Annotated in this window: 80 protein-coding genes, 2 tRNA genes, 1 rRNA gene and 1 pseudogene (1 of these 84 running past the window's edge); 30 read left to right on the forward strand and 54 right to left on the reverse strand. The window is 45.2% G+C overall.

The genetic code is table 11. The annotated features are described in order from the left end of the window. Positions 1 to 597: ribosomal RNA gene (locus NNC77_RS05895) — 16S ribosomal RNA — on the reverse strand; the annotation flags it as partial. 1,257 nt (positions 598 to 1,854) lie between these two features. Here NNC77_RS05895 and NNC77_RS05900 point away from each other — a divergent pair. Next, positions 1,855 to 2,160, forward strand: a complete 306-nt coding sequence (locus NNC77_RS05900) for a hypothetical protein (RefSeq protein ID WP_203069445.1) — start codon at positions 1,855 to 1,857, stop codon at positions 2,158 to 2,160. Between the two features lie 134 nt (positions 2,161 to 2,294). Beyond that, a complete protein-coding gene (locus NNC77_RS05905; RefSeq protein WP_022121137.1) occupies positions 2,295 to 3,053 on the forward strand; it encodes a Bax inhibitor-1/YccA family protein in 759 nt (252 codons plus the stop codon). A gap of 284 nt (positions 3,054 to 3,337) precedes the next feature. Here the strand turns inward: NNC77_RS05905 and NNC77_RS05910 are convergent, their stop codons facing one another. Then, entirely contained in the window at positions 3,338 to 4,357 is a 1,020-nt protein-coding gene (locus NNC77_RS05910) for a helix-turn-helix domain-containing protein (RefSeq protein ID WP_203069446.1), read from the reverse strand. A 129-nt stretch (positions 4,358 to 4,486) separates the two neighbouring features. Next, positions 4,487 to 5,815, reverse strand: coding sequence for an inositol-3-phosphate synthase (locus tag NNC77_RS05915; RefSeq protein ID WP_119236858.1), 1,329 nt, complete (start codon positions 5,813 to 5,815; stop codon positions 4,487 to 4,489). A gap of 331 nt (positions 5,816 to 6,146) precedes the next feature. Between NNC77_RS05915 and argR the strand changes: the two genes are divergently transcribed. The 5 genes from argR to NNC77_RS05940 all read left to right on the forward strand — a co-directional run bounded on the left by argR (position 6,147) and on the right by NNC77_RS05940 (position 10,873). After that, positions 6,147 to 6,635, forward strand: coding sequence for an arginine repressor (gene argR / locus NNC77_RS05920; protein WP_117587358.1), 489 nt, complete (start codon positions 6,147 to 6,149; stop codon positions 6,633 to 6,635). Positions 6,636 to 6,727: 92 nt separating this feature from the next. Continuing rightward, positions 6,728 to 7,339, forward strand: coding sequence for a GNAT family N-acetyltransferase (locus NNC77_RS05925; RefSeq protein WP_022121132.1), 612 nt, complete (start codon positions 6,728 to 6,730; stop codon positions 7,337 to 7,339). Between the two features lie 76 nt (positions 7,340 to 7,415). After that, a complete protein-coding gene (locus NNC77_RS05930; RefSeq protein WP_254970262.1) occupies positions 7,416 to 8,618 on the forward strand; it encodes an argininosuccinate synthase in 1,203 nt (400 codons plus the stop codon). Between the two features lies 1 nt (position 8,619). Further along, positions 8,620 to 9,621 carry an N-acetyl-gamma-glutamyl-phosphate reductase gene (gene argC, locus NNC77_RS05935; protein ID WP_254970261.1) on the forward strand — a complete coding sequence of 334 codons (1,002 nt, stop codon included), beginning with the start codon at positions 8,620 to 8,622 and terminating at the stop codon, positions 9,619 to 9,621. Between the two features lie 109 nt (positions 9,622 to 9,730). Further along, the gene (locus tag NNC77_RS05940; protein ID WP_254970260.1) at positions 9,731 to 10,873 is read left to right on the forward strand and encodes an aspartate aminotransferase family protein; all 1,143 of its coding nucleotides are present in this window, start codon (positions 9,731 to 9,733) and stop codon (positions 10,871 to 10,873) included. Positions 10,874 to 11,251: 378 nt separating this feature from the next. Here the strand turns inward: NNC77_RS05940 and NNC77_RS05945 are convergent, their stop codons facing one another. Continuing rightward, the gene (locus tag NNC77_RS05945; protein ID WP_254970259.1) at positions 11,252 to 13,378 is read right to left on the reverse strand and encodes a TonB-dependent receptor domain-containing protein; all 2,127 of its coding nucleotides are present in this window, start codon (positions 13,376 to 13,378) and stop codon (positions 11,252 to 11,254) included. A gap of 671 nt (positions 13,379 to 14,049) precedes the next feature. Between NNC77_RS05945 and NNC77_RS05950 the strand changes: the two genes are divergently transcribed. The 4 genes and pseudogenes from NNC77_RS05950 to proB form a co-directional block, all read left to right on the forward strand. Continuing rightward, complete coding sequence (locus NNC77_RS05950) at positions 14,050 to 14,832, forward strand: pyrroline-5-carboxylate reductase family protein (RefSeq protein ID WP_006847541.1); 783 nt, start codon at positions 14,050 to 14,052, stop codon at positions 14,830 to 14,832. Positions 14,833 to 15,027: 195 nt separating this feature from the next. Further along, positions 15,028 to 15,582 (forward strand): helix-turn-helix domain-containing protein, encoded by a 555-nt coding sequence (locus NNC77_RS05955; protein ID WP_117587364.1) that lies wholly within the window; start codon positions 15,028 to 15,030, stop codon positions 15,580 to 15,582. 10 nt (positions 15,583 to 15,592) lie between these two features. Next, on the forward strand, positions 15,593 to 17,254 hold the full coding sequence (locus tag NNC77_RS05960; protein ID WP_254970258.1) for an AMP-binding protein: 1,662 nt from the start codon (positions 15,593 to 15,595) through the stop codon (positions 17,252 to 17,254). Positions 17,255 to 17,317: 63 nt separating this feature from the next. Further along, positions 17,318 to 18,088, forward strand: a pseudogene (proB, locus tag NNC77_RS05965) (glutamate 5-kinase); the annotation flags it as partial. 109 nt (positions 18,089 to 18,197) lie between these two features. On the opposite strand, the gene NNC77_RS05970 reads toward proB, so the two are convergent. Both NNC77_RS05970 and NNC77_RS05975 read right to left on the reverse strand, forming a co-directional pair. Continuing rightward, positions 18,198 to 20,378 (reverse strand): alpha-galactosidase, encoded by a 2,181-nt coding sequence (locus NNC77_RS05970; RefSeq protein ID WP_254970267.1) that lies wholly within the window; start codon positions 20,376 to 20,378, stop codon positions 18,198 to 18,200. Positions 20,379 to 20,442: 64 nt separating this feature from the next. Continuing rightward, positions 20,443 to 22,722 (reverse strand): TonB-dependent receptor, encoded by a 2,280-nt coding sequence (locus NNC77_RS05975; RefSeq protein ID WP_254970266.1) that lies wholly within the window; start codon positions 22,720 to 22,722, stop codon positions 20,443 to 20,445. Between the two features lie 326 nt (positions 22,723 to 23,048). On the opposite strand from NNC77_RS05975, the gene NNC77_RS05980 reads away from it, so the two are divergent. The 9 genes from NNC77_RS05980 (at position 23,049) to NNC77_RS06020 (ending at position 35,089) form a co-directional block, all read left to right on the forward strand. Further along, the gene (locus NNC77_RS05980) at positions 23,049 to 24,665 is read left to right on the forward strand and encodes a DUF6377 domain-containing protein (protein WP_254970257.1); all 1,617 of its coding nucleotides are present in this window, start codon (positions 23,049 to 23,051) and stop codon (positions 24,663 to 24,665) included. Positions 24,666 to 24,783: 118 nt separating this feature from the next. Then, complete coding sequence (locus tag NNC77_RS05985) at positions 24,784 to 25,920, forward strand: AAA family ATPase (RefSeq protein ID WP_254970256.1); 1,137 nt, start codon at positions 24,784 to 24,786, stop codon at positions 25,918 to 25,920. 213 nt (positions 25,921 to 26,133) lie between these two features. Next, on the forward strand, positions 26,134 to 26,262 hold the full coding sequence (locus tag NNC77_RS05990; RefSeq protein ID WP_254949479.1) for a hypothetical protein: 129 nt from the start codon (positions 26,134 to 26,136) through the stop codon (positions 26,260 to 26,262). Between the two features lie 496 nt (positions 26,263 to 26,758). Next, positions 26,759 to 27,916 (forward strand): PDDEXK nuclease domain-containing protein, encoded by a 1,158-nt coding sequence (locus tag NNC77_RS05995; RefSeq protein WP_254970255.1) that lies wholly within the window; start codon positions 26,759 to 26,761, stop codon positions 27,914 to 27,916. 234 nt (positions 27,917 to 28,150) lie between these two features. Further along, positions 28,151 to 29,437, forward strand: coding sequence for a glutamate-5-semialdehyde dehydrogenase (locus tag NNC77_RS06000; protein WP_254970254.1), 1,287 nt, complete (start codon positions 28,151 to 28,153; stop codon positions 29,435 to 29,437). Positions 29,438 to 29,598: 161 nt separating this feature from the next. Then, positions 29,599 to 30,561, forward strand: a complete 963-nt coding sequence (locus NNC77_RS06005; protein ID WP_089544463.1) for an acetylornithine carbamoyltransferase — start codon at positions 29,599 to 29,601, stop codon at positions 30,559 to 30,561. 176 nt (positions 30,562 to 30,737) lie between these two features. After that, the gene (locus NNC77_RS06010; RefSeq protein WP_254970253.1) at positions 30,738 to 31,760 is read left to right on the forward strand and encodes a Rid family hydrolase; all 1,023 of its coding nucleotides are present in this window, start codon (positions 30,738 to 30,740) and stop codon (positions 31,758 to 31,760) included. A 120-nt stretch (positions 31,761 to 31,880) separates the two neighbouring features. Further along, the gene (locus tag NNC77_RS06015; protein ID WP_254970252.1) at positions 31,881 to 33,575 is read left to right on the forward strand and encodes a DUF6057 family protein; all 1,695 of its coding nucleotides are present in this window, start codon (positions 31,881 to 31,883) and stop codon (positions 33,573 to 33,575) included. Between the two features lie 38 nt (positions 33,576 to 33,613). Further along, a complete protein-coding gene (locus NNC77_RS06020) occupies positions 33,614 to 35,089 on the forward strand; it encodes a TolB family protein (RefSeq protein WP_254970251.1) in 1,476 nt (491 codons plus the stop codon). Between the two features lie 95 nt (positions 35,090 to 35,184). On the opposite strand, the gene NNC77_RS06025 is transcribed toward NNC77_RS06020, so the two are convergent. The 11 genes from NNC77_RS06025 to rpmH all read right to left on the reverse strand — a co-directional run bounded on the left by NNC77_RS06025 (position 35,185) and on the right by rpmH (position 51,137). Next, positions 35,185 to 36,642: a TolB family protein gene (locus NNC77_RS06025; protein ID WP_437183277.1), complete on the reverse strand. Its 1,458-nt coding sequence runs from the start codon at positions 36,640 to 36,642 to the stop codon at positions 35,185 to 35,187. A gap of 118 nt (positions 36,643 to 36,760) precedes the next feature. Beyond that, positions 36,761 to 38,617, reverse strand: coding sequence for a DUF6057 family protein (locus tag NNC77_RS06030; protein ID WP_254970250.1), 1,857 nt, complete (start codon positions 38,615 to 38,617; stop codon positions 36,761 to 36,763). Between the two features lie 820 nt (positions 38,618 to 39,437). Then, positions 39,438 to 39,695 carry a hypothetical protein gene (locus tag NNC77_RS06035; RefSeq protein WP_254970249.1) on the reverse strand — a complete coding sequence of 86 codons (258 nt, stop codon included), beginning with the start codon at positions 39,693 to 39,695 and terminating at the stop codon, positions 39,438 to 39,440. A 163-nt stretch (positions 39,696 to 39,858) separates the two neighbouring features. Continuing rightward, on the reverse strand, positions 39,859 to 41,100 hold the full coding sequence (locus tag NNC77_RS06040) for a hypothetical protein (RefSeq protein ID WP_254970248.1): 1,242 nt from the start codon (positions 41,098 to 41,100) through the stop codon (positions 39,859 to 39,861). A gap of 33 nt (positions 41,101 to 41,133) precedes the next feature. Continuing rightward, complete coding sequence (locus NNC77_RS06045) at positions 41,134 to 42,909, reverse strand: RagB/SusD family nutrient uptake outer membrane protein (RefSeq protein ID WP_203068746.1); 1,776 nt, start codon at positions 42,907 to 42,909, stop codon at positions 41,134 to 41,136. Positions 42,910 to 42,927: 18 nt separating this feature from the next. After that, positions 42,928 to 46,179 (reverse strand): SusC/RagA family TonB-linked outer membrane protein, encoded by a 3,252-nt coding sequence (locus tag NNC77_RS06050; protein ID WP_254970247.1) that lies wholly within the window; start codon positions 46,177 to 46,179, stop codon positions 42,928 to 42,930. A 419-nt stretch (positions 46,180 to 46,598) separates the two neighbouring features. Beyond that, on the reverse strand, positions 46,599 to 47,747 hold the full coding sequence (locus tag NNC77_RS06055; RefSeq protein WP_254970246.1) for a 1-acyl-sn-glycerol-3-phosphate acyltransferase: 1,149 nt from the start codon (positions 47,745 to 47,747) through the stop codon (positions 46,599 to 46,601). 66 nt (positions 47,748 to 47,813) lie between these two features. Then, complete coding sequence (locus NNC77_RS06060) at positions 47,814 to 48,809, reverse strand: D-alanine--D-alanine ligase (RefSeq protein ID WP_006847565.1); 996 nt, start codon at positions 48,807 to 48,809, stop codon at positions 47,814 to 47,816. A gap of 5 nt (positions 48,810 to 48,814) precedes the next feature. Further along, positions 48,815 to 49,873 (reverse strand): RluA family pseudouridine synthase, encoded by a 1,059-nt coding sequence (locus NNC77_RS06065; protein ID WP_254970264.1) that lies wholly within the window; start codon positions 49,871 to 49,873, stop codon positions 48,815 to 48,817. A gap of 148 nt (positions 49,874 to 50,021) precedes the next feature. After that, on the reverse strand, positions 50,022 to 50,756 hold the full coding sequence (locus NNC77_RS06070; RefSeq protein WP_006847567.1) for a PASTA domain-containing protein: 735 nt from the start codon (positions 50,754 to 50,756) through the stop codon (positions 50,022 to 50,024). A gap of 225 nt (positions 50,757 to 50,981) precedes the next feature. Then, on the reverse strand, positions 50,982 to 51,137 hold the full coding sequence (gene rpmH / locus NNC77_RS06075) for a 50S ribosomal protein L34 (RefSeq protein ID WP_004351099.1): 156 nt from the start codon (positions 51,135 to 51,137) through the stop codon (positions 50,982 to 50,984). Positions 51,138 to 51,358: 221 nt separating this feature from the next. Here rpmH and efp point away from each other — a divergent pair, with 221 nt between their 5' ends. From efp to NNC77_RS06100, 5 genes are all read left to right on the forward strand, one after another. Next, complete coding sequence (gene efp, locus NNC77_RS06080) at positions 51,359 to 51,925, forward strand: elongation factor P (protein WP_022121096.1); 567 nt, start codon at positions 51,359 to 51,361, stop codon at positions 51,923 to 51,925. A gap of 63 nt (positions 51,926 to 51,988) precedes the next feature. Then, positions 51,989 to 53,047 carry a glycosyltransferase gene (locus NNC77_RS06085; RefSeq protein ID WP_254970245.1) on the forward strand — a complete coding sequence of 353 codons (1,059 nt, stop codon included), beginning with the start codon at positions 51,989 to 51,991 and terminating at the stop codon, positions 53,045 to 53,047. Between the two features lie 52 nt (positions 53,048 to 53,099). Next, positions 53,100 to 53,789: a RadC family protein gene (radC, locus tag NNC77_RS06090; protein WP_006847571.1), complete on the forward strand. Its 690-nt coding sequence runs from the start codon at positions 53,100 to 53,102 to the stop codon at positions 53,787 to 53,789. Positions 53,790 to 53,890: 101 nt separating this feature from the next. Further along, positions 53,891 to 54,211 carry a metal-sulfur cluster assembly factor gene (locus NNC77_RS06095; RefSeq protein WP_006847572.1) on the forward strand — a complete coding sequence of 107 codons (321 nt, stop codon included), beginning with the start codon at positions 53,891 to 53,893 and terminating at the stop codon, positions 54,209 to 54,211. Positions 54,212 to 54,272: 61 nt separating this feature from the next. Beyond that, on the forward strand, positions 54,273 to 55,037 hold the full coding sequence (locus NNC77_RS06100) for a UDP-2,3-diacylglucosamine diphosphatase (RefSeq protein ID WP_117587524.1): 765 nt from the start codon (positions 54,273 to 54,275) through the stop codon (positions 55,035 to 55,037). A 102-nt stretch (positions 55,038 to 55,139) separates the two neighbouring features. On the opposite strand, the gene NNC77_RS06105 is transcribed toward NNC77_RS06100, so the two are convergent. From NNC77_RS06105 to NNC77_RS06130, 6 genes are all read right to left on the reverse strand, one after another. Then, a complete protein-coding gene (locus tag NNC77_RS06105; RefSeq protein ID WP_200756859.1) occupies positions 55,140 to 56,186 on the reverse strand; it encodes a sugar kinase in 1,047 nt (348 codons plus the stop codon). Positions 56,187 to 56,261: 75 nt separating this feature from the next. Next, positions 56,262 to 57,464: an acetate kinase gene (locus NNC77_RS06110; protein WP_118079873.1), complete on the reverse strand. Its 1,203-nt coding sequence runs from the start codon at positions 57,462 to 57,464 to the stop codon at positions 56,262 to 56,264. A gap of 37 nt (positions 57,465 to 57,501) precedes the next feature. Continuing rightward, complete coding sequence (gene pta, locus NNC77_RS06115) at positions 57,502 to 58,548, reverse strand: phosphate acetyltransferase (protein ID WP_254970244.1); 1,047 nt, start codon at positions 58,546 to 58,548, stop codon at positions 57,502 to 57,504. A gap of 245 nt (positions 58,549 to 58,793) precedes the next feature. Then, the gene (cdaA, locus tag NNC77_RS06120; RefSeq protein WP_006847577.1) at positions 58,794 to 59,564 is read right to left on the reverse strand and encodes a diadenylate cyclase CdaA; all 771 of its coding nucleotides are present in this window, start codon (positions 59,562 to 59,564) and stop codon (positions 58,794 to 58,796) included. Beyond that, a complete protein-coding gene (gene folP / locus NNC77_RS06125) occupies positions 59,561 to 60,406 on the reverse strand; it encodes a dihydropteroate synthase (protein WP_117694669.1) in 846 nt (281 codons plus the stop codon). The genes cdaA and folP overlap by 4 nt, the downstream gene beginning before the upstream one ends. Positions 60,407 to 60,644: 238 nt before the next feature. After that, positions 60,645 to 60,938, reverse strand: a complete 294-nt coding sequence (locus tag NNC77_RS06130) for a hypothetical protein (protein WP_117694671.1) — start codon at positions 60,936 to 60,938, stop codon at positions 60,645 to 60,647. A gap of 70 nt (positions 60,939 to 61,008) precedes the next feature. Here NNC77_RS06130 and NNC77_RS06135 point away from each other — a divergent pair, with 70 nt between their 5' ends. Beyond that, a complete protein-coding gene (locus NNC77_RS06135) occupies positions 61,009 to 62,310 on the forward strand; it encodes a UDP-N-acetylmuramoyl-tripeptide--D-alanyl-D-alanine ligase (protein WP_254970243.1) in 1,302 nt (433 codons plus the stop codon). A gap of 104 nt (positions 62,311 to 62,414) precedes the next feature. On the opposite strand, the gene pdxT is transcribed toward NNC77_RS06135, so the two are convergent. Both pdxT and pdxS read right to left on the reverse strand, forming a co-directional pair. Next, a complete protein-coding gene (gene pdxT / locus NNC77_RS06140) occupies positions 62,415 to 62,984 on the reverse strand; it encodes a pyridoxal 5'-phosphate synthase glutaminase subunit PdxT (protein WP_254970242.1) in 570 nt (189 codons plus the stop codon). A 66-nt stretch (positions 62,985 to 63,050) separates the two neighbouring features. Further along, on the reverse strand, positions 63,051 to 63,926 hold the full coding sequence (gene pdxS, locus NNC77_RS06145; protein WP_006847583.1) for a pyridoxal 5'-phosphate synthase lyase subunit PdxS: 876 nt from the start codon (positions 63,924 to 63,926) through the stop codon (positions 63,051 to 63,053). A gap of 346 nt (positions 63,927 to 64,272) precedes the next feature. On the opposite strand from pdxS, the gene NNC77_RS06150 reads away from it, so the two are divergent. Then, positions 64,273 to 65,343 carry an AAA family ATPase gene (locus NNC77_RS06150; protein WP_254970241.1) on the forward strand — a complete coding sequence of 357 codons (1,071 nt, stop codon included), beginning with the start codon at positions 64,273 to 64,275 and terminating at the stop codon, positions 65,341 to 65,343. 210 nt (positions 65,344 to 65,553) lie between these two features. On the opposite strand, the gene NNC77_RS06155 is transcribed toward NNC77_RS06150, so the two are convergent. The 22 genes from NNC77_RS06155 to NNC77_RS06260 form a co-directional block, all read right to left on the reverse strand. After that, positions 65,554 to 67,755 (reverse strand): outer membrane beta-barrel protein, encoded by a 2,202-nt coding sequence (locus tag NNC77_RS06155; protein WP_254970240.1) that lies wholly within the window; start codon positions 67,753 to 67,755, stop codon positions 65,554 to 65,556. A 375-nt stretch (positions 67,756 to 68,130) separates the two neighbouring features. Further along, the gene (locus NNC77_RS06160; protein WP_254970239.1) at positions 68,131 to 68,847 is read right to left on the reverse strand and encodes a DUF5036 family protein; all 717 of its coding nucleotides are present in this window, start codon (positions 68,845 to 68,847) and stop codon (positions 68,131 to 68,133) included. 182 nt (positions 68,848 to 69,029) lie between these two features. Continuing rightward, positions 69,030 to 70,643, reverse strand: coding sequence for a hypothetical protein (locus tag NNC77_RS06165; protein WP_254970238.1), 1,614 nt, complete (start codon positions 70,641 to 70,643; stop codon positions 69,030 to 69,032). Between the two features lie 169 nt (positions 70,644 to 70,812). Then, positions 70,813 to 71,769, reverse strand: coding sequence for a bifunctional hydroxymethylpyrimidine kinase/phosphomethylpyrimidine kinase (locus NNC77_RS06170; RefSeq protein WP_254970237.1), 957 nt, complete (start codon positions 71,767 to 71,769; stop codon positions 70,813 to 70,815). A 96-nt stretch (positions 71,770 to 71,865) separates the two neighbouring features. After that, positions 71,866 to 72,348 carry a lipocalin family protein gene (locus NNC77_RS06175; RefSeq protein ID WP_182429215.1) on the reverse strand — a complete coding sequence of 161 codons (483 nt, stop codon included), beginning with the start codon at positions 72,346 to 72,348 and terminating at the stop codon, positions 71,866 to 71,868. A gap of 47 nt (positions 72,349 to 72,395) precedes the next feature. Then, positions 72,396 to 73,133 carry a DUF1573 domain-containing protein gene (locus NNC77_RS06180; RefSeq protein ID WP_118079895.1) on the reverse strand — a complete coding sequence of 246 codons (738 nt, stop codon included), beginning with the start codon at positions 73,131 to 73,133 and terminating at the stop codon, positions 72,396 to 72,398. A gap of 11 nt (positions 73,134 to 73,144) precedes the next feature. Continuing rightward, positions 73,145 to 75,238: a subtilase family N-terminal domain-containing protein gene (locus tag NNC77_RS06185; RefSeq protein WP_254970236.1), complete on the reverse strand. Its 2,094-nt coding sequence runs from the start codon at positions 75,236 to 75,238 to the stop codon at positions 73,145 to 73,147. Between the two features lie 31 nt (positions 75,239 to 75,269). Continuing rightward, entirely contained in the window at positions 75,270 to 77,321 is a 2,052-nt protein-coding gene (locus NNC77_RS06190) for a BACON domain-containing protein (RefSeq protein ID WP_254970235.1), read from the reverse strand. Between the two features lie 21 nt (positions 77,322 to 77,342). Continuing rightward, entirely contained in the window at positions 77,343 to 80,027 is a 2,685-nt protein-coding gene (locus tag NNC77_RS06195) for a DUF4458 domain-containing protein (protein ID WP_254970234.1), read from the reverse strand. Continuing rightward, entirely contained in the window at positions 80,027 to 81,610 is a 1,584-nt protein-coding gene (locus NNC77_RS06200; RefSeq protein WP_254970233.1) for a DUF5003 domain-containing protein, read from the reverse strand. The genes NNC77_RS06195 and NNC77_RS06200 overlap by 1 nt, the downstream gene beginning before the upstream one ends. 18 nt (positions 81,611 to 81,628) lie before the next feature. Then, positions 81,629 to 82,531, reverse strand: a complete 903-nt coding sequence (locus NNC77_RS06205; protein ID WP_254970232.1) for a DUF4984 domain-containing protein — start codon at positions 82,529 to 82,531, stop codon at positions 81,629 to 81,631. Positions 82,532 to 82,546: 15 nt separating this feature from the next. Continuing rightward, a complete protein-coding gene (locus tag NNC77_RS06210; protein ID WP_254970231.1) occupies positions 82,547 to 84,073 on the reverse strand; it encodes a RagB/SusD family nutrient uptake outer membrane protein in 1,527 nt (508 codons plus the stop codon). Between the two features lie 18 nt (positions 84,074 to 84,091). After that, entirely contained in the window at positions 84,092 to 87,028 is a 2,937-nt protein-coding gene (locus NNC77_RS06215) for a SusC/RagA family TonB-linked outer membrane protein (protein ID WP_254970230.1), read from the reverse strand. A 676-nt stretch (positions 87,029 to 87,704) separates the two neighbouring features. Continuing rightward, positions 87,705 to 90,584, reverse strand: coding sequence for a two-component regulator propeller domain-containing protein (locus tag NNC77_RS06220; protein ID WP_254970228.1), 2,880 nt, complete (start codon positions 90,582 to 90,584; stop codon positions 87,705 to 87,707). Positions 90,585 to 90,740: 156 nt separating this feature from the next. After that, entirely contained in the window at positions 90,741 to 93,197 is a 2,457-nt protein-coding gene (locus NNC77_RS06225) for a glycoside hydrolase family 2 TIM barrel-domain containing protein (protein WP_437183276.1), read from the reverse strand. Between the two features lie 14 nt (positions 93,198 to 93,211). After that, positions 93,212 to 94,288: a glycoside hydrolase family 53 protein gene (locus NNC77_RS06230; protein ID WP_118140573.1), complete on the reverse strand. Its 1,077-nt coding sequence runs from the start codon at positions 94,286 to 94,288 to the stop codon at positions 93,212 to 93,214. 101 nt (positions 94,289 to 94,389) lie between these two features. Then, positions 94,390 to 95,784 (reverse strand): DUF5114 domain-containing protein, encoded by a 1,395-nt coding sequence (locus NNC77_RS06235; RefSeq protein WP_118140575.1) that lies wholly within the window; start codon positions 95,782 to 95,784, stop codon positions 94,390 to 94,392. Between the two features lie 12 nt (positions 95,785 to 95,796). Further along, on the reverse strand, positions 95,797 to 97,473 hold the full coding sequence (locus NNC77_RS06240) for a RagB/SusD family nutrient uptake outer membrane protein (protein ID WP_233339068.1): 1,677 nt from the start codon (positions 97,471 to 97,473) through the stop codon (positions 95,797 to 95,799). Between the two features lie 18 nt (positions 97,474 to 97,491). Continuing rightward, positions 97,492 to 100,458 (reverse strand): SusC/RagA family TonB-linked outer membrane protein, encoded by a 2,967-nt coding sequence (locus NNC77_RS06245; RefSeq protein WP_254970227.1) that lies wholly within the window; start codon positions 100,456 to 100,458, stop codon positions 97,492 to 97,494. Between the two features lie 203 nt (positions 100,459 to 100,661). Then, a complete protein-coding gene (locus NNC77_RS06250) occupies positions 100,662 to 102,995 on the reverse strand; it encodes a pectate lyase (RefSeq protein WP_254970226.1) in 2,334 nt (777 codons plus the stop codon). Positions 102,996 to 103,013: 18 nt separating this feature from the next. Next, positions 103,014 to 103,370, reverse strand: a complete 357-nt coding sequence (locus tag NNC77_RS06255; RefSeq protein ID WP_254970225.1) for a subtilase — start codon at positions 103,368 to 103,370, stop codon at positions 103,014 to 103,016. Between the two features lie 200 nt (positions 103,371 to 103,570). Next, positions 103,571 to 103,643: transfer RNA gene (locus tag NNC77_RS06260), tRNA-Phe, on the reverse strand. A 155-nt stretch (positions 103,644 to 103,798) separates the two neighbouring features. Here NNC77_RS06260 and NNC77_RS06265 point away from each other — a divergent pair. Next, positions 103,799 to 103,874, forward strand: a tRNA-Pro gene (locus tag NNC77_RS06265). A 32-nt stretch (positions 103,875 to 103,906) separates the two neighbouring features. After that, a complete protein-coding gene (locus tag NNC77_RS06270) occupies positions 103,907 to 104,839 on the forward strand; it encodes a helix-hairpin-helix domain-containing protein (RefSeq protein WP_254970224.1) in 933 nt (310 codons plus the stop codon). Between the two features lie 58 nt (positions 104,840 to 104,897). Here NNC77_RS06270 and NNC77_RS06275 read toward each other — a convergent pair whose 3' ends face one another. The 6 genes from NNC77_RS06275 to NNC77_RS06300 form a co-directional block, all read right to left on the reverse strand. After that, the gene (locus NNC77_RS06275) at positions 104,898 to 106,253 is read right to left on the reverse strand and encodes a sodium-dependent transporter (protein WP_254970223.1); all 1,356 of its coding nucleotides are present in this window, start codon (positions 106,251 to 106,253) and stop codon (positions 104,898 to 104,900) included. Positions 106,254 to 106,719: 466 nt separating this feature from the next. Further along, positions 106,720 to 108,084 (reverse strand): sodium-dependent transporter, encoded by a 1,365-nt coding sequence (locus NNC77_RS06280; protein WP_117692993.1) that lies wholly within the window; start codon positions 108,082 to 108,084, stop codon positions 106,720 to 106,722. 166 nt (positions 108,085 to 108,250) lie between these two features. Beyond that, entirely contained in the window at positions 108,251 to 108,751 is a 501-nt protein-coding gene (locus NNC77_RS06285) for a CYTH domain-containing protein (RefSeq protein WP_006847608.1), read from the reverse strand. 4 nt (positions 108,752 to 108,755) lie between these two features. After that, on the reverse strand, positions 108,756 to 108,905 hold the full coding sequence (locus NNC77_RS06290; protein ID WP_181976430.1) for a hypothetical protein: 150 nt from the start codon (positions 108,903 to 108,905) through the stop codon (positions 108,756 to 108,758). Between the two features lie 21 nt (positions 108,906 to 108,926). Next, the gene (gene prfB, locus NNC77_RS06295) at positions 108,927 to 110,054 is read right to left on the reverse strand and encodes a peptide chain release factor 2 (protein ID WP_117586931.1); all 1,128 of its coding nucleotides are present in this window, start codon (positions 110,052 to 110,054) and stop codon (positions 108,927 to 108,929) included. A 39-nt stretch (positions 110,055 to 110,093) separates the two neighbouring features. Further along, positions 110,094 to 111,902, reverse strand: coding sequence for an AMP-dependent synthetase/ligase (locus tag NNC77_RS06300; protein WP_254970222.1), 1,809 nt, complete (start codon positions 111,900 to 111,902; stop codon positions 110,094 to 110,096). Positions 111,903 to 112,031: 129 nt separating this feature from the next. On the opposite strand from NNC77_RS06300, the gene NNC77_RS06305 reads away from it, so the two are divergent. Beyond that, the gene (locus NNC77_RS06305) at positions 112,032 to 113,096 is read left to right on the forward strand and encodes a M20 family metallo-hydrolase (RefSeq protein ID WP_254970221.1); all 1,065 of its coding nucleotides are present in this window, start codon (positions 112,032 to 112,034) and stop codon (positions 113,094 to 113,096) included. Between the two features lie 49 nt (positions 113,097 to 113,145). Here NNC77_RS06305 and NNC77_RS06310 read toward each other — a convergent pair whose 3' ends face one another. Beyond that, positions 113,146 to 115,343 carry the 3' portion of an alpha-amylase family glycosyl hydrolase gene (locus tag NNC77_RS06310; RefSeq protein ID WP_254970220.1) on the reverse strand. The gene runs 4 nt beyond the window's last position, so only the last 2,198 of its 2,202 coding nucleotides appear in the window; the start codon falls outside the window, past its right edge — the gene reads right to left on this strand; it ends in the stop codon at positions 113,146 to 113,148.

The following is a 115,343-nucleotide window of genomic DNA, read 5'->3' on the forward strand; positions in this document are numbered from 1 at the left end:
TAATCTCCGGCCTACGCTCCCTTTAAACCCAATAAATCCGGATAACGCCCGGACCTTCCGTATTACCGCGGCTGCTGGCACGGAATTAGCCGGTCCTTATTCATAAGGTACATGCAAAAAGTCTCACGAGACTCACTTTATTCCCTTATAAAAGCAGTTTACAACCCATAGGGCCGTCTTCCTGCACGCTACTTGGCTGGTTCAGACTCTCGTCCATTGACCAATATTCCTCACTGCTGCCTCCCGTAGGAGTTTGGACCGTGTCTCAGTTCCAATGTGGGGGACCTTCCTCTCAGAACCCCTACTGATCGTCGCCTTGGTGGGCCGTTACCCCGCCAACAAGCTAATCAGACGCATCCCCATCCATCACCGATAAATCTTTAATCTCTTTCAGATGTCTTCTAGAGACGTCATTGGGTATTAGTCTTACTTTCGCAAGGTTATCCCCAAGTGGTGGGCAGGTTGGATACGCGTTACTCACCCGTGCGCCGGTCGACGCCTATCGGAAGCAAGCTTCCAATATCGTTTCCCCTCGACTTGCATGTGTTAAGCCTGTAGCTAGCGTTCATCCTGAGCCAGGATCAAACTCTCCATTGTAAAATATCATTTTTACTTCATTTCTTCCGAAGAAGAAAGTCGGTGTTTGTTGTCTGTACTTAGGACGAATATCCTTTTTCGTTTATTGAAGCTTAGTAAACCTGACTTGTCAATTGCTTGACGGTTCGTTTCTTTTACCCAGTCAACTTTCTTATTTCTAAGAAGTTAACCGCTTCTTGTACTACTTGTCTGTTTATGTAAAATCTTTCAAAGAACTCTTTCTTTTGTTGCTAAGAGAAAGTGTATTTCTCAAAAGCGAGTGCAAAAGTACTAACTATTTTTCATTCCACCAAATCTTTTCGCAAAAAAGTTGCTTTTTCAGTTAGTTTTTAACATCTATAAAGACTTTATACAAGAGATTTTAGCTGCTTACATTATTGTATATATGCGCTTGCCTATGCACACACTTAGGCGTATACGCAAGCGTATACTATAATAATTGTTAATGATTGAACATTCGCAAGTTTGCACCACACGCTCTGAAAGGGCGTGTGGGACGAAACTTGAAGAAAAATTGCTAATGATTTCACATTAATTCACGTTTAGAAGTTTACGCTTACCCATAGCCATTAACTTTATTTCGCTGATAATATTTTAACGGATTATACATCAGGGATACCGATTAGGCTGGGATTTTAGGAGTTTCTGCAGAAAGAAATCATAAAAAAAAGAGGACTCTCTAAAAAAGATACCCATTTCGGAATCGAAAATAAACGCTTAAAATATGTAAAAACGGAGTGGATTCTTAAAATATGTTTATAAAAAAGCAAGAAACACCCTTCACCACCCTTCACCTATAACTATTTGACACATAAAACGTTAAATAAAAAGGTGAAGGGTGAAGGTTTGAAAACTCTTTTTTATATATACGCGCGGCAAGGGAAAATTAAAGGGGTACCCTAGGGTCAAAAATCGGAAAAACCCTAAAAAGAATATAATATAAGATTTAAAATATACCCTTCACCCTTCACCTCGTTGCCACAACCCAGTTTCAATATCTTCGTCATCGGAGTACCTACATTTGTCATCTTGGTTTATCCTTCGGAGATATTCTGCTATCTTTCGGAGATATTTTCTTATCCTTCGGAGATATTTTGCTATCTTTCGGAGTTATGTTCTTATCCTTCGGAGATATTCTGCCGAATGATTCCATGATTTTTTCGCACTTTATTTCCCGAATCCACGCAAATCGCACAAATCGCATAGGTAGAAAACGGAAAAGACGTATCTTTGCATTCGAAATAAAACGAATAGCGTATGAGACTGGTAGAAGAAAAAGAAGATAAGAGATTAAGATGGCAATGGCAGATCAGTTTCAACCGAAAGGAGACTGACATGAAGTCAGACATCACCATCATTCCTAGCGGCAACTATCATATCCTGATAAAGGGTTTGAAACAGAACGACATCATCAGAATATACGGAACCTCAGGTGTCCTGGCACTTCAGAAACAGGCAAAATCTGATACAGAACAGCTTCGCACACCAATAAATGGGACTGTAGCCGTAGAGGTAACACGAGGCGGAAAACAGATAGCCGTAAAGAAGATAGCCCTTAAATAAAGGAATGAATGACGTAAAATTACGGAATAAATGTTAATAAAGCGCAGAGATAATCGCTCGTTTCAATAATTGGCATTATCTTTGCGCTTATTATATTATTCAATAGACCATAAATAACAAAAGAAAATAGAATTATGACAGAAAAGGAAATGTACAATCTGATAAATAGTCAGAACAACCAGCAGAGCAATGGCTTTGCTGTTAATGAGAAAGAGCGAGGTATAAGCGGTGTTTTCTCTGCTTTGATGCGCAAAGTGTATACATGGATGACCTTAGCTCTCCTGATTACGGGCGTTACTGCCTATGGTGTGGCTAGCAGTCCTACCCTGCTGATGACCTTGATGACAAGCCGCGGCTTGCTCTTTGGCTTGATTATCGCAGAGCTCGCCCTGGTATTCATCATTACTGGTGCCCTACAGAGACTCTCCCTGACTACGGCCACCCTACTCTTCATCGTCTACTCGGTTTTGAATGGTGCCATGCTTTCATCCGTATTCGTAGTTTATACGATGACCAGTATTGCCAAGGTATTTTTTATTACAGCCGGCACATTCGGAGCGATGGCTTTCTATGGTTACACTACCAAGAAGGATTTGACCTCTTTAGGAAAAATACTCTTCATGGCGCTGATTGGTCTGATTATCGCTACCGTAGTAAACATGTTCTTGAAGAGTTCGGGATTTGATTACATTTTGAGTTACGCCGGCGTAGCCATCTTCGTTGGCTTGACCGCTTGGGACAGTCAGAAGATCAAGCAGATGCTCCAGACACAATACGACATGAGCGAGGGCGCACAGAAACTGGCACTCATCGGAGCCTTGACCCTGTATCTCGATTTTATCAATCTCTTCCTCTACTTGCTCCGCATCTTCGGAGGCAGCAACAAGGAATAATGAAAACGAGAACCGGGAATAAAGTAAAAAACAAAAAGAATAACATACATAATGAGAAAGGTTGGCTTGCCCTCAACGGGTTGGCCAACCTTTATTTTTTATTCCTAGAAAAAGTAAATGCTAGAGTTATATTCTCTTCAAAAAGTTCTATGGTGCAAAGATAGAAAAAAAAATGAAAACCATGGTTTCAAAATAGCAAAAATAAGTTTCAAACGGACAAAAAGTGTCTTTTGACATTTTTCAGTGTAGCACTGATTTTTCAGAACAGCCTACACATCAACAACTTACGCATTTGCCCTATATTTATTAGGAGAGCAACCAAAAGAGGCAAAAAATACTCTTCTGAACGTAGAAATAGAATTAAATCCCGATTTGATGGCGATTTCCGGCAAAGGATAATTCGTTGACTTCAACAAATTCTCAGCATACTGTATACGATAAGTATTCACATAATCATAAAACGTCTGCCCATTCTGCCGGTTAAAATAGCGACTCAGATAAGTACGGTTCGTACCTACAGCCAGCGCCACATCAGACAATTTCAGTTTCGGATTGAGATAGATTTTATCTTCCTCGAACAACCGCTGCACCTCAGCAGCCATCCCCGAGACATCTACTTCGTTCTGCTCTAACGGTACAATTTCAATATCGCTCAACTCTTCTATCACAGACTCATGCCTATAAACAAAATAATCTATCAGCATCCAGAGTATCAGAGAGCTTACCATATAGATATTGTCGTAATCCACATTAATAACGAAACAGCTCAACGTCCATAAAAACAGAATCAGGAAGAAGGTATTGAGAATGGCAAGAAGCCAATTCAGATTAATATTTTCCTGATAAGAAAAGCGCTCTTTCAGCTGGCGGTGATACCTCCGAATCATAAAGATAAGCAATATAAAGGTAGAGCATCCATAAATGGCTCCCCAGACAGAAAGCACATAAAACCAGATGATATTATGGGTAAAAATATAGAACACCGGCAACAAGAGGAAAGGCAATTCCAGCATCAAAGCTTTCACCCATCTGAACCAGCCCGGCTTCACCAGTTCCATCAACACAAAGCTGTAGAACGGAATAATCATCATATCCAACGAAGACGTAAGATACCACGCATGCTCGTTGTCAAAACCATAAATCAGAAAGAAAACCATGTCCTTTACCAACTGTAGGTCGACCACGATCATGAGCCACATAATCATCCGAAAGAGCATCTCCTTTCCTTTTCTCCAAAACAGGAAAGCCATCATGGAGAAGAACATCATGCTCATACCATAAATAAAACTCGTTACCGAATCCATGTCTACTTTCTATATAAATAAACAAAAAGGCACACCTATGGAGAGATGTTCTAACATTCCAAAGGTGTGCCATGATATAAATTAATGCCTTATATATAATAAGGTGTAATATTAAATGAAATAACCTAATTAGTCGATTTCCTCATCGGCCTCGTAACCTCCCATCTCACGGATAGCATTCTTCAGCATCGTATACTGCTGGTAGAGATGGTTTACAGGCTCTTCACCCTTAGTATAATCGTGCATAGGTGCCTTGAGGAAGAAACTCAAGAAACGCTGGATTCCGAAACGGCCTGCACGAGCTGCAAGATCGCTCAACAATGTAAGGTCGAGCAGCAATGGAGCAGCAAGGATAGAGTCGCGGCAGAGGAAGTTAATCTTAATCTGCATTGGGTAACCCATCCAGCCGAAGATATCGATATTATCCCAACCCTCCTTGTTATCGTTGCGAGGTGGATAATAGTTGATACGTACCTTGTGATAGTACTGAGTATCTTCGTCGTTACCATGACCATAGAGATCTGGCTGAGCTTCTGGTTTCAGGATTGTCTCAAGAGTAGAGAGTTTACTTACCTCCTTGGTATGGAAATTAGCCGGTTCATCGAGAACGAGACCATCACGGTTGCCGAGAATATTGGTAGAGAACCAGCCATTCAAGCCGAGACAACGGGTACCGATGATAGGAGCAAAACCACTCTTGACAAGAGTCTGACCTGTCTTGAAGTCCTTACCGGCGATAGGCATCTTGGTCTTCTCTGCGAGTTCCCACATAGCAGGAATATCAACAGTTGTATTAGGAGCACCCATGATGAAAGGAGCACCCTCTGTCAAAGCAGCATAAGCGTAGCACATGGATGGAGCTACATGCTGGCGGTCGTCAGCCTTCATTGCAGCCTCAAGTGCTGCCAATGTACCATGAATCTCCATATCTACAGGAACGTAGATTTCAGTAGATGCTGCCCAGATAACAACGATACGGGCACAACCGTTCTTCTCCTTGAAGTCGCGGATATCCTGACGAAGAGCCTCTACCATCTCCCAGCGGGTCTTGCAATCCTTCACATTGCCGCCATCAAGACGCTTTGCATAGTTCTTGTCGAATGCAGCCTTCATTGGTACTACCTTCTCCAACTCCTCGCGTACAGGGTTGATATCTTTTTCCTTCAATACCTCAGCATACATAGCTGCCTGATAAGCATTCTGCGGATAAACATCCCAAGTACCGAATACGATATCATTAAGGTCAGCAAGTGGAACGATGTCCTTATAGTGCAAATATTTCTTGTCTGCACCCTTGCCAACACGAATTTTGTCGTACTGAGTCATTGAACCTACTGGCTTCGCAAGTCCCTTACGAGTCATGAAAACACCGGTCATGAAGGTAGTAGCTACTGCGCCACAACCAACAACCAAGATTCCCAGCTTACCTTCTGCTGGTTTAACATTCATTTTTTCCATCTTCTAAAGGTTTTTTTATATCAAGTTGATTATAATCAAAGAATTGTGTCTGCAAAGATAACAAAAACTAATTGAACCGATGCGGTTTTCGTAGACTTTCTTTCAATAATTTACAATAATTAGCTTAAAATAGACAAAAAAGGCTTTTTTGCATCAAAAGCCTTGTGTAGAAAATCTGTATAAAATAACTGAATGTATGCATATTTATTCTATATTCATACATAACAAAAGACAAAATAATGTTATTTTATGCATTTTTCTTTCATTTTATTTGGCTATTTGCAAAATATATTGTAATTTTGCAGCCGTTAAACGAATAAAAATACAGCATATGAAGGCAAAGAATAGCAGATTGGAAACTTTGAAGATGCTTATATCAAGTCAAGAGTTGAGTTCGCAAGACCAACTTTTGGAGGCTCTTCACAAAGAAGGCTTTAAGATTACGCAAGCCACATTGAGCCGTGACTTAAAACTGCTCAAGGTGGCAAAGGCAGCATCTTCGAGTGGAAAATATGCGTATGTTCTGCCCAACGATACATTATATAAGAGAGTATCAAACCATATTCCAGTGAGCAAGATGATGGTGAATACCGGATTCCAGTCTATCAACTTCTCTGGAAACATGGTCGTGATCAAAACCCGTCCGGGATATGCAAGCAGCATTGCCTATAATATAGATAATAGTGATATTCCTCAAATTCTGGGAACCATCGCTGGCGATGACACGATCTTTCTGGTTAAGAAGAAAGGGACAACAGAAGAGGAAATCATCAATGCATTAGCAGAGGTAATTCCAGACGTTCACCATAAATATGTATAAGGTAGTTGCATCTTTATGCAAAACATACACCTTAATTATATATATAAAGAAAGAATATTAAAACAAAAACATTTTAAGATAGAAGAGAAAAAATGGAAGAAGCAGAAGTTAAAGTAATGGTGGCTGACGAAAGTCACATCAAGTACATCGACACCATTCTGACTACAATTGCAGAAGCTGCAAAAAAGCGTGGTTCTGGTATCGCCAAGCGTTCACCAGAGTATGTTGCCACCAAAATGCGCGAAGCCAAGGCGGTCATCGCTCTCCAGGGTGAAAAGTTCGCTGGTTTCAGCTACATCGAAACATGGGGCAACAAGCACTATGTCACCACATCAGGTTTGATCGTTCACCCAGACTTCCGTGGTATGGGATTGGCTAAGCGCATCAAGAACCTGACCTTTACGCTTGCCCGACAGCGATGGCCTCATGCCAAGATTTTCTCTTTGACATCCGGTTCGGCTGTCATGAAGATGAACACCCAGCTGGGTTATCTTCCTGTTACCTTCGCCGACCTGACCGATGATGAGTCATTCTGGCGTGGTTGCGAGGGTTGCATCAACGTGGATGTCCTCCATCGTACCAACCGCAAATACTGCATCTGCACCGCCATGCTCTTTGACCCAGAAGAACACCTGCCAATCAAGCTTCCTCAGGAAGTGATTGAGAGAATCCGCAAGATTGACGGTCCATCTGCAGAAATTTAAATCCTTACATATAATTTAAGGTGTTGGCAAAAATGCCATCTAAACATTATTCACCACATATTAAACATAAAATAAAATGGCAAATAAAAAAGTAGTAGTCGCATTCAGCGGCGGTCTCGATACATCATACACAGTAATGAAGTTGACCCAGGATGGCTGGGATGTTTATGCAGCATGCGCTAACACAGGTGGTTTCTCTGCCGAGCAGTTGAAGACCAACGAGGAAAACGCATATAAGTTGGGCGCCAAGGCATACGTCACTCTCGATGTTACCCACGAGTATTACGAGAAATCATTGAAATACATGATTTTCGGTAATGTGCTCCGCAACAACTGCTACCCTATCTCTGTATCTTCTGAGCGTATCTTCCAGGCTATCGCCATCGCTCGTTACGCCAAGGAGATTGGTGCTGACGCTATCGCGCACGGAAGTACAGGTGCCGGCAACGACCAGATTCGCTTCGACATGACCTTCCTGGTAATGGCTCCTGGTGTAGAGATCATCACATTGACTCGTGACAAGGCGCTTTCTCGCAAGGAGGAGGTTGACTACCTGAACGAGCACGGCTTCTATGCAGACTTCACCAAATTGAAGTATTCATATAACGTAGGTATCTGGGGAACCAGTATCTGCGGTGGTGAGATTCTCGACCCAACCCAGGGTCTTCCTGAGGAGGCTTATCTGAAGCACGTTACTGCCAAGGAAGAAGAGGCCGAACTGAAGATTACCTTTGAGAAGGGTGAGATCGTGGCGGTCAACGGCGAGAAGTTTGATGATAAGATTGCTGCCATCCAGAAGATTGAGGAGATTGGCGCTTCTTACGCCATCGGTCGCGACTGCAACGTGGGTGACACCATCATCGGTATCAAGGGTCGTGTAGCTTTCGAGGCTGCAGCTCCTAAGCTCATCATCGAGGCTCACCGCCTGTTGGAGAAGAGCACATTGAGCAAGTGGCAGCAGTATTGGAAGGATCAGGTAGGCAACTGGTACGGAATGTTCCTCCACGAGAGCCAGTACCTGGAGCCAGTAATGCCGGATATCGAGGCTATGCTGACTTCTTCTCAGCGCAACGTAAACGGTACAGCCATCTTGAAGCTCCGTCCATTTAGCTTCCAGACTGTTGGTGTCGATTCACCAGACGATTTGACCAAGTCTAAGCTCGGTGAGTATGGTGAGATGCAGCACGGTTGGACCGCAGAGGATGCGAAGGGCTTCATCAAGGTAAGCTCTACCCCACTCCGTGTTTATTATGGTATACACCCTAACGAGGAAAGATAATATGGTAAAAGTAGGTATTTTAGGAGCAGCTGGTTATACAGGAGGTGAGTTGATTCGCCTCCTTATCAACCATCCTGAGGCAGAGATTGTATTCGCCAACAGCGAGAGTAACGCCGGCAACCTGGTGGCAGAGGTTCACGAGGGATTGTATGGCGAGACTGATTTGAAGTTTACCGCCGAGATGCCTTTCGACCAGGTGGATGTCATCTTCTTCTGCTTCGGTCACGGCAAGAGCGAGGCGTTTTTGAAGGAGCACAATGTTCCAGAGAACGTGAAGATTATCGACCTGGCACAGGACTTCCGTCTTGCTCCAGAGACTGTGGTTGCTACCCAGCAGCCAACTCCAGCTGCTCACGACTTCATATATGGTCTTCCAGAAATAAATGAATCAAAAATAGCCGTAGCTCAGCACGTGGCAAACCCAGGTTGTTTTGCAACCTGCATTCAACTTGGTTTGTTGCCTGCTGCTAAGATGGGTCTCATCAACAGCGATGTATCTGTCAATGCCATTACCGGCAGCACCGGCGCAGGTCAGAAACCAGGTGCCACTACCCATTTCTCTTGGCGCAACAACAACATGAGCATCTACAAGGCATTCAACCATCAGCACGTGCCAGAGATTCGTGAGAGTCTGAAGCAGACACAGGGTTATCTCGATGCAGCCATCGACTTCATCCCTTACCGTGGCGACTTCGCCCGTGGCATCTTCGCTACAGAAGTGGTAAAGACCGACAAGCCAATCGAGGAAATCGTGGCTGGTTACAAGGAGTTCTACAAGAATGCCAAGTTCACCCACTATGTAGATAAGGCTATCGACCTGAAGCAGGTTGTGAATACCAACAAGTGCCTGGTTCATGTGGATAAGTATGGCGATAAACTTCTTATCACCTCTTGTATCGACAACCTTCTGAAGGGTGCCGTAGGTCAGGCTGTTCAGAACATGAACATCATGTTTGGTCTCGACCAGACAGCAGGTTTAAAACTCAAGCCATCAGCATTTTAGATAAAAGAATTCGGAAGAACGGATGAAAAATCATTCGTTCTTCTATCATAAAAAATAGTTTGTAATAAGATAACTCTATGAGTTGTCTTTCTTAAAACATAGATTTAACATGAAACTTTACGACGTATATCCTCTTTTCGATATTAATATTGTAAAAGGACAGGGCTGCAAGGTATGGGACGACAAGGGTCAGGAATACCTCGACCTCTATGGCGGTCATGCCGTTATCAGCATCGGTCATTGTCATCCTCACTATGTTGAGATGCTCACCAACCAGTTGAACAACCTGGGTTTCTATTCCAACTCTGTCATCAACAAGTTGCAGGTGAAACTCGCAGAGCGTCTGGGCAAGATAAGCGGTTATGAAGATTATCAGTTCTTCCTCATCAACTCGGGTGCCGAGGCAAACGAGAATGCCCTGAAGTTGGCTTCCTTCACCAACGGAAGAACCCGCGTGCTTTCTATAGAGAAGGCTTTCCACGGAAGAACTTCCCTTGCCGTAGAGGTAACAAATAATCCTAAGATCATCGCTCCTATCAATGACAATGGTCACGTAACCTATCTTTCTATCAATGATTTGGAGGCTTGGGAGAAGGAACTTGCCAAGGGCGATGTCTGCGCTTGTATCATCGAGGCGATTCAGGGCGTAGGTGGCTGCAACATGGTTACTCCTGAGTTTGCCCAGGGCTTGCAGGCTGCCTGCAAGAAATACGGCACCTTCCTGATTTGCGATGAAATCCAGTGCGGTTACGGCAGAAGCGGTAAGTTCTTCGCTCACCAGTGGTTGGGCATCAAGCCAGACCTCATCACCGTAGCCAAGGGTATCGGTAATGGCTTCCCTATGGGTGGCGTATTGATTTCTCCAGAGTTTACTCCTGTATATGGTCAGCTGGGTACAACTTTCGGTGGCAACCACCTGGCATGTACAGCCGCTCTCGCCGTTCTCGATGTCTTCGAGAAGGAGAACCTGGTACAGAATGCGCATGAAGTTGGTGAATATCTCATCGCTCAGTTGAAGGAGTTGCAGAAGCGCAACAGCCATATCACAGAGGTTCGTGGCCGTGGTTTAATGATAGGAGCCGTACTCGATATTCCTCACAAGGAAGTTCGCAGCAAGCTCATCCACGAGCAGCACTGCTTCACCGGTTGCGCCGGCACCAACATCCTTCGTATCCTCCCTCCGTTGGTATTGACCAAGGAGAATGTCGATGACTTCATCGAAAAATTGGAAACCGTATTAAAAGAAGTATAAACCCATTGAGATAAGGATATAAAGAAAACTCAACCCATAAAAGAAATAGGAAACACTCCTATCGTGAGCAGCAAGCCCTTTGCGGTTTGCTGCTTTTTTGTTTCCCTTATAGGAAAAGTGTACTCTCTATCACTTCGGCATCTAGGATTCGAAGGAACTCCTTCAGGCGCATCGCCAAAACGCTCGAGCCGTGATGCAAGCCTATGCCTTCCCCGTAAAGATGACGGAGAGCGAATGCGTGGCAGATCTGTTCAAGAAGTATAATGAATTGGCGGAATAGGAATATTCCGACTATAAAAAGCAAAAAGAGAGGCATGGTTCCATTATGCGAAAACCATGCCTCTCTCATATAACAAGATTTTATCTTGTAAAAGATATTTATAGTCGATTCAGCTCTGCATTACCGGCACCAGTTCCCTTGTACTTGCTACGTGTGGTATTGAACTTATAGCGAAGGGTGAATTGCAGGTCTCTCGTACCTCGCTTAGATACTTGCAGGAGTTCCATCTTCTGGTTATAGAGTAAGTCGGCATCCCAACATTTATAAAGCAGGTCGTTGCCTTTTATTTCCAAGGTAAGGGCATCCTTTAGGAATGACTTGCTGATGCTGACATCCAGTACATGCTGCTCTTTGGCAAGATATACGTTCATCGTGTTACCCTTGCTCTGATAGCGATAATCCACGTTAAGGGTGATGCCGCATGACAAGGAGAAGGCATTGTTGAAGTTGCCCATGAAAATAGGACGATTCAAGCGATAAGATGCCACATCTGTATGGAGGGTGAACCAGGGCTTCTGCATGCCCAAGTTGATTTGTGGCGCCCAAATGCCTATCTTTGGAGCGGCACTGATGTAGGCGGTCATGCTCTTGAGACTCTTCACGTTCTTACGACTTATCATGGTAATTGCTTCGTTATCAAGAATTTGCTCCGCCCAATAGATGATGGCATTGCGAGAGTCCTTGTAGTTGACCATAAACTGGATGAACTTCCATACACCCGATAATTCCACTCTATGATTGGTTTCGTTGTCGAGATAAGGATTACCTGTTTGGCGAGTAAATCGATTCATATAAGATACATTATTGCTCAGTTGACTATATGAAGGACGAGAGGTCTTTACCGAATAGCTCAACTGTGCCATTACCTTACCTATCTTCGCACCATAGCTGATGGTAGGAAAGAGGTTGCGGAAGGAGCGACTCTGCTCGGGCTGATAGATGCCTGCATCATAATACTTGAATCTTACATACTCGTATCGCAATCCCGCCGTGATGTTTCCTATCGGGGTGAGGTGCGCATATTGGATGAATGGACTTGCCGTCTGCTCCTCCAACTTGCTATAAGAGTTGGTGAGGAGGTCGGTGCGATTCACTTCGTAGTCATCGTTACGATGAGTATTGATATACTCAGCTCCATAGGAGAGATTACCGCCCAAGAGAGGAGAGGTAATTACGAGTTTGGTGGCTACCATCTTATTGCTCACACGATTCTTGGAGTTGACGTTACGAGAATCGTGCTCCTGGCTCTGTTCATCGCTATAGGCATAAGCCCTGTTTGTACTGAAATAGAGGTCGGTATTCAGGTCAATAGTGGTCTTGCCCAAAGTGCCGTTGTAGTAGGCATTCAATTGATGGCTAGGGTTGTTCTTGTCGACCGTCAGACCATCGGTTTTGATATAGTCGTAAAACTTACCGTCGGCAGTTACCTGACTATCGAAAAAATCTTTTGAGCGAGAATAGCCTGGCGAGGTCAAGGTGTATCTCGCACCAATGGAATGATTGGCATTGAAATCATAGCTAAAACCACTAATAAGACGGTGCGATTCTATGCGACCTGTTACTTCGTTGTTGTTATGCTGTTGCCAAAGCGTATCTACATGTACAGTCTGATTGTAGGTGGCCTTTTGCATCCATGTTGCATCAGAGAACTTATAAGTGGCAAAGAGATTCAGTCCATTATGACGATAGTTCATGTTAACCTGTTGGATGGTATTGTCGTGCTTATTGTACCAATACACAGAGCGAGTATCAAAGCCGAAACCTTCGCCTTTCTTCTTGATGGTCTTGATTTTGATTACCGCATTTACCGAAGCATCGTAGGTGGCTCCAGGATTCTGGATGACTTCCACACTCTTGATGTCGGAAGATTTGATGTTATCCAACTCACTGATGTCTTGCATCTTCCTGCCGTTGATATATATAATAGGTGTACCCTTGCCAATCACCTCATATCCATCTTTCTTCTTCACGATGCTCGGCACATGCTTCAATACATCTTCTGCCGTACCCATCTTGCTAAGCACGGTTCCTGCCACGTTGGTCAGCAGTCCTTCGTGGGTCTTCTTATATTGAGGAAGATGAGCTTTCACCACCACTTCGCCAAGTTCTTTGGAGAACTTATCAAATAGGGTCGTGTCGGAAATCTGTTCGCCGTTGATGTTCTGTGCCATCATCTGTGTTATGGTAATGCCACAGAAGGATGCTACTAGCGCAAGTCTTTTCATTGTCTTATTATTCTTTATGTTGTTACTATTCTTATTTGTTGCAAAATAGCAAGGCAACGGCTATGCCAAAAACATAAACAACTGATTATCAGAATATATAGAAAAAAGGCCATAAGATGACCTGTCTAAATACTTGACACTGCTGTCTAGTTATTAGACAGAAAAGCCATCAAAAAGGTTACGATGCGACACCATCTCCTTCATATACTCATGGTATTTTCACTTATTTTCCTACATTTCGCAAGCAATTTGTCGCATAACTCAGAAATTTTCCATCCCTTGGCCTACGCTCATGCCGAAGGAACTCCTTCAGGCGCATTGTCAGAACAACCGGCCGTGATATAACTTTACAGATTAAGATATAGCGAAAATATCTCTTAAGGGAAAATTTTCAATCTCTTCTTTCCCCATTATATGGGTGTTTCTTCTTGATTGTCTATTTCTAGAATATCATTTACATAGTTTCATCTCCATCATCTATAAGATAGGCAAGTACAAGGAAAAGAGAACCAAGGACGTAGATACTTCCAGAATGGGAGTAAACTAGCGAATTTCTTAAAAAATCGTCAGTAAACAAGCGTACTTTCTTAAAAAATCGTCTATAAACTGCTCTTTTTTCTGATAAAAGTAGTATCTTTGCACCGTAATTGCATTTTAACTATAAGACGACAATGAAAATAACAATTATCGGAGCAGGTGCTATGGGCGGTGCCATGGCTGAAGGACTCTTGCAGAGCGAGAAGTTCACTCCATCAGATATTACGGTATCTGACCATAACCAACCAGTATTGGATCACTTCGCAAGCGAAGGAGCCAGCGTAACCCTCGATAACCAGTTGGCTTGCCACGGCGCAGACATCATTTGCGTGGTAGTAAAGCCATGGTGCGTGGAGAAGACATTAAAGGGAATCAAGGATGCACTCAACTACAAGAGTCAGAAACTCGTAGTGGTAGCAGCCGGTGTGCCATCAGCCAACATCAAGGAGTGGCTGGACAAGGATGGTATCACCCCAACCTTCTTCCTCGTGATGCCAAACATCGCCATCGCCTACAAGCAGTCGATGACCTTCATCACTCCTGTAGATGCATCTGCTACAGAAATCCAGCAGATTACAGAAATCTTCGATGAATTGGGCGAAAGCCTCATCATGGAAGAACGTCTCTTCCCAGCAGCTACCGCTATGTCGTGTGCCATCGCTTACGCCATGCGCTATGTAAGAGCCAATGTGGAAGGCGGCGTAGAGATGGGCTTCAAGGCAAAGGATGCCCAGAAGATTGTCTTGCAGACCATCAAGGGTGCCGTAGAGTTGCTTCAGGAAACTGGCGAACACCCAGAGGCTGCCATTGATAAAGTAACAACTCCTGGCGGCTGCACCATCAAGGGCCTCAACACCATGGAACAGGGCGGCTTTACCAGCGCAGTGATCAATGGTTTATTGGCAGGAAAGAAATAAGAAAATGATACAATGAATGCTGCACAGATTACTTTATTTGTGCAGCATTTTCGTTTTTATAAGCACAAAGAGTTATAAAAACGTAAGTTTTTTGAGCCGTTTTAAATATTTTTCGTATCTTTGCGCTTACATTTCGAAATTGCCCATCAGCAACTGTTCGATGTATTATCAAGCAAACAATAAAAAGAATATTTTATGGACGAAGCTATCAAGCAAATCGGTGAAAGACTGAAAGGTCTCCGTGAGGTTCTCAACATTCCTGCAGAGGAGGTGGCTGAACTTTGCGAAATCAGTCTTGACCACTATCTCAAAATTGAGTCGGGAGAAGCCGACCCATCCGTGTATCGACTTTCAAAGATTTCAAAGCGATACGGCATCGACCTCGACGTATTGCTCTTCGGCGAGGAACCTCGCATGAAAGGATACTATGTTACCCGCAAGGGACAGGGACCGGAGATAGACCGCAACAACCAGTATAAATACCAGAGCCTTGCCGTAGGATTCAAGGATAGAAAGGTGAATCCGTTCATGGTACAGGTAGATCCGTTGCCAGGCGACAAGAAGCCAAACAAGAACGGACACGACGGACAGGAATATGATTATGTGATTGAGGGACAGCTCGAAGTAACCATCGAAGAAAAAGTGATGGTGCTGAATCCAGGCGACAGCATCTACTTCGACAGTAGAAAGTCGCATTGCTTCCGCTCACTCAACAATGAGCCAGCCAAGTTCCTTTGTATAATTATCTAGAAGAGTAACTATGATCGAGAGATTTCTAAAACAGACAAAATTCACTTCAGAGCAAGACTTCAAGGAGCATCTGGAGTTTATCATACCAGAAGATTTCAACTTTGCCTACGACGTGATGGACGAATGGGCAAAGATCAAGCCAGACCACGTGGCGCTGCTTTGGGCAAGTGAACGTGGCGAAGAAATCCGTTTTACATACAAGGACCTGAAGGAGCAGAGCGACAAGGCTGCTGCTTACTTCCAGAGTCTCGGCATCGGTCACGATGATAAGGTGATGCTCATTCTGAAGCGTCACTACCAGTGGTGGCTTGCCATGCTCGGTCTCCACAAGTTGGGTGCCGTAGCCATCCCTGCCACCCACATGCTTACCAAGCACGACATCGTTTACCGCAACAATGCAGCAAGCGTAAAGGCGATTATCTGCTGCGGCGATGATTACGTGGTAGAGCAGGTTAATCAGGCTATGCCAGAAAGTCCGACTGTCAAGACTTTAATCAGTATCGGTCCGGATATCCCGGAAGGTTTCCACGACTGGATGAAGGAATGGAACGAATGTGCTCCTTTTGTTCGCCCAGAACATGTAAACTCTAATGAAGATACCCTGCTGATGTACTTCACATCGGGAACCACAGGTGAGCCAAAGATGGTGGCACACGATCACCTCTATGCCCTCGGTCATCTGACCACGGGTGTATATTGGCACAATCTCCACGAGAACTCCATCCATCTTACTGTAGCCGATACCGGTTGGGGCAAGGCTGTATGGGGCAAGCTCTACGGACAATGGTTTGCCGGAGCCACCGTCTTCGTCTTCGATCACGAGAAGTTTACGGCGGATAAGATCATGCGCCAGATTGAGAAGTACCACATCACCTCTTTCTGTGCCCCTCCTACCATCTACCGCTTCATGATTCAGGAAGATTTCTCCAAGTATGACCTCAGCAGTCTTGAATACTGCACCACAGCGGGTGAGGCAATGAACCCATCCGTGGCAGAGACCTTCCAGAAACTTACTGGTGTTCAGATTTACGAGGGCTTCGGACAGACAGAGACCACGATGACACTCGGAACCTTCCCTTGGATCAAACCAAAGCCAGGAAGCATGGGCAAACCAAATCCACAATATGACGTTCACATCCTTCGCCCTGACATGACGGAATGCGAGGATGGTGAAAAGGGCGAGATTTGCATCCGCATCGGCGACCAAAAGCCTATCGGTCTCTTCAAATATTACTATCGTGATGAAAAGCAGACCAAATCGGTTTGGCACGATGGTTACTATCACACGGGCGATATGGCTTGGCGTGATGAGGAAGGCTACTTCTGGTTTGAGGGCAGAATCGACGACGTGATCAAGAGTTCTGGCTACCGCATCGGTCCTTTCGAGGTAGAGAATGCCCTGATGACTCACCCTGCCGTAGTAGAGTGCGCCATCACCGGTGTGCCTGACCCTATCCGAGGCATGGTAGTCAAGGCTACCGTTGTACTGAAGGATGAATACAAGAGTATGGCGGGCCCTGACCTCATCAAGAAGTTGCAGAATCATGTAAAGCACGAGACTGCTCCTTATAAATATCCTCGCATCATCGAATTCGTAGATGAATTGCCAAAGACCATCTCCGGCAAGATTCGAAGAGTAGAGATTCGAGAAAAAGACAATAAAAAGAAATAATGATTGAAGGGGCAAGGAATTTGAAACAACAGATTCCTTGCTCCAACTAAATATCGGCATAAAATGGGAAAAAGAATCGTAGTAAAGGTGGGCAGCAACGTGCTGACCCGAGAAGACGGAAAACTGGATGTAACGAGAATGTCGGCGATTGTTGACCAGATTGTCTGGCTCAGAAAGCACGACTATGAGGTGATTCTGGTATCTTCTGGTGCCGTGGCTGCCGGAAGAGCTGAACTGCACGTTGACCATCATTTGGACAGCGTGGAGCAACGCCAGCTGTTCTCTGCCATCGGACAGGTAAAACTCGTAGGTCTCTATTACAACCTTTTCCGTGAATATAAGATAAAGATTGGTCAGGTATTGACCATGAAGGAGAATTTCGGTGCCGAAGAGCAGTACAAGAACCAGGAGGCCTGCATGCAGGTGATGCTGGAAAACAACGTGCTCCCTATCGTCAACGAGAACGATACCGTGTGCATCACCGAGCTGATGTTTACGGATAACGATGAGTTGTCTGGCTTGATTGCCAAGATGATGAATGCCGACACCTTGATTCTATTAAGTAATGTGGATGGCATTTACAATGGCGACCCAAGCGAGCCTACCACCCGCATCATCCCATCGGTTTATTACGACCGCGACATCAGCGAGTACATCCTTGCCAGCAAGAGCAGCCACGGCAGAGGCGGTATGACATCGAAAGTAAAGACCGCCCACGATGTAGCCAATGCCGGCATCAAGGTGATCATCGCCAATGGTAATACGCCAAACATCCTCATCAATCTGAAGGAGCATCCGATGGAGACCCTTCATACTGAGTTTGTGGCAAGACCGCTAAACAAGTAAAATCATTAGGGAAAAAAGATACAGATACCTAAAAAAAAAGCAGCAAGCCTATTATAGACTTTGCTGCTTTTCGTTTTCATTATGAATAGTTGATACGTTATTCTAATACCAATACATGGCTCGTTCCATCTGTCTGGCTGAATACATTCAAGCCGACCTTCATCAGATAGTCACCGCTGTACTGCTTGCCATTGCACTCCAAATCAGACTCCTTTCCAGGCATCAGATTGGTCTCCTTTACGGTATAAACCTTATCGGCATCCAAGCCCTGCATCTTCACATTCATCACAGGCTCCTTGTAGCGTGGATGCAAGTCGTATGCAAAGAGAACGGCACGCTGCTTGTCCTTACTTACATAGTTAATGGCACAATGGTTGCCTTCGTATGGAGAAACCAGGCGATACTGGTCGCCCTCGAGAATCATAGGCTTCATGCTATCGTAGTTCTTGACAGCATTCTGCACAAACTTGTAGTCATCACCAGAAAGCGACTTGAGGTCGATATCAAAGCCCAACTTACATGAACTGCAAACATCGGTGCGGAACTTCACACTGGTATTCTTGTTCCAGTTGGTTACATGCGAGCCCATGGTTTTGGCTGGGAAGAACTTAGACAGGCTCCACTGGATGTAGAGGCGCTCGTATGGATCCGTATCGTCTGAACACCAGAACTCAGTGAAATACTTCAGCATCTCGTAATCCATTCTGCCGCCACCACCAGAGCAAAGCATCATCGGCAACTTAGGATACTTGTTATGAATACGGGTAAGCACCTTGTAGATACCACGCACATGATCGATATAGAAATTACCCTGATTCTCCTTATGATATGGAGAATAGATATTGGTAATCACACTGTTGCAGTCCCACTTGAAGTAAGCCACATCCGGATTCTCCGTCATGATGCGATCCACGATGCCGAACACATAATCCTGTACCTTAGGGTTACTGATATCAAGCACCAGTTGGTTGCGGTAATAATAGGTATCACGCTTTGGCTGCATGATGACCCAGTCAGGATGCTTCTCGAAGAGTTCACTCTTAGGATTCACCATCTCTGGCTCAATCCAAATACCAAACTTTACACCAGCCTTTTTGGCATCTCTTACCAATCCAGGTATTCCATCAGGCAGCTTGCTCTTGGTAGCCTCCCAGTCGCCGAGACCTGCATGGTCGTCCTTACGAGGATACTTGTTGGCAAACCAACCATCATCAAGCAAGAACATATCTACACCCAGGTCCTTGGCATCCTTCATCAACTCTGCAAGACTCTGCTGGTTGAAGTCGAAGCCTGTATTCTCCCAGTTGTTCAAGAGCGTAAGGCGATCTTCCATACCCATGTTTACCTGATACTGACGAGCCCAATTGTGCAAATTACGGGAAGCCTCACCGATACCATTATCGCTCATGGCAAAGATAAACTCAGGGGTAGTGAACGTCTCACCAGCCTTCAGCTTATAATTAGAGGCGTATGGATTGATGGCAGGAATAACACGAAGAGCTCCCACGTTATCTACCTCGAAGGTAAAGCGGAAGTTGCCAGGCCATCCGATGGTTCCAAGCATCACCTTGCCCTCATTCTCCTTGGCTGGCTCATCGAATCCCAGTTCAAAGAATGGCTCCTCCTGCATGGCTGCACGGGTACCCAACTTGGTATCAACAATCTTCTTACCAGCAGTCAACTGGCAAGTCTCAGGCTGTCCTTCCTTAGCCCAGTCGCTATGATAATTGGTAACGAAATACTTGTTTGCCTTGAAATAAAGCATTGTTGAGCTATATCTCCAAAGCGTAACCGGAGCTTTCTCCTTATGAGAAATTTCGCTCCACGCCTTGATGACGTTCTCCTTAGGATAAGCAGCATAGTGGAGCTTCACGGTCAGCGGATACACCTTGTCCTTAAGCGTGATGATGGTCTCAATACCTCCACTGATAGCCTTTTCTTCAGAAGACTGATAATACAAATAGGTGGTCATATTACCATCTGCATGGGTCACTGCCACTGCCGGCTCGAAGAAATCTTCAGCACCAGAGGTTGCATAAACCTCATGTCCTCGCTGGCAGACGGAACCATCAGAAGCAGCATATACATCCCACTTCAGATGATTGTAATCTGAAGGATTCTTCAACTTGTCACCCAGATACACTTGGTAGAGGCGACCCTTCGGAGAAACCTGCATCACGAGGTCGGTCTTGTCTGTTGACACTCTGATGGTCTTTTGAGCAGATGCCATGATAGATGTCATGCACATCGCTGCGATAATCATAAATACCTTTTTCATCATTCTTTGGTTTTTACGTGATTGCTTTGTTATAATTAAACGCTATAATTCTTTCGTTATTATCTTAGAATTTGATTCCTGCAGAGAATTCTACCGTAAACGGACGGAGATAGCTACCACTCATGTACTTGCCTTCATATTTTCCGGCTTCCTGCTTGGTAATCAGTTCTGAGCCACTGATGGTACCCTTGGCACCCTTCTCGTTGAAGATATTGATGACACTCACGCCAAGGCTCAGTTTCTTGTTCACATTCCAGTTGATTCCGCCGAAAGTCTCCCAGTGACCATTGAAGTAGAGTGCCTCCTGAAGGTTGGCATAGGTCTTACCGAAGTAACGGAAGCTCAACCAGGCATTCAGATTCTTGGTGATATCATACTTAGGGTCCAACTCGATAAGAACCTGAGGAATCTCCTTGACAATCATATTATTGGCATTCACACCCATAGACTGACCGTCACTGAACGTTACGCTCGCATTATAGTTCTTATACACCGGCTTCTGATAAGTGAAGAGTGCATGCATGTGGAAGTTCTTGAACGGATTGATTTCTGCCGAGGTTGTCCAACCCAAAGTCTGGATGTTATAGATGAGCAACACGGTCTTGCCCTCTGTAGTGCCAGGCTTGGTAAGATTCTGCTGGTCGATATTGTTCGACTTTGAAATGTAGGTCACCATTGAAGAAAGGTCAATCCAATCGTTCTTGTAGAAAATACCACCACGAATCAATGGAATGGTTACTCGCTTATACTGCTCCTCGGTAGGACCTGTACCTGCATACTCGCTGATGCGTGGGAAACGAGTGGCGATGGTAGCATCGGCTGTCAAGCCAAACTGGCGGGTAAGGTTATACGTCAACTGCAAGGTGGCTGCATAATTCAATTTATCCTTGGTTACGTTCTTTGCTTCGATGCTGTGCTCGGTAGCAACAACAGAACCATCAGCAGCAGTGGCATATGTATTATAGTTACCCATGTGAAATCCTGAGAAACGTGGAGTAGAAATCTGCTCAGCAGACATGCGGTAGTACTCCAATCTACCACCATAGAACACCTTGAACTTAGGACTTACCTTCCATTCGTCGGTAAAGTAGAGTGCCAACTTGTTCTCTGAACCCTTGGTGTATTCTGGACTCAACTCATTATAACCGAAAGTCTCAGAACGATGAGCTGTCTGCGTAGGATCAAGGGGATTGACATACATCTGGCTCAATGTGCGTGGATAAGCTTCTACAGTGCCTGCCCACTGGAACGAAGACGAATAGTAATTGAGATGGTAATACCACTCGTTCAAACCAATCATTAACTTATGGTTGTTCAACTGCTTAGAGATTTCGGTAGTCAAAAGCGCATTGCTCACCTTACCAACATGCAACCAGGTGCGACGGCCTTCTATATAGCCACTGTAGGCAGACCCATCAGAAAGCTGATAGCCATCAGCCTCGCTCACCAGAGAGATGGTACTTCCTCCGTAATCTACATAATTGGCACGTGGAGCATTCATATACTTGGCGTTGAATTTCCACAACCATCCATTATCAAACTGATACTGGCTGATGAGGGCAATTTCGTTGGCATGATTCTCACTGCCATCGCTCATATTCCATGTCTCCATCTTTCCTGACTTTGTATTCAAGTATTGGAAAGAACCTTGACGCTGCACGTATGAGTCCATACCCGGATCAAAGCCATCGATTTTCTTGATACTGCCGTCGCCAGAATAGATAAATGGGGCTGCATTGGCAAAATTGCCAGGGTTCTTGCTGTTGGAATACTTATATAATAAGGAGATACGTCCTTTTCCATCATTCAAGATGCGAGTGATGCCGAAATGATAAAGTTGGGTACGGTCGGCATAATCAGTAAAGCGAAGCTTGAAACTACCTGGATCGAAATTCTGATACATACTGGCAGTATAAAGCCAATTGTCACCGATTCCACCAGACAGGTTGAGGTCTACATTCTGCATACCAAAATGGTTTGCCTTATAGTTGAGCTTACCTTTGAACTCTTTCTGTCCCAACTCGCTGAAAGAAGAAACAGCGTATGCAATATTACCAGTAGCAATGGCAGACTCAGATGGAGTCATCAAGTCGGTACCTTTCAGTGAGGCATCGCTTCGCCAATGGGCAGAGAGTTTGTGTACGGAAGAAGAGTAAACGGCTGGAAGACCGTTTTCATATACGGTTACATCCTCGCTTGGCAATCCTATCTGGATTTCACGAGGCTTGTTGGCATCAGATGCGTTGAGCATCACATTACGCTCTTCCTTTTTCTCCTTGTTTTCAGAATCGTCAGAAGGAAGTGCATACACTTGGCTTGCAGCAGACATCGCTATCAAAGCCATAGAAAATGTACGGATTCTTAAGTTCATAATCTTACAGTTGTTTATTCTTAGTTTTACATGATTTCACTTGCTACCGAATGCGATTCGATTGCGGTTGCAAAGTTAAGGAGATTTTTCAGACATTGGCATCATGTGTAGGTTACGAGTAGATAAATATTAGGTTTGTTAAGTCTATAACCTTCTATTAATCAAGCCATCAAAGATATTAATACTTTTTAATAGAGTAGATGGTAAAAAGAGGAATAAATGTAGTATCTTTGCAGAAAAATACAATTATAAGGCTTTCTTATAGCCTATTAGATAGTAACAATAACAATTAAATAGTTATGAAAGTAGTATTGTGGTTCTTAATGATGTTTATGCCATTAATGGCAAATGCTTCTTCCGTAAACGAGGAACAGCTGTTCCATCGTTTAGACAGTTACATCGCTCAGCGAAGCAAGTTTACCCAAAGAAAAGAAGCGAAACTGCTAAGACTCAAAAAGCAACTATACATGACTTCCGACAAGCGCAGCCAGCTTAGTCTCTATAACCAGATCTACAGGGAGTATTATACCTATCGTTACGACTCTGCCATGACATACGCCAAGAAGGGCTACCAGCTGGCAGCACAGCTTCAGGATGATTATTTCATCAACCTGAATAAAATCAATCGTGCGGCAGTGCTGTCAACAGGCGGTTTCTACAGCCAGGCAGAAGACTTAATGCTTGCAATAGATGTGGAGAAAATGTCATCTAAGTTATTGCAATACTATTATTATACCTTGACTTGGGTATATAGCTACTGGGAAACTTTCTGCAACAAGTCGGAGTTTCAAGAAGGATTAGAAGCCAAGAAACGTTTTTATTTAGGCAAGACTCTTGAGCATATCGGCAACAAGGAATCCGCTCTTTATTACTATCTTTCAGGAGAGTTTGAATTTCTAAAGCAGCGCACAAGCAAAAAAACACTTCAGTTCTACATGAAGGCACTTTCAGCCAGTCCTCTGAACAGCCGTGTGCATGCCTCATCGGCTTATTGCATTGCCCGCTATTATTATGATACCGACCAAAAGGATTTATACGAAAAGTATATTGTAGAAGCAGCCATTTCAGACCAGATATGTCCCCTGAAGGAGAATCTTGCTCTTCAGGAACTTTCCACCTATCTATATAATAAGGATGCCTCCTATGCAAAGAGGGCTTCCAAATACATCTATTGCTCCATGGAGGATGCCCAATTCTACAACAACCGTCTCCGCATGGTAGAGATTTCCCGCATACTTCCCCTTATCACAGAAACGAACCATCAGGCAGAAGTACGCAAGAACCGCATCGTAACAGCATCCCTCGTCATCGTGAGTATCCTATCGCTAGGATTCCTTGCCATGGCTTTCTTTGCGTTCAAGATGAACAAGCGCCTGGCCAAGAGCCGTAGGGAGATAAAAAGCCAAAATACACTCTTGGACGGACTGAACCAGAAGCTGCTCAACACCAATAAGCGAAGAGAGACCTATATGCATTTATTTATGGACATCAGTGCCGTATATATCAGGAAACTGGATGATTATCGCAAATTGGTAAGCCGCAAAATCAAGGCAAAGCAAACTGCCGATCTTCTGACTGCCATCAACAGCTACAAGCTGGCAGAAGAAGAGGCAGCCAACTTCTATATTCGCTTCGACAAGGCATTCATTGACTTGTATCCGAATTTCGTGGAAGAGTTCAACCAACTGCTGTTGCCAGAAAAACAGATAGTTCTCCCTGCCCCTAACAGTCTCACCAAGGAACTGCGTATCTATGCACTGATGCGACTGGGAATTACGGATGGTCAGGAACTGGCCACCCTCCTGTTCTATTCTACGCAAACCATCTATAATTACAAGGCAGCCATCAGAAAACGAGCCAAAGACCTCACCACTTTTGATGCAGCCATCAACCGACTATGCAATGTGATAGGCTAATAAATGGCTGAAAATTGAGAATGTTCCTCAATTTTCTGCCATTTTCTTTTGCCCATTCAAGAAATAGTTGTATCTTTGCCATTACATAAAAGTTGTAACACTAAAGATGTAATGGCGTATGAAACTAAGAAACAAGAAATTAGCAAATCCTTTCATCTATCAAGGTTATGAAAGTCCTGAGTATTTCTGCGACAGAGAAGTGGAAACAAAGACTCTAATGTCGCACTTGAAGAATGGAAGAAACGTTACCCTCATTTCTCCTCGAAGACTAGGAAAAACTGGGCTTATCAAGAACACTTTCTATCATCTGGAAAAAGATGAGAAGGATTCCGCATGCCTATACCTCGACATATTCGCTACCAAGAACTTGCACGACTTTGTGGAACAATTTGGAGTAATGGTTATCAATGACATCGTCCGCAAGAACACCTCATTCATAGAGAAGACCATAGCTTTCTTCAGTGCCTTACGCCCAGTGCTCAGCATGGATCCATTGACAGGCGAGCCAAGTGTTTCCATCACAGTCGAACCTACCCAAGAGGAGATAACCATACGTAGCATCTTCAATTACTTGAACGAGAGTGGGAAAGAGGTATATATCGCCATCGATGAGTTTCAGCAGATTGCAGAATATCCGGAGAAAGGCACAGAGGCATTGCTACGTTCTTATATCCAGTTTGCCCAACATGTGCATTTCATCTTCTCTGGCAGCAAGCATCATCTGATGGCTGAGATATTCGGCTCGCCGAAACATCCATTTTACCAAAGCACTGAGATGATGGGACTTAAACCATTGAGAAACGATGTTTATTATGAGTTTTGCCAAAACTTCTTCAAGCAGAAAGGTGGCAACTTATCAAAAGAAACCTTCGACTACATCTATCTACAATTCGAGGGCCACACATGGTATATCCAATGCATCATGAATCGCCTCTATGAAACCGAAATACAAGTTGATAGTATCAAGCAAGTAAATGCAGCAATTCTTTCAGTACTCGAAGGTAGAGAACCACAGTTTGAGAATATGGTACAGTTCTTCACAGAGAACCAGTTCTCGCTTCTGAAAGCCATAGCCAAGGATAGCATTGTTGCCCAGCCTACCTCTGGCAAGTTCATCAAGGAGCACAAGCTGAGTGGAGCCAGCAGCGTAAAGGCTGCCCTCAAAATCTTGGAAGACAAGGAATTAGTATATAGGACTAATGAAGGATACGTCATCTACGACAGATTCATGGATCTGTGGTTAAAGAGAATATAAACAAAAAAATGTGCTTTAAACGTGCGGAATGTGCTTAAAAAAGACACATTCCGCACGTTTAAAGCACATTTCTCTCCTAGAAAGCCGTGCATCTTACAATGATTACGACCATGGGATTATACGACAATCCTTATGCCTAGGATGTTCAGTCGGTAGTAACAATGGATGACTTGTTTGTTCTCTAAACGTCCTAACTATATTAAGTTGGAGGAGATGGCAACAGAATCTGTTCTGAAAGCATTCTGCAAGGCATTAAAGATAAAGCTCGTAAAAGAGCGCCTCCCTTTACGTGATTTGAACGATGCTTGGGAATATCTTCACAACTACACTATGGATATGTAGATTCCCTAACTGCTTTAACAAGCCAGAGAATATGGTTGCTTAAGTAAGAGAATGTGGTTGCTTAAGCTTACGGACACTGAATCCCGGGTTAACGGAGATAGTTTCTTGAGTTAGCGGAGACAGTTTCTTGGGTAAGAGAATACTGCTTCTCGGAGTTTGCCACTAGGCTCAGCAGCTCTGCTGAGCCTAGTCAGCAGGTCTGCCGACTGCAGTCAGCACATCTGCTGACTATAGTGACAACACCTTATTGTCGTACAATAACACACCTTATAGTTGTACAACCTTACACCTTATAGTTGTACAACTTTACCCCCCATAGTTGTACAACCTTATACACTATAGTTGTACAACTACAAACTCTGATACAAAGATACTACTTTCTTCTGGAAATACAATTATTATCTGCAACTTTTTATCGAAAAAAGTGAAGAGAAAGATTGCTTTTTCGATATAAAATCGTATCTTTGCACTTTGAACGGCTAAAATCAGTAGCATCATGAAAGAACCCGAAAAGAAATATAACGATGAAGACAACATGCTCGTCAACGACTTGCGCTCCATCGTCAGCAAGGCTCGCAGCAAAGCATTTGCTGCCGTCAATTATTCTCTGGTGGAAAGAAACTGGAGAATAGGGCAACGTATTGTGGAAGAAGAACAGAACGGAACATCACGTGCAGAATACGGAAAGCATGTGATAGAGGTCGCTTCGGCTGCTTTGACCAAGGAATTCGGAAAAGGATTCTCATATACGAATATTGCCAACTATAAAAGATTCTATCTGACATTCAGCGACTTACAAATTCTTCAGACAGTGTCTGAAGAATTCAAAAAGCAAAAACATCAGACACTGTCTGATGAATCTTCTTTGCTACCCCAAAAAGGTCAGACACCGCCTGCCCAATTTGAGTTACGCTTTCTTCCTTGGTCTCATTACGAGCGTCTTATACGAGTAGAAGATAAGAAGGCTCGTGAATGGTATGCAAAGGAGGCATTCGAGCAAGGTTGGAGTTTCAGAACCTTGAACCGCAATATCAACACCTTATATTATGAACGTCTTCTTATGTCAACGAAGAAGCAACCTGTCGTTGACGAGATGCAAGACAAGACAAAGGCTTATCAGCAAGACAAACTCGAATACATCAAATCACCAGTTGTCTTGGAATTCCTTGGATTACCAGAAGACACCTCCCTCGCTGAATCAAAATTAGAGACTGCCATCATCAATAATCTAGAGAAGTTCTTGATGGAAATGGGAAAGGGATATGCACTCGTGGCTCGTCAGCAACATATCCGAACCGAGGAAAACGACTACTACATCGATCTGGTATTTTACAATTACCTCATCAAATCATTTATTTTGGTCGATTTGAAGGTAAATCGCATCACTTACCAGGATGTAGGACAGATGGATATGTATCTTCAGATGTACGACAAGATGAAAAAAGGACCAGACGACAACCCTACAATCGGCATCATCCTTTGTACCGAAACAGATTCGGATGTGGCACGATACTCTACCCTCGCCAAAAACGACCAGATGTTCGCAGCAAAATACAAGCTTTACCTACCAGACAAGGAAGACTTGAGAAGAGAAATCGAACGACAGAAGGAACTGTATCTAATGGCTCATCCTGAAGAAAACGATAAAGAGTAATTCTTCTGGATGTATCAGAATAATTAGAAGGAACCATTACAAAAAGGTCAGGCGCTGCCTGACCTTTTTAAATCTCATTTTCCGTATAACTATCCATTTATCTATTAAACTATCACTTTTTCTTGCATAAAGTTTGCAATTTCCGATATTTATGCTTACCTTTGCCGTTGTTAAGAGGGAACTCGTAACACATTACAAAATATCTTATCATAAAAATAAGAAAGGAAATAGCGAATGGAACTGAAAGAGACTTTCCAAAAAGTGAAGGCAGCTAGCAAAACACTTGGTTTGCTAACAGATGAACAACGTAATAAAATCCTGCAGGCGGTGGCTGACGCTATCATCGCAGAAACTCCTGCGCTCCTTGCAGCGAACGCAGAAGACTTGGCGAAGATGGACAAGGCGAACCCGCTCTACGACCGATTGCAACTCACAGAGCAGCGACTCCAGGATATTGCTTCGGATATGCGACACGTCAGTACACTGCCCTCACCGCTCGGAAGAGTTCTCAAAGACAAAACACTCGAAAATGGTTTGCACCTACAGCGAGTAGCCGTTCCATTCGGAGTTATCGGCATGATTTACGAGGCTCGTCCTAACGTAACCTACGATGTTTTCTCACTCTGTTTCAAGAGCGGAAATGCGTGCGTACTGAAAGGAGGAAAGGACGCAAACGCCTCAAACTCAGCGGGTGTCGAACTTATCCACAGGGTGTTGATAACTTTTGGTATTGATCCGAATGTTGTTACACTGCTCCCTGCTACCCATGAAGCTACAGGCGAAATGCTGAATGCCGTGGGCTATATTGACCTCTGCATTCCTCGTGGAGGAAAGAAGCTCATCAACTTCGTCCGTGATACTGCCAAAGTGCCGGTTATCGAAACCGGAGCCGGCGTGGTACATTGTTACTTCGACAAGGATGGCGACCTGGAGATGGGCAAGCGCATCATCACCAATGCCAAGTGCAGAAGAGTGAGCGTATGCAATGCGCTCGACTGTCTGCTGATTCACGAAAGCAGATTAAGCGACCTCCCTGCCCTCTGTGAAGGACTCGCCGAGAAGCAAACCAAGATTCATGCAGATGCCAAGGCTTACGAAGCTTTAAAGGGTCACTATCCTGACACCTTATTATATAAGGCAGAGGAAAGCGAAGCGAAGATGAAAGAGGCTGATGCCAACGTGAAGAGTATCTGGAACACCGAATGGCTCAGCATGCAGATGGGCATCAAGACCGTAGCTTCGGAAGATGAGGCGCTCGAACATATCGCTACCTACGGAAGCGGACACAGCGAGAGCATCGTTTCCAACGATGAAACTGCCCTGAAGAAATTCCAGGCGATGGTAGATGCAGCCTGCGTTTATGTAAACGCTCCAACCAGTTTCACCGATGGCGCACAGTTCGGATTGGGCGCAGAAATTGGTATCAGTACCCAAAAGCTTGGAGCCCGCGGACCAATGGCGCTAGAAGAGATTACCACCTACAAGTGGTTGATTACCGGCCAGGGACAGACAAGAGCCTAACAAGACCCGCTCCGTACCTGCTCCGTACCCTCTCCGTACCAAGTCTTAGTTTCTGCCATGTTTGCAAGGTTTGCATGCAAACTTTGCAAACATCAAGATTCAAGAAGAAAGATTCAAGAGCAATATATATTAGAAATAACAAACAAAAAAACGAAATAACAATGAAGACATTCTTTAATGTTGAAGACCTTGGCGACCTGAAAGCAGCGCTCGCCGAGGCACAGGAAGTGAAAGCAAACCGTTTCGGTTATCAGGAGTTGGGCAAGAACAAAACCTTGCTGATGATATTCTTCAATAACAGTCTCCGTACCCGACTGAGTACACAGAAGGCTGCGATGAACCTGGGCATGAATGTTATCGTGCTCGATGTGAATGCCGGTGCATGGAAACTGGAGACAGAGCGTGGCGTTATCATGGATGGCGACAAGAGCGAGCACCTGCTGGAGGCTATCCCTGTGATGGGTAGCTTCTGCGACCTTATCGGTGTTCGTAGCTTTGCCGGTTTAAAAGACCGTGACTACGATTATGCCGAGACCATCGTCAACCAGTTTGTAAAGTACAGCGGTCGCCCAGTCTTCGCTATGGAGACTGCTACCGTTCACCCTCTCCAGGCATTTGCCGACCTCATCACCATCGAGGAGCATAAGAAGGTGGCTCGTCCTAAGGTAGTCCTGACCTGGGCTCCTCATTGCCGTGCCTTGCCTCAGGCTGTGCCAAACTCATTCGCCCAGTGGATGAATGCAGCCGATGTAGATTTCGTGGTTACTCATCCAGAAGGCTACGAACTCGATCCTAAGTTCGTAGGCAATGCCAAGGTAGAGTACGACCAGAAGAAGGCGCTGGAAGGTGCAGACTTCGTCTACGCCAAGAACTGGAGCTGTCCGGGCGTGAAAGACCCAGCACAGTATGGCGAAATCCTGAGCAAGGATATGAGCTGGACCATCGACGAGGAGCACATGAGCTGGACCAACGATGGTTGCTTTATGCACTGCCTGCCAGTTCGCCGTGGCTTGATTGTAACCGATGATGTCATCGAAAGCAAGAACAGTCTGGTGATTCCAGAGGCAGCCAACCGTGAGATTTCAGCCGAGGTTGTCATCAAGCGCATGCTCGAATCACTCTAAAGCAGGATATAAGAAAGAGATTGAGGGTGTGTCATAAGTTCATGACACACCCTCTTTTTCGTTATACTCCACATCATCCTATCCCCATTTCTCGGTATTTTCATCTTTTCATCCAGTCTATATTCTTATATTTCAGATATTATCCGTACCTTTGCTGACGAAAAAAGAAAAACAAGATGGACAAATACATAATATTATCACCAGAAGCTAAGGGGACGTTCAATGACCGTCTCAATTTTCTGTATCTGAAACTAGGTAACTATCTCGATACAGAGAAACTGGAAAATCGTACTCTGCAATATTGTAAAGTATTCCTCAGCGACGCCCAGAACCAGACTCAGGATTTAGAAGAGTCACTCCTTTATCAGGAGTATCTGAAAGGCACAAACCTCACTATCGTGGAACAGACTCCACTGAATGGCAGCAAGGTGAGTCTGCTGATCAAGACTACTGATGAGGCTACCCCTATCTTATTCCATAGTCTTCGCCTCACAGAGGAAGAAGCGAAGGGAAAGGATTCATACGAACAGACCCGAATGCTATTCGACAAATACCAGCAACTTATCGCCGGTACAGATATGACGATGGAGCGCAACCTGGTACGAACATGGATATACGTAACTCATATCGATGTAAACTATCAGGGAGTAGTAGAAGCGCGCAATGATGTTTTCGAGCAGCAAGGTCTGACGGCAGAAACCCATTATATAGCCAGTACGGGCATCGGCGGAGCAACATCCGTACGTCATGCATCTGTAGCTATCGACTTTCTGACCGTTCCCGGCATCAGGGAAGAAGACAAGAAATATCTCCAGGCACTCAACCATCTGAATCCTACTCACGAATACGGAGTAGCCTTTGAACGGGGAACTAGCCTTTCCCTGCCCCAGAAGAAACAACATTTCATATCAGGAACAGCCAGCATAGATAAAGATGGAGCAGTTGTATACGAAGGCGATATTGTAAGACAAACCGGCAGATTGCTCGAGAACATCGGTGCATTATTGAAGGATGGCGATGCGATGATGAACGATATCCAATACTTTATCATCTACCTGCGCGACATCTCTGATTACCATACCATAGAGCAACTGATGAATCAGTTTTACCCTCAGCTACCACATATCATCGTAGAGGCAAGAGTATGCAGACCGGGCTGGCTGATAGAAATGGAATGCATTGCAGAAAAGCAATCATAGAAATAAATACTACCAAATGCAGAAATTTACTTTCAAAGAGTAAGTTTCTGCATTTTTTATGATTCATTCTAATATATTTTTACTACCTTTGCAGATATAAAAACATATAAATCGACAAAAATGAGTGAACAGCAAACAAGCCAGTCTAGTTTTGGCATATATTCGTTATATGTATTGGGAGCCATCGCATGCTTTGTGTTCTTCCAATTTTTCTATCCCTACCATCTGTTTTATCAGGAGCAGAATCAACTGTTTCTGTCATCATGGGATTATCTGACTACTTATCTGGACAAGCCGGGATGGCTGGCCTGTCTGGCTGGCGATTTCCTGACCCAGTTTTATTATTTCCGCTATGCCGGTCCTATCATCCTTACCCTCTGTATTCTTATTACGGGACATAATGTAAAATGCGCAGTAAGAGATGCAGACATCCAAGGGAAAAAGACGGCACATATCGTAGCCTTCATCATGATGATCCTATTGGTATGTTTCAGTTTTCACTACGACTACCGGCTTTGCAGCATTCTGGCAATAGCAGGTGGTGCCAGTGTGTTCCGTGTCAGCACCAAGCTGCTCACTTCCACCCGAATGTTTCTCAAGAAGATAGAGAAGATGGACGACAATCCTTCTGCCGCAGCAGGTTTGGGAACAGCGCATTGGATTACCGCCTTCAGCATCATTGTTTCCGTATTCGTATGCCACTGGTTCTTTGGAAATGGAGTATGGATCTACGGAGCGCTGGTATTTACAGGCTGTCTTTCCCACATCAAGAAAGTGGGAACCTACTATCGCCTGGCTGCCCTCGTGATTCCTTTCTTCCTGCTGATGCTGTCCAAGCGACTCTACTTCTGCGACTTCCAAACCCTTTATACCTATCCGGGTTTCGGAAAACTGGTAAAACCGCAAATGGATCTGGAGAAAACATTCGCAGTAGACTGTGAATATTACTTCGGTAATTATAATAAGGTTATCAACATCGTAGAAAAGACGGAAAATCCAGACCAATACATGAAGTTCTACTATAACCTCGTGATGGCGCAAAACGGATATCTTCCAGACAACCTGCTGAGATTCCAGAGCAACAACCTGGGTACATTCGATAAACTGGGACCAGACACCCCAACCCTCACCATCAAGACCCTGAACGAACTGTATTGGGTTCTGGGCGACATGACTTTCTGCGAACGTGCCACAATGCTTGCCAATGTCTGCTCTCCGAACAACCGGAATATCAGAATGGTAAAGCGACTTGCCGAAATCAATCTGGTAAAGGGCGACTACGCAGCCACCCGCAAATATCTCCGTATTCTGCAAAAGACCTTCGTATGGAGCAGATGGGCAAACCGTGCCTTCTCCTCACTTGCCAGAAAAGCAACAGCCGATGAAAAAGCTCTCCTGCAGCAATACATCGAAAAGCGCCCGTTCATCAACCGGAAGGATACGCTACGACTGAACGAGAATTGCCACACCATCATGTGCGAACTGGCAGAAAGTAATCCAAACAACAAAATCGCCATCGACTACATGCTCTGCAGCGATCTCCTCCTGAAAGACATGAAAACCTTCAAGCGGGATTATGATACTTATTATCTCAAACAGAAAAACGTTTCCTACGAACGCCTGTACCAGGAGGCTCTCATGATTTATCTGGCGGGAACCAAGGCAAAGCCGGAAGAATGGGCAAAGTATATCAAACGTCAAGATGTTCTGCAGCGTTTCCATCAGTATAATGAAGAACGGGGCAACCAGGCATTCAGCGATACCTACTGGTATTACTTCGACAAGGCAGAGGTGCCTAAGTTGAACATCAACTGAGGAAACAATTGACGCTAACTGTTTATAAAAGAAGAAAGATGAAATACAAGAATATCCTATACAGTGCCATGGCGGGCATACTGCTGCTCGCCTCATGTGCCCAGACTCACGAGAATGCTGAGCAGGTAAACCATCTGCCCAACATGTATCCCGACTATGCCGATGTAACGATTCCGGTCAATATCGCTCCTCTCAACTTCGAGATACGCGACAAGAACCTTACCAACATCGAAACCACACTCACGATTGAGGGAGCAGATGCCAACGATGCTGCCAACACTCTTACTGCCACCAGCAACAGCCAGAATCTGAAATTTGATATGAACGACTGGAAGGCTTTTCTGCAAAAGGCAGTGGGCAAGAATATCAAAGTTCAGATATATTCAAAGAGCAATGAGGGAGAATGGACGGCGTTCAAACCCTTCACCTGGCAGGTAGTGGGCGACAGTCTGGATGCCTACCTCACCTACCGACTGATAGAACCCGATTACGAAGTATGGAACAAGATACAGATTAAGCAGCGCTGCATAGAGAATTGGCAGGAGAAGATTCTCGCCGACCACAATCTGCAGGAAAACCGCTGTATGAACTGTCATGCTTTTGGCAACCAGGATCCCAACCTCAGTATGGTATATATAAGAGGTGAAGGCGGAGGAACCATTCTTAACCGCAATGGCAAGCTGCGCAAGCTGAACCTGAAGAACGCCAACATGATCTCTTCAAGTGTATATTACGGTTTCAGTCCATCGGGCAAATACGTCACCTTCTCTACCAACATCATCATTCCAGCCTTTCATGCCAACGCCGACAAGCGACTGGAAGTATATGATTCGAAGAGCGATGTATATGTAGCCGATCTAGACAACAACCGCATCATCTCCTCACCGCTTACCTCCGACAGTACACATCTGGAGACATTTCCTACTTTCTCACCGGACGGGAAATACGTTTATTACTGCGCAGCCGACAGGAAGGGACTTGGAAGTACGAATCTGAAGGGATTGAAATATTCGCTGGTGCGCATCCCATTCGATGAAAAGACGGGGAGTTTCGGAACTGAGGTAGATACTCTTTACAGGGAGCGTTCAGTCTGCCATCCTAAGATAAGTCCTGACGGCAGATACTGTCTCTTTACGGTAGCCGATTACGGCACCTTCCCTATCTGGCATCCCGAGGCTGACCTCTATATGATGGACTTGCAGACAGGAAAAGTGGATAGCCTCAGCATGGTAAACAGCAACAAGAGCGATACCTACCACAGCTGGTCGCATACCGGCAGATGGTTTGTCTTTGCCAGCAAACGTGACGATGGTCTTTACGGCAAGCCTTACTTCTGCTATGTAGACCGCCAGGGCAAGGCTCACAAGCCTTTTGTTCTTCCACAGAGGGAACCAACCTTCTATGATGATTGCCTAAAGAGTTTCAACATACCGGAGTTGAGCCGCGGCCCCGTTCCATTCGATGCCATCGACATCGAGAATGTGATGAAGCAAGAAGCAGAAAAGTTCAAATAAGAAAAAACAAAAACGCTCCTGTTACCATATTGCAACAGGAGCGTTTTCTATAAATATACATTTGAATTCTTCACTCTTCGTTCTTCACTCTTCACTTACTTAACCTTCGTCGGAATCCTCTTATCACTCATGATTTCATTTCCTGCCGCACGGGCATCCAGCTCTACTGGCTTCGAAGTGAAATCAGGGGTATTATAGGAGTCCAGCAACTCATCGTAGTACTTCTTAGGATTGCGCTGAGGCAAGAGGAACGGCTTGCTAACATTGCCCTTATCATCAATGCAAGCGAGATAAAGACGGGTATAGAGGCCGTCACCGCGGCGGGATGTAAAGACAAACCAATGGGAGTCCCTGCTCCAGTTGTGCCAACTATCCGTATTCTTACTATTGGCTGCAGTCATAGGTCGAGCCTGCCCAGTCTTCAAATCCAACAACCAGTTATCCGCTTCCTTATGCCAGATAGGGAAACAGCCATAGTCGCTCATCGTAAACATGATGTACCTGCCATCATACGAAGGACGAGGATGGGTAGCACTCTTGCCCAGTTCACGGGCATTGAAGATGGTATCCACCTTATTTCCAAACTTACCCGTAGCTGCATCGAAACTAATCTTGCAGATATTATACTTGATATCCTTATACCCACTTGGGATAGGCTCTGCGGTAGAAGAGCAGAAATAGAGCGTCTTGCCATCAGGCGAGAATACCGGATAAGTCTCGTAATGATCTTTCGTCATCAGGAGCGAATCCAATATCAGTTCATGGGTTGCCGGCTGATAAACGAAGACATCCGATGCCTGATCGAAAACTTCAATTCGCTCATCCTTCACAGCATGGAAACTCTGATGAGTGGTATTGGTGCTATAGGCGCAATACTTGCCCGACGGATGCCAGTAAGGATAAACCATCGAACCCTTCAGGGAATCATTCTTAGCCTTCAGCCACTCCCGCTTGCCGTTATGAGAAACCAAGGTAGCGCCATGGTCTCCACGTACATGGAAGGTAAACTGGTCGGGGTTGGTTCTGTTTGCCGTATGACAGTTGAGACAGGCACCCGGCGCTGCGGTATTCTCAAGGATTGCCGTTTCCTCAAAGTTACTCAAGTTGCGCTGATAAATGCCCAACTTGCCATACACTTCATAGCCTGGAGCTATGCGACGGTAAGTCAAGCCCCAGTCGTCAAGAGCATATGGACTGACATGGATATCGAAGTCCTTATACTGCGTCCAGTTACCCTTCTTTTCCACATAAACAGTAACTTTCAAATCTCCACCTCTATTTTGAGCAAGCAGATGATGCCATTCATCGATATCGAAATTTGCGTAGTCGCCTTCACTTTGAAGTTCACCTATCTTTGATCCTTCTACCACGACACTAACAGATTCTGCATCTATATCCTCCACATTGAAGTTGAGAGGAGCAATCGTTGCGGGCACAGTAACTCCAATATAATCAGGATAAATCTTTGGAAGTTGATTTGCTTGGATGGGATTGGTGGGCACAAGAATTCCCGGTTTGGACATACAAGAGCCAAGTCCCAACATGCCCCCCATGAGCAATAATCCCATAAAATATTGTCTGATATTCATCATTAATCTATATTATAATCATGCCAAATGTCCAATCAGCAAGGATGCCAACTTAACATTTAACACTTAACATTTAACATTATCAATAAACCTCTTTCATTCCCTCCTTCTTCTTAGAAGCCTCATCAGCCCCCTGCACCATCACATAGTGCCAGGCATTGGATACATACGGCTGATGATTGAGCTGAGGATCCTTCGGATTCTGCATATAGAGCTGAATGAAGTTGAGCGTATTGTTCACGTTCTGCGCATCCACACTATACGGGATGGTACGCGGATCGCTATGCGTCTTCATCCAGTTGCCGATGAGAATTTCCTGGAAGATACGTGGAATATGGTCGTAACCCACGAATCTGCCCAGCGGATAATACTGCATGAACTTCTCCATATCGCGCTGCAGGAGTTCGTAGCACATCAGATATTCGTATGCCATCCTGTTATGGTTATCGTTCAGGAAGAGCAAGCCAAGCATCTGGTCCATCTCCCGGTCGCTGAAGAGGAAGTCCTGCTTTTTCTCACGATACTTGCGCAGCTTGCCATAGATAGGATGTCGGTTGATAGCCTTCTCATTACCCAGCAGCGCCATGGTCTGGTTAGCCCAGTTGCTATAGAAGAGCGTCTTCTGCAATCGGCGGAGCAGCTTGGCTGCTACCTTATAATTACCGTTGATGATTTCGCACTCTATAATTCTGCGGGTCAATCGGGCACTCTTGCGATAATTCGGTATAGCTTCCTGCGCTTCGAACATATATCTTTCGGCATCATTCACCATTCCCAGACGGAAGAAGATTTCTGCCGTAGATACCGGCGAAATCATATCACGGGTAAAGGTAGGGAACAAGCCCTCGCCTCCATTCTGATAGAACTCGAAAAGGCGGTCGGCAAGCATACCTTTCTGGCTCAAGGCAAGATTCACGCACGATACACTGAGCGGTGTGGTTGCCGGTTTCTTTTCAGCCTTCTCAATGATCTTATCCCATTGTTCGGTGCGAACCAGGAAATCATAATTTATCAGGTCGTAGGTCATCTCATCAAAAGAAGCCTTGATGCCGAACCATGAAGCCACAATCACCAATACATAGCTCAACACTATGACCACTTTGGATTGCTGCAACTTCTGCAAGGATTTCTGGCGGCACGGAATCATCCCCAGGAAAGGAATCACTACTGCCCATACCATCACAACAAAAGGCAACGGAGATATGGTACCCGGATAGCGATAATAATTAAGTCCGGCAAAGATGCGATACAAAGGATATTGCAAAGTCTGCGTGGTCAATAATATCCAGGCCACAGTAAGGATAAGAATGACGGCAGAATAGCCTATTCCGGAAAAAACATTTCCCTTCTGCTTGGCATTCTTCAACGTATCACCTATCATCAGGGCGGCATAAAGGAATACCACCGGACCCAGGAACCAATAAACCAATGCCGTGCTAACCAGTTCGAACACCACCTTTACCAACCGGTTGTGGAATCGGTTATGAATCCATCCTATTACTAAGGCTCCGAAAAGTGCAACGACAAAAGAGAGCAACACATTCTGGTCGCCCATGGCACACCATAAGGCGATACTTGGAAGGAAACTCAGGAGATAACCCGGGAAATCATGCCTTGCTCCATATTGTTTCATCAGTCCCCATACGGCAGCCTGAATACCCATCAGCAGCAAAGCGATGATGGCACCCCCCAATACAGGCATATAATAGAACTGTACCAGAAACTCACTGATATAGTCAGCCAATCCTCCCGGCAGTACAATGCGCTCCAGGAAATAGCCGGTATCAAAGAGAAACATCTGATATTGTTCCTGAAAGCAGAGTCCGCCTACGAATGGCACTGCCCAGAATATCACGACCGCCACACCGAAGAGCAGCGACAGCAGCGGTTTCCAAGTTTTTATCATCAAATTCTTCATGAGATTATATTTTAAATTCATGTTCTTTCCACAACGTCCGTGGACGGTTTAGGACATTCCTTATACCCGTACAAAGTTACAATAAAATATTGTAACTTCCAAACAAAATCATGCAATTCAACAAGATAGTACAGAAGAAAAGCAATAAAAGTCAAATCCTGCTAACATAATGCTACGAAAAGCCCCGACTGCTGGACGGCAGTCGGGGCTTAGCCTTATTCCGCCAAAAGGTCTTCACTCTTCACCTTATGCCCTGAAATGCCCATAAATAGGGCATTTCAAGGGGTGAAGAGTTATTGGCGACTCTTCACCCACTCTTCACCTAGGCACAAGGCTTCAAGGCATAAGAAGAAACGCAAATCCGCCGAAACAAAGAGGTGAAGAAAGGTGAAGAGTGGTGAAGAGTAGGTGAAGAGTGCCCGAATACTCTTCACCTCTCGGAATGCCGATAAACACTGGGGATTCCGAGCGAAAGGTGAAGAGTGAAGAGTACTTCTTCGTAAGCCTTGTATAAAAACGAAACAAAGGCATTGGGGATGGCTGTTCTAGGCAAACAGCCCACTAGCAGCTAAAGCGCCAGTAGGCTGTCTGTGGTTTGCCAGTTAACTGTCTGTCTTAAACAGCCTTCTTTTTACCAATTCACAGCAGGTTAAAACAGACAAATAAGCACAACATTCAGCATATCAAAAAAAGAAAAGCCCCGACTGCAGAACGGCAGCCGGGGGTTAGCCTTATTTATTTTTTATTTCATCTACCAATTTTTCAACTTCCTCTAGAGGGAGCATGGTACCATCTGCAACTTGTTGTGGAGAAAGACCCATAGCAAGTAACCAGCGGTATCTCATTCTTTCATTAAATCAGCCATTAAATCATCCACGTTATCAAATACGTCTTTCTTTGCCCATTCTTCACCTCGCTTATATGCTTCTATGTGAGCCTGTGCTTCACGAATAGCCGCTTTCGTTTCTTCATTTGGCTCATACTCCTCTCCTGCCTGACATTTCTTTGCCAAGCGGGCAACATAAGAATTAACCTTAGCCACAAATTCCTCCAGACTATAACCTGCAGGAACGTTATACTGTAAATTAACTGTCTGCATAAAACTAAATTTTAGAACCGCAGCAAAGGTACGATTATTTATCGTAACCGCCAAACATTTCGGATATTATTTTAGCATATCAAAAAAAAAAAAGCCCCGACTGTATCACTACAGCCGAGGCCTAACCTTATTTATATTATAATCACAACGATTACCTTATCTGTTACTTAGCCTTCTTCTTGAAGACATAGAACCATGCACAACCATTCTCAGGCATCTCTGCCGCCGTTAAGACAAGTTTATCATCACTAGATACCAATACATAGTACTTCTGGAATACTGCATTACCAGCATTCACGTTTACACCCATAGGGATAACGTAGTTGTCATTGGTTGCAGTTGGGAATGAGATAGTACCCTGATCCCATTTACTGTCCTTGTGTTCCAATACATTTACCTTAATAGGAAGAGTAGTACCATCAGCATTAGTTGCAGTATTATTGTTCATATCAATTGTGAAGGATGCATGAGATCCATTGCGTTCTACACCACCAACCTTGCTACTACCTTGGCCTTCAATGTCATTATAAGATACAGCCCACCACTGAGGTTTTTTACCACTTCCGAAAGGACCATTACCCCAAACGGCAGAAGCATTATCGTTCCATTCCCAAGTGGTTGTACCATCACCATCATCTCCACCAGAGAGATAGTTGAGAAGTTTTGGAACAGTAGTCAACTCATCAACTTGATACTTTCCTACCTCAACAGTTTGTTTCTGCCCATCTGCCAAAGTATAAGTAAGAGTCAATGTATAATTTCCTGGTTCAACAACCATCAGCTTGTCACCATTAAGCGTAGCTGTACCCATAGGTTCACTAGCGCCATCCTTAGTAATAGCCCAATCAGAAAGTACGCCATTTCCATTTCTTACTTCAAAGACATTACCCTTTTTTCCATCCTTGACTTCTTGAGTTACAAGAACCTTAGACTTATCAAAAGAGGTACCAAATTGGATAGCCTGCCCCTTGAAATCCGCAATGATAGACTTATAGTTGCCTTCTGAGCCTTTTACACAAAGCCGATTCTGAAGTTCGGAAGAAAGATAAGTAATCTCATCTACATTCACGGTAAAATCCTTTTTGAAATCAACAGCAAGATTCTTGCAGTGCATACTTACAGTATTGGCTCCCAACTTAGTAACATAGATTGTATCGTATGTCTTAGAAGAAGTCACAGCACCTTCAGCTAACTGGTCAGCAGACCATTGGCTAGTTATAGGAGAATGATTCTCGATAACAATACGGTTACTATTCTTACCATTCACTACCACTGCGGTAGCCTTTGCATCTACACTTTCTGCAGTTACATTTTCCATGAAGCCTGTACTTCCTGAATCAGAAGAAGGATCACAAGATGTATAAAGCAATGTCAGCATAGACAAAGCGAAAAATATCTTTTTCATATTCTTTTCATTTTAAAGTTAAAGAATTGACTATTACCAGCCCTGGTATTCAGAATCAGAACCAGTCCAACCTTCATTCTGTACAACAGTACCCATTCCTACCTGATTTTCTGGCATTTTTTGGAAACCTGCTGTAGCATTGTAACGAGCTGCGTATCCACCATTATGTGGAGCATTAGGAGTTTCCTTACCATTATGATAAGTCTTTACTCCTTCCTGCTTTGCAAGAGCTGCAGCAGCAATGTGCCAACGACGAATATCATTCCAACGAAGGCCCTCGCAAGCCAACTCCCAACGGCGCTCATTTTGCAAAGCCTTAAGAGAATAAGAAGCTATAGGTGCCAAGCCTGCACGCTCACGAACCTTATTGATACCAGAGACATCTCCCTTCAACTCGCTCTGCATCAACAAAACATCTGCAAAACGAATGAGTACCAAATCATGGATATTGTTCAACTGTGGATTTTCCGGACTAGGGATATCCCAATCGCCTGCATACATAACATTCTCAAATGTACAAGAATATCCATCTTCATTATTCTTGTTTACACAAGTAATTGGAGACCATTTCTTGGCAAAATAATCAGTTTCCTGTACGAAACTGTCGCCACCACCCTTCACATAAGTAGAAACTTTGCTCCAGTCCTGGATTGTAGCGTCACGACGTTCATCATTAGGCTCGTCAGCAGCCCAATCACTAAACAAGTTAGGTGTTACAGGACCTGCACCCCAACCTTGGCCAAACGGGAATGTCTTGGCATAATCAGTTCCACCACGAACACCAAAGTGTAAAGCAAAACCATTCGCATAGCCAATGGTAGTACTCCAAGAAGCCATCTTATTAAACTTGATTGCGAATAAAGTTTCTGGATTTGTTGCACCATCATCCTCTACCCACTTTAAGCCTTGCCCCTTAGTATAGTCATAATCATTAACTGTACATCTATTAGTATAAGCCCAAAGATTTTGGAACTTATCAACCAATTTGTACCCAGATTTTTCAACACAATCGTCAATAGCAGCAATAACTTCATCCTTAGTCATTGTTGTTCCATCTGGAAGTTCCACTGAAGTCAAAGGATTATATGTGGTACTTGTCAGGTCAGACAAGTTTGTTCCATTGCAGAAGAAACCCGAATAGAACAACCAAGCACGACCCAGCAAAGCCTCGGCAGCATACTTATCTACATGACCATCACTGCTTTTGTTCTTGCTAGCATCCTTTTCATCAAGAGTCAACAAGGTGATAGCATCACGAAGATCCAGTAAAATCTGCTTCCAAGGATCAGTAATATCACCCTGAACGACAGACTCAGAGCCAGGATGTAAACGCATAGGCACATTGCCATACATAGAAGCCAACTCATAATAATAGAATGCACGAAGGAATTTCGCCTGTCCCATCAATGAGTTTTTTGTAGCCTCATCCATCGAAGTACTAGGAAGAGCATCTATCAAGGTGTTTGCACGATTGATACCTTTGTAACGAGCCTCATAGAAGGTATTTGTCATATTTGCATTATAATTGCAAATCATATCTTCTGCCTGCATCAACTTATCATTATCACCACCGCCACCTAAGCAGTCGTCACTGGCAAGCTGTGCATAATACAAGAAACTCATCTGAGGGTCTGCACAAACCTGATTCAGATTCTGGTATACACCAGCTAAAACAGCATCTCCATCAGCCTTAGACACAGGGAAGTCTTTTGTAGACAACTCGCCTACATTCTGAACATCATTGATATCACAGGATGCAAAGCTAAGAGCTACCATGGCGGAAGCCAAAATTATATTTAATTTCTTCATTGTGAATTCAATTTTAGATTAGAACTTAATATTTACACCAACCATATAGGTACGAGGCTGAGGATAGTTACCTACATCAACACCTGTTACCCATGAGTCTGAGCCGATAGCTGTACCATTCTCTGGATCCATACCCTTATAACCTGTGATAGTAAAGAGGTTTTGGGCAGTAAAGTAGAGACGGAGCTGCTGGAACGGACTAGTCTTCCAGATTTTGGTGAAGTCATAACCTACAGTTAGGTTTTGAAGACGGAAGTAGCTGGCATCCTCAATGTAGATATCCGATACTGTTTGCCAGTTAGGACCTTGATTCATGTGCGCAAGCAATGGATACTTGTTAGAAGTTCCCTCACCATGCCAGTAATCATAAACCTCAGTTGTGAAGTTTTCAAACTCACCATCAGTAAACTTGCGATAAGAACGAGCAACCTGCTGTCCAAATGCGCCATAACCTGTTACAGAGAGGTCGAAGCCCTTGTAAGATGCGCCAAGAGTAATACCCATGGTAACATCAGGCTGTGGAGAACCAATCTCGGTTTTATCATCGTCATTGACAACACCATCACCATTGACATCGACAAACTTCAAATCACCGGGTTTGATGCCTGTACCCTGCTTAGAATTCTCAGCCTTGCCACCGCAGTTCTTATCGAGATAAGCCTTGACATCAGCATCATTCTGCATTACACCTTCTGTCTTATAGCCCCAGAAGTAGCCAATAGGATGTCCTTCCTCGAAACGAGCCATATAGCCAGTGTTCTGTGCTAAGTAATCCGAACCACCGTTATTGAACTTTTGGTTTGAGTTAACTTTAGTTACCTCATTGTGGTTGTAAGCCATGTTCCAACCTACATTGTACTGGAAGTCCTTACCAATCTTGTCGTTCCATGTCAAAGCTACCTCAACACCCTTATTCTCTACTGTACCAGCGTTTTTCATCTGGGTAGAGAAACCTGTTGTAGCATCAATAGGTACTGCAACCAGCAAATCCTTGGTTTTCTTATTATACCAATCAGCTGTCAAGCCCAATCGACCATTCAAGAAACGGGCATCGATACCAATATTCAACTGCTCTGATGTTTCCCAAGTCAACTCATCATTAGGCAATCTAGATGGTGAAGCACCAGAAATAAAGGCATTATGGGATTTCGCAGAAGTATCAAATGTATAGATACTACCTGAATCAAAAGCAAAAGCACCCTGCCATTGGAAATTACTGATGGTTGCAGCATTACCATTCTGTCCCCAACCTGCACGAAGTTTCAGGAAATCGAGCCAAGAAGCTGTCTTTTCCATAAATTTCTCATTAGAAATAACCCAACCTGCTGATACTGAAGGGAAGTATCCCCAACGTTCACCCGGAGCAAACTTAGAGTTGCCATCAGCACGGATGATAGCAGAAAGCATGTACTTCTCATCATAGTTGTAGTTTACTCGGCCAAAGTAAGACATACTACGGGTATCGTCACAAGGAGTACCTGTAACAGATGCAGCATTGTTATTCTTCATATAGCTCATGTAAGCATGAGTCATATCGCCAAAAATGGAGTTAGAAGAAGTTGCATTCAAAGAGAAACCGAAGTCAGGACGACTCTCACCATATTCAGTACCTACCAGGATGTCGAAGTTGTGCTTCTTCTGCAAGTCAAACTTATAACTCAAGGTATTTGTTGTACTCCATCCCCAACTTGTACCAATCTGATTTGTTGCCTTATCCTCTGTACGGTTGTAATCTGCATTAGTATTATTAGCCGAGAACACAGGGAGGAATGTACGCCATGTCCAAGTATTCTGATTGTAGTTCAACTGTCCACGATAAACAAGATTCTTGATTGGCTGAATCTCCAAATATCCGGTAGCATGCAAATTATGGTTAATACTCTTGTTATGACCAGACTGCTGGTTTACCATCTTATAGATCGGGTTCACAGAATAAGAGTTGTAATTCTTTATCCAATTCTGTACATCAGAAGCATTGGTATACTCACCATCGGCATTATACATAGGGATAGTAGGATTGGCACGAAGCATATTGGAAAGCTCATTGCTATACTGGTTACCAATCTGGATACCCTGATTCTGCTTGTGCTGATAATAGATATTCTCACCAATCTTTACAACATCCATGCCCTTGTCGTTGCGATAGATGACATGCTCTGAATTGATACGGAAGGTGAAACGGCGGTAGTCTGACTTAACAACATTGCCAAACACACCATCCTGATACTGATAACCAGCACCCATTGAGAAGGTAGAACGATCAGAACCCCCCGTTACGTTCAAAGCATGGCTAGTGGTAACGGCATTCTTGTTGCGGATTGCCTCTACCCAATTGGTTCCTTCGTTAGAACCATCCATATAAGAGTTGTAGAGGTCTTCGCCCATAATGCTCTTCCAATCGTAGCCACTTTCACCACTATTAAAACGCACCTGATCCATTACCTCCATATACTGCTTAGCTGTCAGCATCTTTGGCATGCGATATACGTTAGCCCAGCCTACGTTGCCATCGTAAGATACCTGGATCTTACCCTGCTTACCCTGCTTGGTTGTTACCAAGATAACACCATTGGCAGCGGCAGAACCATAAATGGCACAAGATGCGGCATCCTTCAATACGTCGATACGCTCGATGTCGGCAGGGTTCAAGTTGTTGATATCACCTGCTACACCATCAATAATATAAAGAGGAGCTGTGTTGCCGTTGGTACCGGCACCACGGATAGAAATCTTAAAGCCATCACCAGGCTGACCGGAAGCCGCCTGAATGTTAACACCAGGAGTCTGGCTCTGCAAGGCGCCCAACACCTGAGTGGTATTCATCTTCTGAATATCATCGCCCTTTACCTCAATGGTAGAACCGGTAACGAGCTTCTTCTTCTGAACACCATAACCTACGACAACAACTTCATCGAGAGTCTTGTCATCGGTTTTCATGGTGACTGAAATGTTAGACTGGTTACCTACAGCAATTTCCTGTTTCTGGTAACCGATATAGGTAATTACAATAGTAGAACCCGGCTTTACGTTCAAGGTAAAGTTACCATCAAGATCTGTAACTGTACCATTTCCAGGGTTGCCCTTTTCTACTACACTTGCACCGATAATAGGACCTTCTGCGTCGCTAACATTACCAGTAACTTTCTTAGCTTGCTGAACTGCATCTACAGTTTGATATGGGGGGGTCGCCAATGCTTCAGTTGTATAACTCAAGCCTAACGATGCTAACGCTCCCACAAGCAGCATTGATTTTTTTAAGTTCAAATTCATACTTTAGTACTTTCTAGGTTGAATAGAATTAAACGTTTGTTGACTCTGACTATCAAAAATAGTCATTCTTTTAGTTCCCGACATATCTATCAGATACGAAGGAAACAAACAGGTTAAGTTGAATTCAATTTCATAATGGTTATTGTTTATGTTGTTTATTATTGTTTCATTTCATCACCAATCTGAAGTCATTTTTTATGGAAGTATAAGTGGCAAACAGATTTTCGATTGCAAAGTTACATTTCTTTTACGAAAAAAGCCGATACTATTTTGCTAATTTAAAGTATTATTTTGATTTAAGTTATTTTTTTTAATAAACTCCGATAAATACTAAAGATTTATTAAAATTCTGTGTTTTCCTTACACTTATTATATATGTATGTTTTGTTAACTCGGAGCAAAAAAGTATTACCTTGCCGCTATTTAGCAGCAAGGTAATTACGTACAGGATTGGCATACATCTCGAGAATTCTCTCTCTCAAGTAAGCTTCATCCTTATTTGGAAGGTCAATTTTCGCAAGCTGACCAGCCATATATTTTTCAAATTTTACCTTATCTTCGGCAGTATATTCAGCCTGATGAGCAGTTGAGTTTTCAAGCAAATCAAGAGCCACATAGTTGCCCGGATAGAGGCGGTAGTTCTTGAATATCTGCTCATCCATGTATGCGGCTACCTTATTATATATATCCTGCTTAGGCATATCAGGATCAAGACTGTCCAGATAATCATCAAGACATGGAGCTGCATGGTAATGCACATGACCCTTATAACCGAAGATACCGGTCTGCATGCTTACCAGGTCATCCATAGGTCCCTTCTTCCAATCGGCATTATCGCGCTTCTGCTGGAACTCCTTTGCCTTCAGAAAATCGCATGGATCATATTCGTAACTGATAGAGAGCGGTACGAGATGAAGTTGTTTCAGGCGGTTGATAATGCTGCCCTCACCGCCCATCGACATCATCTGCAGAATACTCTTCTGGGTGCGGTCATTACTGTCCTTGGCCCTACCCTCGCGCTGGGCTATCCAGATGTTCTCGTTCTTCTCCTTGATGGCGAAATGCATATAGTCAGAAAGACGCTTGCTCGACATCAGCATCTGTCGCATACTCAGGGCACGCTCTACGATAAACGCCTTGTTGACACGTACCAGGTCCTTGACCCAAGGAAGAGAAAGGAGATTATCACCGATGGCAATCTCACAGGTGGTCTTAAAACCGTTATCGATAAGAAGGACATCGAGGATGGCTGAATCGAGCACGATATCACGGTGATTACTGATGAAAGTATAATTACGGGTATTATCGAGCGATGTGCAATCCATCTCGCAGCCTGTTGCTGCCTTCTTCAGAATGCCATGAACAAAATCGTAAGCAAAAGCCAACTGGAAATCCAGATTGGTCTTACATGCCTTCAACTTCTGGGCAATCATCTCGAAAGGTACTTGTGGATAGAGATAGGCAAGCACTTGTTTAAACTGATCGTTTGAAAGCAAACGGTCGAATACCTCTGGGAGATCTTCAGGCTCCCAAGGACGGATGGTATCAAATTCTTGAGGGATATTCATAATATATACCTATTAATATATATGGCTCTGCGAAAAAATCGCAGAACCATATATGAGTTTGTTATTCTAGAACTGATTCTCCACAATTTCGCTGAGCACATCCTTGATATCAAGACCTGCTGCACGAACCTGCTGAGGAATGAAACTGGTAACGGTCATACCTGGAGTGGTATTGATCTCCAGCATGTTCACCTTGTCTTTACCATCCTTATCCTTAGAGATGATATAGTCGATACGGATGATACCGTTGGCATGAAGAATATCGTAGATGCGTGATGTGGTCTTGGCAACCTCTTCTGCAGTCTCTGGAGAGAGACGGGCTGGAGTGATTTCCTGTACCTGACCGTTATACTTGGCATCGTAATCGAAGAACTCGTTGGTGGTAACCACCTCTGTAGCTGGCAGTACAACAGTCTTCTCTGCTGTCTTGTAGATGCCCTGTGAAATCTCGGTACCATCAAGGAAGCCCTCGATCATTACCTCATTGCTCTCCATGAAAGCCACACGGAGGGCTGGAGCCAGCTGGTCAGCATTCTTTACCTTGCTCACACCAAAGCTACTGCCGTCAGCAGCAGGCTTTACGAAACAAGGCATACCGATACGCTTGGCAATCTCTTCTTCATCATAAGCTTCACCGCGACGGAGCAAGATACTGTCTGCTACGTTTATACCGAAACCGCGCAGATAATTATTGAGCACATACTTATCAAAAGTCATTGCCTCTACCAGAACACCGCTTGTAGAGTATGGCAGATGGATGAGGTCGAAGTAGCCCTGCATCACACCATTCTCACCAGGCTGTCCGTGGATGGTGATATAAGCATAATCGAAATAGACATGCTTGCCGTTCATAACGAAAGAAAAATCGTTCTTGTCAATCTCGATAGTCTCACCATTATCCAAAGCGACATGCCAGTCGGTGCCCTTCACATCGACGAGATAAATATTGTAGCGCTCTTTATCAAAGAAAGAGTACAAACCCTGTCCTGAGCGCAATGATACGTCGTGCTCAGAAGAATCACCACCACATACGATGGCTATCGTTCTCTTGCTATTTTCCATAATTACTAAATATTTTTGAATGTATCTTGTGTGGTGCCAGCGATGAAGCTGCGCCACTTTTCTATTAATTGTCTAAAATCATTTGGCCACTCACTGTCAAAATCCATCTGCTGCTTGGTTGTAGGATGCACGAAGCCGAGTGTCTTGGCATGGAGAGCCTGACGCGGACAGAGTTTGAAGCAGTTCTGGATAAATGCCTTGTAGCTGCTACTGCGCTGACCTCTCAGAATCTCTGTTCCGCCATACGTTTCGTCCATAAAGAGCGGATGACCGATATGCTTCATGTGAGCACGAATCTGATGGGTACGGCCCGTTTCAAGCACACACTGCACCAAGGTGGTATAACCGAAACGCTCCAACACCTTGTAATGCGTAACCGCCGTCTTGCCTATTCCGCTGTCCGGATCGAAGACCTTCATACGGAGGCGGTTCTTCGGATCACGACCGATATTGCCTTCTATGCGACCTTCATCTTCTACAATGTTGCCCCAAACGAGCGCATTATAACTGCGATGGGTAGTCTTGTTGAAGAACTGCTTACCCAGTGCGGTCTTTGCCGTAGGAGTTTTTGCCACAACGAGCAGTCCGCTGGTATCTTTATCGATGCGATGCACCAAGCCCACTTCCGGATCATTGGCATCAAACTCAGGCATATCCCTTAAATGCCAGGCTACCGCCTGAATCAAGGTTCCATGAAAGTTGCCCGCACCCGGATGCACCACCATACCTGCTTCCTTGTTGACCACCATCAGCTGATCGTCTTCATAAACCACATTGATAGCGATTTCTTCAGGTTTGATACTCGTTTCGTGACGAGGACGGTCGAGCATCAGAGTAACCAGATCATTAGGGCGCACCTTATAGTTGCTCTTTACCGGTTTACCATTGACATGGATGAATCCGGCATCAGCAGCCTGCTGAATACGGTTACGGCTCTGATAGGCCATCTTATCAGCCAGGTATTTATCGATGCGAACCGGATCCTGGTTGGCATCCACCTGAACCTTCCAGTGCTCATAGAGTTCATCTCCTCCTTCACCAGAAGCAGCGTTTCCTTCCTCCATCTGGAGTTCATCATCCAGTTCGTCCATATCTCCTGCATCATCAAAACCGAAGTCATCCTCTACAGGAGCATATACCTTATTATATATATAATCTAAAAATATCATTCGTATTACTATTGAATTCTTCACTCTTCACTTTTCATTTCTCCTACTCCACCACTTCCTTCTGATGGTGCTCATGCGAAGGAGCAGGCTCTGTGGCTTCCGTACCAGGAACCACCTCGAAGTTGTCTTCATGAGTTTCTCCGCTCATGTCACCTTCGCCTTCCATCACATCTTCTTCGCCGTGATAAACCGGATCTACCACATCGATAGAATCATCAACGCTCCGTTTACCATTGCCAACCTGTATGACAAGCACATCATCGATAGAAACCTTATCACCAGCTACAACATGCTTACCCTTAACGAGGATACCATAAACCCAATCCTCTTCGCCAGGAATATATTCAGGTGTACCCAGTTTGAATCCCATAGCAGTAAGTTTAGCCATTGCCTCTCGCAACGAACTGTTGTCAATGACATCAGGAATGGTGATACGTGGAGAATGATCAGAATTGATGGTAACATAGATAACATGTCCCGACTTTACCACTTCTCCGAAAACCGGAGTCTGCTCCAGAATGACATCAGGCGGCAAAGAGCGGACATATCCCGTATCCGTTACAACAATTTCCAATCCCGCATCGTCGAGGATATGTGTAGCATCATCGATATTCTTATATCGAATATCCGGCACACGGATGGCCTCACCATGATGGGTATAGATATCGATGCCGTACTTGACACCGACACAGAGCAACACCAGCACCAGAATCATGGCACCGATATTCCCCCAAAGGTACTTACTCTTAAACTTATTTATAAACTCTGATGAAGTCATATATTATTTTTTGGTGCAAAGATACAAGTATTTGGGGGAAGAACAAAATAAAAAGGAAAGTTTTTGCACTCTCACCACCTATTTTATGATATAAAAACAAAACATCTTTGTTCCCAAAAGAGCAATCTCAGAAAAGAAAGGGGCGTTATAAACAACAAAAAGCAGCAAAGAATACATCCTTGCTGCTTTTAATGTCATCGTCAACAGACGAATCTTTCCTCGGAATTACTTTCCGTGGTGCTCGTCAGATACAGTTAACTTCTTACGGCCATGAGCACGGCGAGAAGCCAATACGCGACGACCATTCTTTGTTGCCATACGCTCACGGAAACCATGCTTGTTTACGCGACGACGATTGTGAGGCTGAAATGTTCTTTTCATTTTTCTTATTTATTTTTTAATTAATATTCTTCACAAAAGTGCAAAACACGCCCTTTTTGGGCTGCAAAATTACGCATATTTTCTGAAATAACCAAGAAAACTACCAAATTTAGCTTAAATATTTATGTTTTTTTCGATATTTCCTTTGATTTTTCATGTTTTTGCCGTAACTTTGCACTCGATTTTGAGATTATTATAATAACATTCAAGATAAACAAGAAATGATTAATTCACAGGAAATTAAGATTGGTACTTGCATCCGCATGGATGGCAAAGTATGGGTTTGCATCGACTTTCAGCACAGAAAGCCAGGTAAAGGTAACACCGTAATGAACACAAAATTGAAGAATGTTGCCGACGGTCGTGTATTGGAACGTACATTCCAGGTAGGTTTCAAATTGGAGGATGTTCGCGTTGAGCGCCGTCCTTACCAGTACCTCTACGAGGACGCTACTGGTTGCATCTTCATGAACCAGGAGACTTTCGAGCAGGTGCCTATCGCTAAGGAGAACGTTACTGGTGGCCAGTACATGAAGGAGGGTGACGTTGTTGAGGTGGTTACTGATACAACTGATGGTACTATCCTCTTGGCTGAAATGCCAGTGAAGACTACTTTGAAGATTACTCACTCTGAGCCAGGTGTAAAGGGTAATACTGCTACCAACGCTACAAAGCCTGCTACATTGGAGACTGGTGCTGAGGTTCGTGTTCCTTTGTTCGTCAACGAAGGCGAGACTATCCAGATCGACACCCGTGACGGTAGCTACCTCGGTCGTGTAAGCGAGTAATACATCCTCCAACAGGAAGATTGTGCTCTTATTGAGTAAAACTAACCCTTAATAGTAAGAAGAATGAAATATTCCATCATAGTACCTGTATTTAATCGTCCTGACGAAGTGGACGAACTTTTAGAGAGTCTGACTCATCAATCAGAGAAAGACTTCGAAGTTGTCATCGTTGAGGATGGCTCACAGACTCCCTGCGAGGAGGTGTGCAAACGATATGAGCACATGATGGATATACATTATTACTATAAGGAGAACTCTGGTCCGGGCCAGAGTCGCAACTATGGTGCCGAGCGCGCCAAGGGTGAGTATCTTCTGATACTCGATAGCGACGTGGTCTTGCCAGAAGGTTATCTGAAGGCTGTAAGTGATGAGTTGAGCCGTGAGCCAGCCGATGCTTTCGGCGGTCCCGACAAGGCGCACTCATCATTTACAGATACTCAGAAAGCCATTTCTTATTCCATGACTTCTTTCTTCACCACCGGTGGCATCCGTGGCGGAAAGAAGAAGATGGATAAGTTCTATCCCCGTTCATTCAACATGGGCATCCGTAGGGATGTTTATCTCAGGTTGAATGGCTTTTCCAATATGCGTTTCGGTGAGGACATTGATTTCTCTATCCGTATCTTCAAGGCAGACTGCCGTTGTCGTCTGTTCCCTGAAGCATGGGTATGGCATAAGCGCCGCACCGACTTCCGCAAGTTCTGGCGACAGGTCTACAACAGTGGCATCGCCCGCATCAATCTCTACAAGAAATATCCAGAGAGTCTCAAACTCGTGCATCTCCTCCCTATGGTCTTCACCGTGGGTGTAATAGGCACGCTGCTTCTACTCTTCTTCGGCTTCCTGCCATACATGCTTGGCACCGTTCACGTATTCCCAACCTTGGGCAATGCGATGGCAGCATTGGGCAGCATCGGTCTCGCCGGCATCATTCTCTATACCATCGCACTGTTTATCGACAGCAGCAGAGAGAATCACAGCGTGAAGATAGGCTTGCTGAGCATTCGCGCTGCTTTCACACAGCTGATGGGTTACGGATGCGGATTTCTTTCTGCATGGTGGAAGAGATGCGTACTGAGACAGAGCGAATTCAGCGCATACAACAAGACTTTCTACAAATAAGACTTCCCCGCCAAAAGAGAAGCCAATAATAATCTACTAATCAGTTATTATTATGGCAGAGAAACTAACCATTGCCAATTGGGCAGAAGAAGACAAGCCTCGCGAGAAACTGGAGCGCTTGGGAGCCTCAGCTTTATCCAATGCCGAGCTCTTAGGTATTCTGATTGGTTCGGGATCTACTGACGAAAGTGCCGTAGACCTGATGAAACGCATTCTGAAGGATTGCGACAACAACCTGAACCAGCTAGGAAAGAAGTCCATCAGAGAACTGACACAATATAAAGGAATGGGACCCGCAAAAGCCATCACCATTCTTGCAGCCTGCGAACTGGGCAAGCGCCGTGCTCTCGATAAGATTGGCACACGTCCCGACTTAGGCTCATCCCTTGCCATCTACAACTATATGCTTCCGAAGATGCAGGATTTAGATACAGAGGAAGCATGGCTCCTGATGATGAACCAGAACTTCAAGCTCATCAAAGCGAGCTGCATCTCAAAAGGCGGCATTACAGAAACGGCAACCGACATCCGGCTCATCATAAAAGAAGCGGTGCTCAACAACGCTACCATTATCGCCTTCTGTCACAATCATCCCAGCAACAATCCTCAGCCAAGCAAAGCCGATGATGTACTTACCCAGAAGATTGCCAAAGCCTGTGAAATCATGCGTCTCTTCTTTATGGACCATGTCATCATAACCGATGGTGCCTTTTATTCATATCACGATAAAGGTAAATTGTAGTCTATTTGGGGTATATTAGACCTTCTGCAAGAAAAAAACAGCTTTTCTTTTTGTTTTGTCTGCAATAATTATTATCTTTGTAGGCAAAAACAAAGATTATTATGACACAAGAAGAAAAGACAAAGATAGAAGAAAAGATCGTAGATGTGCTTAAGACCGTTTACGACCCTGAGATTCCTGTCAACATCTGGGACCTCGGTATGATTTACAAAATAGATGTGAAAGACGATGCCACCGTAGATCTCGACATGACCTTCACAGCCCCTTCATGCCCTGCTGCCGACTTCATTCTGGAGGATGTAAGAAGCAAGGTAGACAGCGTGGAAGGCGTAAAATCTGCCAATGTGAACCTTGTATTCGAACCGGCTTGGGATCAGAGTATGATGAGCGAGGAAGCTCGCGTAGAACTCGGCTTTGAATAAAGACAAAGCCGTTGAATTCTTCACTCTTCATTCTTCACTCTTCATTTAAATAGAATCGCTTATGAAAAATGTATATTTTCTCTCAGATGCGCACCTTGGCTCATTAGCCATTCCGCATGCCCGCATGCAAGAACGCCGCCTGGTCCGTTTCCTGGACAGCATCAAGACGAAGGCTGCGGCAGTTTATCTCCTGGGTGACATGTTTGACTTCTGGAACGAATATAAATATGTCGTACCAAAAGGCTATACACGCTTCTTAGGTAAGCTCTCGGAGTTGACCGATATGGGAGTGGAAGTACATTTCTTTACGGGTAACCACGATCTCTGGACCTATGGCTACCTGGAGGAAGAGTGTGGCGTTACCGTACATTACAAGCCTCAGACCGTAGAGATATACGATAAAGTATTCTATCTGGCACATGGAGACGGACTGGGTGACCCAGACAAGAAATTCAAGTTTCTGAAAAGAATGTTCCAGAACCATACCTGCCAACGCCTCCTTAATGCGATTCATCCTCGCTGGGGAATGGCTTTGGGGCTGAACTGGGCTAAGCATAGCCGACTGAAACGTGCTGACGGAAAGGAAGAGCCTTATATGGGCGAAAAGAAGGAGTTTCTGGTGCGCTTTGCCAAACAGTATATGCAAGGCCACAAGGATATAGATTACTTCATGTTCGGCCATCGCCACATCGAACTGGATCTGATGTTGAGCAAAAAGACCCGACTGATGATTCTGGGCGACTGGATATGGCAGTTCACCTATGCCGTGTTTGATGGCGAACACATGTTTATGGAAGAATATGTGGAAGGCGAAAGCCAACCGTAAATATAATTTATAGTTGATAGTTGATAGTTTATAGCAGGAACCGCTTTAAGCAAGATTGCCCTATAAACTATTAACTATCAACTCTTAACTATCAACTCTTAACTATCTCTGTATACGTCCTCCTGAAGAAGTCATGTTATTGATGATTTCCTCTTCTGTAACCAGATTCTGATCACCCGGAACCGTATTTTTTATTGCGCTTGCTGACAGTGAGAAATCCAGGCAATACTGGTTCTTGTCGCCCCACTTCTGATGGGCATGAATATAGGCAGCAATAAAGGCATCACCTACACCCATCGGATCAACAATCGGCTCAATATCATAGATTCTTGTAGTATAGAGCTGATCTTCTACAGCATCATAGAGCAAGCCGCTCAAGGTATGATGACTGCTGGCAATCTGATTTCTTACCGCCATCAGCATCTTCTTACACTTAGGGAAGAGCTGATGCATCTTGCGGAAATACTCCAGATAAGCCTCCCTGTCTATCTCGTAGTCTGCATCCAAAGCTTCGAAAGGAATATGAGGCACACCGCTGGCTACCTCCCACTCATTCTGGTCACCAAAGATGATGTCGCTATACTGCATCATCTGAAACAGAACGTCATGAGGTTCCAGGCCATATCCCCAGAGATTCTTACGGTAATTGATGTCGCAGGCTATGGTCAAGCCATCAGAAACAGCAAGTTTGATGGCATCCATAGTTGATTCCATCGCATCACGACTGATAGCACAGGTGATGCCCGAGCAATGGAATACGGCAGCATCAGCCAGCACCTTTTCCCATTTCACCATTCCGCGCTTCAGCGTATAGAAAGAAGAATTTTTGCGGTCGTAAACCACACGGGAATTGCGCATAGCCACAGCTTCTTCGAAATAATAAGTTCCGAGACGTTCGCCGCCACGCACAACATGAGAAACATTCAGACCGTACTCTCTGAGATGCATCAACGCAGCCTCACCCATCTCACCGTATGGCACACGGGTTACATACTCTACATTATCGCCTAAATAAGCCAAAGAGATGGCTGCATTAGCCTCACTGCCACCATAATTGCCAAACATATGATGTCCCTGAAATAAACGTTGATAACCAGGCTTAGAAATCCTAAGCAATATTTCTCCGAAAGTTACAATCTTTGTTTTCATAATTCTAAAAATTTAAAAAGGTGAAGACCATTCACTTATGTTTCTAGTCTTCACCTTATTATATATAGCGTATGATTACTTGTTAGCAACCAACTCCATTGTATCGCGAGCGATAACAATCTCCTCGTCGGTAGGAACTACTACTACCTTCACCTTACTGTCGTCAGTAGAGATGATAGCTTCCTCACCACGAACCTTGTCATTTACTTCCTTGTTAATCTTGATGCCAAGATACTCCAGGTTCTTGCAAGAATCCTCGCGGAGGTCGGTCTGGTTCTCACCAACACCTGCTGTGAATACGATAGCGTCAACGCCACCCATAGCAGCTGTGTAAGCACCGATGTACTTCTTAATGCGATACTCATACATACGGAGAGCCAACTGAGCCTTCTCGTTGCCCTCGTTAGCTGCCTTTTCGATGTCGCGCATATCAGAAGAAATACCTGTAATACCGAGCACACCACTCTTCTTGTTCAGGAAGTCAGCCATCTCCTGTGGCTTCATGTTCAACTTCTCCATCAAGTAGGTAACGGCAGAAGCATCGATGTCACCACAACGTGAACCCATCATCAGACCTGCCAATGGAGTCAAGCCCATTGAAGTATCCAATACCTTACCATTCAATACAGCAGCTACAGAGCCACCGTTACCAATGTGGCAAGTGATGATCTTAGAGTTGTTCTGGTCGAGACCGAGAATCTCGCAAACACGCTTAGAAACATAACGGTGAGATGTTCCGTGGAAACCATAACGGCGTACGTGATACTTCTCGTACAATTCGTAAGGAATTGCATAGAGGTAAGCGTAGTCTGGCATTGTGCTGTGGAATGCGTTGTCGAATACGCAAACCTGAGGAGTGCCAGGCATCAAAGAGTCAACGGCACGGATACCCTTCAGGTGACCTGCGTTGTGAACAGGAGCGAGGTCGCAAAGTTCCTCGATACCATCCTCTACGCTCTTGTCAACGATAACGCTCTCCTTGAACTTGTCACCACCCTGTACGACACGGTGTCCTACAGCGTCGATTTCTTTCAAATCCTTGATAGCGCCGATTTCTGGGTCGAGCAAGCACTTGAACACGAAGTTCACACCTTCCTTGTGGTCAGGCATGTCGTGCATGATCTGCTTCTTCTCGCCGTTAGGCAATTTCACCTTGATGAAAGCGTTATCAAGACCGATACGCTCTACACCACCCTGTGCCAATACAGACTCATCGTCCATATTATATAATTTGTACTTGATAGATGAACTACCACAGTTCAGAACCAATACTTTCATAATGTTAAATGTTGAATGTTAAATGTTGAATGTTGAATTAAGCCTTCTTAGCGTCCTGTGCCTGGCAAGCTGTGATAGCTACCATGTAGTAGATGTCATCTACAGAGCAACCACGAGAAAGATCGTTAACAGGACGGGCAATACCCTGGAGGATAGGACCGATAGCGATGGCACCACCCAAACGCTGAACGAGCTTGTAGCCGATGTTACCAACCTCGAGGTTTGGAACTACCAACACGTTAGCTTTACCAGCTACGTCAGAACCTGGAGCCTTCTTGGCAGCTACCTCAGGAACGAGGGCTGCATCTGCCTGAAGTTCACCATCGAGATGAAGCTCTGGGAACTTCTCCTTAGCAATAGCTACGGCATCCTTTACCTTGTCAATGATATAAACGCTCTTGCCAGTCTCCTTGTTGATAGCATCCTTTGCGCTACCCTTTGTAGAGAAACTCAACATGGCAATCTGTGGATCAGCAATACCTGCCACTGACTGAGCTGTATGAGCTGTAGTATAGGCAATCTGAGCAAGTTGGTCTGCCGTAGGGTTTGGAGTTACAGCAACGTCACCCATTACTACAACGCCATCCTGACCATACTGCTTCTGGTCTGAGATGAGCAACATAGCACCACTTACGCAAGTGATACCTGGAGTGCACTTGATGATCTGAAGAGCTGGACGAAGTGTATCGCCAGTAGTGCTCAATGCACCAGAAATCTGACCGTCAGCGCCCTCAGTCTTGATAATCATACAACCGAGATAGAGGTTGTTCTTAGTTACGAGTTCACGAGCCTGCTCTACGGTCATGCCCTTCTTCTTACGAAGTTCAGCGAGCTTCTCAGCATACTCCTCAGACTTAGGGTTGTTTTGTGGATCAACGATAGTAGCCTTGTCGATGTTGTTAAGACCCCACTGAGCAGCGAGATTCTTAATATTGGCAGGGTTACCGATGAGGATGATGTCTGCGAGATCATCAGCCAAAACTTTATCGGCTGCTTTCAATGTACGCTCCTCTTCTGCTTCAGGGAGCACGATGCGCTGCTTGTCAGCTTTAGCGCGAGCTACGATTTGCTGTAATAAATCCATTTTACTTTTTAATATTTTATATATTTTGTTGTTTCCTAAGTAGATCTGTCAAAGTGTTAGGCGATGTTATCTTGTTTTTCGCCTTTTTGCCACATCGACTTTGCAAAAGTACACATTTTCTTTGAAATAGCAGCGATTAAAATGTGTAAAAAAAGCTAAATCGGGAGATTATTCATATCGTAAAGGTTTACGTAGTAGGAAAAGTGATGAATTCTTCACTGTTCGTTCTTCACTCTTCACTTTACTTATATCATCTCCAGAGTAAGGATGCTTTCCAGTTCCTCGGCAGAGAGTCGAAGTTTGAACTCGCCCTTGATGGCCACGCTGATTCGTCCGGTCTCCTCAGATACAATGACGGCGATGGCATCACTGCTCTGTGATATTCCGAGAGCGGCACGATGGCGGAGTCCCAGTTCCTTCGGAATATCGAGGTTATGACTCACAGGCAGAATACATCCGGCTGCCATGATGCGCTTATTGCTCACCACCATGGCTCCATCATGAAGCGGCGAGTTCTTGAAGAAGATGTTCTCTATCAGCCGCTGGTTAATCTTGGCGTCTATCTCCTCACCCGTATCCATGATGTCCTTCAGTGGAACGCCTCGCTCGATAACGATAAGAGCACCTACGTATTTCTTCGCCATACTCATACACGCCATCACAATCGGCATGATGGTCTCCTTGTTAGCCTCCTTCTGGCTCTCCTTGCTGGAGTGGAAGAAGCGAACCAGCCGGCGCATACCTTTCTGCGAACCTATCTCATAGAGGAATCTACGGATATCCTCCTGAAAGATGACGATGAGGGCAATAACTCCCACGCTCACCAGTTTATCCAGGATAGAACCCAGCAGGCGCATTTCCAGAATCTGACTCACAAAGAGCCAGATAAGCACGAAGAGCATGATGCCCACGAAGATGTTCAGTGAGCGCGATTCCTTCATCAGACGATAAACATAGAACAGCAGCGAGGCTACCAGGAGAATATCGAGAAAGTCTTTGATACCAAATTCTATCATGTGCGTCCCTCCTTCATTGCTTCTATTATCTTCACAGCCTCAGCAGCTTCTTTCACATCGTGAACTCTGAGGATGCTGGCGCCCTTCATCAGAGCGATGGTGTCGAGCACGGAAGTTCCATTGAGCGATGTCGTAGCATCTCCACCCAGCAGCTTGTATATCATACTCTTGCGGGAGATGCCTACCAGAACCGGAAGTTCCATCACGTTCAACTTCTCCATCTCATTATAAATCTGATAATTCTGGATGAGATTCTTGCCGAAACCGAAGCCTGGGTCGAGGATGATGTCCTTGGCTCCCAGGTCGCGCAACTGCTGTACCTCTCTGGCAAAGCCCTTCATCATCGTTTCGAGCGTAGGCTGCACCGACATTAATATATAAGGTACCTTCAGTTCGCCCACCACCCGGAACATTTCAGGATATTCCTCCTGTCTCTGCTCCAGCGGCACATTGGCGATGCCAGTGATTCCACCTTCTGAGACATCGTTGATGATGTCAGCTCCCCACTCCTCGATACACTTACGTGCCAAGGTAGGGCGATAAGTATCTACGGAGACGGCAGCATCCGGTTGCTCCCTGCGAACGATGTCGAGAGCAAACTTCAGGCGTCTTCCCTCCTCCTCTTCCGATACTTCATCGGCACCGGGACGGGTGGAGAAAGCGCCTACATCAATGATACTTCCACCTTCTTCTATAATCTGATTAGCTCTCTGAGCTATCTCCATTTCTGTCTGTTTTCTACTGCCAGAGTAGAAACTGTCGGGCGTAACGTTCAGGATGCCCATCACCTGAGGGGTACTCAAATCCATCAAGCGCCCCTTGATATTGATCGTATATTCCATCGGATTATAACTCCTTAAGCCACTTTTTACCTGGCTTTGTGTAAGTCCAGGCAAGAAAGCTTCCACCTATGATTGTTCCAACCACAAAGAAAAACAATAGTCCATTGTAAACTTCCATAGCTTAATATTTTACAAATCTTTCAACCATTTTTCGCCTGGTTTTGTATATAACCAAGCTAAAAAACTTCCACCGACGATACAGCAAATCAGAAAAAATAATGCTAAATAACTCATATAATCAATATTTTAAAATTTTATTAGCTATACCTGCAAAAACAGCTGTAGCCAAAACACCAAAAATTAATACAGAGACATCACCGACCGTAGCTTCACCTTTCAGCAACGGCAAGAAACCTCCTACCCCAGTCCCCGTAAAAGTCAACTGGGATAAACTGAAGAAATAGCCACCAAGCTTTTCCTTCCTCACTTTCACTTTTTCTCTTTCATCTCTGATGCCCATTCCGACCTCACTTTCTAAAGATTCATCGAATATTTCTGCAAAAATAGAAAGAATATTCGAGATTACCATCATTTTTTGGGAAAATTGTTTGTTATGTCCATAATTTAGATTACTTTTGCACCCAAAATAACAGTTATAGACTATGGATATTTCAGAACTCTATCAGATTTACCAAGCGCACCCAGTGATTACCACTGACAGCCGCGACTGCCCAGAGGGCAGCATCTTCCTGGCTTTGAAGGGCGCATCGTTTGATGGCAACAAGTTTGCCGACATGGCTTTGGAGAAAGGCTGTGCCTATGTGATTGTTGATGAAAAAGAGTATGCCAAGGAGGGAGACGAGCGCTACATCCTCGTAGAGGATTGCCTCACCACCTTCAAGGAATTAGCACGTGAGCATCGCCGCCACTTCGATATTCCTGTAGTAGGAATCACCGGAACCAACGGCAAGACCACCACCAAGGAACTCGTCTCTGCTGTTCTCGGCGAGAAGTTCAACGTGATGTTCACCCAGGGCAACTTCAATAATGACGTAGGCGTACCAAAGACGCTCTTCCGTCTCTCTCCGGAAAACGAGATTGCCGTTGTAGAGATGGGTGCTTCCCATCCTGGTGACATCCGAAAACTCGTGGAATACGTGGAGCCAACCTGCGGTATGATTACCAACGTAGGCCGTGCCCACCTGCAGGGATTCGGCAGTTTCGAAGGCGTGAAGAAGACCAAGGGAGAGCTCTATGATTACCTCGCAGCCAACGATGCCCTCGTCTTCATCAATGCAGACAACGAGCATCTGATGCAGATGGCCGAGCAGCGCAACATCAACCGTCTCATCACCTACGGCAAGGATGGAAACTGCGATGTATGGGGAGAAGTCATCTCCTGCGCTCCTTTCCTGAAGTTCCGCTGGCGCACCGAGAGTTTCGACTGGCATGAGGTTCAGACTCATCTCATCGGCTCTTACAATATCGACAACATGCTTGCCGCCATCACCATCGGTCTTCATTTCGATGTGAAGCCTCAGCAGATAGATCATGCCCTGGAGAACTACATCCCAAGCAACAACCGTTCGCAGCTGGAAGAGACGGCGCACAATAAGCTGGTGGTAGATGCCTACAATGCCAACCCATCGAGTATGGCTGCCGCCATCGAGAACTTCCGCGTGATGGATGTGCCTCATAAGATGGCGATTCTCGGACAGATGGGCGAACTCGGCGAAGTGAGCCACGAGGAGCACCAGAAGGTAGTAGACCAGTTGCAGGCAGCCGGTCTGGAGAATGTATGGCTGGTGGGCGATGAGTTCAAGGATATTCCATGCAGCTACCGCAAGTTCCAGAATGTAGAGGAAGTGAAGGAAGCGCTCAAGGCGAACCAGCCTCACGACCATTACATCCTCATCAAGGGCAGCAACAGCGTGAAGCTCTTCCAGCTTCCGGAGCTGTTGTAAGAAGAACTTTCAGAATGAGTAAAACTATAAAAGCAAAAAGCCTTGCGGGATTCCGTAAGGCTTTTTGCTTTATGATATGGATTCTGCAAATAGAATCCTGAATTTTACTTCTTGCACATATCCAGGAAATACTTATGAATTTCCAGGCTTTCGTTCAGTTCAGGATGAAAGGCGGTAACGAGCTGGTTACCCTGGCGGGCAGCCACAATCTTGCCATCTACTTCAGCAAGAACCTCAGCATCACCCCACACCTCTTTAATATAAGGAGCACGGATGAATGTCATTGGGATATTGCCCTCGATGCCCTTCATCGGAGCCTCGATGTAGAAACTGCCCAACTGGCGACCGTAGGCATTTCTCAAAGCCGTGATGTCCATCGAAGCTATGCGCTGACTAGGCTCGCCCTCAATCTTCTTGGCTAGAAGAATCAAACCGGCACAGGTACCATAAACTGGCAAGCCGGCAGCAATCGCCTCCTTCACAGGCTCCATCAATCCCAGTTCATTCAAGAGTTTCGCCTGAGTGGTACTCTCACCGCCCGGAATAATCAAGCCATCCTTAGGCTGGTTCCAATCCTTCAACTGACGAACCTCGAAACTATCCACGCCCAACTGAGCCAACTTCTGTCTGTGCTCAGCAAAAGCGCCTTGTAAAGCTAATACTGCTATTCTCATAACATACTTATCTAATATAAAAGCCCCTTCTTTTGCAGGAGGGGCTCTTATCCGTTATCTCATTTATTACTTACCTCTTTCAGCCATGAGCAAAGCAATCTCCTGCTCATTGATACCTACCATTGCCTCGCCGAGATCCTCGCTCAACTCAGCCAGCATCTTAGGGTCGTTGTAGTTGGTAACAGCCTTCACGATAGCCTGTGCACGCTTAGCTGGGTTACCGCTCTTGAAGATACCAGAACCTACGAATACACCCTCGGCACCGAGCTGCATCATCAGGGCAGCATCAGCTGGAGTAGCCACACCACCGGCAGCGAAATTAACCACTGGCAACTTGCCGTTCTCATGAACATACTTCACCAGGTCGTAAGGAGCCTGCAACTGCTTGGCTGCCTCGTAAAGTTCATCCTCGCTCATAGAAACCAAGCGGCGGATTTCGCTCTGCATCATACGCATGTGGGTAACAGCCTGAACCACATCACCTGTTCCTGGCTCACCCTTGGTACGGATCATGGTAGCACCCTCAGCAATACGGCGGAGCGCCTCGCCCAGGTTCTTGGCACCACAAACGAATGGCACGTCGAACTGAGTCTTGTCGATGTGATAAACATTATCAGCTGGAGAGAGCACCTCGCTCTCGTCAATATAGTCGATTTCGATAGCCTGAAGAATCTGAGCCTCAGCGAAGTGACCGATACGGCACTTAGCCATAACAGGGATAGAAACAGCCTCCTGAATACCCTTGATCATCTTAGGGTCGCTCATACGTGAAACACCACCTGCTGCACGGATATCAGCTGGAATACGTTCCAGCGCCATTACTGCGCATGCACCTGCTGCCTCTGCGATTTTTGCCTGTTCTGGAGTTGTTACGTCCATAATCACACCACCCTTGAGCATCTGAGCCAAGTTGCGGTTCAATTCTTGTCTATTTTCTGCCATAATTCTTATATTTTTATTCAATTACGGCTGCAAAGGAAACATTTTTCAGCGAAATAGCAGAAAAATGTTCCATTTTCTGCAAACATTGAGTCATTTTGTATAAAGAGAGATTCGCAAATATATAAGAGATATTCCTGAATATATAAAGCAGTACACAGATAGAAAAGATTTCTCTTCCACGCAGATAACGGACAATCTCTTTTCAGCTCAGGAGAGATTATTTATCCACGGACGATCTTTCCTGAGTAGAAAATTGTTAAACAATAATAATTTAAGGCTGTTTATCTTCTAAGCATCTTTATTTTTCGTATCTTTGCGAAAAGTTTCGTTACGAAAAATTTCGATTATGGAAAATCCGTTTAAATTTGGCTCATTAGTTGATGCCCCATACTTTACAGACAGAGTTAAAGAACTGGACTACATCGTACAGTTTCTCAAGAGCGAGAACCATCTCGTTCTTATGTCACCACGACGTTTTGGCAAATCAAGCCTCGTTAAAAAGGCTGTTGTCCAAACCCAGCGACCATACCTATGGCTCAATATGCAAGCCGTGCTCAGCAAAGAAGACTTTGCGGCAAAGCTTCTGAAGGAACTGCTCAATCAATTCAAACTGGAAAAGATGAAGCACTATCTTCGTAACTTCCGCATCATTCCTTCTATCAACATGAACCCGATGACAGACGAGATATCGGTTTCATTCCAACCATCAACCGACAATGGAACAACCGCAATAGAAGATGTTTTAAATACAATTCAGAAGGTATCTACACCTCAAAACAAACTGATTGTTGTCCTGGACGAGTTTCAAAGCATCCTGGAAATCGATAAAAACATGGACAAACAGCTCCGTTCTATCATGCAGGAACAGACAGGCATCAATTACATCTTTCTGGGCAGTCAGGAATCGATGATGACTGATATCTTTGAACGGGTGAAATCGCCATTCTATCATTTTGGAATGCTGATGAGACTCAACAAGATCCCATACGAAGATTTCAAGTCATATATTACAGACAGATTAGGAGATGTAGCAGAGCAGGCTGCTCATATTGCAGACGAGATACTAGCCTTTACAAGTTGCCATCCATACTACACGCAACAGCTTTCATTCGCAGTTTGGAATAACCTGGTAGCTGGTAAATACGAGGATGTACTCCAACTCGCCATAGAAGACATCATAACGACTCATGATTTAGACTACGAACGTTTATGGCTGAATTTCAATAAGACAGACAAGTATGTTATGGTCAGTATCTGCGAGGGCAACAATCCTGCACAAGACAGGAACCAACCTACCAGCACAATGACAAGTGCTTTATTGCGTTTAAGCAAGAAAGGTTACATCATCCGAAGTGACAGATATGAAATAGAAGACCCATTCTTCAGGAAATGGATACTCAAGAACATGATTGAGTAAGATTATATACAGAGAAATCGCCAGCAAAGCTTTTTTACAGCTTTGCTGGCGATTCTGCAAAAGAGATTTATCTATGTGTTAACAAAACAAACTCGCTCCAAATTGGACTTTGATTGGATATCAAGAAGTTTCAACTCTATATTATCTGATTTTTTCCTTTTTATTCCATATCAAACGCCTTTTAGTTTTATTAGAAAACCAAAGAAAAGTCTATTCTTTCGGAATACCAAGTCGCTCCATTTCTACCTCAGCTGATGTTTGATTTTCTCTTTCTTTTATCTTATGGAAACGATATGTTAACGTCAATCCTACTTTTCGAGTTTCATACTTTGTATTAAAACTAGATTTAACATTATAAATCTGCCTACAAGCACGATTTCTATCTCCATTAAAAATATCATACCCATCTAATGATAACCGCAATCTATCGTTCAAGAAAGATTTTTTGATACTCAAATTGACAGAAGAAGATGATTTTACATTTATCGACTCCATGTATCCACCCCAGACTTGTTGCCAAGACAGAGAGAGCAGAAAATGCTTAGGAAGCTTGAAATCATTATCAAAATTAAGAATTGTCGACGGATGTCCATCATGAAATGTTGTTCCATCAATACCCGGATAATGCATAATTGACTTCTGAAAGAATCCCGTCAACGATGCAGTATAGCATTTATAGGTCTTACGCCAATTCAACATCGCCGACAATGCTTGACGATGCGACAAATTATTTTGTGACGAAACCGTTACTGCCGAATTACCTTCCAAAGAATAAATCACCGGCAATAATGGACGATATATATAATCATAATTTAATGTAAGAAACAAAGACTTATACATCAACAGATAAGACAAGCTATGAGTGATGGCTGTCTTCAACTGGCTATTACCCTTAGATTGCTCATAACGGTTCACATACGTCACATTATCATTCATATCTGCATAATTAGCCCGCTCTGTTCCTACCGAATAGCTAAGATTCTGCACCAACAATCCATGACTATAGCTTAGGGTTACCGATGGCAAGAATGTATTATCACTATGCGCCTCTATCACAGACGCCTTTTCATTCTTCCGACGGGAATATAGATTTTGATAACGTATTCCTGTATTCAAGGAAAAGTCCCCCAAGGGTAATTCGTAGTTGATAAATACAGCATTTTTAACTTCCTTATTCTCAAAGCGACCATCGAACTTCAACCGTTCATAATCTATCTTGTCTATTCCCTCACTATAGCTGAAATCATATCCCATACCCAAAGTGCCCCACTTTCCCAAATCATGGGTAGCATGGAAATTAGAAGCCAGGACATTCCATTTAGAATGTCCCATATATGAAACCTCTGAACTCGTATCTATATGATTTTCCTTTAAAGAAGAATTAGTGTCCGATGATTTAGAAATATAATCCATTACTACACTCACGTGCCAGGCATGAATCAAACTTGCATCATAATACATATTGACATGATGCGTAAGGAGACTGTTTTTGGATTTATTTTTATCAAAGAGATAAAATGCTGTTCCTGCATTTGGCACTACACTAAATGTATCCCGAGTCTCAACCTTTCCATCCGTGTACATTCCACTATAAAGCATTCCTAGTTCTGATTTATCAGACAGATGATAAGTCATACCAGCAGAATAAGTATGACTACCGGAATGCGTCAAGCTTTCAATATGTTGCATTTTATTCCAAATGGTATCAGCTAATACCTGTTTATCATAATCAGAACTTTCGGAAGCATTATTTCTCCTATAGTAATACTTACCATACAAATCAAATTTTCCAGAATTGTATGTTGAAGAGAAACCTGTTTTATGAGCCAAATGCTTTGCCTGAGTGATATTTCCGATGGCATTAAAAGCCACACCATCTCCTAAAATCTTAGTTTTTATATCAATCACAGGTGAACCCGATGTGTCATAATCCGCCTCTGGCATAGCAACGATTTTTAAAGATTTGATTTGATCAACCGGTAAGTTATCGATAAGACTTTGATCTCTCACCTTACGCCCATTTAAATAATAGACCGGTGCTCCCTTACCCAACACATTGAACGAATTCCCTACATGTAAGACACCAGGAACCTTACCAATCAGTTCATATATATCATTCTGATGATTAAGAATAGAATCATGCTCTACGTCTACGAGTAAATTATGACCAGACAACTTTATATTTTTGCGATGAGCTATCACCTCTACATCAGATAGAGAGATTACAGTAGAATCCGAGATACCGGTCATGTTTTTGGCAACAACGCTACTATCAGAATCAAGGATAGCAATGTTTGCAGGAACATCACCTTTGTTAGCTCCCATATCCCTTGCTATTATATTCTTAGCTTGCAACAGAAGCGCACCAAAGAACAACATGGATATATTTATAAAAAATCTCTTAACAACCATATTAATATAACCTTTAAGTTTAAAGAATCACCTTTGTCATTTACTGAGTCCACTTAAAAAAGTAAGGCTTGTTGAAAGTAGGCTCAGTAAATTAAAATGATCTCGGTGCAAAAATACCGAAAATTGCTCAAACCGCCAAACGTTTTACATCATTTCTCACATAATATTTATAACCCAGTTTATTATGTAAAAATGATGTAGGTTTGCTATTCTTCCGGAATACCAAATATCCAATGATTCACAATGGGAATTTTATAGAAATTAGAACTTTTTGTTTATATGCGTATGGAATATACTAACCCACCACTGGATACAGCAACACTTTTAGCCAATCTTCAAAATGAGCATCATGGGAAATCCGTTGTTAAACATAAGCTAAAGATTGACATCAAATGTCACTTTAGTATACACATTGCCTTTGCGTAGATATATCGAATATTTGCCATAAGGCCCATAGAGTTCATTTGGAGACTTACGCAAAGCCACTTTCAAATGTCCATTAGACAGCCTTATTGCAAAGTCTTCACTCTTTCCGAAAAAACAATATTCTTCTGCACCAAGAGCATCAAACGACAATTGGTCGTCTAGTCCAAACAAGTTACCTATGTTAGTATCTTTTTGAGGCAATTCATTTTCATTAGACAAAGACGACATATATTCTACGACAGCGCCAATCTTGCCAGTTTCTTTCTCTAAGAAAGAAGATACCACAAACTGATAATATTTGCATCCTATCTCATATGCATTCTTATGAGAAGGAAAAGTCAAAACATTTTCGGTATTACAACATGCATACCGGTGATTTGGCAATACGCTTGTTTCGTTTGACAAGTTATCCAAATTTGGCATCGTCTTACTCGGGAAACTTGAAGAGATTCCCAAATCAACTACTTGCCAACTGTCAGACCGGAAATTTATCGAGCCGTTTATATAAACTCCCGTTTCACCTAACAGGGTCTTGCCATGATTCTCATCGAGCATATTCAGTGAGGTAAAAGATACCTGTGAAGTTTCATCTTCACTGCAACTTGTAGCAAACAGAGTAATGCACAAACTCAATGCCAACAAAACAAACATTTTTACTTTCTTCATAACCTTGCCATTTTAATTGTTATTAATCACAGCTGCAAAATTATCCGTTTTTCCAATACATTCCTAATAAACCAGGTCTATTTCTTTAACATCGAACATATTGCATATAATTCTAAGCTCCAAACACTTACAGTTGCCGCCTTGATTTTCGAGGTCTAAAAAGCTGTATATAGTCCCTATCTCTAGAAGTTTTCTATATAATTACGAAGCGAAAAATGCTCATTTTTAATGCCTACCTTATCCTTATACAAGAACAACTTTTGCTTGATAGCTTTCTCGCTCACACAATAGATAGAAGCCAACGCTTTTTGCGACAGCTTTAAACGCAACAGCATCATTAGACGTAAATCGGTCTTAGATAAATTCGGATGTTTTTGCTTGAGTCGTTTTACAAATAGGTTTTCCACACTATTTAAAAACACCTCCAATTCGTCCCAATCACTCTCCGACAACACTATATGCTTATTCTCATTTGGAACTATCGAATTTAATTTTTCTACAACATCTATTTTCTTTTGTAAATAATTACGCATCACAGATAGTTGAATCTCTTTATGCGAAAGTTCCTCTTGGTGTATTTTTTCCTGCATTTGTTGCTTTTGGAGAAGAACCTCTCTTTCATGCTCCATACGTAGTTTTATCTGGTGCTTATATGATTTATAAACATATAAAATAAATATGACTACTATAAAACACAATAAGACTATCAAACTAAATACCCACTGCTGCATTTCTGCTTTACCTCGCATTTTAGCTCTTTCACTTTCCTTTTTCAAAAAGGATGTATAATAAGCAGCCTTACCTTGTAATGCAGTTCGATACATATCCTCCAAATAATGGTACGCCGAATCGCTAAAACTTTTAGCAGACTTGAAATCATGCGCTTTCATAGCAGCTTGACTTTGAAAATAAAACACAGAATAGCGGTCTTCTGCCGTTTTTGGCATTGCTTGGTTTAATAAACTAAAGGCTTGGTTTAATGAATCTACAGAGATATAAGCAGAAGCAAATGTCAACAGACAAGAAAATCTATTTGCTGCATTCAAGTCATAAGCCAATCGTGCATAATATAAACAACTATCTTTTTCACCTATCTCCTCAAATGTACTAGCTAGATTTTGCCTTACATAAGACAACAAGTTGCTATCGCCAGCTTTCATTGCCATTCTATATGCTTTTCTCTCTTCTTCTAAAGCATGCTGCAAGCTATCAACATAAAAGAAGTTCTCACCCAATCTCAAACGTGCTGCCACCTTATTATATATAGTAACATTTGCCATAGAGTCATACATCTTCACCAAAGCTTTAGCATAGTTCAAAGCTTTGTAAGGTGCCAGCTGTTCTTCTACTTCAATCAGCTTATCCAATGCCAAGCATTTTAAATTCATATTATGGAGGCTGTCAGATATGGAATACGACTTTTCCAGGCAACTCTTTGCCTGCTCCATACTATCATTCAGCAGAAAGCATGTTCCCATATAATATAAGGATGAAGCATAAAGAGAATCTTCTTGGTGACCCTCATACCAATCATACGCTATGCGAATCAAAGAATCGTTATCCACATCCAAACCCGACTTATCTTGTGCCATATAATAAATGAGGGCATACTTCGCCATATCTTTATCTGAGAGTTTACCTTGATTGATACGGTTCAAAAAGGCCAAGGCACTATCTGGCTTAGACTCTGCCAACGTATAAGCTAAGTCTAACTCTCTCTTATGACTTTGATGACATGATACCAACACCGAAAGCATCATAAAAAACAATATCGTAAACGAAATACTTCTTCCCATATTTAGTATAATTACATTCTGGGCGCAAAAATACAAAATATTTTTCAATAATAGAACTAAATAGGGTCTAAAATACAAAGTCTGCAGAAAAGCACAACACAACTGATTATCAGGTATATATATAATATTTATAACAAAAGAGGGTCTAAATAATAGTCGTATTTTCGCATTACCAACCTTTCTGCCTGAAAGCAGAAGGCGTTACCCCTCTCATCTTCTTGAAGAACTTGGTGAGATGAGCCTGCGATGAGAAGCCGAAGGTGTTGGCTATTTCCTGAACCGTATGCGTGGTGGTAGAAAGCTCGCGCTCTATCTCCTTCACGATGTATTCATCGATGATTGCCTTCGGCGTCTTGCCGGAGATGCGGCGGGTAACCTGCGCCAGATAACGGCCACTCACATTCAACTGGTCGGCATAGAAATGAACATCACTGTAAGTGCGGCAGAAGTTATTGACCTGCGAGATAAACTGGTTGTAGAGTTCGGAACTCCTGCCCTGCAGATTGCTCTGGCGCACGAGTTCTACATTGATGAAATCCTGCGCCATCGCCAGTGCCTCCCCCATCTTCTTGCCCTGATTCAGATAAACGGCAAGAGCTGAAGAAAAACGGTTGATGAGACCATGCGAATTGGCATTGTCGAGGCGATAGATCCGGAGCCCCTGCTTCTCGGCAAGGCTCAGCAGTTTGGAATTCTGAAGAATGATGTCGCTCTCCTTCTTCCTCGCCACAACTACCGAGCAGAGCGGCAGCAGACGGTATTTGATCTGGCTCACCACATCTTCCGTCATCAGCGCATCGCCCTGGCTCGACCAGATGGCAGGGGCATAGATGATATGGGCAGGACGGTACCTGGTCAGGGCATCGATGACCACATTCAGCGTCTCCACCCTGCGTATCATACCAATCTTCACTATATCAGGCTGCACATCGTTCATGATAGCCTCTATCTGCCCCGAAACAATCTCGGCAGGAATATCGAAGAACTCCTGAATACCGAGCGTATTCTGCACAGTGATGCTGGTTATTGCCGAAACAGCATAACCGCCCAACTCGGCAATCGTCCTGATGTCCGCCTGCACACCAGAGCCTCCGGTGCTGTCTGAACCTGTAATCGTTAATATCATATCCTTAAACTTTGAACCCGATGATAAGTTTGAGGGCAAAGATACAAAAAAAAGAGCGAATAATCCGCAGAATTTGCAGATAATTCGCTCTTTTTTTTATTCTTCAGTGAGATCTTTACAATCCTTGAGTATCTTAGCAGGAACCTCATTGCAACGCTTGTAGCGGCAGATGTCGGTAACATCGTTCTTGGCGGTCCATATCATGGAACCCGATGCCAGGAGGCGGGTTACGAGATAACTCTGGTTCCAGTCGCCCTTACCGTTATCATAGCTTCCGCTGATGATGTAACCCTGGTATGGATCGTTCTCGATAGCGAACGAACCGGTGATATGGCGACCATACATACTGTCAAACTTCTGATACATCTCGAAAGTCTGGTCCTTGCGGTTGAAAACGATGTAGCAGTATGTGCCCTCAGCAAGAGGTTCACCGTTCCACTCAGCCAACTCCCATGTGCCATGAAGATTGGCAGGTGTAACTTCCAGAGAACGCTCCTCCGGTTCCTCATCATCGCTGCTGCAGGCTGCAAAGCCGCAGGCAAACAAAGCAATCACCAGGAGGGTGAAGAGTTTTTTCAAATATTTCATTGTCTTGGTATTTTTTTCTTTTTTACTTTTTTTCCCTTTTACCTTTTTAACTTTACAACGACCTGTATCGTTCTGTCAGACGGACGGGCATCCAAGCCCTCCAGAATAACAGGGAAGGTGAAAGATTCGGGCATCGTAGCCGGAATCTTATCGGCTATGATGGTGATGACGAGGTCAGCCTCATCACCCGGTTCTATCACCTCAGGCTCTGTCGTAAGACGGGCATAAGGAGGAAGAAGGAGGCTGGATATACGGAGCGGCTTGTCGCCGCTGTTTCCGCAAAGGATGCGTGCCTCAGGCTCTGTGCCCGGCTTTACCTCTGTGATACTTGCCTTCGCCTGTTTCAGTCTGAGTGCGCCCATCTTGTGCGGATAGCGTGCCCACTGGTCAGCACCCGGCAGCACCTTTCCCGTTAAGGCAAGCTTAACGGCAGGCTGTCCCTCTACCTCTTTCAGATAGAGATAAGCACCCGTATTGATGGTGCCCGGATAGCGGTTAGGCGTGAAGGTGAGCTGCACCTGACAGGTATCGCCAGGCTTCATCACATCGCCCTTGACATAAGAACTGGTACATCCACAGGTGGTTCTCACCTGTGTGATGTGCAGTATCTTCTTGCTCACATTCTTACCCACGAAGGTGAAGGTGCGAGGCGCATCGTCCTCGGTCATCGTACCCGCATCGATAAGCGGATGCTCAAACTTCAGCAGTTCCTTCTGCGCATTCACCGTAACAGGCAAAGCCAGGAAGAAAAGCGATAGGAAAGCAAATATCTTCATATTACATCCAATTACATCCAACCATTGTTACCGGCACTCTTTCTAACGGTCACAACTACGGTCTGGCAGGTACCATCGGCAGCTGTTACGGTGAGCGATGTGCTTCCGGCAGCGAGTCCCTTCACGGTGAGCGTCTTGCCATCTACCGAAGCAGAAGCTACGTTGCCATTCACTACTGAGCAAGAGAAGCCCTCTGTCTGACCTGCGAAATATGCAGCGAGGTTGAGAGAAACAGTCTTCTCGATGCCCACATACACGTTAGGCAACTTCATATCAGAACTGAGTTCCTTGTTCTTGATTTTATTCAAGAGCTGAGCTGCATCAATCAGACCAGCACCCATCTTGCCGATGTACTTAGAGAGCTGTACAATCTCTGGCGAAGCACCTACGGTAGTATGGTTCATGTAGTAGGTCTTGGTTGCACCATTTCCGTAATGGCTATCCAGTTCCTTCACAGATTTCTTCATCAGGGCTACGAAGTCGGCAGCACGATAATGACGGTTCGTCTTGGCAGCATAAGCGAGACCCAAGGCAGCTACACCCGAAACGTGAGGACAAGCCATAGAGGTTCCCTCCATGTAGCCGTAAGCAGGCTGACCGTTCTTGATCATCGTAGAGAGCACAGCACCTTTCTGCTCGGTTGTCGTCTCTGCCCAGTATTCATCTTCCTGCTCGCCAATCTTGCTGTAATATTCCAAGTCGCCACCAGGAGCACTCAGGGTTACGAGCGAACCGAAATCGGTATAGCAGGCTGGAGTAAAGTCGGCAGCTACTGAAGATACGCAGACGCACTTAGAGTAAGCACCTGGGAAAGCAGGATTGCCAGCATACTCGTTACCGGCTGCGAAGACTGGAATACCGCCGTCGATGACACCATTAGGCGAACCGGCATTGTTGATGAAGTAATCCAAAGCCTCCTTCTCCAGCGGATAGGTCTCAGCCCATTCCTTCTCGGTAGCAGGGCCAGGAGTATAACCATTGATGATGCTAGACTCTGAAGAGTTGTAACCCCAACTGCACTGCAGGATGACTGCACCATTATCGGCAGCATATTTGATGGCTCTCGCCTCGCCTGCCAAGGTTACACTGTTCTGACCGGAGAATACCTGGCAAGACATAATCTTGACACCAGAGTTAGGAGTTCCGTCACCACCGGCTATACCACAAACACCTTTACCATTATTATTTACGGCTGCAATGGTACCAGCTACGTGAGTACCATGACCGGAGTCATTGGCATCAGTCCAGGTAATATCGCCGCTCTCTGTAACGAAGTTGTAGCCATGGAGGTCGCCCTCATAACCGTTTCCGTCGCCGTCAGTCTGGGCACCCTGAACACTTTCGCCCGGGTTGCACCACATGTTGGCTGCCAGATCAGGGTGCGTATACATCACGCCCTCATCAAGAATAGCCACGATGATAGAAGGATCGCCTGTGCAGGTTTTCCATGCCTCAAGTGCATTCACGTCACATCCTGCCTTAGCACCCACGTGATTATTGTTGAGGTTCTCAAAATCATAGTTGCCCTCGCCCAGGTTACGGTAATGCCACTGGCTGGCAAAGCCTGGGTCGTTTGGCTCGCCCTCGGCTGCTGCTGCGCGGGTAGACTTCTGCTGAAGTGCCTTATCGCTGAGATAGATGCGCTTGCTGTCGGTATTGTAAGCACGCTTGATGCGGCCATTGGTCTGAACCTTTGAGATTTCACCCAACTGCTTCAGTCGCTCGGCAGCCACCTTCAGGTCGGTGCCCTTGCTGAACTTCACGGTGTACCAGAGGTGGAGTCCCGCCTCACGGGTTCTTGCCTCAGTATTTGCATCTACCGGGAAGACACGCTCGAAGCTGTAGCTTCCCAGGATGTCGAGCACCTCGTCGGTAGAAGGAATACCCGAACGGGTAGCCTTTCCTGAGCGAGTCTTGCTCAGTTGTGCCTGGTCGAGGATATCGCTCATTTCCGGACTGAACTTAATCAGCAACTCACCCGCCTCAGCATCTGCAGGGATGGTGATTTCTGAATTGCCGTCAGAAGAGCCGATGGTTGACAGGCTGTCAGAACAGCCCGTCAATGCCAATGCGACCATTGCTATATAGAAAAACTTTTTCTTCATTGTTTGCTTCTATATTGTTTTTATGTTTATCTTACTTTTTCTTAGTTCTCCTGTACTTAGCCATCAGCGCAGCTTCATCAATATCACCTGCTGCCACGTATTTGCGGTAGTAGAGCGGATAAGCTACACCTGGAACCTCCCACTTGCTGCCTGGGTCGCTGGTTCCGTAATAGTAGTCGTAGCTGTAGCTGTCTTCTGTCATATTAGAGAAACCAACGGCAGCGCCATCGCTATTTTTACCCTTAGGCTGCTGGTTGAAGATCATCGTTGGTGCATTCCATTCTACCAGGTGTGGATGGAAGAGAATCCAGTTTGGCACCTTTCCTGTAAAGAAGTTCAGGTTGAGTGACAACTGACGGCAGTTTGGCAATACACGTGGCACCTGGAGAGGATAAACATCCTCACTAACTACAGAACCATCCTTGTGTTTGCAGGTTACAGGATTACTCTTGCCTGAGAGCAACCACTTGCAGGTATCGCCTACCAGCTTGTCGAGATAATCTTTCTTGTTGGTAGAGAAGTCAGACTTGCTGTATCGGGTAGCCTTGCCGGCAGCCTCCAATGCCTCAGTCATCTCATCATCGGTAGGAAGTTCACCCTCCAGGAAGCAGTAAGACAACTCGAGTGTATTCAACTTATCCCATGTCAGGAGTTTGAGAAGCGCCTGACGGTCTGCGGTTCCGGCATTTACCTTACCATACAGTCCAATAGGATAGTTATTATAAACATAGACGCCTGATGCATTCATTTCGCCCAGCGAAGCGATGTTGATGACAACATCCGTACGGCGCTGTGCATAGAGGACGAGGTTACGCAACTTAGGGAAGTTCTTCTCGTTGACGATATTGGTGATATCCGACAACTTGTTGAAGTTGTTACTTACCAGGTTGAGCGATTCAAGACTCTTGCCCAGTTTAACAAAGTTAGCAGGCAACTGAGTCAGACCATAAGCCTGAACGGTAAGATTCTTCAGATACTTCAGCGAGCAGATTTCATCACCGAGCTTCACCTCACGAATCTGGTTGTTCTCGTTGGCAGCAACAGAGAATGACTCCAGGAACTTGAGATTACCCACTTCCTTAGGAAGAGTTTCGCCACTCTTGAGGTTGAACATGCTGAACTTGACAGAACGTACACGTCCTAAAGCCTCAGGATGAGTCTTCACGAAATCATCAGTAGCTTCCCAGAGCGTTACGCCGCTCCAGTTGCGCATGTTATCGCTGGAATCGAAGGTAGCAATGCTACCCAGTTTCTGATTGATCATGATGACAGAGAGAGAGTCACCGGCACGGTTGTCCTCAATCTTAGGTGCTGCCTTCTGACGAACGGTCAGGATGACATCATCTATAGGTTTGCCATCTGCATCTACCAGCTGGTCTTCAGCCTTGACTGGCACGAGATGAACCTTAGCCACACGAACGGCAGGAACCACGTTCATCGCCCAGCGGAACTTGAACTTCACGCTGCGAGGACGGTACTTTCTGTCCAGCACGATACCCAGGTTAGTACCTTTCAGCTTATCTTCATCCTTGCTGTTCAGGAGCCAGCCCTCACGCTCGCTCTCGTTCTCTGCTTTCTCAGCATCGGTCAAATCACCCTCGAAAGAATACTCAATCTTACCAATCTTGCATTCTACATTGGCAGAAATCAAACTCTCGAAAGCACGTTTATCGTATGATTCAGAATTTTCGATTTCTACAGTTGGTTCCTTGATGTCAATCTGCTTACCATAACCAAACTGTTTTACGGAAACGGTGCGGCGCTGACCGTTATCGCCGATAAAGACGATATCGGTAGTACGGCGTCCGTTCATCAGAGTAGAGTCAACTACCACAGTTGCAGTAGTAGAACCCACGCCATTGGCAGGAGTGAGCATCAGCCAAGGCTCATCCACGTTAGCCACCCAATTCTGTGAGGCAGCAATGGCAAGCTGTTCGCTACCGCCCTCAGCTGCTATTTCAATCTGCTCCTTGTCGATGGCGAGTCCGCCTGGGATATCTACATCATCGCTATCGCTGCAGGATGCAGTCATCAGACCTGCACCCAGAACGAGGAGCCATGTAAGTTTCTTAATATATTTCATATTATCTTACTTTCTATTCGTTTAATTTTCGAGATCCAAAGCATCGCAACCGCGGATGTCCTGATTCTTGTCGTAGAACAGCTTATACATACCTGCCTTGATGTATGCGCAGACGCTGGTTACATCGATAGAGATGTTAGGGTTGTCTGCGATATTCAGGATATAAAGGTGAGAGGTCAGTGTCTCTTCTACCTTACGGATATCGTTGGAACCAATCTGGAACTGGATCAGGCTCGGACAGGTTGTGATTCCTGTAGGCCATGTACGCAGGCAACGCTGGTCGGTATTCTCATCACGCTGGTGGTTGATGGCAAAGGCACGGAGCACGGCACTGTTCAACGGCTGGGTTGGCACCTCGGTGAAGCAGTTGTAGCTCAAGTCCATATTGGTAATGTATGGCAATGTGGTTGAGCGGAAGTCATCAGAGAGGGATGTCAACCTGTTGAATCGGAGGTCGATGACCTGCAGCAGATAAGCCTTCTTACCCTTGATGGAACCCTTAGGGATAGTACGCATCTGGTTGGCGCTCAAATCGATGGTTGTGATTGGCGAACCGGCTGTAAACAACTCAGAAGGGAACTTCTCTATCTTATTGTTTGACAGACTGACTGAAGCTGCATTAATACCCTTGTAGGTACCATGATCATTATCTACACCTGTAATCTCGTTGTAAGAGAAGTCTACAGAACCCATCTCGCGAACAGAACTTGCATCGAAGATATTCGGAATCTTCTTCAGTTTGTTGTGGGCGAAGGTCAGACTCTCTACATCATCTGTAAAGGCACAGAGATTAGCAGGAACCTCCTCAATCTGGTTGTTGTTCAGATAGAGTGAAGAAAGCGCTACCTCAGAACCGAACGGATGCAACTTCTTGATGTTGTTGTAAGCCAGGTCGAGCAGACCGAGGTTCACCATCTTTTTCAATGCAGAATACTCAGGGAACTCCTCCAGGTTGTTGTAGCTCATATAGAGAATCTGGAGTGTCTTACCGGTCTTCTCGTTAGCCAGACGGGTCCAGTCGTTTCTCAACTGGTTGGCTGAGATTCCCTTGCATCGTGCCAGGTTCATCGCCTGCAATTTAGGGAGATTATAGTAGAAGTCTGGAATGCGACTGATCTTCGGACAGTTGTAAAGCTCGATATCGGTCAGGTTTTCCATCTTGTCCCAATCCTCATTCTTAAACTCCTTCGCAAACTTACCATAAACAGGATCATCAGCATTGTAGAACTTCGCACAAACCTCATCGGATGTGATAGAAGAGTTACCGATATAGAACTGCTGCAACTTAGTCAGACGGTAGATGGCCTTAGATACACCTTTAATCTTGTTGGTCAATGTACCGATCTGCGCATCCTTCAGGTTGATGCGGCTGTCCTTCTTGATTCTGTTCTTCGGTGCCACCTTAGGATCAGAGTTGTAGCTTTTTACAATCATCTCCGACATGTTGGCACGTGGGTCATACTTCAGGAACTTGTTCTCATAGTCGTGACGCATGCTGCTCTTCTTTGCTGCAGTCAGACTGTTTGCATCATAATCATTGAAGATGTTGGCACCAATCTTCTCATCGTGAGAACCGAGGTTGAGCACCTGGAGTTCTGTCAGCTGTCCGATGGCATCAGGTACGATTCCCTTTGCACCGAAACCGGCGATGATAAGACCGATGACACGGCCGTTGCTGTTGAGGGTTACGCCCGGCTGGTCGCCCCACATATCGAGTTCCTTGTTGAAGTTCCAGTTAGCTCCCTTGAAGGTAGCATCGCCATAGAAGCTCCACTCCTTACCCTGGAGAGATTCCCAGATAGCCTTCAAAGCCTCATAGTCCTTGATATACTCCTTTGTCTTGGAAAGGAGGATAGGCACCTGCGCTTTATCATTGAGCTGATTGTCCTCTATAACGAAAGCCTCGCCCTTTACAGGCTGAGTCTCATACTTGGTCTTCATCGCACCTGTCTTGCCGTAGGTGGTATATGAGGTAACCTGATAAGTACCGGCAGGCAGCCATACGGTAGAATCGCAGTAAGCTGTACCTGTGTCCATATACTTATCGTTCTCATTGTCAGGATTCTGATGCTCTACGCTAGACTCCTTATATTTCACCTTCAGTTCAGGGAAGGTATAGGTTTCACGGGTAAAGAGGTTGGTTACGCTGACGTCAACGAGACGGATGTTAGAGAAGAGATACTCTGTACCACCGGCACGGGTCTTCTCCCACTCCTTCACGAGATTGAACTTCACCTTACCACGCTCCACAGTCTCCACCATGAGGTTCTGTACTTCCAGACCGCCACCTACTACAGTGAATGTTTCGCCGGCAGAAGAAGCCAGCAACTCCTCGTCTACAGCATCATAGAGATAGAAACCGATGACGGTGTAAGTACCCGAAGCGAGTTGCAGTTTTTCACTTCTCAGACCATACTCAGCATTCTCTGAATTATAAGAATTGAGCACCAGTGTCTGAGACACAGTTGTACCGTTGTGCTCCATGACCACCTTGATTTTCTTGGCATCATCCAGTTTCTCAAGTTTGTCAAGGGCAGCTGCACGGGTAGCTCTTGAAGAAACCTTCTTGCTGAGCTTGAACTGCACATATCCGTATGTGCCGTCCCAACCCTCGGTCTCATCATCCGAGCAACTTGTTGCTGCAAAGGTCAGGAGAGAGACCAAGAGCAACAAGAGTGCCTTTGAAAATATTTTCATTCTGTTCATTACTTTCTAATTTTTCTGATAGAAGTATATTTCTTACTCATTCCCTCACCAGGAGATTCAACAACAAGAACCTTTACAGGAGTTCCGTTGTCCTTGAATACCATAAACATTGGAGTAGTAGCAGGAACATTTACGAAGAATACCCAGTTATTATTCTCATCCATACTAGGCTCTGCATAAACATCATTTCCGTTGCTATCCATAACTGTAAGATAGCCTGTCTCCATCATAGTGGTAGGATCCCAATCCTTGATATTAGGATTAATAGTAAGAGAACTTCCTACTTCTGACTGAGCGACATATATTTCGTCACCATTGTAGCCAAATGCTTCTGATATGATAGAACCATACATTGATTTATCCTTCTTGCACTCTACTGGCAAGTAGTTCATCTTCAAGATTGTAGGCGCTGCAGACTGATCATCAGCAGAAGAGTTGGCCTCCTTCTGTACAACATCCATCAGGAAGTAGCGGTCGTAATCGCTCTTCACGTTTGTGAAGTCGTTCTCAAGCATTTCATCGAGACCGTTCTCAAAAGTTGCGTAAACGCTCTGTGGCAATGCATAGACCAGGAACTCACGGCTTCCGCTGCTCAAGGCATCAATAGTGAGCTTAACGTCACCCTTCTCACCCTGCAACTTCACAGCACCGGATGTTTCCTCGCGCAGACCATCTTCCTTTTTATCGAAGACTACCAGCTGGTAAGCATCACCCAAAGTCTTGAGGGTGAAAGGAACGAAGTTGTAGAAGGTAAAATTGTTGGTATCACCACCATTCAAGCTAGAACCATTCTGAGTGAACACCTTACCATCGAGAGATACATTCCATACTGCCCACTGTGAAGAGGTTGGATAAGTAACATCCATGGTGCTGGTGGTCATACCATTATAGATGACAGGTATGGTTACAGCAGCCTTGCCATCCTCAGAAGTAAAGGTGATGGTGTAGTTGCCGTCCTTAGCGATGGCATACTTAGCACTTACGCCCTGATCCTCCTTGAAGGAAACACCGCCTACAACTTCCTTGTTAGGTGTACCTACCAGGAAGCCGCCTTCCAAGTCTACCCAAGCAGGAGTATTGGTAACAGCAAAACGGAAGTTTGACTTTACAGTAAACTTGTTGTATACATTGTAACCTACAGTGATACCTGTCTCGGTGATATCATTGCCATCCGCATCGTAAACCGTCAGTATATGGTCGGCAGCCGAACGCTTAACCTCAGCGATGGCAACCTTCTGACCACCCATATTCAGGAAGAGCTGAGCCACGCTCATATCATCGCTGGCATCATCAGCAGTAATCTTAACCTTGATGGTCTGCTTGCCTGCAGTACCATTGAGTACGAAGGCGTCTGTTTTCTCGCCCTGCACCAGTTTACACCAGATTTTGTCTGAAGAAAGGCTCCAGCTCTCGTTGGCATCGAAGGTGAAGTCCAACTCAGCGCCAGCTGCACCGCCGATAGTCTGTACCTGTGGGAACACAGGAGTTACGGCATCGTCGTCATCGCTGGAACAAGCTGTGAACAGAGTCACTGATACCAGCGCCATCAATACGAGCCAATATTTTGAAATCAATGTTTTCATTTTCTTTTTATTCTACGATTAATATCCTTGTTCTTTCAATTTCTCTGCCTCTGCATCGCTGATCCATTCATACATGGTGATGAAGGTTCCTACGTTGCCGAAGGTTGAACCATCCTTGTTGTCAACACTCATGTTGACATACTGCAATACATAGTTCTGGCAGGTGTTATAATAAGAGGTATAGAGAGAAGGCTGGCTGATGCGCAACTTGCCGTCTCCATAGATGGTACCGAACGCCTCACCGGTTTCACCGGCTATCTGGTCGTCCATCTCTACCTTTGGCTCAAGCATGTTCTTGGTATTGAACTTCAACTTCAGGTTGTAGCCCTTATAGTAAACATCCTTCAGCAGAACGGTATTCTCCTCGCCTTCCACCACCTCGGTCTTGATCAGACGGTTGGTTACGTTGTTCAGATACTTGCTGTAGAAGGTAGATGTTACCATGCACCAGCCTGAGAAGTTGTGGATATCGAAAGGACAAGACTTCTGCATTACCACGTGGGCATAGTCCTTATAGAGATCTGTCCAGTTATACTTCTCCGGAATCACCAGTTTCAGGGTGAAGCCGAGCGAGTCTGTCTTGCCGATGTTATCATAGATACCCTGAACCTTCACATTTCCTACCATCTCGCCCGCCTTGATTGTAACGGTGTTGTTGAGGATGCGGTAATGCTTACCCTCGATGGCATTGCTCTGCTTGTCTACTACCTCCACGCCGAAGGTGCGGTCGTAGTCAGCTTTTTCGGTTGCAGATACAGGCACATTAAAAACCTCATTGCTTTCCTGTACAGCATACTGATAGAGCGTATCAGAGAACATGATATGACTTGGACCAGTATAAGTGGTATAATCCTGTGAACAACTCACAAGAGCGATGAGTGCAGCTACGGCTGCCAAACATCCCATCATTATTTTCTTCATGATCGTCTCCTTATTTTATTTGTTACTTTCATTAGGCTGAATCTCAGAACCTGGTGCCTCAAGCTCATGCTGAGGAATTGGCCAGACAAAGAGAGGGTCATCCTTTTCAACCTTCAGACTGCTCTGCACGAAGTTGGCAGCAGGCTGGTCGGCAGCCTTACGCTCAAATCCCTTGTGCCAGCGCTTGAGGTCGTTCAGACGGAAGCCTTCCATATAGAGTTCCTTCACGCGCTCTGCCTCGATTATCTTCATGGCGTTGCTCTCGCTCATCGAGGTGTTACCACCATATGAAGAGTAGCGGGCTGTACGCAAGGTAGAGATGTCCTTACCTGCCTTAGCGTAGTCCTTCTTCATGGCGTAAGCCTCAGCACGTATCAGATACTGCTCTGAGAGACGGAACACCATTGGCTGGTGAACATGCAGGATATTGTTGTTCAGGAATTCCGCATCGCCGAAATACTTGCTCAGCAAAGGCCACTGCAAACCGTGCTCATAACCGGTGGTACGGGTTGTAAAGATGGCTGCAGCACGGAGGTCATTGCTGTCGAATGAGTTGATGACCCATGTCTCAGGCACATAGTCTGGACGATAAGTTACGTAGTTGTAGTTATCGAAGATGGTACCCAGAGCGCCGCCATAACTGTTCACGGTAAAGCCTACCTTCCAGATAGCCTCACGCGAATCACCATAGGTCCAGATATACTTATAATCGTTCACCTGGTTTGAATAGGTGTTGGAAGAAGCCTTCTCCAATGTATAATACTTACTGCCGATTACCTTAGATGCATACTTGATGGCATCATCATACTTGTGCATATATAAGGATACGCGCGCACGCAAGGCATGACAGGTATACTCGTTGAAGTAAATCTCATTGTAGAGACTTCCAGTGAAGTCTTCGTCTTCCTTCAGATACTCAGCAGCCTTGTCAAGGTCTCTCAATACGAATTCGTATGATTCCTTCAGACTGGCTCTCTTCTGTGGCTCATTGCCGTAATAGTGCTCTGTAAGTACCACGCCGAGTTCCTTCTCTGCCTGCTCATCGCTATCGTAAGCCTTGCAGAAGCACTTGATCAACTCAGAGTAAGCCAGGGCACGTGCGAAGTAAGCCTCGCCCTGATACTGCTCCAACTTGTCGAGCTCCTTATCACTGTTGGTGTTTGCCTTTACCTTATCTACATTATCGAGCAGGAAGTTGGCATTGTTGATAACACCATAAAGCGCACCATATACCGACTCGATATCGGTGTTGGTAGCCTTGATATCTTTCCAACGGTAGATATCGCCATAGGCATTAGAGTAGCCCTTCACGCAGTACACGAAGTCTGCCTGCAGATCTGGCAGGATTGTCAGATTGCCCGAATAGAGGGCGCTGCTCTTGAAACTGTCGTAGATACCGTACACCAGCTTGTCCATGTCGCCCACCGTGTTGATAGCCTGGTCCATGCGGATAGAATCCTCAGGATACTTATCAAGACAGGAAGACATCGAGAGGGCTAGGATTCCCGACAGGATGTATGTCTTTATATTTTTGATGTTCATTTTTTTCTCCTTTCTTGGTTAGAATTGCAATTCAACACCCAGAGTAAACTGGCGTGATGCCGGATACTGTGCCTGGTAAATATTGGATGAAACCTCAGGATCCAGACCGTTGAAACCGGTTATGGTGAAGAGATTCTGTGCCTGACCGTAGATTCTGACCATAGAGAAGAAGTTGGTCTTGCGCAACAAACTCTGTGGCAATGAATAGGACAGACTGAGATTCTTCAGACGGAGGAACGATGCATTCTCCAAGAAGCGGTCGTCGAGCTGGGTTACCTCGCCCCAACGTGGGATGTCGGTAATATCGCCAGGCTGCTTCCAACGGTCGTACAACAGACGGTTTGACTGGTTGTAAGCAGTACCGAAGGTTACACCGCTCTCCTCGAAGTAACGGTCGTTGTTGATGACGTAGCGTGTACCAATCCAGCTGAACTGGGCAGAAAGCTGCAAGCCCTTCCAACGGAAGCTTGTACCGAAACCGCCCATCCAAGGTGCATCATAGGTCTTGCCTGTCATCACCTTGTCGCTCTCGCGGAACTCGTTGGTTACGTTGCCATCCTTATCATACCAAAGCTGCTCACCATTCGCTGGATTCACACCGGCATAACGGTTCAGGAAGAACTCGCTTACTGAGTGACCTACCACATACTTCAAACCGGTGGTTGAGTTTACATACTCGGTTACACCGTTATAGAGTTCCTTCAATCGGTTCTGGTTGTAAGATACGTTGGCACTTACATTCCAGGTGAAGTCGCGTGTGCGGATTACATCACCGTCAGCACTCAACTCGATACCCTTGTTAGCCATCACACCTACGTTCTTCCAGCGATAGCCCTCGCCGGTAACGGTGTAAGACTCAGGAACGCGCATCAGCATATTGGAGGTACGCTTGTAGTAAGCCTCGAAGCTGAAGTTGATTCTGTCGAGGAAGCCCAAACGGAGGGCGAAGTTGTTTGCCCATGTTGACTCCCAACCCAATTCCTCGTTACCACTCTGTGATGGAGAGAAACCGGCAGTATTATCGTAGTTGGCACCACCCGATACCAGAGCCAGGTGATAATAGTTAGGAATCTCAGAGTTACCCGATGTACCGGTACTTACGGCAATCTGGGCTGTGCTGAGCCACTTCATATCCTTCAGCCAGTCGGTTGACTTCACGTTGTACATGAAACCGAGCGACCAGAATGTACCCCAGCGATGATCCTTACCGAAACGTGAAGAAGCATCGGTACGCAGAGAGAAGTCGGCATAGTAGAGCTCCTTATAGTTATACTCGCCACGCATGAAGAATGACAGGTAAGAGTAGTCAGAAGATGAATCTGCCCAGCGGCTGGCACGTGTACCTGATGATACATTGGTCAGGAGATCGCTGGTCTGACCCTTGGAATATACCTGGAAACCCTCTGAGTGGAAATTGACAGCCTCCTGACCCAGCATCACGTTGAACGAATGGATATCGTTCAGGGTGAAACGGTAGTTAGCCGTAGTGGTCTCTGTCAGGTTGATGGCATCGCTGCTCTGGCGTGCCGCTGTACCCTGTCCGTTATTTGAAGAGAGACTTGGGAACGACTGGAGGAACGCTGTAGAATGGGTGAAATCGGCACCGAACTGAGTACGGATAGTCAGATTCTCTATCGGATAGATTTCAGCATACATGGTAGAGAGTACCTTATATTTCTTGTTCTTGATAGGATTCAAGCCCATGTAAACGATAGGGTTCTCGCTGGTTCCAGCCCAGTTGCCTGCAGCAAGTGAAGCCAGACTGCCATCCTTAGCGTATGGATTCCAGTAAGGCAGCATGAATCGGCATGCAGAAATAGGAGTAACGGTAGTATAGCTACCGTCGTCAGCCTGCTGAGCCTCCTCATAGGCAGCCATGGTGTTGGTACCTACCTTCAACCACTTGCCTGCCTTTACATCTGCATTGGTACGGATGTTGTAACGGCGGAAGGTTGAATTCTGTGCGATACCGTCCTGATCGTAGAAACCACCAGAAACATAGTAGTTCAAGCGGTCGGTAGCACGGTTGATAGAGAGTTCGTAGCTCTGCAGCGGAGCGCGGTCGTTGAACACCTCGTCCAGCCAGTTTACGTTTACTCTTGAAAGGAGATTGTAATCCTTACCTGTATCCAAACCTACTTCTTTCTCAAACTGGATACGCTCATCGGTATTCATCATTTTCCAGTTGGTCTGTGCCAACTCAGAGAAACCATACTGTGCACGGAGCGTAATCTTCGCCTTGTCCATTGCCAAGCCTCGCTTGGAAGTGATGACAACCACACCGTTGGCAGCACGTGCACCATAGATTGAGGTCGAAGAGGCATCTTTCAATACAGAGATACTTTCGATGTCGTTAGGACTCAAGGTATTGAAATCAGAACTTGAGATTGGCACGCCGTCGAGGATAAAGAGTGGCGACTTGCCGGAGTTGATAGAGTTGGTACCACGAATCTGGAAGGTAGCCGCCTTGCTAGGTTCACCCGAAGAAGAGATGACCTGCAAACCAGTACTCTGTCCCTGCAAAGCTTGGTCGAAGCTTGCCGCCGGCACATTTTCTATCTTTTCAGACTTTACGGCAGACACGGAACCCGCAATGGTTCCCTTCTTTCTCACACCATACGCCACCACAACCACTTCATCCATCATCTTGGAATCCGAAGCAAGGGTGATGTTGAGCGTATTTGTCTGCGCTTTCACAACGTGCCTCTGCGTAACGCATCCCACATAAGAGTAGGCAAGCGTAGCCTTCGAAGCACCCTTAATTTCGATGGTATAGTTACCGTCAATATCGGTCACTACGCCATTTGATGTTCCCTCTTGCATAATGGTCACACCAATCATCGGTTCGTTGTCTTCTGCAGACACGACAGTACCCTTGACGCTGAAACTCTGCGCCAAGACCGATTGGATAGACAACAATACAAGTGAGACAAGTAAAAGAGTTAATCTTCTCATCCTTGTTTGTTTCAAGTTTATTAATTAATAATTATCATTTTTTTCTCGTTTTTTTCTCGTTTGGTAAAAGCCGAAAGCACTCAGGGCAACACTTCGCCCCTCCATTTATACATTCTTTCACTAATATGCACGCATGGAAATACCTATTTAACTTAAATCGGTGCAAAATTACGAATATTTTCTTATTTGCCCAAGATAATCGATTAAAATTTAAATGTTTGATATGAAATATCTATGTTTTTTAGCATATATGTTCATAAATTTAGTTAATTGTCGATTTTTTGTCAAATCCGATTACAGTTTGCTAAAACAAGTTCAATACATACTTTTTTTTGTTTCTATGCTGCCGTTTTCATAAAGCTGAAATTACGTCCCGACGTAGCTTGTACTACGTCTGGACGTATCTTTTGCTGCGTCGGGACGTAGCAAATGCTACATCGGGACGCATTTTTTACTGCATCGGAACGTATTTTATCAGCTGACTCAAGTAGCTCAATCAGCTGACTCAAGTAGCTCAGTCAGCTGACGCAGATATCTCGACAAGCCGAAGGATACGTCTCCATTAGCCTACGGAGTCATATCCGTAACCCGACGGAGTCGTATCCGTAACCCAATGCTGTCATATTCTTAACCCCACGCAGCCATATCTATAGGCAAACGGAAGCACTTCATTTATTTACCTCTTCACCTTCATGTATTCCGTAGGAGTCATGCCATACTCCTTGGAGAAGCATTTGGAGAAATAGCTGCTGTTAGAGAAACCAACGGTATACATCACCTCGGAAACACTGAACTTACCCTGGCTCAGGAGCTCGGCAGCACGGCTCATACGCATCTCACGGATATACTCTACAGGCGTACGGCCCGTTATCGCCTTCGTTTTGCGATACAGCTGTTTGCCACCTATGCCTATCACATCCTGCAACATCGAAACGTTGAAGTCGGAATCAATCATGTGCTTCTCTATCGCCTCATTGATCTCTTCGAGCAGACGCTTGTCTGCCGCATCCAACTCGCTGACATTTACTTCCTTCTTTTCCTCTTCAGAAGATTCAGAGCGTGCAGGAACTGGTTCTGAGGATGATGACTCAGGCTCAGATACAGGCGAAGCGGATAACCCAGTGGCAACAGAAGATGACACCTCAGGTATCCTCACATTCAGGTAGCGGCCCATCAGAGCTGTCACCTCATCAAATGAATGATGAGCTACGGCAGCCTTCAAATCTTCCGCCAGACGGTTGAAGAAGTCCATACGCATCTGTACCTGCTCCAACACCTCAGCCTTCTGCTTCTGGGCATCAGCCAGTTCCTTGCGCAGAAAATACCAGCTTACCAGCCATGCTACAAACACGATGAGTGCCGTGATATAGAAGAGCTTGCACCACCAGGAGAGATACCAAGGCGGCAGGACGGAGATGTCGAGCGAATAAACCTCGGCAGCTATCTTGCCTTCACCATCCACGGCATGAACCGTAAGATGATAATCGCCATACGACAAACCATTGTAGGTGATATCAATATTGCCGGAGTTCAGATAATGCCAGTCGTGGTCGCTGCCTTCGAGTTTGTAAGCATAAACGGTTGAAGGACGATCAGCAAAAGGAAGGTCGGTGAGCTGCAGGGTGAAGTTGTTCTCATCACTCTTCAGTTCCAAGATTTCTCCACGCTCCTCACAAGCCTGTCCGTTTACGATGATTCCAGCCAGCATCAGACGAGTAAACAGCTTAGGCTTCTGTGCTACATCGGAACTGATTGCCACATAGCCGTCATTGCCGCCCATCATCACCTCATGAGTCTGTCTGCTGTAACAGATGTTGAGCGGCACAACAGAAGGAATCATGAAGCGCTGGCTCCCGCCCTGTGGATTGATTACGCAGCATTCATTGTCCGATACCACCCATATCTTGCCTTCCACATCGCACATGGTACTTACCTTGCCACCAATCTGCCATGTCTTGGAAGAAAAACTGTTACCCAGCACAGAACCGGCTGCATAATAACAGGTTACCGAACTGTTATCACCCATCCAGATATTGCCCTTGCTGTCTGCCATCAGATAGTTGATAACATCTGAGTTAGCTACCTGCACCACCTCCATATCGTTCGGATTGATGCAGTCGAGACGGGTATAGGTAGAAACCCAAATCCTACCCTTTCCATCCATCACCATCTGACCTACATGCAGACCAGAGAGCGCATTCTTTCCCTTGTCCGAGTAATGCCAGTCGGCTATGGTCTTGCCGCTCAGAAGAGCCGCCTTATCCATCACGAAGACACCGCCCTGATAAGAACCCATCCATATCCTGCCCTTCTTGTCCTGGAGAATATCGTAAGCCCAGGCAGTAGAATACTTGCCACTCTTATCGTAGACGATGAAGTTGCGCATCTGACGGGAACTGCGGTCATAGAAGTTGATGCCATGGTCGGTACAGATCCATACATCGCCGTCATGGTCTTCATAAATCTTGCGTACACGGTTATGACTCAGCGGGAAGGCAGAGCTGTTCTGCTTGTACCATGCCACATTCTGATAGCCTTCAGCATTCCGGGTGAAATGAATCAGACCGTTGGTACCGCCCATCCACCATTCTCCGTTACGGGTCTGGAGCATGGCATGCAGACAGTTGCCCTCACCCGACATCGTAATCTTATCGAGCGATACATAGCGGTAATAGGTATGGGTAGTGAGACGGGAGAGTCCATTGTCAGTACCCACCCATACATTCTGCCATTTATCTACAAAGCAAGCCCAGACGATGTTGTTAGGAATAGAAGCATCATCGCGGGAATCGTGGATATAATGGGTGATGGCATTGGAGAGTGCCATCTGATAGAGTCCGTTATCGGTTCCGATATAGAGATTGCCGGCAGCATCTGTAGAAAGACATTTGATGGAATTGCCGTTGAGAGCTGGAATCTGTGAGAAGTTCCTTAGTTGCAGATCGGCACAATAGAGAGCGCCCTCGGTACCAATCCAGTAGCATCGGCGCTTGGCATCATAGGCGAGCGCATTGACCAGCGGCTGTTCTCCGGCACGGAGCGGAATCAGTCTGCTGCCGAGATGCAGACCTGCGAGCGAACCTACGAGCAAGCCTCGCGGAGTAGAGAGCAAGGCATAGACATCGCCACCGAAGTCAGTCTTACCACCCTTGATATCGAGCACACGGAGTTCCTTCAGCTGCTTGCGCTTCGCCTCATCGGCAAAAGCCTTCATGGCTGGTGTTTCGGCATATTGATAAGATTGCGTATCGAATTTCAGGATGCCGTTGCCAGTAGCCAGATAGAGCATCCTGCCCTCGAAACCGAGCGCATTGACACGCGTATTGCTGAATGTATGTTCCTGAAAATGACGGTAGCCATGATAACCATCATAGCTGTAAAGACCGTTGTCGGTTCCGAGCCATATCATTCCATCACTGTCCTGGGTAATGGCACAAACGGACTGAGCACCTTCAAGGGAGGTGTTGACGAAACGCTGCGCATGGATGGCAAGCGAAATAAAGAGCATAGCAATTGCCATGCTGATGCGGTATATAGGTTCTGTTGACTTTTTCATGTGTGCAAATTTACACAATATTCATGATAACGCCAAAAAATATCGGAGGAAATTCATAAAAAAAAGAATCCCCTGGGAAAAATAGCCGCTGCTATTCCCAGAGGATCCGATATAAACTATATACTTTATAACCAACCGAAATCGGTCTTTGTTATCTTATATTGCCTGGAGCGTAATCGACTTTTCGATATTTCGCTTGCTGTCTTTTACCTTCAGGATGATGTCACCCTTCTGCTTGCTGCTCTGTACGATAACTACGAGTTTGCCGGAGAAGAGTTTCATCTGTGGCTGGGTGAACGGTTCGAGCGATGTGGCATCGCCGTTGCAGGCTGCCTTGAAAGTGCCGGCACCACTCACCTCGAAGGTCAGTTCGTCATCGGCAAGCGGACATTCATTGCCGTCCTTATCCTGCAGACTCACAGTGATGAAGGCAAGATCGTTGCCATCGGCATTCAGCAGCACATTGTGCTCATCGGTACAGCCTTCTACCATGCAGGCAATAGGCTCATGATCAGGAGTTTCTACACTGAACTTCATCTGTGCAGGCTCGCCGGCAGTACGCTTCACGTCCTCGCCCACCTTATCGCCATACTGGTTGTAGGTAACCACGCGAATCTCACCCGGTTCATACTTCACATTGTTCCAGCGCAGACGGTAGCGGTCGAGGCGGCTTGACTTGTCCTTGCGAACCCTGCCCTGACTCTTGCCATTCACGAAGAGTTCGCCTTCCACACCATCGGTATAGCAATATACAGGGGTAACCTGTCCTTCTCTGCCCTTCCAGTTCCAGTGAGGAAGAAGATGGGTAGTATGCTGCTGCTCGTTCCAGCGGGCACGATACATATAGTAGCGATCCTTAGGAAGTCCGGCAAGGTCGCAGATACCGAAGTAGCTGCTGCGGCTTGGCCAGTAGGTATCGTATGGAGTAGGCTCGCCCAGATAGTCGTAACCGGTCCATACAAACTCACCGATTACCCAACTGTAGTCATCCTGCATCTTCCAGTCATCATCAGGAAGATTGCTCCAGGAACAGTATTCGGTATCATAGCTTGAGCACTGACCATCAGGATAGGTAGCCTTATCACTTACCACTACCGGGAACTTGTATACGCCACGGGAGCTGACCGTAGAGGCGGTTTCAGAACCGAGGAGGAATCCCTGAGGCAACTGCTCGATATTCTTATAATATTTATGTACGCGATAGTTGAAGCCCGGTACATCCATGGTCTGAGCAAAGCCGCTCTTCAAGGCATCTTCTGCCTTATCCATACCCTGGGTTACAGGGCGGGATGGGTCGTACTGATGACAGATATCCTGCAGACGCTTAGCAATCTGCACACCCTCCTTGCTCCACTGCTCAGGAATCTCGTTACCGATGCTCCACATCACGATGCTAGGATGGTTGCGGTGGTGCTTTACCAGATTGGTGATATCCTTATCGCTCCACTCCTTGAAGAACTTGGCATAGCCGTTCTTGCATTTAGGATAAATCCACATATCGAAACTCTCTGCCATCACCATCATACCGAGGGAATCGCAGATTTCCATCTGCATGGTAGAAGGCATGTTGTGGGCAGTACGGATGGCGTCGCAACCCATCTGCTTCATCATCTTGATCTGACGGATAAGAGCTGCCTTGTTCTCTGCTGCACCCAATGGACCGAGGTCGTGGTGCAAGCAGACACCTTTGAGTTTTCGGGTCACGCCGTTGAGTTGGAAACCATGGTCCTTGGATACCGAGATGGTGCGGATACCAGTCTTCAGAGTCTGAACATCAGCCACCTTCTTGCCTTCATATCGGGTTAACTTCACCTGATAGAGATAAGGAGATTCCGGAGACCAGAGCTGAGGGTTCGCCACCTTCAAGGTAGTCTTGATTTCAGGGGTTGCACCCGATACGGTCTGCTCGGCAACCTTCTTGCCAACCTCATCAAACAGGGCGATGACGGTCTTGCCCGACTTACCAGTCTTTCCTTCCAGCAGCGCATTTACTTCTATTTCAGCCTCCTGCTTATCAGCCTTCAGGGTACGCACGAAGGTATCCCAAGTAGAGAAGTTCTCGTTGCCATAGAGTTCTACGGAAACCGGACGGTAAAGACCGCCTCCCGGATACCAACGGCTGCTTTCCTCTACATTATTAAGATGTACCTCGATGAGATTACTCTTACCAAACTGGATGAAAGGTGTAATGTCGATGCGGAAGGCATTGTAGCCGTAAGCCCATCTGCCAGCCTCCTTGCCATTCACCTTAACGACAGGCTGACTCATCGCACCATCAAAAACGAGGACGGCACGCTTATAGCCCTTAGGAGCCGTCCAGTTCATCTTATACATACCCTCACCAATCCAAGGCAGCGCACCAGAACGTCCCGACTTCTCGGTCTTTTCGGTTTCGCCATTCTGCTCGATGGCCACCATCTGCAGGTCCCATTTCTTATCAAAAGGACCCGAGATAGCCCAATCGTGCGGAACAGCTACCTGCTGCCACGCCTTACCATCACGGGAGAAGTCCCACGATGACAAAGTGATGACTTTTCTGCTCTGCGCCATGGTCATCGCAGAGAGAGCCAAGGCGAAAGTCGCCAATGTCAATTTCTTTTGTCCTATCATCATATATAATTAGTTGTTTACTTGAATGCATCCAGTGCTGCCGTAGGCTTTCCCGTATTGTCGAAGGCGCCCTTATCGTAGCCATTCCAGTTGTTGCTGCACTCTGGCTCCCAATAGAATACACCCTCGCAGGTAGAGATCTGCTTGCATCCATCCACCATCTTCTTGAGGAATGGAGCAGCATTCTCTGAGTTCCACACCATACCAATCTCTGAGATGATGACATCGCAGCCATACTTCTCGGAGAGGGTCTTGATGTTATTGAGACAAGCATCTGATACCTGTTCCCAAGTCTGGTCTGTAATCCAGTCCGGATAAAGCGACATGCCGATAACATCCCACTTGGCACAATTCTGCTTCAAGCCATCAAACATCCAGGTGTACTGACCGAGATTGTTACCTTTGTCCAAGTGTACGATGACCTTGGCATTAGGATAAACACCCTTCACTGCATCATAACCAGCATTGATATAGGCAGCAAAGTTAGCCATATTCTTAGAGGCACGACCTGTAACCTTGAGGGCATCGTCGCCATCAGCATCATTCCAGAGCATACCGTCGGTGGTTTCATTGCCCACCTGCACCCACTCTACATCGATGTTTCTCTCCTTCAAGGCAGAGAGTACATCCTTGGTATGGTTGGCTACAGCCTGCTTCATCTCATCGAAACTATAGTTCTTCCAGGCTGCTGGTACGCCCTGCTTACTAGGATCAGCCCATGTATCAGAGTAGTGGAAGTCAATCATCAGGCGCATACCCAGCTGCTGAGCACGCCAAGCCTTAGCTACGACATCGTCCTTACCATTCCATCCTCCATCTGGATTCACCCATACACGCAAGCGGATAGAGTTCATACCAAGGTCACGAAGCAGAGACATACACTCAGTAGCCTTGCCATTCTGATTATAAAACTTCACGCCACTGGCTTCCATCTCAGTGAGCCAACTAACATCGGCTCCCTTGGCGAAACCACTCATATCGTATGTTTTCTCCTTTTCTGGAGTAGCGTTATCATCATTGCTGCAACTTGTTCCCGTGATAGAGAAAAGAAGTGCAGAAGCCAAAAGTACGGCTTTACCTAAAATATTCTTCATTGTCGTATATATATTATAATAATGTGTATATTGTATGAATATTGCCTAAAAAGCAAACCTTGCACAAATTTTATCGTGCAAAGGTTTGCACAAGTTTTATTCTATTTGTACTTCCATGTCATTGTATTGAGGTCGGCGGTGATGGTCATTTCCTCTCCTGTCACATCATCCTTAAACCATAGATTCCATGAATTTTCTGTAGCAAGATTAAACAGTTTGCCATCCTCAGGCTCACAACCATACCAGGTTTGCTTATCATCTATATTTTCACCTACATAAATGAAATAGAAATTTTCCCAAGCAGAAGGTTTATATTTGCAAGTATATACACCATCGCTCACCTTGGTCATTACAGCGAGAAGCGAAATGCCATCTTTGGTAAACATACAGAGAGTATTGCTTGCCTCTGGCTCTGGAGAGGTCTGGTCGCCAGCCACGATAGAGTAAGTCAGCTCGCTATTCTCACCCACCTTCACGGTAACAGTGTAGGTTCCAGCCTTCTCGATGTTCACGCTGCCAGCGGCAGAAGCATCTGTCATCTTACCATCAGCAAGAGTATAGTTCAAGGTCTTTGCCACAGCAGCTGCATCATCAGTACCTGTTGCCTTAGTATACTCTGCACCTGTTCCTACAATCTGGATAGATGTATTATCAGCAGAGGTTGTGATTACCTTTACCCAAGCATAGTTAGGAGCATCGTAAGTCATCGCCTCGCCATTGAGCAGGAATTTCTTCATCCAAGTAGCCTTCCATTCCTTTGCCTTGGTATCAACAACAGTATAGTAGATACCAGCCTGACCAGGGAACCAGAAGCTCCATGCACTCTCCGTATTATCAGCCTCGAAGACATGACCATCAGCACCATAGTTACCCCAAATGGTTCCATCATTCTCCTTACCATAGAAGTTCAACCAAGAAGAGGCATTCATATAACCCGTATATACGCCATCCTCATCTGGAGAATAGAGTGTGGTCAAGGTCTTGATCTTATCGCTACTCAAGATAGCCATCGAATTCATATGTATAATATAAGGTGTAACGTTCACCTGGCATACATTGCTATAAGCTGCATCAAGGTTAGCTCCCATCTGGCTCTTAATGCGGAAGTAGAGAGGAGCACCTGTGCCCGGAGTCATACCCAAATCCTTGGCAAGGGTATTGAGATCGCCACCAGTAAATGCCTTGGAAAGATTGGTCACTGTATAATCCTTAGTTGATGCGAAATCCTCGGAAGTAGACGCCTGGAGGTAAGTGAGCAGTGTGCCATTACCAGCTGGCTTGGTCTCATCGCTTGAAAGCAAGGTAGGATTCTGCCAAGCCAACGAGAGGACAACGTCCTTACTTTTATCTACAGACAGGACCACATCGGATGCCGATGCCATCAGATTGGATGCCTTGAAGCCATCCAGGTATATCTTGTCGCCACTCTCATCGCAACTCACCAGGGCGGTGAGTGCGCAGAGAAGCATCATCAGGTTTCTAAATATCTTTTTCATTCTTTTATCCTATTAATAGTTGTCGTTATGAAGATTTGGATTTGCGGTAAGCTCGGTGTTAGGGATTGGATAGATGTTGTACTTGCTGTCAACAGCCTGTCCATCGTGAGTGCCACCCTTCCACTGCCAGATGTACTTGTTAGTAGTAAACTGACCATAGCGAATCAGGTCGGTACGGCGATAACCTTCATGATAAAGTTCACGGGCACGCTCATCGAGAATGAACTGGAGGAACTCATCATCGTTGGCAAAGTTGCTTGACCATACTTGTCCTTTACCTTTTCCATAAGCACGCTCACGTACCTTGTTAATCCAATAGATGGCACCCTTCGTACGAGAGGCAATAACCTCAGGATCGCTCGCATCCGTCTTTCCATCTGGCCATGGATCCCAACTTGCGCCCTTAGTACGAGCCACGCACTCGGCATACATCAGATAGACATCAGCCAAACGGAAGAGAGGAAAATCGGTTTCTACACCTGCATCAGCTGTATTAGATGCAGTGGTTTTATCATCCTTCAGGTTACTCCATTTCTCAGAAAGATAGCCGGCGGTTTCTTCGGTCATGCTGGAAATATCCTTGCTCTGGCCATTGGTAAAGAACTTGCAACGCTTGTCGCCACTGCCGTCAATATCGGTCTGGGTAAACTTATTCACGAACTCAGGACGAAGGCGGAACTCACTCCAGCCGGCAGTTACACCATAATCGGCTACATTCTGGTTGGCATTCGACATACTTACCTGTCCACAAACCAGATAAGTAGATGAACCCCAGCTTACAGTATGCTCTGCACTTACCGGCAAGGCAAAGATAATCTCGTTGGTACGCTTGTCGTTATCAGCATTGAAGAGTTTGCTGTAATTATCTTCCAGGGAGTAGCCCATACTCATCACCTTATCGCAAGCCTCCTTGCACTCAGTATACTTAGGCACACCAGTATAAACCTCGCTGTTTAGATAAAGCTTGGCAAGCAAGGTATAGGCAGCACCCTGAGAAGCCTGACCGTAAGGACAGGTAGAAGCAGGAAGCATATCACCTACACAATCCTTCAATTCACTCTCGATATAATCGAATGTCTGCTGAGGAGTATAACGTTGAGGGATAAAACTGCCCACAGGATCATTCTCTGTTACCATCGGAATGTTGCGATAGAGATCGAGAGCATGGAAGTAGAACAAGGCGCGCATGAAGCGAACTTCAGCCCTATACTCCTTCATCTTTACCTCGTCATTGCCGCTGAAGCTAGCGCCATTGGCATTGCGGAGGAACTCATTGCAGAGGGCGATGTTGTAGTAGATGCGATAATACATATCTGATACCCAAGCATCGTTGGCATCCCAAGAGAGATAGGTAAGCCCCGTAGTCTGCTCACCAGTCAGCCAGGTAGAGGCAAATTCATCGGTACCACACTCCTGCATATTGATAAACATACGCATGTAATCGAAACCACTACCATTGTTCAATACGGATTCCATATCCTTATTATCGCCACCCTTGCCCTGACCACTAGTCACCATGGCAGCATAAATCTTACCCAGCACAGCCTCATAATTGGCAAGCGAGGTATAAACATCCTTAGAGGTTGTCTCTGTATGAGGATATTGGTCGAGATCGGAAACACAGCTGGTTGTGCCTGTCAGCACCGCTGTTCCCATCATCATACTATATAATATATTCTTAAGTTTCATTGTTATCTGTTTTGATTGTTAGAACTGAAGTCCGAGGCTTACTGAGTAAGTGCGAGGACGTGGATAGAATGAGTTGTCCATTCCGTTTGGCACCTCAGGATCTGTACCTGAGTAACCGGTGATGGTGAATACATTCTGTACCATTGCAGATACGGTGAGCGAAGCCCACTTGTTGATCTTGCCTACATTGTAACTCAAACTCAGGTTGTCGAGTTTCAGGAAGGAAGCATTCTCTACGTAGTAATCAGAGAGATACTGACGGGTCTTGAAACCGGTCTTCAGGAAACTAGTATTGAGATTGTTGAGCTGTGAGTTGTTGTAACTTACTGTCTCAAAAGCACCTGTACTCATACCCATGCCATTATATACGTAGTTGTCGATGTTGGCACGGAAACTCATACCGAGTGTCAGCTGCTTGTATCTCAAAGATGTGCTCAAGCCCATAATGTACTTAGGGGCTGGAGAATGATAGCGGTAGAGATCGGCATCATTGATTTCGCCATCATTGTTCAAATCGGCATAAGCACCCTCGATAGGCTTGCCTGTCTTAGAGTCGTAGAGCTGATGATATACGTAGAACATGTATGGCTCATATCCCTCTGAGAGTACCTGGAACTGGTAAGCATCGATAGATGGGCCTACCTTCACGTTGGTCTGGCTTCCACCCTTTATCAATGAAAGGTTCTTCACCTTCATGTTCTGCCAGGTAAAGTTGTAGCTCAGGTTCCACTCCCAGTCCTTGGTCTGGATAGGGGTTGCATTCAGAGAAACCTCAATACCCTTGCTGTCCACATTACCTACGTTGGTAAGGATGGTCTTTGAGAAGTTGGTACCTGCTGCTGTTGGTACTGATGCCAACAGGTCCTTGGTCTTACGGGTATAGAAATCGATGGCACCACCGATACGACCATTCAGGAATCCAAAGTCGAGACCGAAGTTCCAGGAAGTAGTAGTCTCCCACTTCAAGTCTGATACGTATGCCTCTGGACGATAAGTTGTGATATACTGTCCGTTGATGAGTGCCTCGGCACCTGTTACACTGGATGTATAAACCGGCAGATAGTTGTAGTTGCCGATGCCTTCCTGCTGACCGGTAACACCATAGCTGGCACGGAGTTTCAAGTTAGAAAGTACCTTCTGGTTCTTCAACCAAGGCTCTTCTGTCAAAGTCCAGCCCAAAGCAACAGATGGGAAAGTACCCCAACGGGTATCCTTAGAGAAACGGGAAGATGCGTCTCGACGAACGGTTGCCGTCAGGAGATACTTTCCATCGAATGAATAGTTGATACGTCCGTAATATGACAACATTACATGACGGTAATCTGATGCCTTTACGGTTGACAGGTTTGTGCCTGCCGCACTTTTGGTATAATAAAGAGGTGTAGTACTCTTCCAGTACTGGTAGTCGTAACCGGCTGTCAGATCTACATTACTCTTGATATCTTCAAAATACTTTGCATAGTTGGCATAGAGGGTAAGCAAGCGGTTCTCGTTCTTCTGAGGACCATACTTATAATCGCTACCGCCCAAAGACTCATCCTTGTTGTAGCTCTGTGCTGCATAGACAGGGACATGAATGGTTCCATCGCCCTTGGCATAGTCAGCACCCACGGTAGCATGGAGCTTGAGGTCTGGCAGGAAATGAACCTTGTAATCTACATCCATCGAACCGATGAAGCGGCTTACCTTACTCTTTGAATCATACAGATCAACCAGACCGCGAGGGTTTCTTACACCGGCATTCACTGGATAGCCATCAGCATCGAGTGCCTCGTTGTAACCACCATACTTGTCGTTACCGGAATAAACCGGGATGGTTGGGTTGAATGTGGCAGCTGCCCATACGGCACCACCATTATTGAATGAGTTGTTATTGAGGGTTCCCTTGGCATTGATGGTCAACTTCAGGTGATCCTGGAAGAAGCTAGGAGTCAATACCACGTTACCTGTCCAGCGCTCTACATTGTCCTTGCGAACCAGACCGCTCTGGTTGTAATAGCCTACAGACACGCGGAATGGCAACCACTTGTCGATGCTGCCGCTCACGCTGAGGTTATTGTCTGTACCGAAGGCTGTATGGTAAACCTCATCATTCCAGTCGGTATTAGCAGTACCGAGCAATGACTTTTGGTTATCTGTACCAAACTGGTTGATGACATTCACGAATTCATCACGGCTCAGCATATCTACCATCTGCGCACGGGTCTGCAAACTGTTGGTGGTATTGAAGTTCACCTTTACAGCACCCTGCTGTCCCTTCTTGGTGGTAATGATGATGACACCGTTAGATGCACGGGAACCATAGATGGCTGTAGAAGAAGCATCCTTCAATACAGTCATGCTCTCGATATCAGAAGGGTTGATCATGCTGAGGAAGTTGCTGCTGTTACCAGAGATACCACCCTGCTCCAATGGCACGCCATCGAGCACGATAAGAGGGTCGTTGCTGGCATTCAGAGAGGCACCACCACGCACACGGATGGTACTACCGGCAGAGGCAGAACCACTGTTGGACATAATCTGTACACCCGAAACCTTACCGTTGATCAACTGTTCTGGAGAAGAAACGAGACCTTTGTTAAAGTCCTTCGATTTCACGGTAGCTACGGAACCTGTCAGGTCACTCTTTCTTGCCGTACCATATCCGATGACCACGACATCAGCCAGCGCCTTGCTGTCAGATTCGAGTTTCACCTTCATATTGTCTGAGATAGAAAGTACCTTATCAATATAACCGATATAAGATACCTTGATCTTCTTGGCTGAAGAAGATACCTGAAGACTGAAGTTACCGTCAAAATCAGTAACTGTACCGCCCTTTTCGCCTTCCACCATGACAGTGGCGCCAATCAGAGCCTCACCATTCTGCGCATCAGTCACCTCACCTTTGATGGTTCTTGTCTGCGCCATGAGTTGCAGACATCCGATGACGAACAATGCCACGAGAAGCAAACTTCTCTTTGCTAAATTCTGGATTGCTTTCATTGTTTTACTTTTAGGTTGCGTTTTACGTTAAAATGCGTTTGCGTTTAAAATTGTTTTCGGTTGCAAAAGTAGGGAAAAGAGAAGAAAACAGCAGATAGATTTAAGACAAAAATAAAGAAAAAACGGACAAAAGCAAATCTTTATCTAGCTTTTGTCCGTTTTGTCATTAAAGAGGCAGGAATCTTTAAATCAGTTCTATACCTTTACTCTTTTACAGGTACGAGTTTAATACCGAAGAGGTTGCATGTATCCTGCTTTGTAATAGTATGAGAACCTGCATCCAATGTTACAGTCATTGTCTTAGCTGTTGAATCAATAACTGCATTTACTTCAGCAGGCTTCTTTCCATCAATTTTGGCGTTCGTCTTGGTATCTGCAGAACTGAAATAAAGGGTCATTGTAACTTTCTTATCAACAGTTACTGAGATATTAGTTGCAGACTCCATCTTTACACAAGTAGAATATGAAGTGCCGTCAATAGTAGCAGTTCCCTTATTTGTAGCATAGTTACCTGAAACTGTTACTATGCTACTTGAAGGCTTAGAATCTGTGAATGTTACCAAAACAGTACCCTCGATAGGAGTTACAGTACTGCCACCTTCTGTACCACCAGTAGAACCACCAGTGCCACCACCATCGCCAGAACCACCAGTAGAGCCACCAGTGCTACCACCTTCGCCAGCAGCATTGCTCTCACCGAATACCTTAACAACACCAGAAGTATAAGCATCAAGAATACTTGCCAAAGCAGGCCATGGCTGCTGGTGACCATTTGTTACTACCGTCTCATCAGGAATAACGAAATCAATGTCACCATGATTCAAACGACCTGCACCATAGAAGCCTTCTACAATAGAAGGAACATCTTCTGCCTTATCTGCAGCGTATGCATACATGAGGCTTGAGTTGGTATCGAAGTTGTTGTAAGAAGTACCACCAACCAAAGTCTTTACGCTTGTAGGAACCTGCTCACTTGGATTAGAAACCTCGTAGGCATCAAAGCTTGTATTGTTTTCTGCGTATGGGATATAGCTGAAGTTTGCTGGCTTGTTGGCAAATACATTGCCGTATGCCTTAATCAAGCCACCTTTCTCACCAGAGAAAGTACCATCACCCTTGGCATCAGTACCCTGCAAAGAGCTCATGATAGGACGCTTGGTTGCATCAAAGTAGTTTGACTCCATGAACACACTTGAACCACTGGTTGCACCAATACCATAAACATCACAATGCTGATAGTAGTTGTTGTACATGTGAACACTCATGGTACGAACGCGAGCCATACGAGAGTCAGAATGGTCGAACCAGTTGTGATGATAAGTAATCCAGTTTTCACCAGTTTCACTCTTCATACCACACATAGAAGCCTTACCATTATCCCAGAAGCGGTTGTAAGCTACAGTAACATACTTAGAATCGCCCTTGATATCTACAGTACCGTCACCCTTGGCCTGGTCGGCAGCACTACCCTTTTTACCATAGAAGAGATCCATATTGTGAATCCAAACATGAAAGTTTTTTGTATCAAGAGACATGGCATCATCCAGGCAACGCATGATAGCAAAGTTACGGAACTCTACACTCACTGCCTCTCTAAGCAAGAAGCCGAAGCCATATACGGTAGCATCATCACCGACACCTTCGAATGTCATATTCATCATAGCTCCCTTAATCTGCAATCCTTCAGCAGAACTTGAAATGTGATCCAAATCAGAAAGATTTACCTTACCGATGATACGGAAGGCGATTGGGGTTTTATCCTTACCTTTTGAATAAGCATCAATAATAGACTGAAGACCTGTAATCGTCTCTTGCTTACCAGTATTAACTGTTGTAGAAACGGTCTTAGCTGTCTTGGCTGTAATATACAGAACCTTAGCACCAGCTTTCAAAGTACCATCATTATTATAAGCACCTACACCAGCATACTTGAAATGAGCAAAGCCCTCACGGTTGTAGCTCTTTACTACCAAGTTAGAAGCTGTATTGGCACCAGTAATCTCTGTACCTTCAGCATTTACAGGAACAACCTTTACAGAATAAGTACCTTCCTTCAAACCGAGAACATCGGCACGATAGTAAGAAGCATACTGACGAATCAACTGAGCATCAATCTTCTTGTCATCTACATATACATTATAAGAAGAAGCGCCCTCGAATGGAGCCCACTTCAAGTAGGCAGACTCCTGCCAGCCCTTTGCCTCAGTAATCTGAATCACACCTGCAGGATTGTCAATATCACCACTTTCGCCCTGCTCTACTTTCTTTGCGAAACTGATTTTCTGAACAGAAGCATCATACTCATCATTCTCTGAGCCTGATTTAGGTGCGATGATTGCCTTATCACCTTCGAACTTCACACTTGTCAAATCTGCAGTATTATAATACTTCACATCACCCGACTTGGTGGTAACATACATCTGGTTCACCTTGCTGTTACGAGCCACGGCATGGGTAATCTTAAATGTCCCTGTCTGAGCCACAGCAGCACTCAAACTCATCAGGAGGAGTGCCAAAGTAAATACCATTTTCTTCATTGTTCAATCCTCCTTATTTTATTTGATGATTACTTTCTTACCATTAATAATATAAACACCCTTAGATAAGCCCTTAGGGGAAGAACCTACACACTGGCCCTGAAGGTTATAAACCTTACCTTGCAATGCTTTCTTTATATCTTCTACCTGACTGATGCCGGTAGTTTGATAAGTGAAAGAAAGGATTACGAGCGACATATCTGCCTGATCAGATGTATTATCTGAATACTGAAGAACGACATTGTCGCCATCGAAGGTAATCTCTGAGACAGTCTTTTCTATGAGCTGACCATCAATCTTAACCGTCTGTTTGCTACCGGCAAATACTGCCGTAGACAACATTCCAGCCAACAATAATAAATAAGCTTTTTTCATTTTAATGAATGTTTGTTAGATTATTTTTTTGGTTTGTTTTTGAATTTTACAATGCAAAAGTAGTGAAAAAATAGCTATTATAAAACATCCTGGCGCATTTTTCTTACGCAAACGTTTTCATAAGTGTAAAATAGAATATTATAAAAAAGGGCATAAAAAAAGACTGAATCCTGTTACGAAGATTCAGTCTCATAAAGAAGTGGTACCACCAGGAATCGAACCGGGGACACAAGGATTTTCAGTCCTTTGCTCTACCAACTGAGCTATGGCACCAACTTTCACAAATCGCGATTTATCATTTGCGGGTGCAAAGTTAATACTTTTTTCTGGTTCCTGCAAATTTTTCGGGAAATTTCTTTCAAAAAAAGATAAAAAAGTCTATTTTTGTTGGTGTTGTCCATTATTTAATGTACCTTTGCAGCAGATATCGGGATTTAGCGCAGTTGGTAGCGCACGTCGTTCGGGACGATGAGGTCGCTGGTTCGAGTCCAGTAATCCCGACCAAACAATCATATAGACTTAAAATCCGTAAGCCTATGAAGTTTTTAAAGGATTTTTTTTATATCAATTACCATGAACGGCGAGCATTACTCGTAATCCTGACCCTGCTCGTTGTCAGTACCACAATGATTTTCATTGTAGGTTCTAAAGAAACCATGCCATCAGAAAAGCAACAAGCCCATAACGATAGTATCATCAGACATGCCACGCGACAACAGCCAGGCTATTATGACGAAGGACTTCAGTCGAGCGAAGTATTCGCCTTTGACCCCAATACGGCAAGCCAATCTGATTTCCAACGGCTGGGACTGGAATCATGGCAAGCCAGAAACATCATCAAATATCGGAATAAAGGAGGTATCTTCAGGACACCTAGAGACTTTGCGCGGGTTTACGGACTAACCAAGAAGCAATTCGAAAAACTGCTGCCCTTTATCAGAATTGGTAAAGACTACCAGCCGGCTGCCAACTTTTACCCAAGAGAAAGATACAACTACGGCTATCAAGAGACGGCTATAAGAACTAGAGAAGAAAGGAAGAAAGACACTACCCAATACAATTATCCACGGAAACTGAAAGAAGGTCAGTATATCAACATCAATTCTGCTGATACGACCGAACTGCAGAAAATTCCCGGCATAGGCTCTTACTATGCCAGAAGCATCATCCGTTACAGAGAGCGTTTAGGCGGTTTTGTTTCCATGAGCCAGATACAAGAAGTGGAAGGCGTGCCCGAGACAGCCCTCCACTATATGAATATTGATGCAAAACATATCCGGAAAATGAATGTCAACCAGCTCAGTTTAGCCGAATTGCGCAAACATCCTTACCTGGACTTTTACCAGGCAAAGGAAATCGTTAACTACCGCAGAACCCATGGTCCGCTGAGAAGTGTGAATGATTTGCGTCTTCTCAAAGACTTTCCACCTGCCGAAATAGAAAGAATCAAGCCGTATCTTGCCTACTAGGGGCAAGATTGTCTGTCTGCAAGTTTGCCGGTGCCTGTCTGCAAGTTTGCCAGTTTTGCTAAATGACACCAAACTGGTGCAGGAAGATAAGGAAAATACAGATTGGACAGATAAAACGGATGGTGAACAGGAAAACAGGGAAGAGAGTTCCCTTCAAGGTTCCCCAGTTGGTAAACTCATCACGCACAATCTTCTTTGGCACATACCATCCCAGAAACAGACAGGTGATGAATGAACTCAACGGCATGAGCAGCTGGGCAGTAAAGTTGTCACAATTGCTCAGGAAATCCTTGCCGAAGAAGCCCAAATCAGGTACGGCGCCCTGAGAGAGCGAACAGAATACGGCTATAATGCTGCAAACGATGGTCTCGAACCAGGCTCCCTTGGCACGGCTTATCTTACCCTCCTCATAAATAAAGGCGGTACCTATCTCGTGCATCGAGATGGTAGAAGTCAGGGCTGCCAATACCAGCAAAGCATAGAACAACACCGAAATCACATAACCGACAACCGGCATATTACCGAAAGCCTCCTGGAATACGTTTGGCAAGGTAATGAAGATGAGCGAAGGACCGCTGTCTGGCTGCACACCTACCGAGAAGGCTGCAGGGAAGATCATCAAACCTGCCAATACGGCAATTACCGTATCAATGGTCACAATCTGAGTAGCCGACTTCAAGAGATTGGTCTGTCTGTTGAAGTAAGAGGCATAAGTACACAGACATGCCGTACCCATACTCAAAGAGAAGAACGCCTGTCCCAGCGCTTCGAGCAACACATTCTCATCTACCTTAGAGAAATCCGGTTTCAGCAGGAACTCCACTCCCTTCATCGCTCCCGGCAGAGAGCAGGAAGCTATCACAATCACAATCAACAGGAAGAAGAGCATAGGCATCAGAATCTTGGATGCTTTCTCTATACCATTGCGCACACCGCGCACTACCACCATGTGGGTAAGCAGGATAAAACCTACTGCCCATAGGGTAGGACGGATAGGATCGGCTGCAAAGGTTTGGAAATAGGTCTTCACATACGCTGCGTCGCCATGAACACCGCCCATGATACTGGCATAGAGATACTGCAGGCACCAGCCAGCCACTACGGCATAGAAACCCAGGATAATCATAGAGGTGATGATACCCATCAAGCCCAAAGCACCCCAAGCCTTATGCTTACCCAGATTGGTATAAGCTCGGGCTGCATTGGATGCAGAATGACGACCGATGATGAATTCGCTCATCATGCCAGGCAATCCGAGTAGGATGATACATACCAAATAGATGAGAATGAAGGCGGCGCCACCATTCTGACCTGCCATATAAGGGAAACGCCACACATTACCCAAACCGACTGCCGAGCCGGCTGTGGCAAGAATAACGCCCAACTTACTACCAAAATTTCCTCTTGTTTCCATTATCTAAATCTTTAATGTGTAGTGTTTGTTGTTTTCCGAAGAAACGGCAGATGCTACACCTTATTATATATATATGATTATATTATTCAAGTTTCGCAAGTTTTGCTCCACACGCCCTGAAAGGGCAGAAGCTCCTAGCCCAGGGCATCGCCCTGGGTTATTATGGACGCAACCCTGTCGCCCTGTAAGGGCAAAAGCTTTAAAACTCCAGGCAAAACATAAAGCTTTTGCCCTTACAGGGCGTCTTGCTGATTGCCATCATACCCAGGGCGATGCCCTGGGCTAGGAGCTTCTGCCCTTTCAGGGCGTGCTGCTTCTGGAACTTTTGCTCTTCTGCCCTTTACCTTTCCCTTCGGCCGGTGACCGTTGGTTCAGGGCGTGCTGCTTCTGGAGCTTTTGGGCCTTCAGCCCGTACTTAAACCACATGCGAAAGTTCAGTTATATTTTCTATCCGATTACAAATACTTTATCCGAAGACACCAAACTGGTTCAGGAATACCAGGAAGATGAGGACAGGACAAACGAACTTAATCAGGAAAAGATAAATACCGAAGAGACGGCCCTTCAAGGTTCCCCAGTTGGTAAACTCATCCTGTACGATCTGCTTAGGTACATACCAGCCCAGGAACAGACAGGTAAGGAATCCTCCCAGAGGAAGGAATATCTGACCCGTAACGAAGTCGAACCAATCGAACAGCGCCTTTCCAAAGAACGAAAGCTTATCTGTTGCACCCAAAGAGAGAGAACAGAAGGCTCCGATGATGGCACAGGAAACTGTAACGATGGTAGCACCTTTCTTGCGGTCTATCTTCAACTCCTCGTAGAAGAAAGAAGTATTCACCTCATGAAGTGACATCAGCGAGGTCAAGGCAGCTACAGACAGCAACACGTAGAAGAGCAGCGAAATGATCCAACCCAATACAGGTAACGATGCAAACGCCTGATTAAAGACATTCGGCAAAGTGATGAAGATAAGTGAAGGACCACTATCCGGTGATACTCCTACAGAGAAGGCTGCAGGGAAAATCATCAGACCAGCCAGTACTGCTACCAGCAAATCGATGATGGAAATCTGCAAAGCACTCTTAAAGAGATTGGTCTGACGGCTGAAGTAAGAGGCATAGGTACAGATACAGCCCATACCGATACTCATAGAATAGAACGACTGTCCCAAGGCATTCAGGAACACGTTTCTGTCTACCTTTCCGAAATCAGGCTTCAACAGGAACTCCACGCCCTTACCTGCATCCGGCAACAGACAAGCTGCTACCACAATGATCAAAAGCAGGATGAACAGGAGAGGCATCATCACCTTAGAAGCCTTCTCTATACCGCCGCGCACACCATGAATAATCACGAAATGACAAATCAGGAATATCGCTACCGTCCACATAACCGGACGCACAGGATCAGAAGAAAACTCCTTGAAGTAATTCGCCACAAAGGTAGGGTCACCATGCAGTTCGCCCATGATGCTGGCATAGACATACTGCAGACACCAGCCCGAAACCACCGCATAATAGCCCGTAATCAGGAAACCGGTAAGCACCTCAAGATAGCCTACCCACTTCCATGCCGTACCATTAGAGAGTTTGGTATAGGCACGTGCGGTATTTGAGGCACCATGACGGCCGATGATAAACTCAGAAATCATACATGGAATGCCCAACAGGAGCACACTTCCGATGTATACCAGAATAAAGGCTGCACCACCTTCCTGACCAGCCATATAAGGGAAGCGCCATACGTTACCCAAACCTACGGCGCCACCTGCTGTAGCAAGAATCAATCCAATCTTGCTACCAAAACTTCCTCTATTTGAATCTGTCATTTCTATCTTTCTATTACTAATTTCTTACTTTTTAATTTTTCTTCGTGCAAAATTATAAAATAATTCTGAAATATATGAATTATTTGAAAGCAAAAACACAAATTTAGTAATATTTATGCTATTTAGTCTGTTTTAGAACGCAGAAATGACTTTTTCGATACATTTTCTAACGATATTCAGCCGGCAAGGTATCACGCCACTTCGAGAAAGGATTGCCCAAGAGATGCGAATTGTAGAATCGCTTGTCGCCTGTTACCTCCATGCCGATGAAATCAGGTTTTTCATAGGCTTCGGTCTCGCTAGCCAACTCCACCTCTGCCATGACCAGACCTTCATTATCGCCATAGAACTCATCTACCTCGAAGGTATGACTGCCACTTTTCACAAGATAGCGACGCTTATCGATGACGCCACCCTGACAAAGTTGCAGGAGATGCTGCGCCTCGTCCATCGTTATCTCCTTTTCAAACTCATAGCGGGTCATGCCGCCATTTACCGACTTGCCCTTAATGGTAAGGTAAGCCTTCTCATCCCGTGTGCGAACCCGCACCGTAGCCCCCTCGGCAGGAATATATCCCTGCTGGATATGACTAGAAGAAAAGGCGGCGCTTTTGTAAGCGTCGCCCTTCTTAACGAGGAATTTTCTTTCTATCTCTAATCCACTCATTGTTTTATACTAATGTTGTTGCATAAATGGCAAAAAGAATACCGAGGACTATCAATCCTATAAATATCCACTTGATTACTTTCTCGCCTTTTGCAGCCTGTTTCTTCTGATAAGCCTCATGTTTGGCTCTTCTTAAGTCTTTATTTCCACTCATAGTCGTATATTTTTTAGATTATTATTGTTGTTCGTCATCATTCGTAGGGAACTCCATCAGGTATGCCTTGATGAAATCATCTATCTTGCCGTCCATCACGCCATCTACATCCGATGTCTGATAGTTGGTACGGTGGTCTTTCACACGACGGTCGTCGAAGACATAACTTCTAATCTGGCTTCCCCACTCTATCTTCTTCTTACCAGCCTCAATCTTAGCCTTAGCTTCCAGACGCTTCTTCATGGCGCGGTCGTAGAGTTGGCTCTTCAAGAGCAACAGGGCTTTGGCACGGTTCTTTGGCTGGTCACGGGTTTCGGTATTCTCGATGAGGATTTCTTCTTCCTCGCCGGTATCAGGGTCGGTATACCAATAACGCAGACGGACACCCGACTCCACCTTATTCACATTCTGACCACCGGCACCACTCGAACGGAAGGTATCCCAGGAGAGCTTGGCTGGGTCAACATATACCTCGATGGTATCATCTACCAGCGGAGTTACGAAGACACTGGCGAAACTGGTCATTCGCTTGCCCTGGGCATTGAAAGGAGAAACACGCACCAGTCGGTGCACACCGTTCTCGCTCTTCAGATAGCCATAAGCGTACTCACCGCCCTCAATGGTCATGGTCACGCTCTTGATACCAGCCTCATCACCTTCCTGCATATCGGTGATAGTTACCTTATAGCCATGAGCTTCAGCCCAGCGCATATACATACGCATCAGCATCTGTGCCCAGTCCTGGCTCTCGGTACCACCGGCACCGGAATTAATCTTGAGCACACAGTCCATCGGGTCTTCCTTCTGGCGAAGCATGTTCTTCAACTCCAGGTCTTCGATGGCTTTGATCGCCTTGGCATAATCGGCATCCACCTCTTCCTCGGTCACCATTTCGTCTTTATAGAAGTCGAAGGCAAGCTGCAGTTCATCGGCATAAAGACGTACAGTCTTATAACCGTCGAGCCATTTCTGGATACCTTTCACCTTCTTCATCTGCTCCTGTGCATACTTCGGGTCTTCCCAGAAGTCAGGAGCCTGGGTACGGAGCTGCTCCTCTTCAAATTCTACTTTCTTCTGGTCTATATTGAGATAGCGATGCAGAGCATCAGCTCTGTCCATCACATCCTTCAACTGGTCAGCTGTAATCATTAACTCTTAACTATAAACTTTTAACTTTAAACTATATGATTACTCCTCATACATCTTGTCAATCTCCGCCTTATAGTTCTTGTTGATGATAGGGCGGCGAATCTTCAAGGTATTGGTCAACTCGCCCGACTCCATAGAGAAGTGGTGAGCCAGGAGGGTAATGCGCTTAATCTGCTCATAATAAGCCAGATGCTGCTGGAGAATCTGAATACGGTCCATCAGCATCTTCTGCACCTTCTCGTTAGCACACAAATCTTCACGGCAGGTGAAGGCGATATGATGCTCACGTGCCCAGTCCTCCACGAGACGGAACTCTGGAACGACGAGGGCTGATACGAACTTGCGCTGGTCGGCTATAACAGCCACCTGATCGATAAACTTATCTACCAGGAGCAATGATTCTACCTGCTGCGGAGCGATATATTTACCATTCGATGTCTTGAACAGGTCCTTGATACGCTCGGTGAGATAAAGCTCGCCATCCTTCATGTAGCCGGCATCACCGGTATGGAAGAATCCATCCTTGTCGAATGCCTTCGCATTGGTGGTATCACGATGATAATATCCCGGAGTGATGGTAGGACCCTTGAGGAGCACCTCATTATCCTCACCTATCTTTACCTGAATGCAGGAGATCGGGCGACCCACAGAACCCAGACTGCGTTTCTTGTCGAGATGATCACAGGATACGGTGGCAAGGCTCTCGGTCAGACCGTAACCCACCACCATATCGATACCGATGGCATGTACAAACTCCTCTACTTCCGGACTTACATAAGCACCCGCTGTAGGGAAGATATTCGGTTTTTCCAAGCCCAACTGCTTGCGAACCATGCTCAAAACGGTCTTGTTGATAATTCTATATTCCAACTCCAATGTCAGAGGAGGGCGCTTGCAGTTTGCCAGATATTCTATATTCCGCTTCTTTCCTACTGCCAAGGCATGGTAGAAGAGCTTCTTCTGGATAGGACCGGCATCATCCATCTTTGCCTTTACGGCGATATACACCTTCTCCCAGAAACGTGGCACACTACACATACAGGTAGGATGCACCTCTCTCATACTCTCCTGAATTTCATGAGGATAAGTATTGATGATGAGTTCGGCACCTTCGCTCAAGCAGAGGTAAGACCAGGCACGTTCAAAGATATGGGTAAATGGAAGGAAGTCGATGACGCGGTCCTTTTCGGTAACTGGCACGCATTCGTCGTTTGCCTTCAAAGCAGCATAATACTGGCTATAAGTCAGCATCACGCCCTTACTGTCGCCCGTTGTTCCACTGGTATAGAGGATATCAGCCAAGTCATCCATACTAGCCTGCTTGTAGAGTTCCTCCACTTCTGTCTGACGAGGAAGATTCTCACCCAACTTCAGAAAGTCCTTGAAATAGAGGGCTGCAGGATCGTGTGTACTGATGCGTACGCTGGAATCGAAGATGATGATACGCTCCAGAGAAGGACAGAGGGCAAAGATACGGTGAGCCTTGTCATACTGCTCCTGTTCGCCTACAAAGAGAAAGCGAATCTGCGCATCATTAATCATATATTGAATCTGCTGCTCGCTGCTGTTGGCATAGAATGGCACAGCAGTAACTCTGATACCGTACGCACCGAAGTCGGTGTACAGATAATGCACACAGTTCTGCGAGAAGACAGCGATTTTGTCAAGAGGTTTAGCCCCAAGATTCAGGAGGGCATTGCTCACTTGTTTCACTCTTAAGGAAAAGAGGTTGAATGAAACCGATTGCCACTGGTCGCTGCCAAACTTTCTGAAAGTTAAAGCAGTTTTCTCTCCCCATTTCTTGGCGAGATCATGTACCAGTACCGAAAGATGACTATTAATCTGCATAAGCTTATATTTATATTCTGATGCAAAGATAATAGAATTTGTTAAGAACACAAAATAAAAAGATACTTTTTCCACTTTATCTGCTCTTTTTTTCGTATCTTTGCCCCAAAATCAAAAAATAGAGAGATTATGATGACACAAGAAGAATATGTAAGCGATGCCGTGGATTTGCTGAAAAAGCTCATCGCCACCCCATCTGTAAGCAGAAACGAGAAGGAGGCTGCCGACATCATGGAGCAGACCATCCGCAAATATGGTTTCGAACCTCATCGTGAGGCGAACAACATCTGGATTATCGACCCTCATTACGATGAGAGCCGACCTACCCTGCTGCTCAACGCTCACATCGATACCGTGAAGCCTGTGGCTTCATGGACACGCAACCCATTTTCACCGGATGTTGAAGAGGGTGTACTTTACGGTTTGGGCAGCAACGATTGCGGCGGCGGACTCTGTTCGCTCCTCCAGATATTCAGAATGCTGACCGCAAAGCCTCAGCAGTATAATCTTATCTATCTGGCATCCGCCGAAGAAGAGGTGTCGGGAAAGGATGGCATCACCCGTGCCCTGCCTTTGCTTCCGCATATCGACCTTGCCATCGTAGGTGAGCCTACCGGCATGAACCCGGCTGTTGCCGAAAAGGGACTGATGGTGCTGGATGTGATTGCTCACGGAAAGAGCGGTCATGCTGCCCGCAACGAGGGAGTAAACGCTATCTACGAGGCATTGGATGATATGCGATGGATTCGTGACTATAAGTTTGAGAAGGTAAGCGAATTCCTGGGACCTACCAAGATGACGCTTACCGTAGTGAATGCCGGAACCCAGCACAATGTGATTCCGGATAAGTGTACGATGCTTGTGGATATCCGCACCAACGAGTTTTACGACAACGAGGAGGTTTACGAGTTTATCTGCCAGCACCTGAAGAGCGAGGTAAAGGCTCACAGTTTCCGTCTGAAGTCATCCCGCATCGACCCGGCACATCCTCTTATCAGGAAATGTGTAGCCATGGGCATGAAGCCATTCGGCAGTCCTACCCTCAGCGACCAGGCTCTGATGCACTTCCCTTCGTTCAAACTGGGTCCTGGCGAATCTTCCCGCTCCCATTCAGCCGATGAATTTATCAAAATAAGCGAGATAGCTGATGCTATCGCCAAATACAAAGAGCTCTTAGATGGCGCTGCCATCTAAGAGCTCTGCTCAATTCATCTATATTATATATATATGTTTACCTGCAGAATTACTTCACTACCTGTTTAGTAGAGGCATTCTTGCCATTAATAGGAGTACCGGCAGTACCATCGTTGATAAAGAACTTAGCCTTGAGATATGCCGTAGGAATCTGAACCTTATACCAACCAGTCTTACCAGTATGAGAAGCAGATGCATCGAAAGTCATCTTGACTCCTGGCCATGCAGCAGAAGAGGTTGTGCCATTATAGAAGTAGCAATAAACATTCTCCCACTTAGAAGCGTTATCGAAGTAAACATACTCTGGATCAACGGTCTCATCTTCATGTACCTTGGTCACAGTATTGCTGTATGTTCCGTCAACATAGTAGCCGTGGTTGACAAACTCCACGTCAAGAGTTATCTTATTTCCATTACCATCCAAGAAAATGATTTGAGTAGGAGCACTTGTCTCGGTGCCATCATAAGTCCACTTGAAGACATTCTTTCCAGAAACGCTCTTACCTACAAGAGGCAACTTTTTATTGATAGCATCATTCCATTTACCAGCATGCTCAATTACAGGACTAACCTTGTCATTCCATACATATACGGCTGCTGCCGTATTGGATGTCTCCAAGAAACAGGAGATTTCGTCAGCCTTGCCCAATTCTGGAACGTAAGCCTTCACCTTCTTGTAAGTTACCGAACCTGTTTCTGTCTTGCCTTCCTTGTCAGTTGCACCCCAAGTGATAGTGACATTCTTACCATAGGCAACATCAGCACCTACAGTAAACTGCTTGGCAGCAGTAAAAGTCTGCTTCTCACCGCCGTTCACCTGAATCCAGGCAGAAACAGCATTCAAAGGAGTAGCTGTCACGTTGAGCGTCTCATCAGAGAAGGCTGTACCATCAGCTGGATTGAAAACAACCTCAGGAGTCAGCACGATAGGACCAGCATTATAGATGACAGCAATACCTGACTCGCCAACATGACCAGAGATTGTAGAAGCATTGACAGTGAAAGCACCACCGCCTACCATATCCTTATAAGTACCAGACTTGAGCCACTTGCCGTCGCCAGCACCATTGGCTACAGTCACGTCACGGTCAGAACCACTTCCCAATACGATAATAGCGCCACTCTTACGAACCTGAGCACAAACGCCATTACCTTTTACATAATAGTTTGGCTCGCCAGCACAAACGTTGTGCATGTGGTTTACCTGAGCTACTTCAGCATCTTTGAAGTGAACGCTTCCCTTATCACCAAATTTGATATCATTCTTTGCCTTCTGAGCAGGACGGGAGAAATAAAGAGCGGTAGCTCCATTGTTTCCTGCTACAACTGCATAAGCACGGTCGATAACATTCTGGCTTTTATTCTTTGATTCACCACCATCGTTGGCATAAGTATCATGGCTTTCACCCCAATAAACCAACTTTTCTGTCTTTGCATTTCTCCGATTGAAATTGCCAACAGATTCGTTGATAGAACCACCAGCGAAAGAATTGGCAAAGCCGTTACCATAACCATTATCGGTAATGCTCATGTAGGTTTGATACTCTGGGAAAAGAATATTATCATTACCACCAGTACCATCAAGGATTTCACCATAGTTGTACATCTCCTGATCCACCACATTCTTCATAAAAGAATCGCCTTCAGAAGGCAAAGCGATGTGCTTGATAGCATCCCAACGGATACCATCCACGCCACAGGCCTTCAAATCCTGGATGTATTGTTTGATGATGGCTTGCACAGTAGGATTGTTGGTATCGAGGTCCCACATTCCAATCATACCAAATGTAACCTGATGGCGGTCATTCCAGTTACCCACACCAAATCGTTCATGATAAAGACTCTCGTCCTTCAAGCGTGCAGCCACGTTAGGATGGTCGGTATGGTTGGCAACAACATCCACAATTACCTTGACCCCATACTCATGAGCCTTAGCACAGAGGGCCTTCAGGTCTGCTTCAGTACCAAGACCATTACCTATCTTAAAGTCGTATGGACGATAAACATCATACCAGACGGATCCTTTACCTGCTCTTTCGTGAACAGGAGAAGTCTGAACGGCAGTAAAGCCTGCCTTGGCGATATTAGGAATTTCTTCCTGGATATCTGCCAACGTCCAGTCGAAACAATGAAGGATGACACCATCCTGAATATTGTCTTTAAGACCATATTTGTTGTCTGCGAAGATATTGGATGCCATAGTGAACAGCATCACCAACATCAGAAGACCATAATTGATTGTCTTTT

It is taken from the genome of Segatella copri, assembly GCF_024330485.1.
GTDB lineage: Bacteria > Bacteroidota > Bacteroidia > Bacteroidales > Bacteroidaceae > Prevotella > Prevotella copri_L.

What these genes read in the sequence shown, in the direction of transcription:
- NNC77_RS05900 (WP_203069445.1), top strand. Translation starts at nt 1,855, where the DNA reads ATGAGACTGGTAGAAGAAAAAGAAGATAAGAGATTAAGATGGCAATGG.
- NNC77_RS05905 (WP_022121137.1), top strand. Translation starts at nt 2,295, where the DNA reads ATGACAGAAAAGGAAATGTACAATCTGATAAATAGTCAGAACAACCAG.
- NNC77_RS05910 (WP_203069446.1), bottom strand. Translation starts at nt 4,357, where the DNA reads ATGGATTCGGTAACGAGTTTTATTTATGGTATGAGCATGATGTTCTTC.
- NNC77_RS05915 (WP_119236858.1), bottom strand. Translation starts at nt 5,815, where the DNA reads ATGGAAAAAATGAATGTTAAACCAGCAGAAGGTAAGCTGGGAATCTTG.
- argR (WP_117587358.1), top strand. Translation starts at nt 6,147, where the DNA reads ATGAAGGCAAAGAATAGCAGATTGGAAACTTTGAAGATGCTTATATCA.
- NNC77_RS05925 (WP_022121132.1), top strand. Translation starts at nt 6,728, where the DNA reads ATGGAAGAAGCAGAAGTTAAAGTAATGGTGGCTGACGAAAGTCACATC.
- NNC77_RS05930 (WP_254970262.1), top strand. Translation starts at nt 7,416, where the DNA reads ATGGCAAATAAAAAAGTAGTAGTCGCATTCAGCGGCGGTCTCGATACA.
- argC (WP_254970261.1), top strand. Translation starts at nt 8,620, where the DNA reads ATGGTAAAAGTAGGTATTTTAGGAGCAGCTGGTTATACAGGAGGTGAG.
- NNC77_RS05940 (WP_254970260.1), top strand. Translation starts at nt 9,731, where the DNA reads ATGAAACTTTACGACGTATATCCTCTTTTCGATATTAATATTGTAAAA.
- NNC77_RS05945 (WP_254970259.1), bottom strand. Translation starts at nt 13,378, where the DNA reads ATGAAAAGACTTGCGCTAGTAGCATCCTTCTGTGGCATTACCATAACA.
- NNC77_RS05950 (WP_006847541.1), top strand. Translation starts at nt 14,050, where the DNA reads ATGAAAATAACAATTATCGGAGCAGGTGCTATGGGCGGTGCCATGGCT.
- NNC77_RS05955 (WP_117587364.1), top strand. Translation starts at nt 15,028, where the DNA reads ATGGACGAAGCTATCAAGCAAATCGGTGAAAGACTGAAAGGTCTCCGT.
- NNC77_RS05960 (WP_254970258.1), top strand. Translation starts at nt 15,593, where the DNA reads ATGATCGAGAGATTTCTAAAACAGACAAAATTCACTTCAGAGCAAGAC.
- NNC77_RS05970 (WP_254970267.1), bottom strand. Translation starts at nt 20,378, where the DNA reads ATGAAAAAGGTATTTATGATTATCGCAGCGATGTGCATGACATCTATC.
- NNC77_RS05975 (WP_254970266.1), bottom strand. Translation starts at nt 22,722, where the DNA reads ATGGCTTTGATAGCGATGTCTGCTGCAAGCCAAGTGTATGCACTTCCT.
- NNC77_RS05980 (WP_254970257.1), top strand. Translation starts at nt 23,049, where the DNA reads ATGAAAGTAGTATTGTGGTTCTTAATGATGTTTATGCCATTAATGGCA.
- NNC77_RS05985 (WP_254970256.1), top strand. Translation starts at nt 24,784, where the DNA reads ATGAAACTAAGAAACAAGAAATTAGCAAATCCTTTCATCTATCAAGGT.
- NNC77_RS05990 (WP_254949479.1), top strand. Translation starts at nt 26,134, where the DNA reads ATGGCAACAGAATCTGTTCTGAAAGCATTCTGCAAGGCATTAAAGATA.
- NNC77_RS05995 (WP_254970255.1), top strand. Translation starts at nt 26,759, where the DNA reads ATGAAAGAACCCGAAAAGAAATATAACGATGAAGACAACATGCTCGTC.
- NNC77_RS06000 (WP_254970254.1), top strand. Translation starts at nt 28,151, where the DNA reads ATGGAACTGAAAGAGACTTTCCAAAAAGTGAAGGCAGCTAGCAAAACA.
- NNC77_RS06005 (WP_089544463.1), top strand. Translation starts at nt 29,599, where the DNA reads ATGAAGACATTCTTTAATGTTGAAGACCTTGGCGACCTGAAAGCAGCG.
- NNC77_RS06010 (WP_254970253.1), top strand. Translation starts at nt 30,738, where the DNA reads ATGGACAAATACATAATATTATCACCAGAAGCTAAGGGGACGTTCAAT.
- NNC77_RS06015 (WP_254970252.1), top strand. Translation starts at nt 31,881, where the DNA reads ATGAGTGAACAGCAAACAAGCCAGTCTAGTTTTGGCATATATTCGTTA.
- NNC77_RS06020 (WP_254970251.1), top strand. Translation starts at nt 33,614, where the DNA reads ATGAAATACAAGAATATCCTATACAGTGCCATGGCGGGCATACTGCTG.
- NNC77_RS06025 (WP_437183277.1), bottom strand. Translation starts at nt 36,642, where the DNA reads ATGGGGGGCATGTTGGGACTTGGCTCTTGTATGTCCAAACCGGGAATT.
- NNC77_RS06030 (WP_254970250.1), bottom strand. Translation starts at nt 38,617, where the DNA reads ATGAATTTAAAATATAATCTCATGAAGAATTTGATGATAAAAACTTGG.
- NNC77_RS06035 (WP_254970249.1), bottom strand. Translation starts at nt 39,695, where the DNA reads ATGCAGACAGTTAATTTACAGTATAACGTTCCTGCAGGTTATAGTCTG.
- NNC77_RS06040 (WP_254970248.1), bottom strand. Translation starts at nt 41,100, where the DNA reads ATGAAAAAGATATTTTTCGCTTTGTCTATGCTGACATTGCTTTATACA.
- NNC77_RS06045 (WP_203068746.1), bottom strand. Translation starts at nt 42,909, where the DNA reads ATGAAGAAATTAAATATAATTTTGGCTTCCGCCATGGTAGCTCTTAGC.
- NNC77_RS06050 (WP_254970247.1), bottom strand. Translation starts at nt 46,179, where the DNA reads ATGAATTTGAACTTAAAAAAATCAATGCTGCTTGTGGGAGCGTTAGCA.
- NNC77_RS06055 (WP_254970246.1), bottom strand. Translation starts at nt 47,747, where the DNA reads ATGAATATCCCTCAAGAATTTGATACCATCCGTCCTTGGGAGCCTGAA.
- NNC77_RS06060 (WP_006847565.1), bottom strand. Translation starts at nt 48,809, where the DNA reads ATGGAAAATAGCAAGAGAACGATAGCCATCGTATGTGGTGGTGATTCT.
- NNC77_RS06065 (WP_254970264.1), bottom strand. Translation starts at nt 49,873, where the DNA reads ATGGAGGAAGGAAACGCTGCTTCTGGTGAAGGAGGAGATGAACTCTAT.
- NNC77_RS06070 (WP_006847567.1), bottom strand. Translation starts at nt 50,756, where the DNA reads ATGACTTCATCAGAGTTTATAAATAAGTTTAAGAGTAAGTACCTTTGG.
- rpmH (WP_004351099.1), bottom strand. Translation starts at nt 51,137, where the DNA reads ATGAAAAGAACATTTCAGCCTCACAATCGTCGTCGCGTAAACAAGCAT.
- efp (WP_022121096.1), top strand. Translation starts at nt 51,359, where the DNA reads ATGATTAATTCACAGGAAATTAAGATTGGTACTTGCATCCGCATGGAT.
- NNC77_RS06085 (WP_254970245.1), top strand. Translation starts at nt 51,989, where the DNA reads ATGAAATATTCCATCATAGTACCTGTATTTAATCGTCCTGACGAAGTG.
- radC (WP_006847571.1), top strand. Translation starts at nt 53,100, where the DNA reads ATGGCAGAGAAACTAACCATTGCCAATTGGGCAGAAGAAGACAAGCCT.
- NNC77_RS06095 (WP_006847572.1), top strand. Translation starts at nt 53,891, where the DNA reads ATGACACAAGAAGAAAAGACAAAGATAGAAGAAAAGATCGTAGATGTG.
- NNC77_RS06100 (WP_117587524.1), top strand. Translation starts at nt 54,273, where the DNA reads ATGAAAAATGTATATTTTCTCTCAGATGCGCACCTTGGCTCATTAGCC.
- NNC77_RS06105 (WP_200756859.1), bottom strand. Translation starts at nt 56,186, where the DNA reads ATGAAAACAAAGATTGTAACTTTCGGAGAAATATTGCTTAGGATTTCT.
- NNC77_RS06110 (WP_118079873.1), bottom strand. Translation starts at nt 57,464, where the DNA reads ATGAAAGTATTGGTTCTGAACTGTGGTAGTTCATCTATCAAGTACAAA.
- pta (WP_254970244.1), bottom strand. Translation starts at nt 58,548, where the DNA reads ATGGATTTATTACAGCAAATCGTAGCTCGCGCTAAAGCTGACAAGCAG.
- cdaA (WP_006847577.1), bottom strand. Translation starts at nt 59,564, where the DNA reads ATGATAGAATTTGGTATCAAAGACTTTCTCGATATTCTCCTGGTAGCC.
- folP (WP_117694669.1), bottom strand. Translation starts at nt 60,406, where the DNA reads ATGGAATATACGATCAATATCAAGGGGCGCTTGATGGATTTGAGTACC.
- NNC77_RS06130 (WP_117694671.1), bottom strand. Translation starts at nt 60,938, where the DNA reads ATGATGGTAATCTCGAATATTCTTTCTATTTTTGCAGAAATATTCGAT.
- NNC77_RS06135 (WP_254970243.1), top strand. Translation starts at nt 61,009, where the DNA reads ATGGATATTTCAGAACTCTATCAGATTTACCAAGCGCACCCAGTGATT.
- pdxT (WP_254970242.1), bottom strand. Translation starts at nt 62,984, where the DNA reads ATGAGAATAGCAGTATTAGCTTTACAAGGCGCTTTTGCTGAGCACAGA.
- pdxS (WP_006847583.1), bottom strand. Translation starts at nt 63,926, where the DNA reads ATGGCAGAAAATAGACAAGAATTGAACCGCAACTTGGCTCAGATGCTC.
- NNC77_RS06150 (WP_254970241.1), top strand. Translation starts at nt 64,273, where the DNA reads ATGGAAAATCCGTTTAAATTTGGCTCATTAGTTGATGCCCCATACTTT.
- NNC77_RS06155 (WP_254970240.1), bottom strand. Translation starts at nt 67,755, where the DNA reads ATGGTTGTTAAGAGATTTTTTATAAATATATCCATGTTGTTCTTTGGT.
- NNC77_RS06160 (WP_254970239.1), bottom strand. Translation starts at nt 68,847, where the DNA reads ATGAAGAAAGTAAAAATGTTTGTTTTGTTGGCATTGAGTTTGTGCATT.
- NNC77_RS06165 (WP_254970238.1), bottom strand. Translation starts at nt 70,643, where the DNA reads ATGGGAAGAAGTATTTCGTTTACGATATTGTTTTTTATGATGCTTTCG.
- NNC77_RS06170 (WP_254970237.1), bottom strand. Translation starts at nt 71,769, where the DNA reads ATGATATTAACGATTACAGGTTCAGACAGCACCGGAGGCTCTGGTGTG.
- NNC77_RS06180 (WP_118079895.1), bottom strand. Translation starts at nt 73,133, where the DNA reads ATGAAGATATTTGCTTTCCTATCGCTTTTCTTCCTGGCTTTGCCTGTT.
- NNC77_RS06185 (WP_254970236.1), bottom strand. Translation starts at nt 75,238, where the DNA reads ATGAAGAAAAAGTTTTTCTATATAGCAATGGTCGCATTGGCATTGACG.
- NNC77_RS06190 (WP_254970235.1), bottom strand. Translation starts at nt 77,321, where the DNA reads ATGAAATATATTAAGAAACTTACATGGCTCCTCGTTCTGGGTGCAGGT.
- NNC77_RS06195 (WP_254970234.1), bottom strand. Translation starts at nt 80,027, where the DNA reads ATGAACAGAATGAAAATATTTTCAAAGGCACTCTTGTTGCTCTTGGTC.
- NNC77_RS06200 (WP_254970233.1), bottom strand. Translation starts at nt 81,610, where the DNA reads ATGAAAACATTGATTTCAAAATATTGGCTCGTATTGATGGCGCTGGTA.
- NNC77_RS06205 (WP_254970232.1), bottom strand. Translation starts at nt 82,531, where the DNA reads ATGAAGAAAATAATGATGGGATGTTTGGCAGCCGTAGCTGCACTCATC.
- NNC77_RS06210 (WP_254970231.1), bottom strand. Translation starts at nt 84,073, where the DNA reads ATGAACATCAAAAATATAAAGACATACATCCTGTCGGGAATCCTAGCC.
- NNC77_RS06215 (WP_254970230.1), bottom strand. Translation starts at nt 87,028, where the DNA reads ATGAGAAGATTAACTCTTTTACTTGTCTCACTTGTATTGTTGTCTATC.
- NNC77_RS06220 (WP_254970228.1), bottom strand. Translation starts at nt 90,584, where the DNA reads ATGAAAAAGTCAACAGAACCTATATACCGCATCAGCATGGCAATTGCT.
- NNC77_RS06225 (WP_437183276.1), bottom strand. Translation starts at nt 93,197, where the DNA reads ATGATGATAGGACAAAAGAAATTGACATTGGCGACTTTCGCCTTGGCT.
- NNC77_RS06230 (WP_118140573.1), bottom strand. Translation starts at nt 94,288, where the DNA reads ATGAAGAATATTTTAGGTAAAGCCGTACTTTTGGCTTCTGCACTTCTT.
- NNC77_RS06235 (WP_118140575.1), bottom strand. Translation starts at nt 95,784, where the DNA reads ATGAAAAAGATATTTAGAAACCTGATGATGCTTCTCTGCGCACTCACC.
- NNC77_RS06240 (WP_233339068.1), bottom strand. Translation starts at nt 97,473, where the DNA reads ATGAAACTTAAGAATATATTATATAGTATGATGATGGGAACAGCGGTG.
- NNC77_RS06245 (WP_254970227.1), bottom strand. Translation starts at nt 100,458, where the DNA reads ATGAAAGCAATCCAGAATTTAGCAAAGAGAAGTTTGCTTCTCGTGGCA.
- NNC77_RS06250 (WP_254970226.1), bottom strand. Translation starts at nt 102,995, where the DNA reads ATGAAGAAAATGGTATTTACTTTGGCACTCCTCCTGATGAGTTTGAGT.
- NNC77_RS06255 (WP_254970225.1), bottom strand. Translation starts at nt 103,370, where the DNA reads ATGAAAAAAGCTTATTTATTATTGTTGGCTGGAATGTTGTCTACGGCA.
- NNC77_RS06270 (WP_254970224.1), top strand. Translation starts at nt 103,907, where the DNA reads ATGAAGTTTTTAAAGGATTTTTTTTATATCAATTACCATGAACGGCGA.
- NNC77_RS06275 (WP_254970223.1), bottom strand. Translation starts at nt 106,253, where the DNA reads ATGGAAACAAGAGGAAATTTTGGTAGTAAGTTGGGCGTTATTCTTGCC.
- NNC77_RS06280 (WP_117692993.1), bottom strand. Translation starts at nt 108,084, where the DNA reads ATGACAGATTCAAATAGAGGAAGTTTTGGTAGCAAGATTGGATTGATT.
- NNC77_RS06285 (WP_006847608.1), bottom strand. Translation starts at nt 108,751, where the DNA reads ATGAGTGGATTAGAGATAGAAAGAAAATTCCTCGTTAAGAAGGGCGAC.
- NNC77_RS06290 (WP_181976430.1), bottom strand. Translation starts at nt 108,905, where the DNA reads ATGAGTGGAAATAAAGACTTAAGAAGAGCCAAACATGAGGCTTATCAG.
- prfB (WP_117586931.1), bottom strand. Translation starts at nt 110,054, where the DNA reads ATGATTACAGCTGACCAGTTGAAGGATGTGATGGACAGAGCTGATGCT.
- NNC77_RS06300 (WP_254970222.1), bottom strand. Translation starts at nt 111,902, where the DNA reads ATGCAGATTAATAGTCATCTTTCGGTACTGGTACATGATCTCGCCAAG.
- NNC77_RS06305 (WP_254970221.1), top strand. Translation starts at nt 112,032, where the DNA reads ATGATGACACAAGAAGAATATGTAAGCGATGCCGTGGATTTGCTGAAA.